Below are 113,624 nucleotides of genomic sequence, written 5' to 3'. Positions count from 1 at the left end.
GCAGGGAAGCGTACCGGTTCAGGCACAAAGTGACCGGGCAACCGAGGTGGCGAAAGGGGTACCCGGCGTAACTTCCGTCAGGAACGCGCTGTCGATCCGCCCTGTCGGGACCTGACGCAGTCCAGGACCACAATGCAGGTAGGCCGACGGTCTGCCTGCGCATTACATTGATGGCCTATGCACTCCGTGCTCGACTGCCGATTATGAACGCGGCACATGGCGACGCACCGGCTCATACGCCGGCCGTCGCTATGTAGAAACTTCTCGAGTTCGAGTCCCTTCGTCTTCGGTCTCATCAAGCCAATCGCCAGCATCACAATCGGCATCGCGCCCGATACCTGACTGGACCACAATCCACACACGATATTGACGCCGGCCACACGGCGGTCACCGTCTTGCGCTCGAAGCGGTCGCCGATAAAGAGCCCGGTGATCGGACCGAGCGGCGAATCCACCAGACGAATACAGCGTCCCTCACAGCGCATCATGAAAGATGATGCCAACCGTATGCCGGTGTCCCGAGCGCAGGCGGCTCACGCCATGCCGCAGGTTCACGCGATACGGCCCGCGCGCTCCCTGCACGGGCCGGCTGTTCACTGTGAACACGACAGCGTCGCCCTTCGCGAGCGCCACGACTTCGGCGCGCGACTGCATGCGCGGACGCTGCTCGGTCATCACGAACTCGCCGCCGGTAAAATCGCGTCCCGGCTCCGACAGCAGTACCGCGACCTGAAGCGGAAACACGTGCTCGCCGTACAGGTCCTGATGCAGGCAGTTGTAGTCGCCCTCGCCGTATTGCAGGATCAGCGGCGTCGGACGCACCTGACCGGCGTCATGGCAGCGTCGAATGAAATCCGTGTGCCTCGGCGGATAACGCACGTCGATGCCCATGGCCATGTTCCAGCGGTTCGCGACCGGCACGAGGTGCGGATACAGGGCGCCGCGCAAACCGTCGACGAGCGGCGGCAGCGGATACGCAAAGTACTTGTATTCGCCGCGGCCGAAACCGTGGCGCGCCATGACGATACGGCTGCGATAGAGCTTGTCGTGTGAATAGAGCGCGCTCAGCGCGTCGCATTCGTCCGCTGTCAATAGTTGCGGCACGGCGGCACAGCCGTACAGATCGAGATCGCGTTCGACCTGCTGCCAGTCGAGTGCGTCGACGCGTCGGTCGATCGTTTGCGTGGAGGCCATTGCGGGCAACGCCGCTTCGTATGCGTTCATCGTCGATGAGTGGGCGGCCGGGCTCGCTGACCGCACCATGAAAGTAGCTCTATGACGCTAGTGTACGAGCGTGGTGACGGCAAAACACTCCGGGTCTTGCGGTCAAATTCGGCCGGGCTGCACGGTTGGACGATTCACGCTACGCTGTGGGTCTTGTTGCGGCCGCATTTGCCCGGCCCCATCGCACTTCATTTCGCCAGGGACAACCATGAAACAGCAGCTCACCATCGATTTTGTTTCCGACATCGCCTGCCCGTGGTGCGCGATCGGCCTGTCGTCGCTGCAGCTTGCGCTTTCGCAGCTTCAGGACAAGATCGACGCACGCATCGTCGTGCATCCGTTCGAACTGAATCCGCAGATGGGACCGGACGGCGAAGACATCGTCGAGTATCTCGGCAAGAAATACGGGCGCACGGCTGCGCAGATCGCCGAAACGCAGGCGATGATCCGCGAGCGCGGCGCGAGCGTCGGCTTCGATTTCGGTCCGCGCACGCGCACCTACAACACGTTCGACGCGCACCGCCTGCTGCATTGGGCCGGCCTGAAGGGCGAACAGTTGCCGCTCAAGCTCGCACTATTGCGCGCGTATCACTCCGACGGCAAGAATCCGGGCAATCATGACGTGCTGGTCGAAGCGGCACAATCGGTCGGACTCGACGCCAGCGAAGCGCGCGACGTGCTGACGAGCGGCGCGTATGCCGATGAGGTGCGCGAAGCGGAAAAGAACAATCAGGAAATGGGCATTCATTCGGTGCCGTCGATCATTTTCGACCGTCGCTACCTGGTGACGGGCGGACAACCTGTCGAGCAATTCGTGCAGGTGATCGAGGAAATTGCGGCGAAACAGACGGCGTAGGATTCCACCCATTGGAGCGGGGAAAGCCTGGGCTCATTGCTCAGGCCGTCGCCGACGCGTGCAACAGGCCTTCCTTATCCGATCGCACGCGCCTTAAAACCGCTTACAGATAGCTGCAAACGTAGTCCAGCGTCTCGATCACATCGATGTCAAAGCGGCTCTTGCCCGGCACCGAGAACGATTCGCCCGCGCCATAGGTCTTCCACTCGTCGCTGCCGGCGAGGCGAATGCGGCACTGGCCTGCCTGCACTTCCATCAGTTCCGGCGCGTCGGTGCCGAAGTTGAGCGTCCCGGGCAGGATCACGCCGAGCGTCTTGCGCGTGCCGTCGGCGAACAGGACGGTGTGCGACACGCACTTACCGTCGAAGTACACGTTGGCTCGTTTGACTACAGAAACCTGGTCGAATTGCGTTGCAGCCGTCATGGCGGTCTTCCTCTGGTTCATCGTGAATGGATGCGTGGCGGCCCGATGGGCGCGGCAGACGGCGCGCGATGCGCGCGTGCCGTCTGCCGCGGGGCTCCGGTCCGGGCGCGAGCCCGCCATCATACAGGCTATTGATGGCGGCACTACGCTAAAGTCTGCCAGAACCCTATCGACATTCAAGAACCTGTACTACTCTCGATCGTGCTTTTTCCATAGTCTGGCAGGTACAGGAGGACGTGTGAGAAAAGACAGTGCGAGCAGAATCATCGGCGCAATTGTCGCGGCAGTGATCGGGATCGGTGTGGCGACCTGCGCGAATGCGCAAACCGGTGGCGGCATGCCGAACGATACCTCCGCGCAAAGTCAATCCATCGCGGCGGCGCCGCCTCGCAACAGACCAGATAGCGAGATCGCGCGCGACGTGCGGCGCGCACTTTCCCGCGCACCGAACCTGCATTCAACGGCGATTCACGTGCAGGCGCGCCACGGCATCGTGACGCTGACCGGTTGGGTGCCGCAGCGCGCCCAGGTGCAACGCGCCGGTAGTGTCGCCAGATCCGTGCGCGGAGTCAGACGGGTAAATAACCACCTGAATGTGCGCACGAGAGGTGCCAGCGGCCATTAGCGCAAACGGAATGAGAAAAAGTACTCAGCCCGGCACGAATGCGCCGGGCTGAGTACTTTCTATTGACCATTCAATCCGTCTGCGCGGGTGTTCGCCGTGGCGCACTATCCTTGCGAAACGCCGCCACGACTCGCGCAATACCTCAACGCCACATCCGATAGCCGTAGACCGGAGGGCGATACGCATAAACGCGCGGCTGCGCCCAATAGACCGGCGGATGGTAAACCGGATAAGCGACGGGCGCCACCGGTTGAATCACCGTTTCCACGACCGGCGGCATTTCATCGTATTGCGGCTGCGGATAAACCGGCACGTACTGCACGGGCGGTTGCGGATAGTCCTGCCGCACGTACACCGGCTGGTTGTCGGCATAGACGGGTTGCATCGGCGCGTAGGCCGGCGCCTGCTGGTATTGCATTGGCGGCGGTGCGTATTGCGGCTGCTGGTAAACCTGCTGGTATTGCTGTTGCGGCGGCGGTTGCGGCACCTGACGTTGCGCGTACTGGGCCGACTGCGGCCGCTGAGGCTGCGGCGGAATGCTCGTGTACTTCGAGTTATCGTCTTCGGGGACGCCCGGCGGCAGCGGCGGCACGTCGACCCGCGCGACGTCGGTCTTGGCGGGGTGCCGCTGACCGTGATTGTGCGCGTCGATCATTGCCTCGTAGTCGGCCTGATCCTGTTTGCCGCGATTGATATAGCCATTGCGATACGCGCGGGCCACGTCCGACATCTTCGCATTCGGATCTTCCTTCATCCCGTCCGCATTGACCTTGTATTCGTTCGGACTGAGCGAGCCAGCCGGCGCCTCTTCTTCGGACGCGTATGCCGCTTCGGGTCCGTCGGCCCACGCTGGATAACACTGCAGCGTCAGCGCCGAAGCGACCGTCGTCACCCCGAGCCCCCAAAGCGTCATTGTTCTCATGATCCACCTCGCGGCCGATTAAGAGTATTGAAAGCCGAAATTTTTACTTGCACGCGCGGCTATTTCTCTACGAGTGCAATTGTTATTTTCTAGCACATTCCTTTGACGTCGGCATTATTTTTTCTTTGTAAATGAGAGGTGTAGCGCACGAGTGACACTGCGGGTCCGGGTGTGAGACAGGAGAAACCCTAAGAGTCAAATTTGCCGAAGTGGACCAGTTGGTACGGTGGCGTCGAACGCCGCGCGACAAATCGCCTTTCCCTATTGCGCAACCTGCCCTTCTCCGCCCGCGAGAAAGTCAAACAATTCACATAAATGGGCGGACGGCATTCAACTTGATTACCGTCCGAAAGATTCGCTGATTACACGATCACGCAGTATCGTCGCCGCATTTCTTTGCGGAAAGCCGGTTGAGACGCTGCTCGACGAAGCGCATGGCGTGCGACAGCAATTGCCGTCCAATTCCGGAGCCGCGCAATGAATCGTCGACGATGAACCAGCGCAAATGCATGAAGCCGAGTTCGCGAACCAGGCGGCGGAAAAACTCGCGCAGCTCAAGAATGGTCGTTTCGCGGATTTGGCGGGGGGCGTCGATCAAAAAAAACCGGGCTCAAACGAACCCGGCTTTCTCTACCGAACAACCTGAAAACTCATCAATACCTCTGCCCAGCCATCAACCGCTTGACCGTCAACGCCAACGGCACGGTAAAGAAGATATGCGACATGAACCCGCCGATAATCACGGCCGGGTCGAAATAGTCCGGATGGTTGTTCGACGCGATCATGATCGCGACATGCATGACGATCCAGGCGAACACCGCGTAGAACAGCGCGACCAGCGTCGCTTCATAGCCGCGCCGCCGGAAGTACGGCCAGATCGCGGCAAACAGCACGCCCCATGCGATCGCGAAGACAAAGTGAATGCCGGTGCCGACGATATACGCCCAGATGCCGAGCGATGTCTGCACGTCTTTGCCGAACACGAGCCCCGTCGCATTACGTGGAATGCCGGCGAGCGGCATCAGATGCTGCGCGTTGACCCATACGAGCGCTTCGTAAATCCAGATCACCACGGCGCCGATCAATCCGCCGGTCACGCCCGCGCGCAACATGACCGCGCGATCCGATGCGCCGGAGTTCGTGATATTGATCCGCTGCTCCACATCCGTCTCGCTCATGCCGAACTTGCTAACCATCTTTTGTCTCCTCGTAATGGACTACATATCGAACCAGCCGAACGGACCGTGCCTCTTCGGCACGTGCGTTCTGGCCGGCCGTTAAACCGCCTCAGGCACCTTCCGGGTCTTCAGAAACTCTTCGAGCGTTTCGCCGCGCATGCTCGCGTACATGCCGAGATTCGTGATCTTCACCACGCGCGCAAACTTCTCCAGCACGAAGAAACACACCCCATAACGGATCATGCCGATCCAGTCCGTGTTGTCGACCAGCGTGCGCTCTTCCGGCGTGAGGCCGGCCGCATCGTAAGAAGCGGTGCGGTTTTCGAGCCACAGCGCACGCGCCGATGCTTCGCGCATCTGCCAGAAAAAGCGGTTAAGGCGCATCGCCTTCATGCTCAGGCGAATATCGAACGGATATGTGCCGGTCAGTTCTTCGACGCCAACCAGTTGCGGATTCATTACGCCACCTCTTCTTCGTAGATCGTCACGGCCATTGCGGTACTGGTCGCGAGATAGTAGTTGCGATGCAGTTCGCGAACCTTCTTGCCCAGCGCGCCGCGCATCGCGAGCCACATGATCGTCTCGACGCTTTCCGCGCCGCCGAGGCGCACGTAGTCGATGTGCTTCATCGCGGCAAGGCGCTCCGGATCGTTGACGATCAGGTCGAGGAACTCCATGTCCCATTCGGTATTGTTGAAACCACTGCGCTCGCCGTGCACCTGGTGCGAGAGCCCACCCGTGCCGACCACCACGACCTTCAGATCCTGCTCGAACGATTCGATCGCGCGACGCAGCGCCTGGCCGAGCCGGTAGCAGCGATTCGCGGTCGGCAGCGGATACTGCAGCACGTTCACTTCGAGCGGCACCAGCGAGAGCGGCCAGCCGCCCTGATGCGGCAGCATCAGCGACAGCGGTGAGTTGACGCCGTGATCGAGCGGACGGTCCTGGAAGACGGTCAGATCGAACTCGTCGTTGACCAGTTGCTCGGCGATATGGATCGCGAGATCCGGATGACCGGCGATATCCGGCAGCGGACGCTTGCCCGCGCCTTCATCGGCGAATTCGTGGTTGGGCGACACGCCGAGCGCGAACGTCGGATAGCAGTCGAAGAAGAAGCTGTTCGCGTGGTCGTTGTAGAACATCACCATCACGTCGGGCTTCTGCTCGGCCAGCCACTGCGCCACCGGTTCATAGCCCTTGAACAGCGGCGCCCATGCCGGTTCGTTCTGCTTGCCCTTGTCGTACGCCAACCCGATCGTGGGTACATGGGACGTGCCGATACCACCAATGATCCTTGCCATATTCGTTCTCTTCCGTTACTTCGCGTTGCTGACAATCGGATAGGTCGCCGGATTCACCGCGCTGTTCAACCCGACCGTCTTGGGATACAAAGATAGAAATTGTGCCGTGATTCGGGAAGTGCGGGTATACCTCAGGCGACGCTGGCTTGATCGGTAAAAACCCCGGTAATTGGGGGCTGGGCGAGCCAGCGGACCGCGCCGCGACCCACGCCGCGCAGGGTTTTCTCGGTATCCCAAGCCCGCCCGGCAAGCCTTCCGCCACGCCCTCACGGATCGACGCTCGATAAATAAAACAGATGGCCCGGAAAACAACTCGCAACGCACATTTTTAAGGCTTGGAGCGGGGCTATACGCGTGGCTATACTGCGGAGCTTCCGACGAGTGACAAAACGATGAACGAGACGACCCAGCAAGCGATTGTCCAGGCACTACGCGAAAAGATCCTGTCGGGCGAACTGTCGCCCGGGCAGCGGCTCGTCGAAGCGCAGCTCGCGCAATGGCTCGGCGTGTCACGCACCCCGCTGCGTTACGCGTTGAGCGTACTGTCGTCGGAAGGCCTGCTCGATCGTTCCGGTTCGCGCGGCTACGTCGTGCGCCGCTTCAGCGTGCGCGACATCCTCAACGCGATCGACGTGCGCGGCGTGCTCGAAGGACTCGCCGCCCGCTCTGTCGCCGAAAGCGGCGTGAGCCCCGCGCTTGCCGCCGCGCTCGACGACTGCCTGCGCGAAGGCGACGAGATCTTCGTGCACAAGCATCTGCAGCCCGGCGACGACGTGCGTTACGCGCAGATGAACGGGCGCTTCCACGCGCTGATCGTCGAAGCGGCGCAGAACCAGGCGGTCACGGCCGCGCTCAGTCTCAACGACAAGGTGCCATTCGTTTCACCATTCACGATCGCGTTCGACGAATCCGCGCGCGAGCGTCAATTCATGATGCTGATGTACGCGCATCGTCAGCATCATGCGATCGTCGACGCGCTGAAAAAAGGCGAAGGCGCGCGCGTCGATGCGTTGATGAAGGAGCACACGCAAATCTCGAAGGAAAGTCTGAATCTGTCGCTGCCGTCTTTGCACCTGATCGCGGGCGCGGCATGAGCAACGACACCCTTTCCGCCGAAACCACCCTGGCAGCCGCGAAAGCTCCGTTGTCGGTGACCAGCAAGGACTTGCTCAATCTCGCGCAACTGCGCGCATTCCGGCTCGTCGCCGATATGGGCAGCGCGACGCGCGCGGCGGCCGCGCTGTTTCGCGCGCAGTCGGCGGTCACGCGCTCCGTGCAGGAGCTCGAGTTGGCGCTCGGCGTACCGCTGTTCGATCGCGGTCCTTCGGGCATGCTGCCGACGCCGGTCGGCCGCGCGGTGCTGCATCGCTGCGAGCGGATTTTCGCGGAACTCGAAGAGCTCGCGCAATGGTGCGCCGCGCGACAGACCCGTCGCCGGCCCGTCGCGGAAGGCGCATTGCCCGCCTATCTGCTCAACACGCGGCGGCTGCAACTGTTCGCGGCGCTCGCGCGGCATCGGCACATGCCAAGCGCGGCGAAAACCTTCGGCATTAGTCAGCCCGCGGTGAGCACCGCGATTCGCGTGCTCGAAAGCGGCTCGGGTCTGAGCCTGTTCCATCGCAGCCCGCGCGGCATTCTGCTGACGGCCGAGGGCGAGACGTTCCTGCTGCACGTACGCCGCGCGCTGAACGAACTGCGGCATATCCCCGACGATATCGCCGCTTTGCACGGCAAGATTCAGGGCGCGGTGACGGTCGGTGCATTGCCGCTCGGACGCACGCTGATTCTGCCGAAGGCGATCGCGCGGATGACCTCGGAGAATCCAGGCGTGCGCGTGGTCACCGACGAAAGCGCGTACGAAACGCTCGTGGCCGGTCTGCGCGCGGGCGACATCGACTTCATTCTCGGCGCGCTGCGCGAGAACGACGCGACGAGCGGCCTGAAAAACGAGCGGCTGATGTCGGAAGACATGGTCGTGCTGGTGCGCCGCGATCATCCGCTGACCCACACGCGCAATCTGACCATCATGGGTCTGCGCGACGCGCAGTGGATTCTGCCGCGCAGCAATGCGCCGGCGCGTGCGCTATTCGAAGCGCAATTCAAGCGGCTGAAGGTAAAGCCGCCGCTGCCGACCGTCGAGACCGCCGACCTCGCGGTGATTCGCGGCCTGCTGCTCGGCACCGACATGGCGGCGGCATTGTCGGCGCAGCAGTTGCATCACGAGATTCAATCCGGGCAACTGGTGGTGCTCGACGTACCGCTGCACAACACGCGGCGCGACATCGGCCTGACGATGCGCGCGGCGGGCACGCCATCCCCGGCCGCGCGCGCATTGATCGATGCGATCCGGCTGTCGGTCGTCGATGTGACGCGCACGGTCAGCATCGGCGCGGCATGAACGCCGCGCTTGATTGGTTCGCTCAACTAGTTCCGCCCGCGTCCGGCAGGCTGTCGAAAAACGCGCGCCAGTCGAACGGCGTGGAAAGGGTGCCGTAGTCGATGCCGCCCGCCTCCATCGCATCGACCACGCTGTCCTGCAAGCGCGCGGATGCGTCACTCATGTACGGCGTGATGCCCGCTTCGCGCAGCGTCTGCGACACTTCGCGCATTTCCGCGGCGCGCCGTCGCCCATGCTCGGCGACCCGGCTGACCAGATAACCGGGCACGCCCGCATCACCACGCATCTTGCCGAACGTTTGCGCGAGCGATTCCAGCACGATCGACTCCGCATCGTAATGCCGCGCGGCACGCAGACATTCGACGGTCAACGCTTCGATACCCTTGATCATCACACTGCGGCACATTTTCGCCGCCGATGCGACGCCGATCTTCTCCGCTACCGCACGCGCCTGGAAGCCGAGCCCGTTGAGCTGCGACGCGATACGTGCCGCGCTCGTACCGCCGAGTAACATCGGCACCGCAAGACCGTAGGGCGGCACCGGCGCCATCACCGCCGCCTCGACGTACTGCGCGCCCGCGGCTTCGATACAGGCCTGCGCATGCTGCTTGGTAACCGGCGACACCGAGTTGATGTCGAGATAGACCTGGTGCGGCCGAATGCAGCGCGCGGCCGCCTGCGCGACCTCGAGGTCGGCATCGGCCGTGACCGCGGACACGACGAGTTGCGCACCATCGAGCGCGCTTTGCAACGTATCGGCAACGCGAACATTTGCCGCGCGCGCCTTATCGCGCAATGCGTCGCGGCGCAGGTCGAACATCGACACCTGCACGCCCTTCGCGGCCAGTGCCGAGCCGAGTATCCCGCCTGCTTCGCCGAAGCCGATGAATGCGATGTGCGTGAGTTCGCTCATGCATGACATGACGGTCTCTCCTTTTGTGGTTTCGCTGTTGTACGCCAGCCTTTTTCCCTGTGCTGATTCCGTGCCCGCTTCGGCGCGCATCACATGCGAAAATAGCATAGGGAATGACGTGCAAATCAGGCATAGCGATATCACCGGTCACGACAATTCCCCGACAATAGAGGGCGCACGAGCCTTGCCAGGCCGCGCCTCAACGACGCCAGGAGAAAATACAATGAACAAACGCCAGTTCCTGACCAGTGCCGCTGTGCTGGGCGCGGCAGCCGCGCCCGCATTCGGCGCGAAACGCGAGTACGCCGAATGCGCGAGATCTCCAGTCGTCCTGACGATCTCCGGCGCGATCAAGCACAGCAATCGCGGTGCGCTCGATCCGGCTTTCGATCAGTTGCTGGCGAAACATCAGGTCAAGTTTTCGCAAGCGTATGGCATCGACCTGCCATTGCTCGCCAGCATGAAGACCGTGACGATCCATCCGACTATCGAATACGACTCGCATTTGCATACATTCAGCGGACCGCTGCTCACCGACGTGCTCGCGCATGTCGGCGCGCCCGACGCCGGCGACACCCAAATCGTCATGCATGCGGTCGATGGCTATGCGGTGATGACGACGCTCGATACCGTGCGCGCGTATCGCTTCATCGTCGCGACGCAGATGGACGGCAAGCCGCTGTCGCTCGGCGGCGTGGGGCCGTTATGGGCGATCTTCGACGCGGACCAGATTCCCGAGCTCGCGGCGAAGCCGCTGAAGGACCGCTTCGTATTGTCGCCGTGGGGCCTGTATCACATGCAGATCACGCAGGCGTCATAGCGCGCCGCCGAATCGCTCGACGCACGCCTGCCGCACGCGCTCGACCGAGCTTGCCCAATCCTCGCCCGGCTCGCGCCGGAACAAACGCAGCGTGTGCGGATACCACGGCGAGTCGTCGCGCTCGTGCATCCAGCGCCAATCGACGTCTCTTTCAGGCAGCATCACCCAGCACGGCTTGCCGAGCGACGCGGCAAGATGCGCGATCGACGTATCGACGCAGATCACCAGGTCGAGTTGCGCGACGATCGCCGCACTGTCCGCGAAGTCACTCACGCGCGCGCCGAGATCGAGCAGCGGCTGCGCGGCCGGCGGATTGCGCGCTTCGTCCTCGCTTTGCCCTTTCTGCAAGCTCACGAAGCTCAGGCCCGGCACGCTCCACAGCGACGCGAGGGCCGCGAGCGATGGTATCGAGCGATTCGCGTCGTTATGGTGTTTCGCGTTGCCCTTCCAGACCAGACCGACCCGGCGACCGGGCGGCAGCGAGTCGAGCGCGGGCCGCCACTGTTCGACGAGCGCGGGATCGACACTCAAACGCGCGGGGCGAGGAATCGAATCGACTGTCGTGCGCAGATAGACCGGCGCGCTCAGCAGACTGGCCCAGCAGTCGTACTCCGCGATCTGCGCGAGCGCGTCTTTGTGCTCGAGCATCGCATCGACGCCGTCCATGCTGGCGATCAGCCGATGCAACGCCGGTGCGCACGCCACCGAAATATGGGTCGCCCCCAGCGCCTTCAGCAACGGAATATAGCGGCTGAATTGCAGCATGTCGCCGAGGCCGTCCTCCTGCCAAAGCAGCACGGACTTGCCGGCGAGCGGCTCGCCCAACCATTGAGGACAACCGAGCAGCTCCCGCGTCTTTCGATGAATGAAATTGGGCTGTTCATAGCGGCATTCGTAAAGCTGCCAGCCCTCATCGAAGCGGCCGAGGCTGAGCAGCAACACGGCGAGACCAAAACGCGCCTCGCTATATTCGGACTTCAAATCTATCGCTTTCCGATACGCGCTTTCGGCCTCGGCAAAGCGCCTCAGTTGCGTCAGCGCATTGGCAATGTTCGCATGCGCCTCGGCGAGATGCGGCACCACCGCGAGCGCCTGGCGAAACGCGTCGAGCGCTTCCGGAAAGCGCTCGAGCACGCGCAGCACGCAACCGAGATTGTTGTGGGCATGGGCAAGCCCCGGCTGACAGCGAATTGCGCCGCGGTAAGCCTGCTCGGCTTCCGCAAAGCGCTCCTGCCTGGCTAGCGCCACGCCGAGGTTGTAATACGCCTGCGCGTAATCCGCCCGATGCACGAGCGCTTCCCGGTACGCCGCCTCCCCTTCGCTCACCCGATCGAGATCGACGAGCACCGCGCCGAGATTGAGGTGCGCTTCCGCGTAGTCGGGACGGATAGCCAGCGCGAGCCGGCAGGCCAGCTCCGCTTCCGCGAATCGCTGCATCGCCTTGAGCACACCGCCGAGGTTATTGAGCGCTTCCGGATACTGCGGCTTCAGCGTCAGCGCCTCCCGATAGGCGGCGTCCGCTTCCGCGAGACGCCCGAGATCCATCAGCACGCTGCCGAGGTTGTTGTGCACTTCGGCGTGGTCATGCAAGCCACGCAGCGCATGACGATAAGCCACTTCTGCTTCCTGCGGGCGTTGCAGTTCGCGCAGCACGATGCCGTGGTTGTAATGCGCTTCGGCGTGATCGGGGTGAATCGTCACCGCCTGCCGATACGCCGCCTCCGCTTCGGCGCGGTGGCCTAGCCCGTACAGCACGTTGCCGAGTTGATAACGCGCGTTCGCGTCGAGCGGGCGCAGTGACACCAGTTGCCGATACGTCGATTTCGCGGCCGGCAAGCGGCCGAGCGACCTGAAGAGTGCGCCGAGACTCGCGTAGACGTCCGCGTAATCGGGCTTCAGATACAGGCACTGACGCCAGAAGTGCTCCGCGTCCGCCCACCGACCCAGCGCGAACGAACACGCGCCGGCGATCTTCAAGGCATCGGCCCGCTGATCATTGGGCAAGGTGGAATCTTCGAGCAGCGGCGTGACGAGCGCAAAGGCGTCGGCGAATTGTCCGGCCGAACATAACGACACGGCCCTCTGGTTGATGTCGGCGATCGAAGAGGCAGGCGGCAGCGTGAGTGTCATGAGTCGTGGCGATGTTTCAGCGGCGTTTTCGTGCTGTGGGTGCGCTGCGGTTGCGCTGTCGTTTCAATACGCGCACCTCGCGCGATTTCACAGCATAAGTGATTCGCCTCGGTCTCAGCGCCCCGAAGTAAGCGCATTTTTACCGTCTAATCCACCGCTATATCCGTCAATACGAATGAACGGTTTCGGCCGGTGATCGCGAACGAAACTGAACGGGGTCGCCGAAGTTCAGAACGAACCGCATCGCGCTGCTTGCGTCCTACGATCGTTTACGATACATTTTGCTCGTTTATGATCGATTTACGCTGAAACGGAGGCGGGACCATGCAGCGAACGCGGGAAGAAGCGATCAACGGGCTACTGCCCGAGCAGCGCGAGGCACTGATTCTGGAGCGGTTGCGCACGCATGGTCGCGTGCTCGCGGCCGAGCTTGCCGCCCAGTTGCAGACCTCGGAGCACACGGTGCGCCGCCATCTGCGCGATCTCGCAGATCAGGGCCACTGCAAACGCGTGTACGGTGGGGCCCTGCTGACATCACCCGCCGGCAAACCCGCGGCGCTGCGCATGCACGAAGCCGTCGATCGCAAGGCGCGCCTTGCCGCGGCGGCCGTATCGATCGTTCGTCCGAAGCAGATCGTGCTGCTTGACGCGGGCTCGACCAACGTCGCGATCGCGGCGGCGCTGCCCGACAACGCCGGGCTGACCGTCGTCACCAACTCGCCCGAGGCCTGCGCTCGCCTGCTGGAGCGGCCGGGATTCGACGTGATACTGGTCGGCGGCCGCATCGCGCGCGGCGCGGCCGGCTCGCTCGGCGCGACCGCGCTGCTGCAGATCCAGCAGATCCGCGCGGACCTCTGTTTTCTAGGCGCCTGCGCATACGATCCCGAAGAAGGTGTCGCCGCGTTCGACGCGGAGGATGCCGAACTAAAACGCGCGATGGTCAAGGCCAGCGGCCAGATCGCCATCGCGCTGACCTCTGAAAAGCTGATGACAGCGGCGCCGTTCGCGGTAGCACCTGCGTCGGCGGTCGATTATCTGTTCGTTGAAGCGGACGTGCCGGCCGCGCGCGTCGCGAGCCTTCAGAGCGCCTGCGATAACGTGATGGTGGCGCGCCCTTGAACTCACTCATCAGAGAACGCGTCGCGACGCTTGCCGTCTTTCTCGCCAACGGTTTCGGCATCGGTGCATGGGCAGTCGAGGTGCCGCGTATCAAGGAAAGCCTGGCGCTCAGCGACACGTCGCTCGGCATTGCGCTGTTCTGTTTCGCGCTCGGCGCCATCGTCGCAATGCCGCTCGCGGGACATCTCGCGCCGCGCGTTGGCAGCGGCCGCGCCACCGCGCTGCTCGGCGCGGCATTTGCGATCGCACTGCCGTTACCCGCCATCGCGCCCGGCATGCTCACCTTGTGCGTGGTGCTGTTTGCGCTCGGCGCGTCGAACGGTGCGCTCGACGTGTCAATGAACGGGCACGCGAGTGCGATCGAAACGCGCTGGCGCGCGCCGATCATGTCGTCGTTTCATGCGGCGTGGAGCGCGGGCGGTCTGCTTGGCGCGGCGAGCGGCGCGATGTTGCAGAAGGCTGGCGTCGGCGTCGTGGGCGGTCTGCTCGCGCCCGATGCATTCATCGCAATCCTGATTATGTTCGCGGCGTCGTTTGCGTTGCGCGATATCGGTCCGCGCACGGCGGTTGCGTCGAGTGGCTTCGCATGGCCCGACAGCAGCGTGATGAAACTGGCGATGCTCGCCTTTCTGTGCATGCTCGTCGAAGGCGCGGTGGCCGACTGGAGCGCAGTGTACCTGCGCTCCACTTTGAACCAGGAAGCGAGCGTCGCCGCGATCGGCTACTCCGCGTTCGCGTTTTCGATGGCGGCCTGCCGGATCGCCGGCGATGCGTCGGTGCGACGCTTCGGTTCGAGCAAGGTCGTCGCGCTCGGCGGTCTGATCGCGCTCGCCGGACTCGCGCTCGTGCTGAGCCTGCCGACGGTGCTGACCGCGTGCGTCGGCTTCGCGATGGTCGGCATCGGTCTCGCGAATATCGTTCCGGTGATTTTCAGCGCGGCGGGCCGCTCGAGTGCCACGCCCGCGATCGGCGTATCGATGGCGGCCACGTTCGGCTATGCGGGCTTTCTGATTGGGCCGCCGCTGATCGGCTTCGGTGCCGGCGTGCTGGGCTTGCGCGCCGCGTTGAGCGTGCTCGTGATGGCTACCCTGACCGTGTCGCTGCTGGGCGGCAAAGCGGTGCGTAGCGCACAACTTGCGTAGTCAGCGCTGTTTCGCTTGCTTGTCGAGAACAGCAACCGGCTTACGGGCGGGCGCCGCATCGCGCCTCGCGTGCTGCCCCAACGGCCAACTGAACGCGCCGAGCAGCGAACGCGGTTGCGCGCCGTCGTCCAGACCCGTGGCGGGCCATTCGTGTTTGGCGGGCACCCAGCGCGTGCCGAATACGTGATCCCACATCGGCAATAGCTGCGTGAAGTTGTGATTGAAATGCTCGGCGCGAATCGAGTGATGCAGACGGTGATACTGCGGATTGATGACCCACGTGACGTAGCGGCCGAGGTCCACGCGCAGATTCAGATGCGCGAAGTAGTTGCCGAACATGAACACGATCGAGGTCGCACCGACGATCCACGGCTCGACTTTGAACATCACGCCGACGAGCGGGTACAGCAGGGAGCCCTTGATCAGCACTTCCAGCCAGTGATGCCGCAACGTAATCGTCACGTTGAAATCCACCGCGCTATGGTGCAGCGAATGCAGCTTCCACAGGATGGGCCACGTGTGCTGTAACCGATGAAACGCGTACTCGAGGAAATCGATCGTCAGCAGCACGATCACGAACGAAGCGAGCGCGCCCCACCCGCGTGATACCAGCACTACCATCCCGCCGCCGAGCGCATTCACGATCGCGACGCTCGCGGCCGCTGTAAGCGGCTTGGTGACCTCCACGAGCGCCAGGTATAGGGCCGCATACGCCATGTTCAAACGCTGCCCCGCGCGCGACTGCAACAACGCGGCCGGCCAGCGACGCTCGAGCAATGCGCCGAGGCCCGTCATGACCAGCACGAGCGCATAGCCTTGTAGCCACAGGCTCGCGTGGTGCAGCAAGGCGGGAAACGGGCTCGACGCTAACATGGAATATCCTGGTGCAGCGGACGCATACCGCGTCGTGAGCACTCGTGCGCAGGCATTCGCGTGACGGGCTGCGGCCCGAACAGCGGCGTTGCGACTGGAACTGTCCGCCGCAAACATCAGACACGTCGCGGATTTGGCAGCGGCAGGAGCGTTAGCGTGATCTTCGCAGTCCGCTGGCCGGCGCGCAAGCGCCCTTTGGGGCGAGGCTGCCGCGAATTTGGATTCGCCCGCAAGGACGGAAAAATGGCGAGGTCATCGCTTCGCGCCGTCGTGCCGGATCGCACGTCGTTAAACGCGCGCGGGAAAACCCGAATGCGCACTGGCAGGCCAAGGTTTGCGGCCGGTACCGGTCAGAATTGCCGGTGCGTCATGCAACGAAATCTCACCTTCCCCGCGTGGACCGGCATGTCGCAAAGCTGAAACGCCAAGCGGGTCGTAGCCGGTCTGACGGCCAACAAATGAGAGGACGGTCCTAAAGAATTCGACTCAGCCGTGCGAACGCCGCTTTAGTTAAGACAACGAAGCAAGCATGTTCGACAGGCGCCGGACGTGGGCCTTGAACGCGTCGCTTGTTTCACGGTTCGTGGTCGGATTCAGATGCGAGCTTTCGGCGAGTTGCGCCTGCTCGTGAAAGTCGTTGGCGATCCGGCGCTTGATGTCCTCAGGCAGCGACCGCACGATGGAGACTAGCAAAGCCTCTTCGGCATGCAACATGCCGAGAATCGAATGTGTGTCCATACGAGAACCTCCGGTGGGAACATCGTCGGCGCAGGCCGGCCGTGGCGCCGGTGCTCCTCATGTTACCCCGTTGGTTCCTCGTTGCTACTCCGCGATCGAATAGCGCGACGGACGAACGCGCGGATGTTGCGTCTTACGCTCCACGCGCGGACTCGCCCCGCGGATAAACAGGACCGCGCAAAACGCGACCATGGCCCAGATACAAAGAACTATCGTCAAAGCGCTCACGTCAGTTTCCGGAACGTCGGGACTACGGGTTAGTACGATGGTGCTGCCGCGTGGTCTGTCAATGCAGCGTGGATCGCTTGGGCGCACCGAACAGCAGTTCGTCGATCAGACCGGTGGTGAACGTCAACTGCGTTTCGAGTGATTGGCGTGCGGCTTGTGCGCCCGCTGCGTCGCTACGAGCGACGGCTGCGTGTGCTTCAGTGGCGAGACGCAAGATGGCTTCCGAACCGCGTTGCAGTTTGCGCATCGCATCGTCGTCCGGACGCGGTGTCGGCTGGTCTCGTTCCGAAGCGGTGAGTTCCGGCTGGTCGTCGTCGGACCGGCGGGGTTTGTTGTGATGGGAAGACATCCGGGGCTCCTGACGGAAAGGCGCGATATGCGCGATGGGACGAACTCAGTGTGCGCCGGGCCCATGCGTTTCAATTTGTCGAACAGAAGCCGAATCTGAAGCCAATCCGGGGACTTCGGCAAAACCAAGGGTTTTTACGGAGCGATCACCGGTGGTGGCGCCGCAAATCCAGTCGCGGGGCGCGTCGGGATTCGCGGCAAGACCAGGAAAACGTCTACCTTAGGGGAGCGAGAAAAGACTACGCGCGGCCTTAAGCTGCCGGTACGACGTCGATACGCAATGCCTCGGCGCCAGCGACGATCGCCAGCAGGTGGTCGACGTTCGGATGCGCGCCCGGACGGTTGCGCGCGTCGGCCGTATGCTCGGCGAACAGCGCGAGGCCGTGTTCGGCCGCCTTCGCGTCGAGCGTACCGAATGCGCCGCGCAGGTAGTTGTACACCGCGAGCGAGCCCTGCTTGCCCGGCTTGTTCTCGATACTCGCGACCACAGTACCGCTGCCGTTGACCAGATCGATGCGCTCGATGTCGTCGATCGCCGGCATTCTGGCGAGATTTTCCTTAAAAATGTTGCTCGGTTCGATCATTGAAACCACTCCTTCCGTTCTAAAAAATACATGGCGGGCCGTATCTTATCCGATGGGTGATGAGCGTGTGAATCGGCGGGCTCGACGGTCCGGCACGCGCACCCGATCACTAGGATTCCTAGCTACTTTTCCGCGCAGGCAATCGCCTCTTCAGGATAAGGAAAACGTTTAACCTATACGACTCAAAGACCACGAAACGTCCTACCGTGCAATTGTTTTCGAAGGAAGCCAGTCTAGAGACTCAAGCAACGCACCGACCTCGCGACGAGCAAATAGTTTGGGAACCTAACAAACTTTCATGAAATTAATCGGCTCGATAATCCATGTCGAATCGATCATTAAATCGCACTTCATAAAAGAAACCTGAATGTGGATCAACCGACGGAATATCCGATCATTTCCGCGGTGCAGGCTGGTGAGATCGCCGCTCGCCGGCGTTTCACCCCGCTTGCAATCTACCTTGAGATATGATCTCCTACGTCTTACTGAATATTGATGTAACGAAAATCGTCAGAGGTTGTAATCGTTATGCTGCGTCGCAGCGATAGTCGATTGAGGAGACGCCCAATCAGCAAGGGATAAAGGGCCAGAAAGCCACTAGCAACGAGGATGAGTCATTCCCCGCTGCAGGGCGGCGCTTTGTCGATCGCATTTAGTTGTCCGACGACTGATGTTTTATTTGTGGCGCACGATTTCTGGCGGCCAACCGGATGATTTCGGTCATTAATTCATTGAATGAGATAAACACATAATCAATCCATATCGGAAAAGTTAATCGCACCGCCATTCAATGAAAATCTGGAGACGAAATGCTTTCCTCGAAGAAAACGACGCTCGCCTTTGCCCTCAGTGTTGCCACCGCGCTTTTATTCAGCGCCTGTGGCGGCGGCGTGAATAACGATTCAGCCTCTTCGTCGGCCGCGTCCACGAGCACGCCCGATCCGTCGAAAAACGGCGCTATTTCGCTGCATGGAGTCGTCTATGGCGCGGCCGATACCAGCGTGCCGACGGGCGCCGGCGTTCCGATCACGATGATGGGGCAAATGCGAGCGCTGTTCGATCTGATCAGAAAATCGTCCGATTTCACCCAGGTCGTGATGGATCTCGGCGACGGCAGCCCCGTCCACGTGCTCGATACGAACACCGGTGACAAATTCCTGCCCGGCAAGCTCGCGCTCGGCCTGTCGTGGATCCTGATCGACATGAAAACGAAAGGCGATCCGGCCTACGCCGATTATCTGGCGACCTACCAGAAAATCACGACCGCGATGATGACGCAGATGACCGGCTCCAATTACACGTATGCGAATACGTCCTGGGGCGAGTACTACTATCTGGTGGCGCTCAACAACTTCCAGTCGCACGGCATGCTCAACGAGGTGTTCAGCGACTCGATGCTGACGACGCTCCAGGCACGCCTGAACTTCTGCGACATGTTCGGCGCGGATGCCAGCGGCAAAACCAACACCTGCCCCGCGGCCGGCACCCCGATCGACGTCGCGTCGCTCAATACCGCGCAGAACTACTACGCGGTGTCGTATGGCATCGCCGGGCTGCGGCAGAAGCTCGGCTGGAGCAATCCGACGTTTTCGTCGACCACGGACGCGACCGTCGCCACGATGACCGCGCGCGACGCGCTGCTGTATACGCTGACGAAGCACATTCGCAACGACTCGTCGGGCGGCTTCTCCGACGAAGCGTCGAACACCCACACCACCTATTACGACCAGGCGCGATACGACCGTTACAGCACGCTGCTGATCGGCGAAGTGACCGAGCGCACCCTGGAAATGGGCAATCAGGCGAACCTGACGCCGGAACTGAAATCGTATCTGCGCAACTCGGTCAACCTGATTCTTCCGCAGCTCAATACCAACGGCCAGGGCTTCAACTATGGCCGCTCGATCGGCCCGTACGGCGACTCGGCCTTCATGGAAGTGCTGACCGCCGCGGCCAATGCCGGCATCCTGACCGATCAGGAAATGAAGGTCGCCTATACGTACATCTACAAGTCGGCTCTGCGCTTCAGCAACTTCTGGTACGACCCGACGCTGCCGACACCGTCCGTCAACATGTGGGTCAAGGGGCGCGGCACCGACTCGTATCGCGGCAAGCCGCGCGTGATGGGCGAAAACTTCAGCCTGCTGCATCAGTACATGTACGTGAACGCGTGGTGGGACAAACTTGGCTTCAACGGCAAGGCGCCGCTGTCCGATACCGACATGCAGGCTTACCTCGACGCGATTCCGCACTACACGCTGACCTGGTACAACCAGCCGACCGATACCGCGCATCCGTATAGCGCCGCGCTCATCACCGTGCGCGACGGCAAGCGCGTGATCAACCTGAACCTCAGCCAGGCGCCCGACTACAACTCGTACACGCCGTATTATCCGACGCCGTTTTCGGACAATCTCGCGTACGGCACGACGGACCTCAGCTATGCGCTGATGATTCCGCAGGTCACGTACAACGGCAACACCTATCTCCCGGTCACGTACTACAAGAATCTGAACGTGCAGGAAACCAATGGTCAGGTGGTCGTCACGTTCGACACCACGCAGTTCAGGAAAGCGGCCAAGAACGCGTTGTACACGACGGATCTCGATCTGCAGCTGCATACTGTGATGACGTTCGGCAAGGGTACGATCACGCGCACCGATACGCTGAGCTCGGGAACGTTGACGGGTAATCTCGCGGTGGAAACGGACTACACGTCGTTCGCGGACTTCCAGAACACGACGGCGAATAGCGACGGCTACTCGGTCAGCTACACGAATGGCCCCGCGACGAACTACGCCGCGATGGGCTTCGATAGTTGCGCGCTGTCGCAGTTCGATACGGTCAACGGTGCGACGAACCCACTGTCGACCACGCCGATTGGACAGTTGCACTCCAACTTCGCCTGTACGACGAACCCGTTCGCGTTGACGGGCGGCGCCAGCCGTAAGCTGACGTGGACGCTGAAGTACGCTGATCCGGCCTGATAGCGGCAAACGGCCTTCCTTCCTGCTCTCAGGGAGGAAGGCCTCATTTGCAGGTTGATAGAGGTATCGGCAATACCAGTAGGAGAAGTTGCCTTGTTAAGGCATCGCAGCGCCGGAACAATGCGGCATCCAGATGCCTATGCCGCAAGCGCGAGCGTCGTCGCGTTGGCTCATCCGTGGATGGCAGCGGCCGCGGAACTTGCGAGCAAAGCAAGCGAAGGCAAGCGGCCGCTCGATAGTGCACGTGCAGCGTTGAATGCGGCGATGAACAGCATCACCCCTTCGTCGCACCAAACGTCAAGCCCGCGACAAAATGCTTCTGCATCGCGAAGAACATCGCGACCGACGGCAACGCCGCCAGAATCGATCCCGCCGAAACGAGATTCCACGCGGTCGTCCACTGCCCTTTCAGCGCCGCCACGCCAACGGTGATCGGCGCGGCGTCATCGCCTTGCGTCAAACACAACGCCCAGAAATAGTCGTTCCAGACAAACGTGAACACGAGGATCGACAACGCCGCGAGCGCGGGACGAATCAGCGGCAGCACGATCCTGAAGAACACGGTCCACTCGTTCGCCCCTTCGATGCGCGCCGCCTCCACCAGTTCGAACGGCAACTGCTTGATGAAGTTGCGCAGAAACAGCGCACAAAAGCCGGTCTGGAACGACACATGAAACAGAATCAACGCGCTCACGGTATTGAACAACCCGAGTTGCAACGACAGGTCGCGTACCGGAATCATCAGCACCTGGATCGGCACGAAATTGCCCGCGACGAACGTCGCGAACAACGTCGAATTTCCGCGAAAGCGATAAATCGCCAACGCAAAGCCTGCCATCGCCGCGAGGGCAATCGAACCCACTACCGACGGCACCGTAATCAGCACGCTATTCCAGAAGTAGTGCAGCATCGGCGAAGTGGTCAAGGCCTCGCGATAGTTATCGAACATCGCGAAGTGCTTCGGCCATCCCCAGTAGTTGCCCTCGCTCAGTTCTTCGGTTGAACGCACCGACGTGACCAGCACCGCGATCATCGGCAGCAGCCAGATCAAGAGTGCAATCGGCAACGTCAGTTTGTACGCGCGCCGCGTGGCGGGCTTCCATTTGTCGATCGGAATCGGAAACATCAGCGGCTCCTTATTGCTCGGCGCGCAGCATCCGCCGCAGGTGATAGACGATGTAGACGAGCATGATGCCGAACAGCACCACCGCGATCGCCGCCGAATAGCCGATGCGGTAATACTTGATTGCCTGGTCGTACATGAAGTAGGCGAGCACCGTCGAGCTTTCGAACGGACCGCCGCCCGTCATCACCGAAATCAGATCGAAGCTGCGCAGCGCGCCGATGATCGTCACGACGATCGCCATGAACGTCGTAGGTCGCAATTGCGGCAGGATCACATGCCACAGCATCGACCAGCCGTGCGCGCCTTCCATTCGCGCGGCTTCGATCTGCTCCGCGTTCAACGTGGTCAAGCCGGTCAGATAAAGAATCATGCAGTACGCGGTTTGCGGCCACAGTGCCGCGAACACGATGCCGAACGTCGCGTAGCGCGGATCGCCAAGCACCGGCACGCCGTGGCCGAGCATCATCGCGAGCAGGCCGAAGGTCGGATCGTAAAACCATGAAAAGATCAGCCCGACCACGACGCCCGACAACACGAACGGCGCGAAGAACAGCGATTTGACGATGCGGATGCCCGCCACCGCCTGGTTCAGATACAGCGCGACCGCGAGGCCCATCGGCGGTGCGAACAGAAACAGCACGAGCCAGATCAGGTTGTTCTTCAGCGCGGTATAGAACGTCGGCGTGTGGACCAGCTCGATATAGTTCGCGAGGCCGATGAAGGTCGGCTCGGTCATCCCATCCCAGTTGAAGAAGCTCAGACGGATCGTCGAGAGGATCGGCCACACGACGTACACGGCCACCATGAAGCAGGCCGGCGCCAGAAACAGGAACGCGGCGCGGCGCTGCCGCCGCGCGGTCGGCGTCGGCCCGCGCCGGCGCGACGCGGCAGACGCGCCGCCCAACGCGCCGCCGGACGCCGGCAAGCCCGGGCCGCCGGATTCAACAGGAGCGCCGACGCTATGACGGCTGACGGAATGCGACACGATCAATCTCCCGATCCATTCTGATGCATCGGACAGCGGCCTCGCGGCCGCCGCCGCTCACTTCTTGTAGATACGCTGACGCGTCTGCTCGAGCTGCGCAAGGATGTCGTCGAGTTTCGACGGATCGGAGACGAACTGCTGCATCCCCTTCATCCCTTCGTCGGCCATTTCCTTCGTCATGTCGCGATCATAGAACTGCGCAATACCGCCCTTCGTATTCGACAGGATCTGGAAACCGATCTTCGAAATCGGATCTTCCGGCTCCGGCGACTTGCTGTTCGCCGACAATGAGCCGAGTCCTTTGGCGAGTTGTGCGCCGATCTCGGGTGTCTCGACGAAAGCAAGGAACGTGTGCGCATCGGACTTGTTCTTCGCCTTCGACGGAATATGGAGCGATTCAACCGGCCCATCCTCGGCGGTCGGCACCTTGGAGTCGATGATCGGGAACTGGAAGTACCCCATTTGCGGCTTCACGTTATCCGGGAAACCGGCCGCGATGAACGTACCCATCAGCATCATGGCAGCCTTGCCCTGGAACAGGAACGGCTGCACCGCGTCGAGATCGTAGGACAGCGAATTGTTGATGAAGTAGCCGTCGTCGATCAATTGCTTCCACGTCGTATAGACCTTCTTCACGCGCGGATCGGTGTACGGAATCTCGCCGGCCATCAGCTTCTGATGAAACGCGTTGCCGTTCAGGCGCAGATCGAGATAATCGAACCAGCCGGCGAGCGTCCACGCGTCACGCCCCGCCACCGCGATCGGCGTAATGCCGGCGGCCTTGAGCTTTTTGGAGGCATCGAGAAACTCGTCCCATGTTTTCGGCTCGCCCTTGATGCCGGCCTTCTCGAACAGATCCTTGCGATAGAACATCCCCCACGAGTAGTACACGGTCGGCGCGGCATACTGCTTGCCCTTGTACGACGATGCTTCCTTCGTCGACGCATACATCTCGTTCCAGCCGTTCTTCTGCCAGTCGCCAGTCAGATCCTCGAACAGGCCGCGCTGCGCGTAATACGCCATCCGTTCGCCGTCGTGCCAGTTGACGATATCGGGTGCGACAGTCGAAAGCCACCCCGGCAACTGAACCTTGTAGGCCTCCTCGTCGATGAACGACACCTTCACGTCGATCCCGGGATGTGCCTTCTTGAACTCGTCGACCACCTGCTGCCACACCGCCCGCTGGCTCGCGCCCTTGTACGCGATATTCAGCGCGAGCGTGCCCGCCTGTGCGGTGCTGACGACGGAGGTCCCCGCGGCGACCGCGGCCAGCGCGAGCGCCAGCAGAATCTTGCGTGGTTTCAGTTTCATTCTGACTGTCTCCTTTATTCCAAGGTTTTTGCGACGTTGTCGCTTCTGTTTCGAATGACTGCGTGGAGTTGCTACGGCTGGACTTCTATTACGAGCGGTAGATCGCTACACCTTGCGGCGCCACCTCGCGTGAACCTATCACGAATGCGTCGTCGGGAATGTTGTCGAGCGTATGGACCTGATCTCCATAGTTGAACACGTAGGTCAGCGCGCCGCGTCGGCTGATGCGCACGCTGTCGCCGAGCGCCTGCGTTTCGAGGCCCGCTTCCCGTGCGATCTGCGCGAACAGATGCACCGTCAGCGCGTCGTCGAACAGGCTCGCGAAGTAGTGAAACGGGCCGCTTCGCACGTATGCCGGATGACCGTCCGCGAAACGCGCGCGCACTTCGAGCGCCGACGATGCATCGCTGTCGATGAAATCGCGCCAGTGGCGAGCGACACCATCGGCCGCACCGCCCTTCTGTTCGAGCACCACCGCTTCCGTCACGTTCGGCCGCATCGATTCGACGCGCCACACGCGCAGCGGTAGCACCGACGACAATGCGCCAGGCGGCAGATTCGCCGGAATCTGCAGGTCGCGCGTCTTCGATCCGGTGCGCGGACCGATCACCACTTGCGCGCCCGAGCGTGCAAGGCGCCCGGCGAGGTCGTCGGGCACGACCGGCAATGGCGGCACGACGATCAGGCTATAGCCATCGAACGATGCATCGGCCGGCACGACGTCGACGTCGAGTCCGAGCGCGCGCAACGCCGAGTAGTACTCGAACGCGAAACGCGGATAGTGAAAGTCCGCGCCCTGCGGATGAATCTCGAACAACCACTTCGCTTCGTAGTCGTAGACGAGCGCGACTTTCGAGCGGATGGCCGCATTCGCGTCGGCATTGGCGGCGAGCACCGTGCGAATGTCTGAAGCCACCTGCGCCGCTTCATTCCCGCCGACATCGAGCCGGTTATCGGGCGTATTGAGCCCCGCATGCATCTGCTCCTGCGCGAACGGCGCCTGACGCCAGCGGAAATACGACACGCAGCCCGCGCCGTGCGCGAACGCTTCCCAGCTCCACAGCCGCACCATGCCCGGCAGCGGCGCGGGATTCCACTGCGCCCAGTTCACCGGTCCCGGCTGCTGCTCCATGACCCAGAACGGCAGCTTCGACATGCCGCGATACACGTCGTGATTGAACGACGCAAAATCCGGGTGACCGCTGCGCAACCAGCGCGCCTTGATGTCCGGCGCGAACCACTGCTCTTCGAGCGCGCCGAGCGGATAGCTGTCCCACGTTGCGACATCGAGATCGGCCGCGACCTTGTAATGATCGAACTCGGTGAAAAGCTGCATGAAGTTGTGCGCGACGGGCCGCCCTGGCGAATGCGCGCGAATGATCTCGACCTGCATGCGGTTGTAGCGCGCCACTTCGTCAGATGCGAAGCGCCGGTAGTCGAGCCGATGCGACGGATGCGCTTCGGTCACGGTGCCGACGGGGGCGTCGATTTCGTCGAAGCTGCGATACTCCATGCTCCAGAACACGGTGCCCCACGCCTCGTTGAGCGCCTCGATCGTGCGATAACGCGCCTTCAGCCACTCGCGAAAGCGCGCGAGCGCCGCCGGCGAATAGCTGACCACCGTGTGATGGCAGCCGAATTCGTTATCGGTCTGCCAGTACGCGACCGCCGGATGCTTGCCATAGCGTTCGGCCACCGCCGTGCAGATGCGCCTCGATGCTTCGAAATAAGCGGGCGAGGAGAAGTCGTAATGACGCCGCGAGCCGAACGCGCGCGGACGTCCATCGGCGCCGACCGGCAGGATGTCCGGATGACGATCGATCAGCCACTTCGGCGGCGTCGCGGTCGGCGTGCACATGACCACTTTCAGGCCAGCGGCGCCGAGTACATCGACTGCGCGATCGAGCCAGCCCCAATCGTATTCGCCGGGCGTCGGCTCGATCCGGCTCCACGCGAATTCCGCGATCCGCACATGTGCGATGCCGAGTGCTTTCATCCGGCGCGCGTCGTCTTCCCACATCGACTCGGGCCAGTGCTCCGGGTAATAACAGACTCCAATACGCATCCCTATGTCCCCAATGTTCTTCAAACGTAGTGTTCGACGGATTCGAGCGACGCGGCCGCAAAGCCGTCTTCGGTAAACAGATGGCAGGCCGTGCGGGGCACCCGCAGGCTCGCGCGATCGCCGGGCGCGAGGCGGGTGTTGCCCGGCGCCTTGGCGATCAGCACGGCGCCGCCGGGTTGATCGAGGTGAACGTAGCTGTGTTCGCCAAGCTGCTCGACGAGCGATACGGTGCGTCCGAGCACGCCGTCCTGAGAACTCGCCGCGTTCGTGGTCGCCGATGCATCGACGAACTCGAGATGCTCGGGACGCACGCCGAGCGTGACCGGCTGCGCTGGTTGCAATCCCGCGCTGCTCACCGGTACGCGCACGTTTTCGCCGGTGTGATCGAGCGTGACGAGCACGCCTTGCGCATCGAGTGAAGCCACCTTGCCCGGCAGGAAATTCATTCGCGGCGAGCCGATAAAGCCCGCCACGAAGCGGCTCGTCGGACGGTGATACAGCTCGAGCGGCGCGCCGATCTGCGCGATGCTGCCGTAGCGCTCGGTGTCCTTGCCCGAATGCAGCAGCACGATCTTGTCGGCGAGCGTCATCGCTTCGATCTGATCGTGCGTCACGTAGACCACGCTCGCCTTCGCAAACTGCTTATGCAGGCGCGCGATTTCGACGCGCGTTTGCCCGCGCAAGGTTGCATCGAGATTGGACAGCGGTTCGTCGAACAGAAACACGCCGGGCTCGCGCACGATCGCGCGGCCGATCGCGACGCGCTGCCGCTGCCCGCCCGACAGCGCCTTCGGTTTGCGCTCGAGCAGTGCCTCGAGTTGCAGGATGCGCGCGGCTTCACGCACCTTGCGATCGATTTCATTCTTCGGGGTCTTCGCGAGTTTCAGGCCGAACGCCATGTTCTCGAACACGCTCATGTGCGGAAACAGCGCATAGCTCTGGAACACCATCGCGACGCCGCGTTGTGCGGCTGGCACGTCGTTGACGATCTGCCCGCCGATCGACAGGTCGCCGTCGGTCAGATCCTCGAGCCCGGCGATCATGCGCAGCAGCGTGGACTTGCCGCAACCCGACGGTCCGAGAAACACGCAGAACTCGTTTTCGCCAATCTCCAGATCGACGTTGCGAATCACTGGCGTACCGTCGCCATACGCCTTCTGCACGCCTCGTAATGAAATGCTCGCCATTGCATCGACTCCGTGATTTAATCGGCGCGAAGTCGGAGATTAAGCGCTTAATCAGCAAGACCGAAAAAATCGATCGCAAGGCGATCGTTGGGTCTGTCTCCGATATCGTTTTGTACATTGGTTGACGACAGATGTTGCCGCGCCTCACGCCGCGATGCAAATGTCGGACAGCCATCCCAAATATTGACAACATCATGCCCACACTCAGCGAAGTCGCGCGTCACGCCGGCGTCACGCCAGCCACGGTGTCCAACGTGCTGCGCAAGCGTGGCCGCGTCGGCGAAACGACCCGGCAACGCGTGCTCGACGCGGTCGCGGCGCTCGGCTACCGCCCCCATCTCGCCGCGCGCGCGCTCGCCGAGGGCCGCGCGCCGACGCTCGCGCTGATGGTATCGAGCATCGCGAATCCGTTCTATCCGGAGTTCGCACTCGCGGTCGAACGCGCTGCGCGCGCGAGCGGACATTTCGTGATCATCTGCAATACGAACGAAGATCCGCTGACCGGCCGCGCGTACCTCGACCAGATCGCCGGCACCTTGTCCGAAGGCGTACTTGTGACGAACGCGAACCTCGATTTCGCCGATCTGCACAAGACCGAAGCGCGCGGCACGCCAGTCGTGCTGTGCATGTGGGAGCGGCCCACCGAACCACCGGGGCTGCCGTGCGTCGCAGTCGATTTCCGGCTGGCCGGCAAGCTGGCCGGCGAGCACCTGCTCGGACTCGGGCATCGGCGCTTCGGTGCGATCGTCGGCAGCAAGGCGTCGGGCATTCACGCGGCGCGCTACGAAGGTTTCGTCGACGCATTGCGCGCGGCCGGCGTGACGAGGAGTCGCGTGCGGCATGCGGTCGATACGCTCCATGGCGGCTATCTCGCGGCGCGCGCGCTGCTCGAAGCCGATCCGCAACTGACCGCGATCTTCGCCACCAACGACCTGCCCGCGCTCGGCGCGATGTACGCGGCCGCGGACCTCGGCCTGCACGTACCGGACGATCTGTCCGTGATCGGCATCACCGACATCCAGCTCGCGCGCGAGTCGCGCCCCGCGCTGACGACGGTGGCCGTGCCGACCGTCGAGGTTGCGGGGCTTGCAGTGGAACTGCTGCGCGAGCTGATCGAGACGTCGTACGGACAGGGCGGACGTGACGTGCGGGACGGGACGGCGCGAGTGCCGATGCGGATTTCGTCCGAACCGAAACTGGTCGTGCGAGCGTCGACCGCCGCGCCGCGTTCACGTTGATGTGGCCGTAACGCCCCGATCGACGCAGCAAATTGCGTTGAAAACCCATCGCCAAGGCTTCAAACAGCTTTCAGGCGAGCCAGGACTTTCCCCAAGCGGAGGCGCTCCACTCCGCACTGCAACAAAGCGTCAAAGCCTTATCACACAAGGCTCCCAGCCCGCGCGCCGCTCCCTGCGCATCAATTTTCCGGTGTTCACATTTCCTTGACGAGCGCCCGCGCGCCTGCTGTACTAAATCAACCAAAGTGATTTAGGCGATTCCCTTCGCGCAACATCGGATCGAAGCGTCACCGCCAAACGTCGAGGCCGCAGCCTCGCTTTCACCAGTCATCTGCAGTCCCAAACGTCGTTGCAAAATAACCGGAGGAGCGTCCCATGAATCTGAATTCCCGCAGGCGTCCTGTCGCCAGGACAATCGTGTCGATGTGCGCCGCGGCAGCGGCGGTGTGGTGCGCGAGCGCGAGTCAGGCCGCCGACCAGCCCGTCATCGGCCTGATCACGAAGACCGATACGAACCCCTTCTTCGTCAAGATGCGTCAGGGCGCGGATGCGGCCGCGTCGAAAGACGGCGCGAAACTGATCACGGCCGCCGGCAAGTTCGACGGCGACAACGCGAGCCAGGTCACCGCGATCGAAAACATGATGACGGCCGGCGCGAAAGCGATCCTGATCACGCCGAGCGACACCAAGGCGATCGTGCCGAGCATCAGGAAAGCGCGCGCCGCCGGCGTGATGGTCGTCGCGCTCGATACGCCGACCGATCCGCAAGACGCGACCGACGCCCTCTTCGCCACCGACAACTTCAAGGCCGGCGTGCTGATCGGCAAATACGCCAGGTCCGCGATGAACGGCAAGCCCGCGAAGATCGCCACGCTCGATCTCGCGCCGGGCGTGTCGGTCGGCGTGCTGCGTCACAACGGCTTCCTCGAAGGCTTCGGCGTGAAGGAAGGCGATCCGTCGATCGTCTGCAGCCAGGACACGCGCGGCGATCAGGCGAAAGGTCAGACGGCGATGGAGAACTGCCTGCAGAAAGCACCCGATATCAACGTCGTCTACACGATCAACGAACCGGCCGCGGCCGGCGCGTATCGTGCGCTGAAGGCAGCGGGCAAGGACAAGGGCGTGATGATCGTGTCGATCGACGGCGGTTGTGAAGGCGTGCGCAACGTGCAGACCGGCGCGATCGCGGCGACCTCGCAGCAGTATCCGCTGAAGATGGCCGCGCTCGGCGTCTCCGCCGGCGTCGATTTCGCCAAGACTGGCAAGAAGGTCTCCGGCTATCAGGACACCGGTGTCACCCTGATCACCGACAAGCCGATGTCCGGCATCGACAGCAAGGATACGAAGTTCGGCCTCGACAACTGCTGGGGCAAGTAACGCGCATCGCACAGCGGCCCGTTGCGCGTCGTACCGGGCCGCCACCTGAATTGCCGCGTGACCTTCACGTCACGCTCATGTATCGAGGATTGCCATCATGTCGACTCCCTCCGCGCCAGCCGGCCGCCCGCGCCCGTCTTTCACCGAGCACCTGCCGTCGCTGTCCGAAATCGGACCGCTGATCGCGCTAGTGCTGGCCTGCGGATTCTTTATCTCGCAGAGCGGCCGCTTTCTATCGTTCCAGAATCTGTCGCTGATCCTGCAACAGACGATGGTCGTCGCAGTCATCGCGATCGGCCAGACACTGATCGTGCTGACCGGTGGCATCGACCTGTCTTGCGGCATGGTGATGGCCTTCGGCTCCATCATCATGACCAAGTTCGCGGTCGTGCTCGGCGTGCCCCCGATTCTCGCGATTCTGTGCGGCATCGGCGCCAGCACCCTGTTCGGCCTGCTGAACGGTCTGCTGATCACGCGTATCAAACTGCCCGCGTTCATCGTCACGCTCGGCACGCTGAACATCGCGTTCGCGCTCACGCAGATCTACTCGAACGCGGAAAGCGTGTCGAACCTGCCCGACGCGATCATGTTTTTCGGCAACACGTTCAGGGTCGGAGCTGCGGAAGTCACGTACGGCACCGTGCTCACGCTGCTGATGTATCTGGCCACGTGGTTCGTGCTGCGCGACACGGTGCCCGGCCGGCATCTGTACGCGCTCGGCAACAACGCCGAAGCCGCGCGGCTGATGGGCCTGTCGTCGCAGAAGATCCTGCTGATCGTGTACACGCTCGCCGGCGCGATCTATGGCATCGCCGCACTGCTGTCGGTGTCCCGTACCGGCGTCGGCGATCCTCAGGCCGGGCAGACCGAGAACCTCGACAGCATCACCGCGGTCGTGCTTGGCGGCACGAGTCTGTTCGGCGGACGCGGGTCGATCGTCGGCACCTTGCTTGGGGCGCTGATCGTCGGCGTATTCCGCAACGGCCTGACGTTGATCGGCGTTTCTTCGGTGTACCAGGTGTTGATCACGGGCATGCTCGTGATTCTCGCGGTCGCCGCCGATAAACTCTCGCACCGCGGCCGTTGAACCCGCACAGGAGCCTTGTCATGTCGACGTCGACTTCTACCTCTGCTTCCCCTTCTGCCACGATGCCGGTTCTGCAGGCGCGCGGACTCATCAAACGTTATGGCAACGTGACCGCGCTCGACGGTTGCGATTTCGAAGTGCTGCCCGGCGAAATCCTCGCGGTGATCGGCGACAACGGCGCGGGCAAATCGTCATTGATCAAGGCGCTCTCCGGCGCGACGGTGCCCGACGAAGGCGAGATTCTGCTCGACGGCAAGCCCGTCAAGTTCCGCAGTCCGCTCGATGCGCGCGCGCAAGGCATCGAGACCGTGTACCAGGAACTCGCGGTCGCGCCGGCGATGAGCATCGCCGAAAACCTGTTTCTTGCCCGCGAATTGCTGAAGCCGGGCTGGCGTGGCTCGCTCTTCAAGATGATCGACAAGCGCCGCATGCTGGAAGAGGCCACCGCGCATATGAAGGACCTGCAGATCGGCATCCGCTCGATGCGCCAGGCGGTCGAGACACTGTCCGGCGGCCAGCGTCAGGGCGTCGCCGTTGCACGCAGCGCGGCGTTCGCGCGCCATGTGGTGATTCTGGACGAACCTACCGCCGCGCTCGGCGTGAAGGAAGGCAACATGGTGCTCGAGCTGATCCGGCGCGTGCGCGATCGCGGCCTGCCGGTGATTCTCATCAGTCACAACATGCCGCACGTGTTCGAGGTCGCCGACCGCATTCATATCCAGCGGCTCGGCAGGCGCGCGGCGCTCGTCAAGACGAAGGACGTGCACATGTCGGAAGCCGTCGCGATCATGACAGGCGCGAAGGAAGCCGACGTAAAGGCGATCGCGTGACGCGCCGCCTGCCCAGCTGAGCCCCGAGGCCGATAAACGACGATGGACACCTCCAGCACCAGTTCACGCTCGCCGCTCAAACGCACGGTTGGGTCGAATCAGGTCGGCATGCGGCAATTCAACGAGCGCATCGTGCTGCAAACGATCCGCCTGCATGGACCACTGCCTAAGGCCGAGGTCGGTCGCCTCACGCGTCTTTCGATGCAGACGGTGTCGATGATCGTCGACCGGCTGATCGCCGACGGCCTGCTCGAAAAGCAGGCGCGCGTGCGCGGCCGGATCGGCCAGCCGTCGGTGCCAATTGCGTTGTGCGCGGACGGCGCGTATACGATCGGCGTCAAGGTCGGACGCCGCAGTCTCGACGTGCTCGCGATGGACTTCGCCGGGCGTATCGTGTGCCGCGACGTGTTCGAGTATGCGTATCCCGATCCGCGTACGCTGTTTCCCGCGCTCGAAAGCAAGCTCGCGCGCGTGAACGAGACGCTCGGCGCGAAGGCCGGCAAGGTGGTTGGCGTGGGCGTTGCGGCACCTCTGTGGCTCGGCGGTTGGCGCGATTTTCTCGGCGCGCCTCCCGACGCGCTCGACGCATGGAACGACATCGATCTGCGCGCGCGCATCGCGACGATGACCGGCCTGCCCGTCGAGTTCGCCAAGGACACCACGGCCGCTTGCGCGGCCGAGCTCGTCATGGGCCAGGGCCGTGGCATCCACAACTTCCTGTATCTGTTCGTCGGCACGTTCATTGGCGGAGGTCTCGTGATCGACGGCCGCCTGCGTGGGGGTCCGCACGACAACGCGGGCGCAGTCGGTTCCATCCCGCTGCGCGAAGGCAGCGCGCGCAAACCCGCGCGGCAGCTGCTGCACGCGGCATCGGGCTTCGTACTGGAACAGCTTTTCAGCGATGCGCACGCACCGGCCGCCGCGGCGCACGATCATCGCGCGCTGTCGCCCGAGTTGTGGCGACATACCGAGCAATGGCTCGACAGTGCGTGCCCCGCGATCGCAAACGCGCTAACGAATGCTGCCGCGTTGCTCGATCTCGAAGCTGTCGTGATCGACGGCGAGTTCGACCGGTTATTGCTGCGCGAAATCATCCGCCGCACCGAGCGCGTGCTCGATCGTTTCGAATGGGAAGGCATGGTGCGACCGCAATTGCTCGAAGGCGCGATCGGCGCCGATGCCCGCGCGATGGGCGGTGCGATTCTGCCGCTGTATGCGCATTTCGCGCCGGTCCACGAGCTGTTTCTGAAGCCGGCGGCGACGGAGGCGGGTTATGACGAGCGGTGAGCGTGTTATTTGCGATGTTGGAAATCAATCAATTCACTTCGCGGCGACCTTCGTCGCCACGGGCTTCGATTCCGCCGGCGCTGCCGCCACGGTTTTCTCAACCGGCTTATCGAGTAACGGCTGCAACGCCGGTGCCATCGACTTCAGCAACTGCACCGCCAGCGCGCTCGTGAAGTCGTAACGCGCGGCGTACGGCTCATGCACAAACGCGGTCAGCGTGCCGTAGAAGCGGTCGCCGAGCGCGAACACAAAGGTCGCGGTGCGATTCACCTTGCGCGACTCGATCAGCCGCGCGCCCTTCGCGTACACGTTCAGGCGTTGATCTCCGGTGCCGGTCTTGCCGTAGACGGTGAGCGTTTCGCCGTTCGGGAACGTCATGCCTTGCGCGAGACGCCTCCCGGTGCCCCCCGTCACGACGTCGCGCAACAGCATCTTCACTTCACCGGCAATTTCCGGCGACACCTGCTGCTCCGGCGCGACCACCGCGCGCTTGAAATGGGTTTCGTACGGCGTATCTTTCGCGAAGTCGATTTGCGTCAGTGTTTCGGTCGGCACCTTGTTGCCGTCGTTCGTGATCACGCCGATCAGTTGCGCGAGCGCCGCCGGACGATCACCCGACGCGCCGATCGCCGCCGCGTACGACGGCGTCAGTGAGCCGAACGGATAGCCGAGCGCCTGCCACGATTTGCCGATTGCATCGAAGGCGCGCAGCTCGACCATGCGTTTGATGCGGTGATCCTGAGTTAAGTGATAGCGTGTCTTGAAGAGCCACGAGTAGGTGGACAGGCGCACGTTCTCGCTTGCGCTTTCGATCTGCGCGAGCGTCGCGTCGGGATGCGAGCGCAGATAGTTCAGCGTCCACAATTCGAGCGGATGCACGCCCGAGATGTAGCCCCGGTCGTTCAGGTTGAAGCGGTTGATGCCGTACTTGTCGTACAGATTCGCGAGGTCTCCGTCGTCGAGCATCGTGTTCGCCGGCGTGTTCTTCAGCGCCGCGTACATCATTTTGTTGAACCACGCGTTCGATCCATCCGGCGCGACGCTGCGCAACGCGGTCGCCACTTTCGGCGGCGTCTTGCGCACGCCGAGCAGCAATAGCGTGATCTGCTGATCGGGCGTCTTGCCGTGGTACTTCGTGTAGAAGCGCTTCATGTACACGCGGCTTTCCTGATCGGCGAAACGCGTCAGGTACATCTTGCGGGTCGCCGGATCGCCGAGCCATTGCGACGACGGCCCGGTGGTCTGCACCATTTCATAGTGCACGATATCGCGCATCAGCCGCACGAACACGAGGTTCACCGAGTGCTGGAACGCGCGATGCACGGTCAGGATGCGGCTGTTGTCGTCGGACTCGAAGTTCGTGAAGGTCTGCGCGCCGCCGCCCGTAAAGAACGTCTCGCCCGGGCTTGCCGAGTACTTACGCTCGATGGCCGCATCGAGCATCGGCTGGAGCGAATGATCGCGCGTGTGCTGCAGATAGTCGATCGCCCAGTGCGTCAGCTTATCGTTTGGATCGGGCGTGATCGCCTTCAGCTCGGCATTGCTCAGGGAGGCGTAACGTGTGTGCAGGTCGGTGACGATCTGCAGATACGTGATGACGGTACGCAGTTTCGCGGTCGAGCCGAGATTCAGGCGCGCACCCGAATTGATGTCGAACGGCTGGTTCACGCTATCGGTCTGCACGCGCACGAGGTTCGCGTCGCCGTGCCGCTCGTACAGCGTGAAGCTGTATGCGATATGCGACGGATCGTCGGACCCGCGCAGCATTTCGAAGCCGACGAGGCCCGCGGCCTTCGCACCATCTTTCGTCGCAGCGGCCGCAAGCCGCTCGGCGACGGCCTGTTGCACGTCATTGTTCAGCGTGCCTCGCGCCTGCACGTCGAGGCGGTCCAGTTCATAGAAGCTGCGCACGCCGAGCGCGTTGAGCAGATGCGAGCGCATCGACGTGACCGCCTTGCGTGACACGAACGACCCGATCTCGGGTGTGCTGCGCGGCGCGCGATACAGTTCGACATGCGCCGCGAGCGCGGCGTCGCGCAACTGCGCCGAGATCACCCCACCGCTCGCAAGGAGCCGCGTATAGCTGTCGGTCAGCCGTTCGAGCTCGGGATAGCCGCGCTGCAGGAAAAACGACGGCGCGCGCTGCGCGATCATCAGTGACAGAACTTCGCGAAACGCGACGCCCTGCTCGGCCAGATTCGCATCGGTGGACGGCGCCCTCAGCAATCGGTTGGTCTCGCGGAAATCGCGCCCGTACCAGGCGGCGAGACCATCGCCGATACCGTTGATTTCGCCGACGCCCGGCTGCGCGGCGAGCGGCACCGAGTTCAGATAGTGGACCACGATCTGTTCACGCGCGGGCAGCGTCTGCGGTCCTTTCAGATACGCGCGCACTGATGCGGACGCGATTTGCCGCAGCTTTTCGGGCGGCGTCGCGGTGCGGCCGCCCGCGGAGTGACGGAATTTCTCGATCTGCGTCGCAAGCGTGCTGCCGCCCGGCGCCTGCTGATGACGGTTGAAAACCCGCGCGCCCTGGTCGACGAGCGCGCGGCTGAAGCGCCCCCAGTCGATCGCCGGATTGCGGTTCGGCTGATTCGGATCGAGCAGATAGCGGTCTTCGATGAACAGCAGCGAATTCACGACGAGCGGCGGAATCGCGTCGAAGCTGTCATACACGCGGCCGGGAAACTGTGCGCTGTAAAGCGGCGCGCCGGTGCCGTCGAAAAGTTGCAGGCCCGCTGTGTCCTTCTCGTCGTAAGGCAGGAACAGGCCGTTATCGGCGAGGGATAGCATGCGTTCGGAATCGCGCGCCTGCGAGCTGATTTCGAAACCGCGCTGCAACAGACGCTGCTGGATAGCAGGCAAGAGCGCGTAGCCCAGGCGCGCGTCGTACGGACCCTTGTCGGTCTGCGGGAAACGGATGGAATGGCTGGGGCCGTCGGCGACGGAAAAACCGACGTCGCGGGTCAGCTCGGAAAGGTAGCGCGCCTGCAGCCGCGATGTCTCGATCTCGATTTGCACGAGACGCGCAATCAGCGCCATCGCGAGCAGCACGAGCGCGGCCAGCCCCCATTTGAGCCAACGCCAGCTCCGGGCAGGTACCGTGCTGGTCGCGCGAAGCGGAAACCGAAGCGGTGGCCGATTCATGGCTGCTCTCCCCGAGCGATGGCCAGGGTGCGGGACCTGGCTCACGTCATCCAGAATAGTGTAGCTCGGAAAGAGAAGCCTTCATCGGTCCGGTTGTGCCCGCCAGTGTCGCGGCTACAACACCTGCCGACGCTGGATGACAAAACGCGAACTGGCGTGAGATATTGAACGTCTTTTCACAAGAACACAAAACCGCCACTTCTGGCGGTTTTGGCGTTTCTGGCGTGCGTTGTCGAAGTTTAGGCGCGCATTTGCTGGAGTTTTTGCTGGCAATCGGGTGGATGGCTCTGCGCGCGATTCGGATCGCATCAAAGTTCACGCTTTCGTCTGGCCCTGTTGTGTGTGCGCGCTCAACAGCGAAATGAACCGCTCGGCCGGAGGCGACAGCACGCCGCCCTTGCGCGTCACGATGCCGAAAGTCTGCGATGGCGATTTGAGCCTGACCGGCACGATGCGCAGCATCTTGTGCCGCACGAACGGCCCCGCAATCGCGCTCGGCAGCAGCGAGACGAGTTCGTCGCTGCTTTGCAGCAGCGCGACCGTCACAAAAGTGGAAGCTGTTGAAATCGGATTGTCGGGCATGTCGAGGCCGGCGAGATCCATCTCGCGTTCGAGCAGCGCATGCAGCGGCATATGTGACGGATACATGACCCAGCGATGTCCAGACAGATCGCGCAGCGTCATCTCGCGGCGCGGCAACGGTGCATGCTGATAACCGACCACCACCACCAACGGCTCGTCGCCGAGCGGACGATACTGATACTTCGACGGATCGGCCGCGACCGCCGCGCGGCCCACCACCAGGTCGAGCCGGCCGTCGTCGAGCTGCGCGAGCATCCGCGCGCTGGTGTCTTCCACCACTTCGATCGACAGACCGGGTTGCGCCGCATGCAGCTGATTCAGCGCGGGCGCCACGCAGTCGGGAATCGCGCCCATGATCGCGCCGAGCGCGAGGCGCCCACCGCGCCCCGAACGAATTTCGGCGACGTCCTGGCAAAGCGCGGTGAGGTCTGACGTCACGACGCGCGCATAACGGATCACGCAATGACCGAGCTGGTTCGGGATCATGCCGCTTTTCGAGCGCTCGAAAAGCGGCGCGTCGAGCATCGATTCGAGTTCCTGCAGCGCCTTGCTTGCCGCCGATTGCGTCATCGACATCACGCCGGCGGCCTTGTGCAGCGACTTATGATCGTCGAGCGCGATCAGCAGGTGCAGCTGCTTCATCCGCAGCTTGGACAGCAGGACGTTGAGCGTGTCTTTCATTGGGTTGGGTGAGTCGCAAAAGCGATCACGATATGGAAACAATTCAATATACCTGTGAGTCCTCTCGCCGTATAGTCAGCAGCAGCCATTCACCCCAGCACGGACACAACGACATCGCCATGACCCAACCGTCACCTTCCTCCGCCCTGCGTGGCGTCTTTCCCGTCGTGCCGACCATCTTCGACGACGCCGGCCGCCTCGACCTCGAAGGCCAGAAGCGCTGCCTCGATTTCATGATCGACGCCGGCTCGAACGGTTTGTGCATTCTCGCGAACTTTTCCGAGCAGTTCGCGCTGTCCGACGACGAGCGCAATACGCTGATGCACCTCGCACTCGAACACGTCGCGGGCCGCGTGCCGGTGATCGTCACGACCACGCATTTCAGCTCGTACCAGTGCGCGGAGCGCAGCCGCGCCGCGCAGGCCGCGGGCGCTGCGATGGTGATGGTCATGCCGCCGTATCACGGCGCTACGATCCGCATCGGCGAGCGCGGCATCCACGAGTTCTATCGTACGGTGTCCGATGCAATCCAGATTCCGATCATGATCCAGGACGCGCCCGTCAGCGGCACGCCGTTGTCCGCACCGTTCCTCGCCCGCATGGCACGCGAGATCGACAACGTGTCGTACTTCAAGATCGAAACGCCGCAGGCCGCGAACAAGCTGCGCGAGCTGATCGAACTCGGCGGCGATGCAATCGTCGGTCCGTGGGACGGTGAAGAAGCGATCACGCTGATGGCCGATCTCGATGCGGGCGCGACCGGCTCGATGACGGGCGGCGGTTATGCCGACGGCATTCGCCTCATCATCGATGCGTATGCGGCCGGCGATACCGAGGCCGCCGCCGCGCACTATCAGCAGTGGCTGCCGCTCATCAACTACGAGAATCGCCAGGGTGGCCTCGCTTCGTGCAAGGCGCTGATGAAGGAAGGCGGCGTGATCCGCTCGGATGCGGTGCGTCATCCGTTGCCGCAGATGCATCCTGCGACGCGCGAAGGGCTGTTGAAGATCGCGCGCCGGCTCGATCCACTTGTGTTGCGTTGGGGTCGATAACCCACATTGAAACGCAGCGGGGCACCTGCCCAGGTGCGGACTCACCCGGGCTGGACGACGGCGCACGATTGCCGCTACCCTAGGGTCTGTCTACAGGCCCACGCCCCATGCAAAGCTTCTACGAAGCCACCGTCACCCGCTCCTGCGCCTACGCGCCGCTCACTGGTCGACACAGCACGCACGTCTGCATCATCGGCGGCGGACTCGCGGGACTGTCCACCGCGTTGGGACTCGCCGAGCGCGGCGTCGAAGACGTGGTCGTGCTCGAAGCGCAGCAGGTCGGCTTCGGCGCATCGGGTCGCAACGGCGGCTTCGTTTTCGGCGGCTACAGCCTTGACTGCGCGGACCTGCTGAAAAGGCTCGGCCCGACCCGCGCGCGTGAACTCTATACGCTGACCACCGACGCCGTCGACCTGATGCGCAAGCGCATTGCGCGCTACCGGATCGATTGCGACGCGACCTACGCCGGCGTGATCCTGGCGAACTGGTTCGACGAACCCGCGCGTCTCGAAGCACAACGCCGCCTGATGCGCGATTCGTTCGGCGTCGACTGGGAACCGATCCCGGCCGACGCACTCGCCGCGCAACTGAAAACGAGCCGCTATCACGGTGGTCTGTTCGAGCGCAACGCGTTCCATTTTCATCCGCTCAAATACGTTGTCGGCGTCGCCGCTGCAGCCGCGCAGGCGGGCGTGACGATACACGAGCGCTCGCCGGTCGTGAGCTTGCGGCGCGACGGTGCGGGCTTCGTCGTCGAGACACCGCAGGGTGCGATCGACGCGCGTCACGTCGTGATGGCCGGCGGCGGCTATGCGCGCAACGTGTACGCGCGCGTCGAGCGCGCGGTGCTGCCGATCGCCACCTACGTGATGGCGACCGAGCCGCTCGGCGAACGCTTGCACGACGCCATTGCCACGCGCGCCGCAATCTACGACACTCGCTTCGCGTTCGACTACTACCGGCCGCTGCCTGACACGCGCATCCTGTGGGGTGGGCGCATCTCGGTGCGCGACCGCGAGCCCGAGGCAATCGCGCGTCTGTTGCGACAGGATCTGCTGAAGGTCTATCCGCAGTTGCGCAACGTGCGCATCGAGCACGCATGGGGCGGCCTGATGAGCTACGCGCGGCACAAGATGCCGCAGATCGGCCGCAGCGCGGACGGCGTCTGGTACGCGGTCGGTTTCGGCGGACACGGCATGGCGCCGACCACGGTGTCAGGGGAGCTGCTGGCCGCGGCGATCTCCGGTGAACGGCCCGTGCCCGACGCGTTCGCCACCTTCGGCCTCACGCGCGCCTACGGCGCGCTCGGCCTCGCGGCTGCGCAGCTCACGTACACCGCGATGCAAACACGCGACGCGCTCGCCGCGCGCCGCCGGCCCACACGCCCGCTCGCGTAAGCACCACGAATGCCCGTCAAAATGACTTCAACGATGCCCGAGACCCGCGCCGGAGGCCCATTCCGCCATGCTAGAATGCGCCGTCACTGCCGCTCGAAACCACAATGAAAAAGGGAAGCAAGGCCGCCGAGCCTGATACCAACGGCATCGTGTCCGGCGCACCGCACGCCGACACCCGACATGCCGATACCCGACATGCCGACACCCGGCGTGTGGACGCCCGCCGCAAATATGATCCCGAGCAGACGAAGCGCAACATCCTCGACGTCGCGACCCAGGAGTTCTCCGCGATGGGACTGACGGGCGCGCGCGTCGACGCGATTGCGGAACGCACGAATACCACCAAGCGCATGCTGTACTACTACTTCGGCAGCAAGGAAGGGTTGTACCAGGCGGTGCTGGAGAAGGTGTATGGAGACATTCGCGCGCTCGAACAGGATCTGCATATCAGCGAACTCGATCCGATCGAGGGCATGCGCGCGCTGGTCGAATTCACGTTCGACTACCACGACCGCCAGCGCGACTTCGTGCGCCTCGTGACGATCGAAAACATTCACGGCGCGAAGTACGTCGAGCAGGTCAAGACGTTCAAGGGCCGCAACGTTACCGTGATTCACACGATCGAGGATCTGCTCGCGCGCGGCATCGCGGCGGGCCAGTTCCGCAGCGACATCGATCCGATCGATCTGCATCTGATGATCAGTTCGCTGTGCTTTCATCGCGTGGGCAACCGCCATACGTTCGGCACCGCGTTCGGGCGCGATCCGTCGCATCCGCGACTGCGGGCGCGACATCGGGCGATGATCGTCGATGCGATCTTGCGCTTCGTGAAGAAGGATGATTGAGGCTGGTGGTGTAGCGTCCGGCTGAAATGGAAACGGGATGTGGTGAAAGCCACATCCCGTTTTTTATCGCTTCAACAACAGCGGCCGTCGCATGAAACGACGGCTCAGCACAAAGGCTTAATCCACCATCACGATCCGCTTGATGTCGCCGACGATAAAGATATACGACAGCGCGCCGATCAAAGCGATGACACCGATGAACACCAGCGCGCCGACGAACGAGCCGGTCGCCGCGACGATCAGGCCCACCACGAGCGGCGTCACGATACCCGCCAGATTCGCGGCGAAGTTGAAGATGCCGCCGGTCACGCCAAGCAGGCCTTCAGGCGCGATATCCGACACGAGCGTCCAGCCGAGCGCGGCCATCCCCTGCGCGAAGAACGCCACGGACAGAATCGCGATCACCGCCACGTTGCTCTCGACATAGTTGGCGAGGATGATCGTCGACGCGAGCAGCAGACCGGCGATGATCGGCAGCTTGCGCGCGACGTTCGGCGACTTGCCACGGCGCAGCAGCCAGTCGGAGAACACGCCGCCGAACATCACGCCGATCGACGCCGCGATGAACGGCATGATCGCGAAGAAGCCGATCTTCAGCCATGCCATATGACGCTCGGTGGCGAGATACGTCGGGAACCACGTGAGGAAGAACACCAGCGTCGAATTGCCCGCGAACTGGCCGAGGCAGATGCCGGTCAGCTGACGATGCTTGAGCAGACGGCCAATCGTGCGCCATTCGAAGCCGCTCTTCTTCGTCGCCGCATCGGCTGCACCAGCGGCATCCTTGTTGCGTTGCGTAAGACCACCGCCTGCCTCGATATAGTCGAGCTCTTCCTGATTCGCCGACGGATGATCGCGCGGCTCGCGATACAGCAGCCACCACACCACGCCGAATGCGATACCGACACCCCCGACCACGAGGAACAGCGAGCGCCAGCCGAACGCGCCCATCAGCATGAACAGGAACGGGCTGAAAAACGCGAGGCCGATATATTCGCCGACCGTGTAGGTAGCGGTCGCCATCGCGCGTTCGCTTTGCGGGAACCACGTGGCAACCACGCGGCTATTGGTCGGAAAGCACGGCGCTTCCGAAACGCCCAGGCCAAGACGGAACGCAAACAGGCCGCCGATGCCACTCACGAGACCTTGAGCGAGCGTGCACAGCGACCAGAACGTCATCGACAGGAAGTACGTGACCTTGCTGCCGAAGCGGTCGAGAAACAGGCCGCCCGGAATCTGCGAGGCCGCGTAGCTCCACGAAAACAGGGAGAACAGCAGGCCCATCAGCGCGGCGTTGATGCCGAGTTCCTTCGTCAACTGCGGCGCCGCGATGCCGAGAATGGTGCGGTCGAGATAGTTGATCATCGTGCCGACTGCGAGCAGCGCGAGGATCTGATAACGGGCCTTCGAACGGCGCGCGGTGCTCGCCGTCTTGCTCTGCGCGGGCGAGCCCGCGGAACTGGATTGGAACGATTGGGGCATGTCGTGCTTGTCTCCTCGATCAGCTTGAGTGCCGGTCTTTACGCGGCCGGTTAGCGTTGCAACAGCGATTGAAAGTGGGTGTAGACGCGCTCGGCGTCCGGCTCGAGGCCCGTGAAAATGCGCATGGCATCGACCGCCTGATAGACCGCCATGCCCCCGCCGCTCAGCGTGCGGCAGCCGAGCGCCTCGGCCGCCTGCAAAAGCGCGGTGCGGATCGGGAAATAGACGATGTCGGCGACCCACAGGTCGCGGTGCAGCAATTCAGCCGGCAGCGGCAGGCCCGGCATTTTAGCCATTCCAGTCGGCGTCGCGTGAATCAGCCCTTGCGCGGCCGCCAGCGATTGCTCGAGCGACGTGCCCGCGCTGACCTTGGCTTGAGGGAAGCGTTTCTGCAATTCGTCGGCGAGCGACTGTGCGCGCTCGGCGTCGACGTCGAACAAGGTCAGCGACTGCGCGCCCATGTTCAGCGCCGCGTGCGCGACCGCTGCGCCCGCGCCGCCGGCGCCCAGCTGTACGACGCGTTCCAGCGACACGTCCGGCAGGCCACGCTGGAACGCGCGCGCGAAGCCGGACCAGTCGGTGTTGTGGCCGATACGCTTGCCGTCCTTGAACAGCACGGTGTTGACCGCGCCGAGCGCGCGGGCGTCGTCGGACAGTTCGTCGAGCAGCGGAATCACCGCCTGCTTGCACGGATAGGTGATGTTCAGACCGTTGTAGCCCATCCGTTCTGCCGCCGTCAGCAGCTCCGGCAGCGCGGCTGTGTCGAGCTTCTGCGCATCGAGATCGATACGCCGATATACATAGTGCAGACCGAGCTTGCTACCCTCTTCCTCGTGCATCGCGGGCGTGAGCGAGCCGCCGATGCCCGAGCCGATCAGGCCAACCAGAAACGAATGGGGCGTGGCCCGCAAGTTCGCCTGCGCATTCGCCAGCGCGGCGATCTGCGCGTCGCTCCGGGTATTTGCTTGAGTGTTCATTTCGCCGCCCTATTCTTAAGAATCGTCGCCATCCGTTCCAGCGCGAGCACATAGCCCTGCGTGCCGCAGCCGACGATGATCGCGTCCGCCACCGCCGACACGTACGAGTGATGCCGGAACGCTTCGCGTCGATGCACGTTCGAGATATGCACCTCGATGACGGGCTTCTCGATCGCGGTCAGCGCGTCGGCTATCGCGACCGACGTATGCGTGTACGCAGCCGGATTGATCACGATGCCGTCCACCTTCGTGCGTGCCGCGTGCAGCCAGTCGATCAGCTGATGCTCGGCGTTCGACTGGCAGAAGTCGATCGCGAGGCCGAGGCGCTCGCCCGCGTCGCGGCACAGCTTCGCGACGTCGTCGAGCGTTTCCGAGCCATAGATGGCCGGCTCGCGCGTGCCGAGCAGATTGAGATTCGGTCCGTTCAGGACCAGTACGGAGGCAAAGCTCATGACAACGACTCCTGCAAGATAAGGCGCGACTCGAACCGCTGCACCCGCGGCGGTTTTTCGACGCGTAGCGAAGTATGCGCGCGTCTGTTGCTGCCGTCATTCGGGGTTTCTACGAATTTGTACCATCTAGTTAGTTTGTATAGACTATCGAAACTCGGGGCTAGTATGGGGAATTCTGGCCTACGTCTTGCTCCGGTGCGTAACGAACTGGCCCATTTTGCGCATTGCAGCAAGACCGGCAGGTCGCGCCAACCGGCGGGCCGCAGTGGTTGGTCTGTTCATTTTCCCCATCGTTTGTCCGTTTTTGCAGGAGCCGTTCATGCAACATTCGATTGCCACCGTGTCGATTAGCGGCACCCTCGTCGAGAAGCTGAGCGCGATCCGCGCGGCGGGCTTCGAAGGCGTCGAAATCTTCGAGAACGACCTGCTGTATTTCGACGGCTCGCCCGCCGACGTGCGCCGCATCGCCGACGACCTCGGCCTCAAGATCATGCTGTTCCAGCCGTTTCGCGATTTCGACGGCGTCAGTCCCGAGCGGCTCGAGCGCAATCTCGACCGCGCGAAGCGCAAGTTCGACGTGATGCACGAACTCGGCACGGACCGCATCCTCGTGTGCAGCAACGTGTCGCCAGACACGATTTGTGACGACTCGCTGATGATCGACCAGCTCGGCGCGCTGGCCCGCGCGGCCGAGGCGGCCGGCGTGATCGCCGGTTACGAGGCGCTCGCGTGGGGCAAGCACGTCAAGACCTACCGTCATGCGTGGAAGCTTGTCGACGCAGTGAACCATCCGAGCCTCGGGCTCGTGCTCGACAGCTTTCATACGCTGTCGCTGAACGACACGCCCGACGCGATCGCCGACATTCCGGGCGAGCGCATCGCGTTCGTGCAGATCGCGGACGCGCCGAAGCTCGCGATGGACGTGCTCGAATGGAGCCGCCACTACCGCTGCTTCCCCGGCCAGGGCGACTTCGATCTCGCGAACTTCACCGCGCAGGTCGTCAAAGCCGGCTACAAGGGCCCGCTTTCGCTGGAAATCTTCAACGACGGCTTTCGCGCCGCCCCCACCACGATCACGGCCGCCGACGGCCATCGCTCGCTGCTGTTCCTCGAAGAGCAAACCCGCGCGCTCCTCGAAGCGCAACAACAGCCGCAGAAGACGACCAGCGACCTGTACCGCTCGCCCGCGGCGCCCGCGCACGTCGGCTATCAGTTCCTCGAATTCGCAGTCGATGACACAACCCGCGCGCAGCTCGCCGACTGGCTCGGCAGGCTGCGTTTTCGCCAGGCCGGCCAGCATCGCTCGAAGGACGTAACGCTTTATCAGCACGGCGCGGCATCGATCGTGCTGAACGCCGAGCCCGATTCGTTCGCGAACGCGTTTTTCCAGCAGCATGGCCTGTCGCTGTGCGCGTCGGCGTTTCGTGTCGACGACGCGAGCCAGGCGTTCGAGCGCGCCGCCGGCTTCGGCTACGCGCCGTTCTCCGGCCAGATCGGGCCGAACGAGCGCGTGCTGCCTGCCGTGCAGGCGCCGGACGGCAGCCTCAACTATTTCGTCGACGAAACGCCGGACCAGCCCACGCTATTCGAAGCCGATTTCGTGCTGACCGATGTCAACGGGCCTACCGAGGTGGGACCGCTCGAGCGCATCGATCACGTGTGCCTGTCGGTGCCGGCAAACGCGCTCGATACGTGGGTGCTGTTTCTGCGTACCGCGCTGGGCTTCCTGGCCGAGCCGGGCGTGCTCGTGCCCGATCCGTACGGCCTCGTGCGCAGCCGTGCGCTGCGCAGCCCCGACGGCTCGGTGCGGATCGCGCTGAACGCATCGGTGGATCGCCATACGGCGGTCGCCGAGGCGCTGCACACGTATCACGGCTCCGGCCTCAACCACGTCGCGTTCAGCACCAGCGATATCTTCGGCGCGATCCCCGAATTCGTCGCCGATGGTGTGCCGCTCCTGCGCATTCCGCGCAATTACTACGACGACCTCGCGGCCCGTTACGCGCTGTCCGACACGCTGCTCGAAGCGATGCGCGCGAACAATATCCTGTACGACCGCGATGAACGCGGCGGCGAGTTTTTCCACGCTTATACGGAGCAACTCGACCAGCGCTTTTTCCTCGAGATCGTCGAACGGCGCGGCGGTTATGACGGCTATGGCGCGGCCAATGCGGCGGTGCGGCTCGCGGCGCAGGCGCAGCGGCGCAAGTAAGGCGCAGGCGGGAAGGCGGGGCGGCGGCTCAGGCACGCGATCTGCGTCTCCGACCGGAGCCGGGTCGCCGGGTCGCTATAATGGCGCCTGCTTGCGGCCCTAATCGCCGAATCAACGCCAGGAGACATATGAAGAAGTTCGCTGCGGTCCTGTCCCTTTCGCTACTGCTCAGCGCTTGCGCGTATTTCCAGAAAGACCCGGATTCCGGCGAGCCCGTCACGGACACGACGACGCAGCGTTCCGTCGACGACGTGGTCGCCTGCCTGACGCAGATGGCCAATCATCACAACGCCGCATTCAAGTCGACCTCGATTCCGCAAGGCCAGATGCTCGACTTCGGCGACTCGAACATCGTCAAGGTACGCAGCGACAACGGTGCGACAACTTACCGTTTCTATGCGGGCAAGCGTCATGTAAGCAACCTGTGGATCGAATCGGCAGGCAAAACCTGCGCGCCGTAAGGCTTGGTTGCGCATAAAACCGAAGTTCCGGGCGCGAGAATCTGATCCATTGCAATGTTCATGTCACAGTATTACAGGACAATGGAGTCTTAAGAATCGTTTAAGACTTCGTCCGCATGATCCCCCGGACATGTCCCCGCACAAGGTGTGCTCCATGAACCAGCCCGAACCGAACGCCAACGAAACACCGGCCAAGCGGCCCACTATCCTGCGCCGTCTGCTGAGCCATCACGAACTCGCGACGCTGCTGCTGTTGTTGCACGCGCCGATCGATGCGTCCGCGAAACCTGAAATTCCGCAGCTTTACGAAGCGGGTCTCGTCGAGACCGTTTCGAGCGATGCGGGTACTCCGCATATTCGTCTGACGTCCAAGGGTAATGCTGTGTTGCGGGGGCTTGGAGTCAAGTAACGCGCGACCGTCGTAACTGTTTGAGGCCGTGGCAACGATCGACGTTGCCGCGGCCTTTTTCATTCAGGCTTCTCATGCCTGCCACACCCCATACCCCGCCTCGCGCAGCCCGATCGCCAATTCCACTTCCATATCCTGCACGCCGTGGCAAGGCATCGGGTTGAACACTTCGTACAGTTCGCGCATCAACCGCAAGCCGTAGACGCGCCCATAGCGATTGGCCTGAATGCCGGCTTCGTGCCGATCAAAGCGCAAGTCCGGGTCGAGCCCTGTCATGTCGACGTAGAAGCAAGGCTTGCTCTCTGTCGCAATAGCCTTCGCAATACGCCTACTTACATCTCTAGCACATTGATCTTTCGCGATTATTCGGCGAGCTTCGTCTTCGAAGCCAATATGAAAGAAAGCATCGCTATGGTTTAGATGTGGGACAAGAAACGAGTGGGAATTGGTATGAGAAAGCGAGCGAGTTGCGTCGCACTCAGAATGAGGAGCCGCACTCTTTTCTCGTCGAGTTCCCGCATCGGCATTTTGTTCCGATTTGCGTCGCACATCAGATCAGTTGCAACGGCTCGCTTCTCGACACGTCGATACGACTAGATCAACGATTGTTGGGCGCAAGACGGCACTTCAAGGGTGGCGACATGACCGCCTGGACACGACGGGAAATATTGCGAGCAACCGCTTTAGCCGTGACGGCGGCGGTATCGGCGAAAGCGTATGCCCAGCATGGAAACATGGGGCCGGTCAGTCCGCCTGTCCGCCTCACCGATATTCCGGTGGTCGACCAAACTGGCACGCCCCGAACGCTCGAAGCGCTGTTGAGTGAAGGCGTCACTGCGGTGCAGACGATTTACACGGGTTGCAGTTCGGTTTGCCCCCTTCAGGGAGCGCTATTCGGCGCCGTTCAAGACCGGATGCTGCAAGCCCGTACACGTTATCCAGTCCGCTTGCTGTCGATTGGAATCGACCCATTTGGCGATTTACCTTCCGCGCTTCGCGAATGGCTCGCACGTTTCAATGCCGGTCCGCGATGGAATGCGGTCACACTGGCTTCGGATGACGTCGACCGAACGCGAACTGAGTTGGCGGGGCGCCCAACGCTGCCACGTAGCATTGCCGACCATTCGACCCAGGTCTATTGCTTCGATCACGATGCGATGTTGCGCTGGCGCAGCGCTGATCTTCCACGAGTCGAAGAAGTTTGTGATGTTCTCGGTGTACTGGGAGTTTGAATACGTTCGAAGCGATTCACCTAAGCAAAGTTGCCAATCACACCAGGCGTATCACGTAACCCAAGAAAGGGGGCGTCGCGATGAAACGTAACCGATTTCCAACAAGTAATCTGAAGTCGTCGGCAGCGGGCACAAAAGCCTTGGCCCTGATAGTCCTCGGGTCGATGATGGTTGCAATGTGCGAGGATGTAACAGCGCAGACCGGGCCGCCGTCGCAGTGGACTGCGCCGATTTCTTTGCCACTGGTGCCGGCGGCAGCAGCGAATCTACCGAATGGAAAGGTGCTGGTCTGGTCGGCTGATAGTCCGCTGGACTTTACTGGCGGCGAAGTGAATTTGAGCAAGCACGAGAACAATGGGGGCACCTATACTGCGATCTTCGATCCGGTGGCGGGGACGAGCACGCAGGTGTTTGTCACCAATATCGGTCACGACATGTTCTGTCCGGGAATTGTCAATCTTCCCAGCGGCGATATTTTTGTGACGGGTGGATCGACTAGCGCGAAGGTCAGTGCTTTTAACCCCGCCTCCGGAAAGTGGAAATCCCAGAAAGAGATGAACATTCCGCGGGCGTATCAAGGCAGCGTGACACTGAGCAACGGTGACGTGTTTGTATTGGGGGGCTCATGGAACGGTGGGCTAGGAGGCAAGAGCGGAGAAACGTGGAGTAATTCGGGCTGGCGCGAGAATACCGGGGTAACTGCCAACTGGGGCAACCCTGATGTGACAGACGACGCCGAAGGAATATATCGTGCGGACAACCATATGTGGTTGTTCGCGGATTCCAACGGCATGGTTTTCCACGCTGGACCGAGTCGAGCCATGCAGTGGATTAGCACTGCAGGCGCCGGCAGCATATCTGCATCGGTAAATCGAGGCGCTGACAATGACGCGATGACCGGCAACGCGGTCATGTATGACGTTCGCAAGATCCTCGCGGTCGGTGGTGCGCCCGACTACGAAAACGACTACGCGACGTCGAACGCGACATTGATAGATATCGGCAGTGGAGCGACGAACACGCGCACGATAGCCCCAATGCACTATCAACGCGCGTTTGCCAACAGCGTTGTGTTACCGAGCGGCGAAGTCGTCGTGGTTGGCGGTCAAACCTATGCACAGCCTTTCTCTGACGACAATGCGATTCTGACGCCAGAGATCTGGAGCCCCGCGACTGAAACCTTTACGGCGCTTGCGGCCCAGGCCGTCCCGCGCACCTATCACAGTATCGCGCTGCTTTTGCCGGACGGGCGCGTTTTGAGCGGTGGTGGGGGCTTGTGCGGGGGATGTTCGAGCAACCACACTAACGTCGAAATACTGACGCCGCCGTATCTTCTCAATGCGGACGGTTCACCAGCGCCACGCCCGACAATCCTGTCGGCCCCCACGAGCGCGAGTCTCGGCTCGTCGATCTCGGTTAGCACCGACAGGGCGGTTAGCGCCTTCTCGCTGATGCGCCTATCGTCGGTAACCCATTCGCTCAACAACGAACAGCGACGCATTCCGTTAAGCTTTAGCGCGAGCAAGGCAGACCAATATGTGCTGCAAATTCCGAGCGATTCCGGAGTCGCCGTGCCCGGCTATTACATGTTATTCGCTCTCGACGCGAACGGAGTACCGAGTGTCTCAACCACTATTCGAATCCACTAATGACGCGCGACTTGAATCGGGCCGCCTTCACAATATGCGTGATGACGGCCGTATTTGTTGCTGCCAGATCCGCGGCAAATGGCGTGGATTTATCTCGAACCGTGGACCTGGGACGTGAGATTTTTAGCGGGCAGCGCACGCTGGTAGCGCACTTACGCGATGACGACCGCATCCTGCCCGACAGTGCTGTCCGCTGTATCAATTGCCATGACCACGCGGACGACACGGCGTCTTTTGCACCCCCTTTGACCAGCCGGTACCTGCTCAGCGATACACGCCGACGCGGCGGCCCGCCGAGCCGTTACAACCTGAGCTCGTTTTGCCGGGTCTTGAATGTCGGCGTTGATCCGACAGGAATCGTTCTGAAAAAAGCGATGCCGCAATACACTTTAAGCGATACAGATTGCGCAGCGCTTTGGAGCTTCGTCACGGCCCGATAGCGAAGGAAGATGACACGTGCAACGCCCCTCAGTTGCGCAGCGTACCGTGCAGCAGCATCCGGTATTCGGTCGGCGTAACGCCGACGGTCGCCTTGAATTGCCGCGTAAAGGCGCTGTGATCGGTGTAGCCGCAACGCGCGGCGACGTCGGTGACCTTGTCGTGCGATACCAGCAGCGCGGTCGCCGCATCGAGTCGCGTCTTCAGCAGCACCTGGCGCGGCGTCAGATGAAACACCTTGTGAAAATAGCGCTCCAGTTGCGCGACCGACATGTCCGCCATCGCCGCAAGCTGCTTCAGGTTCAGCGGCTGCACGTAGTTTTCCTGGATCGACTGCACGACGGCGGCGAGCCGGCTGTAGGCCGGATGGCTGCTTTCGTCGGCTTTCAGATCGCGTGAGATGCCGGCGAGACCGACCACCTTGCCAGACGCATCGCGCAACGGCTGTTTGCAGGTCAGGCACCAGCCCGGCTGACGGCCCGGATACAGATGCAATTCGAGCTGATCGAGCATCTGGTTGCCGACGCCGATGATCGCCTTGTCCTGTGCGGTATAGATGCGTCCGAAGCGGCGCGGAAACACATCTTCGGCGGTCTTGCCGAGCAATGCCGCCTTTTCCTTGAAACCGCAGCGCGAAGCGAGCGTGCGGTTGACGAGCACATAACGCGCGTCGGCGTCCTTCACAAAGAACACGACGTCCGGCATCGCGTCGAACACCGGCTCGAGCAATCTGAAATGTGACAGCATGCCGGACAACGTCATATCGTCCGTTTCGAGCGGATGAGCCAGCGTATTCATCGTGCGGGTTCCGTTGGAGCGTGCCAGGTTGAATGCGTCGGGTTGCGTTCGCGGATCGCTGCGCCGGTGCGGCTGGGCAGCCTGCATGTGCGGTCGATTGCGGTCGATTATAGAACCGCGCGGCGCCCGACAATATCCACCAGGGGTAAGCGCGGAGCCGTCATCGCGCCGCCGTCGGCGGTTCGGCCGCGCTGATCAGCGTGCCGATTTGCGCCGGGCTGAACGGCGGACGCGCCGCGGCAACCGGCCAACCGAAGTACAGGTTCGCGGCCGCGACGCAGATACGACCCTGACAAGGGCCCATGCCGCAGCGCGTCTGCAGCTTGGCGTCGCGCCAGTCGGCGCAGCGGCGCACCTCGCCGACGCTCACATCCTCGCAGCGGCACAGCAGCGTTGCATCGGCGGGCGGCGTGCGCGCGGCCTCGCCCAATGCGAACGATGCCGCGACGCGCGCGCCGAAGCTGCGCCAGCGCGCGCGTTGCGCGACGAGTGCCTGCAGCACGGCGCGCTGCGTGGCGCCCGCGCCGCTCGCCACGAGACCGGCGATCTCGCCTTCCGCGCAAGCGAGCTCCGCGCCACCGACTCCCGTGCACTCGCCCGCCGCATAAATGCGCTCGAGCGAGGTGCGCTGCTCAGCGTCGACGACAATCTCGCCCGCGTCGTTGACAGCGCAGCCGAGCGCCTGTGCAAGCGTGACGTTCGGCAGCAATCCGTAGCCGCACGCGACGCGGTCGCAATCGAGCGTCACATCGCGCCCGCCGCGCCGGATCGTCACCTGCCGCACGCGCCCGGCACCGCGCGCTTCGCGCACGATGCTGCCGGTCCAGTAGCGCAGTCCAGCGAACCCGCGCGTGAGGCCGATCGCCTGACGCAGCTTCTCGGGCTCGCGCAGCAGCGACACACCGAACCGCGCAACGTCGGCCGCCGACGCCTGCTCGACGACCGCGATCACGCGCGCGCCGGCCTCTCTCGCGGTACCGAGCGCGGCCAACAGCAGAGGTCCGCTGCCGGCGATCACGATCCGTTCGTCGCGCACCGGCATGCCGCCTTTTATCAGCGCCTGCAGCGCGCCCGCGCCGGTCACGCCGGGCAAGGTCCAGCCGGGAAACGGCAGAAGACGCTCGCGCGCGCCGGTCGCGAGGATCAGCCGGTCGTAGGACATCGACGCGCCGCCGTGTTCGGCGGATTCGAGCAGCAAGCCTTGCGCGCCGAGCGGCGCAATCACGCGAGTCGATGGCTGGTAGGTGAAGTTTTTCTGCGATTGCATCGCCATGAGCAACGCATGCAGCGGCGCTTGCGGCGGATGGACGGGCCCCTGACGCCAGATCTGGCCGCCGGCGCGCGGATTGTCGTCGATCTGTGCGACCGTCGCCCCCGCCTGCACCGCCGCCCGCGCGGCATTGAGTCCAGCCGGACCACCGCCGATCACCACGATGTCGTAGTGCTGCGTCATGCGTGCACAGTCCCGTTTCGTGTCCGCACGCGCTGGCCGTCGCGGCACAGCGTCTGGCATGCGAGCGCGTGCGCGCGGTCGTCGATCGTGACGCAGCACTCCTGACACACGCCCATCCCGCACAACGCTTCGCGTGGCTCGCCCTTGACCGACAGCCGCGAGCCGCACACGCGCGCGATCGCGAGCGCCGCGGCCACGGTCGTGCCGGGCTCGACTTCGATGCTGCGACCGTCGACCGTCAAACGGATGCGGGTCGTGTCAGCGTCGGTCATGGGCCACCTGTTCAACAAAGCGCACCGGCAGATAAGGTTCGAGCGGGATCGGCGCGGCGTGCCCTGCGATCTGCGCTGCGAGCAGTTTCGCGGTCGCGAGCGAGGTCGTCACGCCAAGCCCTTCGTGACCGGCAGCGAGCCACACGCGGGACGCGGAACCTGACGCAACGTCGGCCGCAAAATCGCCGGCCGGTCCGATCAGCGGCAGGCCGTCCGGCGACGCCGCGCGAAACCCCGTCCATGCGCGGATGCCGCTGAGCGTCGGCAACGCCGGCAAATACTGCGCGGCGCGTTGCAGCATCCGCGCGAGCACCGGCATCTCGACGGCGGGATCGGTCGTTTCGAACTGGCGCGACGAGCCGATCAGCAGTTGCCCGGTCGGACGCGGCTGCACATTGAACGCGACCGACGTGCCGGTTGCGTGATGCGCGCTCTTGATATAGCCAAGTTCGAGCAGTTGATGACGGATCAGCCCCGGGTAGCGGTCGGTGATCAGCAGGTGGCCTTTCTTCGGCTGCAACGGCAGCGACGGCAGCAATTGCGCCGCACCGAGGCCGTTTGCGACGACCACGTGCGCCGCGCTGATGCGCTCGCCACTCGCCAGCGTGACGCCGCCCGCACCGATCGACGCGACCGGCGCACCGAGCCGCACGCGGATATGCGCCGCACGCGGCGACTGCGTGAGCAGCCATTCGGCGGCGGTCGGCGCATAGACGATGCTGTCGTGCTCGATGCGCAGGCCGCCCGTCATCGATTCCGCAAGCGCCGGCTCGCAGTCGCGCAGTTCGGCCGTATCGAGCAGTTGCGCAGCGACGCCTTGCGCGGAAAACGCCGCATGCATCGCGCGCGCGGCTTGCCATTCTTCGTCGTCGGCTGCGACCCACAGCGTGCCGCAGCGCGCGAACGCGTCGCGCACGCGTAGCTGCGGCGCGAGCTCCAGCCATAGCTCGCGCGAATAGCGGCTCAGCGCGAATTCGGCGGACGAGTCGTTCATCACGACGATATGACCCATGCCAGCCGCCGTCGCACCGCCGCCGATGCGCTGCGCGTCGAGCACGTCGACACGCATGCCGAGCGCGGCCAATTCCGCCGCGCACGCGGCACCGACGATGCCCGCTCCGATGATCAGCGCGTCCGGGCTCATGCGGTCCGAATACCCCACGCGAACGGATCCCGCTCGTCGAAACACAGACGCCCTTCGGCCATGATGTGCGCATGACCGGTGATGGTCGGAATCACGTGGACGCCGTCGCCCGCGGCGCGATAGCTCGCCTCGAACACACTGCCGATGATGCTCTCCTGGCGCCACACCGCGCCCTCGGCAAGCTTGCCGTCGGCCGCGAGGCACGCGACTTTCGCGCTCGTGCCGGTGCCGCACGGCGAGCGGTCGTACGCATTGCCGGGACACAGCACGAAGCTGCGGCTGTCGAGGCCGGCACGCGAGCCCGCTCCGAACAGCTCGATATGGTCGATCAGCGCGCCATTCGCGCCGGTGATGTTCTGTGCGATCAGCGCGTCGCGAATCGCCGAGCTGAACGTGGTCAGGCTCGCGATGTTCGCGGCGTCGAGTTCGTGCCCATGCTCCGCGATGAGGAAAAACCAGTTGCCGCCCCAGCCGATGTCGCCGGTCAGCCCGCCGTAGCCCGGCACATCGACCTGCACCGCCTTGCGGTAGCGATACGCGGGCACGTTGCGCACCGCAACGCTGCCGTCTTCGTTCAGCGTCGCCTCGACCACGCCGACCGGCGTCTCGATGCGGTGACGTCCTGGCCCGATCCGCCCCATGTGTGCAAGCGACACGACGAGCCCGATCGTGCCATGCCCGCACATGCCGAGATAGCCGACGTTGTTGAAAAAGATCACGCCGGCCGCGCAGGTCGGATCGTCGGGTTCGCAGAGCAGCGCGCCGACCACCACGTCCGAGCCGCGCGGTTCGGTGACGATGCCTGCGCGCCAGTCGTCGAAGCGCGTGCGGAAAACGTCGAGCCGCTCCGCGAGCGTGCCACCGCCAAGGTCCGGGCCACCCGACACCACGAGGCGGGTGGGCTCACCGCCGGTGTGCGAGTCGATAATGATGAGGGATTTCATGTTGCCCATGGTAGAAACCGCGGGCCTGTGGGTCTTGGTGCGCGTGCGCGCGGATTGGGACGATTTCGGCATAGCGGTGAGGTGAATCGTCCATCACGGACGATTCACGCAGGACGTCCCGATATTCGGTATCTGCGCCAGCAAGCACGACGACAAACACGGCAAGCTCAGCAGACCGATCCCGACTCGCGCGGAAAATGCACATCGCCGGCAACTACGACATGCTGCAACGCAGATTTCAGCATATCTCGAGCCGCAGCAACCGGTAGCCACGTTTGTACACGGGCTGCAGCCGGAAACCATTCTGCGGCTCGATCTCGAGCAGCAGACGCAGCCGCGACACGTGACTGTCGATTGTCCGCGTGAATTCGCACAGTTCGCGGCCCCACACCGTCGCGAAGATATGGTCGCGCGACATGACGCGATCGACGTTGGAAAAGAATAGCGCGGCGATCCGGTACTGCGTGGGCGACAGCGGCACCGGTTCGCCGCGCAGCGTGACCGCCCGGCTGACCGTGTCGAAGCGATAGGGACCAATCTCGAAACAGCTCGCGGCGCTATACCGCTCGGGATATGCGCGCCGCAACAGCGCGGCGACGCGCGCGCGAAACTCGGCGTCCCGCAGCGGCAATGCGAGGTAGTCGTCGGCGCCGCCGGCGAGCGCGCGCACCATGCTTTGCTCCGACCCGTCGTTCGACACGAACATGATCGGCATGCGCTCGCCTGCTACCCGGCGCACCGAGCGCAACAGCTCCACGCCGGCGGGCCACGTATCCTGCCAGTCGAGCACCAGCAGATCCACCGTGGAGCGCCCTATCGACCTCGACATTGCGAGGCCGTCCTCATAGGCCGCGCAGAAATGGCCGGCTTTCACCAGAACTTGTTCAATCGACTGACGCATGACCGGGTCACGCTGAAGAACAGCAACGCGCATGGGATGGACTCTCGACGAAGACACCCAGGTCATTCTCGGAGGTACACCCCGGTCTCTCCCATCGGAGCACTCCTAATTTCCGCACTCTTCCTCGATCCCATCAGGCGCTACCGCGGGACTCCATCTTTCATCCTGTAAAATCCGCGCCGGCCTCTGTCGTCAGCGCGACCGCCCTATCCGGACGGCGCGCCGGTGTCCCGTGCTCTACCCAGCGCCTGCCACACTACTCACCCGACGACCGCCGCATGTCCACGCGTCACCCGCGTGGCTCTCAATAGATCAAAACGACACAGCAATGCAAGCGACAAATCTGGGTGGAGCGCAGGCTGTCACCCCACGCCCGCTTGGGCACAGCGATTACAAAACACTCGGTCTCGCCGCGCTCGGCGGAGCGCTCGAGTTCTACGACTTCATCATCTTCGTTTTCTTCGCGCCGGCGATCGGCCAGCTCTTCTTCCCGGCGGCGATGCCGGACTGGCTGCGTCAGGTGCAGACCTTCGGCATCTTCGCGGCCGGTTATCTGGCGCGGCCGCTCGGCGGCATCATCATGGCGCACTTCGGCGACCTGTTCGGCCGCAAGCGCATGTTCACGCTGAGCGTGCTGCTGATGTCGGTGCCGACGCTGCTGATGGGCCTGATGCCCACCTATGCGAGCATCGGCGTGCTCGCGCCGGTGCTGCTGCTCCTGTTCCGCGTGATGCAGGGCGCGGCTGTCGGCGGCGAAGTGCCGGGCGCCTGGGTGTTCGTGTCCGAGCATGTGCCCGGGAGGCACGTGGGCTATGCGTGCGGTACGCTGACGGCCGGCCTCACCGCGGGCATTCTGCTCGGCTCGCTGATCGCGTCGGCGGTCAATCGCCATTTCACGCCGGCCGATATTTCCGCCTATGCGTGGCGTATCCCGTTCCTCGTCGGCGGCGTGTTCGGCATGTTCTCGGTTTATCTGCGCCGCTGGCTGCACGAGACCCCGGTGTTCGCCGAACTGAAGCAGCGTAAGGCGATCGCCGCCGAAGTGCCGCTCAAGGCCGTGTTGCGTGATCACGGCCGCGCGGTGATCGTGTCGATGCTGCTCACGTGGATGCTGTCGGCGGCGATCGTCGTCGTGATCCTGATGACGCCCACGCTGCTGCAAAAGCAATTCCACATCGAGCCGGCCACCGCGCTGCTTGCGAACTGCGTGGCGACGTTGTGCCTGACGATCGGCTGCGTGATGGCGGGTTCGCTCGCCGGACGCATTGGCGCGGGTCGCACGATTTTCGTCGGCGGCCTTGCGCTCGCACTCACCTACTACGTGATGTTCCGCCAGTTGGCCGTCGATACGTCCATGCTGGTGCCGCTGTATGGACTGGCCGGGCTCTTCGTCGGCGTGATCGGCGCGATTCCGCTCGTGATGGTCCGCGGGTTCCCGCCGGTGGTGCGCTTCTCCGGCATCTCGTTCTCTTACAACGTCGCGTATGCGGTGTTCGGCGGTCTGACGCCAATCGTCGTGTCGCTGATGATGAAGTCGAACCCGCTGTCCGCGCCGCTTTACGTCGCGGCGATCTGCGTGCTTGGCGCGCTGACCACGCTGTTCATCAAGGATGCGCCGCCGGCGCGTTGATTCGATGGATTTCGCGTCGGCTCGCGCGTTGCGGGCCGACGCGCCGTCGCTCCCACGGCGACATCCATACTTCACACCACATCGAAACGTGGCGCGCTGCATCGTGTTTACGATGCAGTCATGAACTCATCCACACCCTCCTTTTCGCCCGCACTCGGCCGCGTTCTCGCGACCGTCAGCGTCGGCTTCGTGGTCACGCAACTCGATGTGACCATCGTCAACATCGCGCTGCCACGAATCGGCGCGGACCTGCACGCGAACGTCGCGGGCCTGCAATGGGTCGTCGATGCATACACGCTCGCGTTCGCCGTACTGATGCTGTCTGCCGGCGCGCTCGGCGACCGCTTCGGCGCGCGGCGCCTGTACGCGTGCGGGATCGTGCTGTTCGCGCTCGCGTCGCTGGCCTGCGGGCTCGCGCTCGACGCCCCGCTGCTGATCGCCGCGCGCGCGGTGCAAGGCATCGGCGCGGCCGCGATGCTGCCGAACTCTCTTGCGCTGCTCAATCAGTCGTTCGGCCACGAGCCAAAGCTGCGGGCACGCGCGGTCGGCCTGTGGACCGCGTCTGGCGCCATTTCGATCGCGGCCGGCCCGGTGGCCGGGGGCCTGCTGATCGCCGCGTTCGGCTGGCGCAGCATCTTCCTCGTCAATCTGCCGATCTGCGCAGCCGGCCTGCTCGCGACGCTGCTGTGGATCCCGCGTCCGCAAACTGCGCGGCGCGGCGCGCCGGCCGCCGCTCGCGGCCACATTGACGCGCAGCCGAGCGGCATCGATCCCGGCGGTCAATGCCTCGCGATCGTCGCGCTAACCGCGTTCGTCGCCGCGGTGATCGAATGGCGGCCGCTCGGGCTCGCGCATCCGCTGGTCGCCGGCGGCCTGGTGCTCGCACTGCTGGCGGCGGCTGCGTTCGTGTTCGTCGAAGCGCGTGTCGCGCGGCCGATGCTGCCGCTCTCGCTGTTCGGCGCGCGCACATTCAGCGCGGCAGTGCTGTTCGGCATCTGCGTGAACCTGACGTATTACGGCATGGTGTTCGTGCTGAGCCTCTACCTGCAGCGCGTGCGCGGCTACACGCCGTTGCAGGCGGGCCTCGCGTTCCTGCCGCTGACGGGCGGCTTCCTGATCTCGAACGTCGCGAGCGGCTGGGTGATCGGCCGCTTCGGGGTGCGCGTGCCGATGATCCTCGGCGCGACCACCGCGGGCCTCGGCTATGGCCTGCTGCATTTCGTCGACGCCGGCACGCCGCTCGTTGGCCTGCTGCTGCCGTTCCTGCTGATTCCGTCAGGAATGGGACTCGCCGTGCCGGCGATGACCACTGCGGTGCTTGCATCGACCGAAGCACGGCGTGCGGGCACGGCGTCGGCGGTATTGAACACGGCGCGCCAGGCGGGCGGCGCGGTGGGCGTGGCGGCCTTCGGCGCGCTCGCGGGCGGCGCGGCCGCGACGCAGATCGTGCCGGGGATGCAGGCGGCGACGGCTATTTCGGCGGGAATGCTGGTGCTGGGACTGGTACTCGCGTGCTTCGTGCATCCGGAGCCGCATGCAGCGGCATCGGCCGCGCGCCGGGCAAGCATCGCAAGTGAGTGAGGGATGGCTGCATGAGTGAAGGATGCACCTACAGCGACGCCTCCTGAATCACGCCGGTATCGACTGCGCGCTCGATCAGGCCCTCGTTACGCGCCTTGGCGATCGCATCGGCGATCAGTTTCTCCGGCTCCTCGATCTCGGCCTTCAGCGTGCCGAGGAATCCGGACGCATCCAGAACCACCAGCGTTTTCGCCGAATCGGCGAGGCTGATGATTACCCGATGCGGCGTCGGACCTTCGCCGAGACTCGCGCAAAGTTGCGTGACCTTGCCACCGATCATTTGCTCGAAGTTCTGAATCATGATCTGCTCCCGTGATTGCCGCGGACCGGACAGCAAGCAGCGTAGCAGGAAGCGGGCCGCGTGGACTGCGCGCGGTCGCGCTTCACGGACCGCTTCATAGACCGCCTCACAGACCGCCGAGACCGCCGCGTGGCGCGCGCGCGTTGTCGATGCTCAGACGCCCCGCGCCGGTGACGAACAGCAGCAGGAAGCCCCCCGCGATACCGATGTTCTTCCAGAAATGGATCACCATGTCGTGCTGCATTGCCGGGTCGGTGACATTCCAGAAGTCATGGCCAAGCACCGCCGCCGCGACCGTATACACGGCCATGATCAGCGCGAGCGGCCGCACCTTGAAGCCGACTACGAGCAGCAGGCCGCCGAGCACCTCGATTGCGGTCGCGATCGGCGCGGCGATCTGCACGAACGGTACGCCCTTCGAATGCAGGTAGCCAACGAAGCCCGCATAGCCCACCAGTTTCATCACCCCGCTCCACAGGAACAACACGGAAAGAGCAAGACGGGCGATGAAAATAATGCCGTAATCGACGGGACGCGACATGGCGGGCTCCTGTAACCGAATAAGCAGCAGACCCGAATAGGCGGGCGCAGTTCCCCACCTCGCCCCTGAGCATATGTGCAACAGCGGCGATTTCCAAGCCCGCTCAGGCTGGCGGATACGTGGCGACCTCGATCAGGTTGCCGTCCGGATCGCGGCAATACACCGAAGTCATCTTGCCGCGCGCGCCGTCGCGCTCCACCGGCCCCGCCTCGATCGCGACGCCTTGCGCGAGCCAGTGCGCCTTGACGTCGTCCGGGCTCGCGGTGGTCACGAAGCAAAGGTCCGCCGTACCCGGCACCGCTTCGCGCGACGTGAACCATGCGACGGTATCGGCCGATGCGGGACGCAGATTGATCTTCTGATTGCCGTAGGTCATCGCCACCCGCGTGCCGGTGTGCGACGCGAACTCGGTGCGTCGCATGCCGAGCATGCGCGCATACCAGGCCGCGCTGACTTCGACGTCGGCAACGTTCAGAACGAGATGATCGAGACTGTCCAGCTGGAAGCTCATGGTTTTGTCGTGACGAATGCGAGGAATGGGAAGGCTAAGCCGACTATGCGCGCGGCGCGTCCGGCGCGAGCAGCACGCCCTTCGTGAACACGAAGCAACCGTAACCGCGCTCCTCGCCGGTCGCGATTACGCAATACGCGCGGCGCGCACGCTCGTAAAACGCGAATCGCTCGATCGACACGAACGGCACGTCGCGCCCCTCCGCCGCATTCACCTCGGCCTGCGCCTCGCGCTGCACTGCGGGAATCGTGTGCGGCTCGCCGACCACTTCCATGCGCGACGCCGGATGCTCGATAAAGGTGTCGAGCGGTAGCACCGACAGCACCGCGCGAACCGCGCGCGGCGAACCGACGCCGTCGAGACGCAGCAGCTTGCCGAGCACGGTATCGCGGGCGACTGCTTCGGCCGGAAAGTTCGCGTCGCAGATCACGAGCTCGTCGCCGTGGCCCATCGAGCGCAGCGCGTGCAAGATGTCGGCGTTCAGTAGCGGGTCGAGATTTTTCAGCACGGGGTCTCCTGATCGTTCGGTTGGGAACTTGCCGCCCGGGTGGGGTCGCGCGCGTTCCGCAAGATGATTGCGTCAAGCGTCGGCCGCGCGTCCTGCGCACGACGATCGATTGTAGCAAGCCGCTGTGCTCGCCCCGCATTGCCAGCGCAGCCATCCGACCACCGCGAGCAGCACGAGGCCCGTGCCGCCGAGCACCGGCTCGCGCCAGCCGAGCAGTGCGATGAACATGAACGCCCGCGCGCCGGCGAGCAGCGCAAAACCGGCGATCGCGCTCGATAACGCGTCGACGGCAGCCGCAACGCGCATCAAGGCGAGATGGATTTGTGCAGGCGTGGCAGCGGCGGTCTCGTGCATGATCGTCTCCTTGAAAAACGCGTCAGGCCGCGCCGGGGGCTTCGTCGAGGAAACCGGTGACCGCTTGCAAGCGCCCATGCGCGTCCACCACGCCGAAGTCGGAGCCCTTGACGATCGCCTCGCCGGCGGGCGTCGTCAGTACCCACGAGAACCGCAGGCGATTAGCGAAGCCGTCGACGTCGGTCGTCCGGCGAAACGTGTGATGCGGAAAACGCTCATGCACCGCCCGGATCATCGCGTCGATGCCATCGTGGCCAGCACCTGCCAGCAGCGGGTCGCGATAGTCGGCATCGGCGCTCCACGTGGCCGCGATCAACTCGCGACGCCGCGCGACATCAGTCTCGTTCCAGGCATCGAAATAACGGTCGATCAAATCGGTATGCGCATTCATCTCAAACTCCTTGATTGGCAGGACGGAGCACTTCGCTTGGCATACGCACCGCATGCGGCGGGCTCGGAATGAAGATTGACCGCTCGCGTGCATTGCGTCGATTACTCGGGAGGTAATCAAGCGGATGAAGTGCCCCGCTCACGCATCGCTTTTCACTGTTTTTCTCGCCAAATAGGCCATTTGGCCGAGTCGTCAAAAAACCTTCTCACCGCTAACCTCGCGTGGCAAATCGAAACCTCTCGACGACATCGCGAGGCAGGGAACACAACGAACAGGAGGACGGCTTGGACCGCTTTATCGAGATGTTTTCCACGCTTGCACGGCCGTATCCAAAGGGATACACTAGGCAGCAGATCGAAACACCGCGCGTGTACACGATCAGCTGCACCGAAGAGTTCGACCGTTGGCTTCACGGCCTCACCGACCTCAAGGCGAAGGCGCAGATTCTCGTGCGAATGCGGCGCGCGGAACGCGGGCTTTTCGGCGACGTGAAGTTGCTGGAAAACGGTGTGTTCGAGATGCGCATCGATTGCGGCCCGGGTTACCGGGTCTACTACGCGCGCGAAGGACGCATGATGTATCTGCTGCTCTGCGGGGGCAACAAGTCAACGCAGCAAGCGGATATCAGGCATGCCGGAACAATGTGGACAACCATCAGAAAGGAACGGTCATGAGCAAGATCAAAACCGCACGCTTCGATGCATCGAAGTACCTCGACAACGACGAAATGGTCGCGGCCTACCTGAACGCCGCGCTCGACGCAAATGACTCGGATCTGCTGCTCGCCGCTATCGCGGATATCGCCAAGGCGCGCGGCATCACGAAGATCGCCATGGCAACGGGCCTGGGCCGCGAAAGCCTTTACAAGACACTCGCGCCCGGCTCCAAACCACGCATGGACACGGTCCTCAAACTGGCGGGGGCGATCGGCGTCAAATTCACCGCCGTGCCGCTGCATTTGGCCGCCGCCTGAGCCGGATGCCGCGTTGGCCGCGGGGTTGCGTGATGGCGCACATGGGGCGCGAGGCCGGCGCGATCGTTGGTGTGAAACGCCAGTATCGACCGTAGGTCTCGTCGATTGAAGATGGCGGAGCATTACCTCTCAGGTAATCGATTGCTTGCGCGCTTTGACTATGATCGGTGTCATGAACACACTCTCTATTGCACAGACTACTCCGTCGTCCGCGCAGATAGCCAGTCGCACGGTCGGCGATCTTCTCCGCGAATGGCGGCAGCGGCGGCGCATGAGTCAGTTGCTGCTTGCCACTGAGGCCGACATTTCGACGCGCCATCTAAGCTTTGTCGAATCGGGCCGCGCGCTGCCGAGTCGGGAAATGGTTATGCATCTCGCTGAGCGACTCGACGTGCCGTTGCGAGCGCGCAATGCACTGCTCGTCGCGGCCGGTTACGCGCCGCTGTTTCGCGAACGTCCGCTCTCCGACCCGCAGCTCGCGGCCGCGCGCGAAGCCGTCGAACTGGTGCTCAAAGGACACGAGCCCTACCCCGCCCTAGCGATCGACCGGCACTGGACCATCGTCGCGACCAATAGTGCCCTCGCGCCTCTATTGAGTGGCGCGAGTCCCGAACTGCTGAAGCCGCCGGTCAACGCGCTGCGCCTGAGTATGCATCCGCAAGGCATTGCGGCGTCGATCATCAACTGGCATGCGTGGCGCGAGCATGTGCTGGCCCGGCTGCAAAGGCAGATCGACGTCAGCGGCGACGACACGCTGAGCGCACTGCGCGACGAACTGGCCGCCTATCCCGCGCCGCCGAATGCAGACGCTACAACGCCGGACGATGCAAGCCTCAGCCAGATCGCCGTGCCATTGAGGCTGCGCACACCGCTTGGGGTGTTGTCGTTTTTCAGCACCACCACTGTGTTCGGCACACCAGTGGACGTTACGCTGTCGGAACTCGCAATCGAGGCGTTCTTTCCGGCCGATCAGCAAACCGCGGCAGCGCTGCGCAAGTTTGCCGAACAGCAATGCGGCTAACCGCTCGCGTTCCTCGTCCACTCGACTCACCACTAACACGCGCTATGTCTGTGAACGCCAACACTCTGCTCATCCGCCAACTCGGTCCCGCCGACCGGGATGCCTATTTCCAGCTGCGCCTGCGCGGGCTGAAGGCGCATCCCGCTTCATTCGGACAAAGCTACGGCGAAGCGGTGGCAAAAGGCGCCGCTCAGCATGACGCAACATTGCAAGGTTCGGCGGCGGAAGGCACGTTTCTGCTTGGCGCCTACGCGTCGGCGGATGCTCCGCTGATCGGCGTCGTCGGTCTGCTGCGCAACAAAGCCGACAAGGAGCGTCACAAGGCGAACGTGGTCGGCATGTATGTCGCGCACGAAGCGGCTGGTCGTGGGATCGGGCGTGCGTTACTGAGCGAGCTGTTGACGCGTGCGGCACGCGTCGACGGCTTGCGACAGGTGCAGTTAACCGTGGGTAGCCGCAACGACGCGGCGCGCAAGCTGTATGAATCGCTCGGCTTTCGCAAGTACGGGTGTGAACCCGACGCGTTGAACGTCGACGGCGTGTTCCACGACGAGGACCTGATGGCGCGATTCCTGTCATAGCGCCCGGACCATTCCTGCCGGATCCCCTATTGATGGTCCCTTCACCTGCTCAAAACTACGAACCATGATATGTTTTTGGGTTTCCCCGTCCGCGCCGCGCCCATCCGGAACCGCGTTTCCCGCCGCCCAGCGGCGTTGATTCCCGGCTTTCGTTGCGCGGCCCGTCAGTCAATTTGTCCATGTCCGACCTCTCTACTTCGCTTCCTCGCGTGCCGCGCCGTTTCGATATCAATCCGAAACCGCTCGGCGTTGCGCTCGTCCTTATCGCGCTTGGCGCTCTCTATCTGGCGCAAGCTGTCAGCGGCCGTCAGGCAGCGCTCTATGTCGTCGGCGCGCTGCTCGGCATGTCGCTTTATCACGCGGCATTCGGGTTCACGTCGGCCTGGCGTGTTTTCATCGCCGACGGCCGCGGCGCAGGTCTGCGCGCACAGATGCTGATGCTTGCGCTCGGCGTGCTGCTGTTCTTTCCGGCACTCGCGGCCGGCACGCTGTTCGGCCAACCGGTCACGGGGCTCGTCGCGCCGGCCGGCACGTCGGTGCTCGTCGGGGCGTTCATGTTCGGCATCGGCATGCAGTTGGGCGGCGGCTGCGCGTCGGGCACGCTGTACACGGTGGGCGGTGGCAGTACCCGCATGCTGGTCACGCTGGCCGCGTTCATCGTCGGTTCGGTGGTCGCGACTGCGCATATGCCGTTCTGGAGTGCGCTGCCGTCGCTGAAGCCGCTTTCGATGGTGAAGACGCTCGGCGCGGTCTGGGCGATCGTGCTGAATCTGCTCATTTTTGCCGCGATCGCCGCGCTGACCGTGCTGGTCGAACGGCGCCGCCACGGACGCCTCGTCGTCGAGCCGCTGCGTCAGCCGCATGCGTCACCGTGGCTGCACGGTCCGTGGCCGCTCTTCGTCGGCGCGATCGCGCTCGTCGTACTCAATTTCGCGACGCTCGCGCTGTCGGGCCGGCCGTGGGGGGTGACTTCGGCGTTCGCACTGTGGGGCGCCAAAATCTTCGCCGCGCTTGGCATCGACGTCGCCAGCTGGCCGTATTGGGCCGCACAAGCAAACGCAGGCTCGCTCGCCGCACCGGTTAGCCATGACGTCACGTCGGTCATGGACTTTGGCATCATGCTCGGCGCGATGACCGCCGCGGCGCTCGCCGGCCGTTACGCGCCCGTGTGGAAGGTGCCGGCGCGCTCGCTCATTGCGGCAGTGGTCGGCGGCCTGATGCTCGGCTACGGCGCCCGCCTCGCCTATGGTTGTAATATTGGCGCCTATTTCAGCGGCATCGTGTCAGGTAGTCTGCACGGCTGGCTGTGGCTCATCGCGGCCTTCGCCGGCAACGTGATCGGCACGCGTCTGCGGCCGCTGTTCGGCCTCGAGGTCGAACGCATCCGCCAGACCGGTTGCTAATCCTTACCTGGTCGTTACAATTCCGGCCCCAGTTTGCATAGTTTGTAACTGGGGTGGCATCTCTCCGTTACACCCCCGATCCGCCCCCCGCGCCCTTCCATGGACAAGTATTTATTACCGTCCATTCTCACCGCTTTCTATTTCCTTTCTAATTCAGAGCAAATCGATTCATCGTCGATCGGTGCCGATACCGTGCTCGGGCAATCGAGCCAAACGCCCGTACGACAAGGGTTTTGAAGGATTAGAGTCGACTCTCTAAGCGCTAAAAATCCACTTGGCATCGTTCATTACAGCGGCGTGAAAAACTTACCGAAAAATGTTGTATTTTTTTGAGATATTTTTACGACAAGGGATTGCTTTCTGGATTTGCCCTTCATACAATTCGTCCCAAGCTGTTACGAAATGTAACTCCTTGTATCAAATGTTCGCCGTCTGTATCAGGTCGCAACATGTAGCCGGAGGTCGCGTTTCCGGCGAGGCAGAAAAGACATAACGGCGCAAAGCCGACATAGTAATTCGGGGCTTCGGAAACAGAGAAAATGGACCGTAGCAGCGAGACGCTGGATTCAATCCGCGAGATCAACTTGTCTTACATCATGCTTGCGCAACGCATGTTGCGCGAGGACAAACCGGTCGGGATGTTCCGGCTGGGACTGTCGTCGGAACTGGCTGATTTGCTTGCCGGGCTGTCGCTCGCGCAGATCGTCAAGCTCGCGGCTTCCGACCAGCTTTTGTGCTTTTTCCGCTTCACCGACCACTCGATGCTGTCGGCGTTGACGCAAACGACGAAGCACGCCGCAGTTGCACCGACCCATACGGCGATCCTGCTGGCAGGCCAGCCCGCCGAGCAATTTGCCTGATCGAGGTGACTGCCATGCTCAAGCGAAGCCTGACCGAAGATGCACAGGAAGTATTCCGCGCAATCGCGCTAATCGAGCTCGGCGCCCGCATGCAGGTGCTCGAGAGCGAACTGACACTGTCGCGCGACCGTATGATCCGGTTGTATCGCGAAGTCAAAGGCGTATCGCCGCCCAAGGGCATGCTGCCGTTCTCGGCAGACTGGTACATGACGTGGCTCGCGAACATTCACGCGTCGCTGTTCTACAACACGTACCTGTTCCTGAAGAACGAGGCGCGCTGCTCGCATCTGGATGCGCTGACCAAGGGATATCGGCTCTATCTCGAACATTGTCAGCACAGCGAAACCGAACCGGTACTCGATCTGACGCGCGCGTGGACGCTCGTGCGTTTCTTCGATGCCGACATCCTGCAGCTCACCAAATGCTGCCGCTGTACCGGCAAGTTCGTCGCGCACAAGCACGACCTGCAGCACAACGTCGTGTGCGGTGCATGCCAGCCGCCGTCGCGTGCCGGCAAGACCAAGAAAGCGGCGGCCGCCCGCCAGGAAGCACTCGGAGCAGCGCAGGTCGCACAGGCCGCCTGACCGATCGATCCGCCCGGCGCGACACGAGGGCAATCCGATTCAATCCGAAGCTCATATGAGTCCGCGTAGTGAACGAACTGCGCGGATTTTTTTTCGCCTTAGCGTCGGGCAAACGGGCAAACCTGCGTGCGGAATGTCCGTCGTTCAGTTCAGCCCGCCAGCCCCACCGTCTACGCGTCGAGCCACAGATTCGCCGCGCTGATCGCAACGAGCAGCTCGCCCAAAGAGATTTGCATGAAAAACGCCGGGCGGCGCTTGCGCGTGGCCCGGCGTGGGTGATGAAGTTGATGAAACGCTTGCCGACGAGGTTAGGAGTTCAGCGCTTCGCCACCTGCTGTTGCGTTGAAGCGGATACCGCCGCAGCCGTGGCGCCGGAAGCATCAACCGGCACCGCCGCCGCTCCGACCGCCGTCTGTCCCGCCGTCACATCGCCCCAACCGCCACCGAGCGCGCGAATCAGATTCACGGTCGCGACCGCCTGCGTACCCGCCAGATGGCTCGCCTGCAATTGCGACTGCAGCACCTGCCGCTCGGCATCGATCACGTCGAGATAGCTGACCGCGCCTTCCGTGTACTGCGTGCTCGACAGATGCGCGGCGCGCTGCGAGGCGTCGACTGCGTCGTTCTGCTCGCGCATCTGATCGTCGAGCAAGCGAAGGTCGGCCAGGTTGTCCTCGACTTCACGGAACGCCACCAGCACCTGCTGACGATACTGCGCGACGTCCTCGTCGTACTTCGATCGCGCCTGCGCGAGATTGGCCTTGAGTTGACCGCCGTGGAAGATCGGCACCGTCAACGCAGTGCCCGCAAACGGACCGAGGATGAACGCGCGGCTCGACCACATGAACAGATCGCCGAGCGTCGCCGATTCAAAGCCGAACGAGCCGGTGATGTCGAGCTTTGGGAAGAACGCCGACTTGGCGAGACCGACGCGCGCATTCGCGGCCTGCATCGCACGCTCGGCCGCCGCAATGTCCGGCCGCCGTTCGAGCAGCGCCGACGGCAACCCCGACGGCACGCGCACCGTCACCGGCGCGAGCGGCGCTTCCGCGAACGAGAAATCCGCGGGCGGCTTGCCGAGCAGAATCGCGAGACTATGCTCCGAGGCCGCCCGTTGCCGCGCGACGCCAACCGCATCGGCACGCGCGCTCGCGAGCTCGTTACGTGAGCGCGACAGATCCAGTTCGCTGATATCGCCTTCCTTGAAGCGCCGTTCGACCAGCTTCAGGGTGTCCTCGCGCAACGCGACGGTACGGCGATACAGATCCTGGTCCGTGTCGAGTTCGCGCAACTGGAAGTAGTTCTGCGCGACGTCGGCCTGCAACGCCAACTGCACCGAGCGGAACAGCGCTTCGCTCTGCTGCTCGTCCGAACGTGCTGCGTTCACGTTCGAGCTGACCCGCCCGAACAGATCCGCTTCATACGACGCGCCGACCTGCGCGCGCCAGATCGTGCCCGTCGTGCCACCCGCGCTGTCCGGCAGGAATTGCGACGCCGCCGAGGCGCGCTCGCGCGTCGGGCCGAAGCCCGCATCGAGCTTCGGAAACCAGTCGGACTTCGCGGCCTGGGTGACCGCGCGTGCCTGCTGCACGCGTGCGGCCGCGGCCTTCAGATCCTGATTCGCGATGGCGGCCTGCTCTTCAAGCGCGTCGAGCTGCGGGTCGCCGAACACCTTCCACCATTCGCCCCGCAGGGCATCGTCGGCGGGCTGGGCCTGCTTCCACGTGCCGGTGTTTTCTGCCGATGCAGCCGAACCCGATGCCGCTGAAGCCGGCGTCGCCACCGCAGGCGCTTCCTTGAACGCCGCGGGCGTCTCGACGTCCGGCCGCTTATATGTCGGCTCCACCGAGCAAGCGGCCAGCAGTGCGATCAGCAGACCGCTCGCGGCCGCGCGGCCCCATCCGCGCAAAGAGTCAAAGCGAGATTCAAACCGTTTCATTGTTGTTTTCTCCTCAGGCGTCCGTAACGGGCGCGCCATAGCGCGGCGCATCCTTTTGCGCGACGTGAATCGTCCCGCCCGCGAGCGAACGCAGCACCACATAGAACACCGGCGTCAGCATCAAGCCGAACAGCGTGACGCCGAGCATGCCGAAGAACACCGCGACGCCCATCGCGTGACGCATCTCCGAGCCCGCGCCGCTCGACACCACCAGCGGCACGACGCCCATGATGAATGCGATCGACGTCATCAGAATCGGCCGCAGACGCAGGCGGCTCGCCTCAATTGCGGCCTGAAGCGGGGTGCGTCCGTCGTGTTCGAGCTCGCGCGCGAATTCGACTATCAGGATCGCGTTCTTCGCCGACAAGCCCACCAGCACCATCAAGCCGATCTGCGTGAAGATGTTGTTGTCGCCACCCGTGAGCCACACGCCAGTCAGCGCGGACAGCACGCTCATCGGCACGATCAGGATCACCGCGAGCGGCAGCGTCAGGCTTTCGTACAACGCGGCGAGCACGAGGAACACGAGCAGCACGCTGATCGGAAACACCCACATGCCCGCGTTGCCGGCGAGGATCTGCTGATAGGTGAGGTCAGTCCATTCGAGCTTCACGCCACGCGGCAAGACTTCGGCAGCCACGCGTTCGGCCGCGGCCTGCGCCTGCCCCGATGAATAGCCGGGGGCCGGGCCACCGTTGATGTCGGCCGCCGTGTAGCCGTTGTAGCGCACCACCATCTCCGGTCCGTACGTCGGCGTCACCGTGACGAGCGACGACAACGGCACCATCTCGCCCGCTGCATTGCGCGTCTTCAGTTGCAGGATGTCGTCGGCGCGTTGACGGAACGGCGCATCCGCCTGCACGCGCACCTGATACACGCGGCCGAAGCGGTTGAAGTCGTTCACATACAGCGAGCCCAGATAGATCTGCATCGTGTCGAACACGTCGGTGACCGGCACGCCGAGTTGCTTCGCCTTCACGCGATCGAGATCGACGTTCAGTTGCGGCACGTTGATCTGATAGCTGGAGAAGGTCGGCCCAAGTTCAGGTGTTTGCGCCGCGCGCTTCACGAACGCTTCGGCAGCCTTGTTGAGTTCGGCGTAACCGAGCGCGCCGTGATCTTCGAGCTGCATCTTGAAGCCGCCGAGCGTGCCGAGCCCGAGTACCGGCGGCGGCGGGAACACGGCGACGAACGAGTCCTTGATCGCGCCGTACTGCTGATTCAACGCACCGGCGATCGCGCCCGCCGAGAGCTTCCTGTCGCCGCGCTCCTTGAACGGCTTCAGCGTGACGAACACGATGCCCGCGCTCGAACTATTCGTGAAGCCATTCACCGACAAACCAGGGAACGCCACCGCGCTTTCGACGCCCGGCTGCTTCAGCGCGATCGCGCTCATATCGCGGATCACCTTCTCCGTACGATCGAGCGAAGCACCGTTCGGCAACTGCGCGAACGCGATCAGATACTCCTTGTCCTGCGCGGGCACGAAGCCGCCCGGCACGACACGCGCAACCAGCACCGTCGCGCCGACGAGGATCGCGTACACCGCGAGCATCGCGCCCTTGCGACGCAGCACGCCGGTCACGCCACGGCCGTAGGCTTCCGAACCGCGATGAAAGACCTTGTTGAAACGCTTGAAGAAGCCGCCGAGCACGCGGTTCATCACGCGCGTCAGCCAGTCCTCCTTCTCGCCGTGGCTGCGCAACAGCAACGCGGACAACGCCGGCGACAGGGTCAGCGAGTTGAACGCGGAGATCACCGTCGAGATCGCGATGGTCATCGCGAACTGCTTGTAGAACTGCCCCGTGAGACCCGTCATGAACGCGAGCGGCACGAACACGGCGACGAGCGTGAGCGCAATCGCGATGATCGGCCCGCTCACTTCGCGCATCGCCTTGTAGGTCGCATCGCGCGCACTGAGCCCGCTTGCGATGTTGCGCTCGACGTTCTCCACCACGACGATCGCATCGTCGACGACGATACCGATCGCGAGCACCATGCCGAACAGCGACAACGCGTTGATCGAAAAGCCGAACGCAAGCAGCAGCGAGAACGTACCGACGATCGACACCGGCACCGCGATCAACGGAATGATCGACGCGCGCCACGTCTGCAGGAACACGATCACGACAAGCACGACGAGCGCGATCGCTTCGAGCAGTGTATGGATGACCGCCTCGATACTCGCACGCACGAACTGCGTCGGGTCGTAGACGATCCGGTATTCGACGCCGGCCGGCATGTCTTCGGCGAGTTCCTTCATCGCCGCGCGCACCTGCTCGGAGATCGCGAGCGAGTTCGCACCAGGCGCCTGATTGATCGCGAGCGCAACCGCGGGCTTGTTATCGAGCAGCGAACGCAGGCCATATTCCGACGCCGCGAGCTCGACACGCGCGATGTCGCGCAGATAGGTCACACCGCCATCCGGCGCGGTCTTGACGATGATGTCGCCGAATTCGCCCTCGGTCTTCAGACGGCCGCGCGCATTCACCGACAACTGCAACTGCGTGCCGGGCACCGAAGGCGATGCACCGATCACACCAGCCGCGACCTGGATGTTCTGCTCGCGAATCGCGTTCACGACTTCAGTGGCAGTCAGACCGCGTTGCGCGACCTTCTGCGGATCGAGCCAGATACGCATCGCGTAGTCGCCCGAGCCCCACAGCTGCACCTCGCCGACGCCCTGAATCCGCGCGAGCCGATCCTTCACGTTGAGCAGCGCGTAATTGCGCAGGTACGTCATGTCGTAGCGATCGTTCGGCGAGATCAGGTGCACCACCATCGTCAGCGTCGGCGAACTCTTGATCGTCGTCACGCCGAGCCGCTGCACGTCTTCCGGCAGACGCGGCAGCGCCTGATTGACGCGGTTCTGCACGAGTTGCGTCGCGAGGTCCGGATTGGTGCCGAGCTTGAATGTGACCGTCAGCGTCAGATTGCCGTCGCTATTCGCCTGCGACTGCATGTACAGCATGTTCTCGACACCGTTGATCTGCTCTTCGAGCGGCGCGGCGACCGCCTCGGCAATCACTTTCGGATTCGCGCCCGGATACTGCGCGTGCACCACCACCGAAGGCGGCACCACTTCCGGGTACTCCGAGATCGGCAACTTGAACAGCGAGATGATGCCCCCGAGCAGGATCAATACCGACAGCACGCCTGCAAAGATCGGGCGATCGATGAAGAATTTGGATATGTTCATTGGAAGCTCTTAACTTGGAGCATGCGGTTGGAGCATGCGGCTCACGAATTGCCCTTCGCACCGGCGTCCGCCTTGGCACGCGATTGCGCGAGCGGCGCGCTGTTCGGGTCGTCGTCGGTCGTCATCGGCACCATGTGCGCGCGCACCGCATCGCCGGGACGCACGCGCTGGATGCCGTTGACGACGATGCGGTCACCCGGCTTCAAACCATCCTTGACGACGCGCAGATTGCCTTGCATCGCACCCGTCGAAATCTCGCGATAGACGGCGTGGTTGCCCTGATCGACGACCAGCACGAACTTCTTGTCCTGGTCGGTGCCGATCGCGGCATCGTCGATCAATAGCGCCGGATGCGGGGCGCTGCCGCCTACCTTGACGCGCGCGTAGAGGCCCGGAATCAGTGCGCCGTCCGCGTTATCGAACTTCGCGCGCACACGGATGGTGCCCGACGACGTATCGAGCCGGTTGTCGACCGACTCGATCGTGCCGCTGCGCGAGTAACCGGTCTCATCGGCGAGACCCAACTCGACCGGCACCTTGCCGCCGTCCTTCGCGCGGCTCAGGTATTGCAGGTAGGTCTGCTCGTCCGCGTCGAACGACGCGTAAATCGGCGACACCGATACGAGCGTCGTCAGCGGTGCCGAGCTCGCGCCCGCCGACACGACGTTGCCGACCGTGATCTCTGCGCGCGACACGCGGCCCGACACCGGCGCGACGATCTTCGTGTAGCCGAGATTGATGCGCGCGGTTTCAAGCGCAGCCTGGGCGGCCTTCAGGTTCGCGCTCGCCTCGCGCGCGGAGTTCTGCTTCTCGTCGTAGTCGCGCTTGGCGATGGCGTTGTCGACGATCAGCCGCTGCGCGCGCTCCCAGTCGCTTTGCGTGTAACCGGTGCGCGCCTGCGCGGCCGCCAGCTGCGCTTCCGCGCGATCGACTTCGGCCGCATAGGGGCGCGGATCGATCACGAACAGCGTATCGCCCTGCTTCACGAGCGCGCCGTCCTTGAAGTTGACCGACACGATCGTGCCCGGCACCTGCGAACGCACGTCCACTTTTTCGACGGCTTCGAGACGGCCGGAATAGGACTGCCAGTCGGTTATCGTCTTCTGCACCACCGTGGCCACGTCGACTTCCGGCACGATGGTCGGCGCGGCCGGTGAACTCGCATTCACCCTAATCGCGCCGAACGTGCCAAGCCCGGAAAGAACGACGACGACCAGCGCGGCAAGCGCCACGCGGGGGCGGGAAAGAGGAAGGATAGTCATGTGTAGCTCCCGGTATCGTTGATTGAATTTCTGTTTATCGATGAGCGCGCGCGTCGAAGCGCCACTGGAAAAAGCGCACCGCTTCCTGCAATGCGGGCGGATGATCGGCGAGCGCCGCGTGCGACACGCTCGGATAGCGCACCACCTGCGTATGCACGCCCGCGTCGATCAGATTGCTTGCATACTTCTCGGCCTCGACATGCAGCACGTCGTTCTGCGCGGTCGCGATCAGCGTGGCCGGCAAGCCGGCGAGCCGCGACGATTCGAGCGGCGCCGCATACGGATGCATGCGCTGCGAGGCTTGCGGCAGGTACGCGCGATAACACGCGGCGCACTCGCGGGCCGTGATGTCCGAGCCGAGCCGCTGCTCGTCGCCGAGTCGCGTCAGGCTCGGATCGAGCATCGGCCCGAATAGCGCCTGCGCGCTGATCTGCACGTCGCCACGATCGCGGGCGATAAAGGCAAGGCAGTTGGCGAGCTGGCCGCCCGCGTCATGTCCCGCCACGCCGATCTTTCTGCTATTGCCACCAAATGCCCGCGCCCGCGTCTGCACCCACAACGCCGCGCGATGCGCGTCTTCGGGCGCGGCCGGAAACGGAAACCGTGGCGCGAGCGAGTAGCCGACCGACACGACGAGCGCTGGTAAGTGTTCTGCGAAATACCGCGCGGCGAAGTCGGCGTATTCGATCGAGCCCTTCGTGAAGCCGCCGCCGTGAAAATAAAGCAATACCGGCAATCCGGTCTTTTTCGTCAGCCGGTACAGACGCAACGTAATTGGCTGAGCGTACCCACCGATTTGCACGTCGGTGACTTCGAGTGTTGTGTCATTGGCCTGAGCGCCAGTGTCTTCGGCGAAATCGCCGGTGGAAACAGGCGGGTAAGGCGATTTGAATGCATCCATGTCGTGCCGCGCAAATGCGCATAGAACCTCAATGGTGCGCATTGTGGGTTCGGCAGACTCGCAAATAAATGCCTATAATCCGGCAACACAATTCGGTGCCTTTGAACAATCAGCTTCCGATTGTTTTCGCGGACTCCATTCCCGCCTGCGCACCCGCCCCTTCTGGAGGTTTGCAATGGACCGGCTTCAGGCCATGCAAGTGTTCACTCGTGTCGTCGACACCAACAGCTTTACCCGTGCGGCGGAAACGCTCGATCTGCCGCGCGCGTCGGTTACTACGATCATTCAGAACCTCGAAGCGTTTCTCGGCACGCGGCTCATGCACCGGACCACCCGGCGTCTGTCGCTGACGCCCGACGGCGCCGCGTACTACGAGCGCTGCGTACGCATTCTCGCGGACGTCGAAGAGACCGAGGCGAGCTTCCAGAGCGGCAACAAGAAACCGCATGGCAAGCTGCGCATCGACATGCCGGGCTCGATTGGCCGTCTGCTCGTGATACCTGCGCTGTGCGAATTCCACACGCGCTATCCGGACATCGATTTGCAACTGGGCCTGACCGACCGGCCCGTTGATCTGCTGCAGGAAGGTGTCGATTGCGTGGTGCGCGTCGGCGCGCTGCAGGATTCGTCACTGGTCGCGCGCCGCATCGGTCTGTTCGAGGGCGTGACCTGCGCGTCACCCGACTACATCAAGCGCGCGGGCATGCCCGCTTCGCTCGAAGATCTCGACAATCACAAAGCCGTCAACTACTTCTCGAGCCGCACGGGACGCACGATCGATTGGGCGTTCATGGTGAACGGCAACGAGGTGGAAGTGAAGATGAAGAGCATCGTGTCGGTGAACGACGCGGATGCCTACGTGACCTGCGGACTCGAAGGCTTCGGCCTGATTCAGCCGGCGCTCTTCATGGTGCTGCCGCATCTGCGTTCGGGTCAGCTCGTCGAAGTGCTGCCGGAGCTGAAACCACTGCCGATGCCGATCTCGGCAGTCTATCCGCACAGTCGTCACCTGTCGCCGAAAGTCCGTGTTTTCGTAGACTGGATTGCAGAGGTGTTCGATCGTTGTCCATTGCTGAGCGGACGCGGCAATCTCGACGCGACGTGCACGAAGCGCACCTTCGAGGAGCGCGAGTCGGCACCGGCACTCGACACACCGGTGATGACCGAATGGGTCGCATGAAGTACGGGAAGTGAAACAGTGAATTCCAGCCGCGGCGCCAATGCCGCGGCACCCGCGCAATAACGCGGATTCCTCAAGCCATTGCGCGATTGTTCCTGAATCGCGACTATTCATTTCGCGAAACCGCGATTTATCCGCACCGCGTCGACGTCTACATTTCACCCTGCCGCAGCGCCATCGCGCTGCCATTGAATCGACAGGAGTGGATCATGAAACGCAATCTGCTGGCAGGCCTGGCTCTTTCGCTGCTCGTCAGTGTTCCGGCATTTGCGCAAGGCGGTGGCGGCATTGGCCGCGCGGGAACGTATGACACGCAACCGGCTGCAAGCGCAAGCACGAAGACTCGCGCCGAGGTCAAGGCCGAACTGGTCGCCGCGTATCGCGACGGCTCACTGCCCTCGCTGAATCGCACCTCGTATCCGGACAAAGGCCTGATCGGCCAGACGCAAGCCGCGCGCATTGCGCTGCAGGAAGGGACGAACGGCGAAGTGACGCGCGTCGCGAACGGCCGGTAACGAGTTTGAAATCCTAAGTCAAGGAGCACATCATGACGCCATCGGAACTCGATCAATGGGATACCAACGCGCCCGTGTGGACACCGTATCGTCCGGCACAGCGCTGAGTGTTAGCCCGTCGTTCACGGCACTCGCCGTCATGCGCCCGCGGAGTGGTTTCGCGGGCGCATCGCTATTGAGACAACCCAAAGCGAGTGCGGCCAGCGGCGACGCGGTTACCGACGTTTCCCTATAATCGAAGGTCCTTCTCTCGCAGCGGGTTTGTGCGCTTCACCACAGGAGCACCACGATGGACTATGTGAAACTCGGCCGCACCGGCCTCGATGTATCGCGTCTTTGTCTCGGCTGCATGAGTTATGGCGTGCCGTCGCGCGGCACGCACGCCTGGTCGCTCGATGACGCAGCCGCGCGCCCTTTCATCAAGCAGGCACTCGATCACGGCATCAACTTCTTCGATACGGCCAACGTCTATTCGGACGGCACCAGCGAGGAGATCGTCGGTCGCGCGTTGAGGGACTTTGCGAAGCGAGACGAGATCGTGCTCGCCACCAAGGTCAATAGCCGCATGCATCCGGGCCCGAACGGCGCGGGTCTGTCGCGCAAGGCGATCATGGCCGAGATCGATCACAGCCTGCGCCGTCTCGGTACCGACTACGTGGACCTGTATCAGATTCATCGCTGGGACTACGGCACGCCGATCGAGGAAACAATGGAAGCGCTGCATGATGTCGTCAAAGCCGGCAAAGCGCGCTATATCGGGGCGTCGTCGATGTACGCATGGCAGTTTGCGAAAGCGCTGCAGGTGGCCGAGCGCCATGGCTGGACGCGCTTCGTGACGATGCAGAACTACGTGAATCTGCTGTACCGCGAGGAAGAGCGCGAAATGCTGCCGCTGTGCGAAAGCGAAGGTATCGGCGTGATTCCGTGGAGTCCGCTTGCGCGTGGACGTCTGACGCGCGACTGGGACACCGAAAGCGCACGCTCGGAAACCGATGAATTCGGCCGCACGCTGTACGCGCAAACGCAGGAAGCGGACCGGCGTGTCGTCGAGCGCGTCAGCGAGATCGCGAAGGAACGTGGCGTGCCGCGCGCGCAGGTTGCGCTAGCGTGGGTGCTGCAGAAGAAGCCGATTACCGCGCCGATCGTCGGTGCGACCAAGCTGCATCACCTCGATGACGCGGTCGCGGCGCTCTCGTTGAAACTCAGTGACGAGGAGATTCGCCGGCTCGAAGAACTGTATGTGCCGCATGCGGTGACCGGGTTCAAATAAGCTTCTGGTGTCAGCACAGCGCTCGCGGGCCTGCCTGCAGCAGGCCTTTTTACTTGCGCGGCACTTCCGGCTCGAAGAATACCCAGCGCACCTGCGGAAACGTGGCCTGCAGATCGGCCTCCACGATGTTGATCGCATCGACCATCGCGCGGCCGCTCGGGTAGTCGATCATTTCCGCCTGCACTGCCACGACCACGTGACGCCCCCACTGCAACGTGATCATGTTGATGATGTCGCGAATCTCGGGACGCGCACGCAGATGCGCGTCGATCGCGCTGCGCACTTCGGGGCTTGCCGATTCACCGACGATCATCGACTTCACTTCACGCGCGACGAGCCACGAGATGGTCATCAGCAGAAGACCAACCCCTACCGAGCCGAGTGCGTCATACACGGGATTGCCGGTCACCATCGTCGATAGCACGGCGACGAATGCGATCGCGAGACCGAATAGCGCGGCGATATCCTCGCCCGCCACGACCAGCAGATCCGATTCGCGCGTCTCGCGAAACCAGCGCCACAAATTTTTATCCGGATGCGTCTTGCGAATCTCCTTGACCGCGCCCCACAGCGACAGCGATTCGAGCACCACCGACACACCGAGCACCGCCAACGCGACGAACGCGTACTGCAACGGCTCGCGTGCGATCAGTCGATGCACGCCTTCATACACCGAAAACGCGCCGCCGACGAAAAACAGCAGCAACGCAACCAGCAGCGAATAGAAGTTGATTTCGCGGCCGCTGCCCATCGGATGCAAAGGGCTTACCGGCTTGCGCGCTTCGCGCAGTCCGAATAGCAGCAGCAGTTGATTGCCACAGTCGGCAGTGGAGTGAATCGCTTCGGCGAACATCGAGCCGGAACCGGTGAACGCCGCCGCGGCGAACTTGCAGACGGCGATGCCGACGTTGGCGGCGAGTGCGTAGAAAATGGCTTTCGGCGATTCTTCTTTCATCTGCTGGCGGGCGTCCGTGAGTGTGCTGGGTACTGCACGATCGAAACGATCGGCAAGTACCCGATATTATGGACGACAACGACACATCGGCTCGCACGCATCGGACCTGATGCGCCGTCGCACCGCCGGTTCCCAAGTCGTCCTTTACGCCATTCGTTCTACTCACGCCCTCTCGAGCGCCCCCATCTCCCGCACGACCACCAGCAGCACCGACAGACTCGCGCCGCCCGTCGCGCGCAGATCGGTCAGCAGACGCGTATAACGTTCGAGCGGCGCCGCGCGTTTGTCGCGCCACGTTTGCATGAGCGACTCGGGCGTCGACGCATCGGTCGCGCCGGCCAATGCGCTGGTGGTCAGCGCGCGCTTGAGCCGTGCGAGTTCGGCGAGCGCCGATGCGCGCGCGAGCATGTCCCAATGCGTCGGCGCCGGCAACGAGGCGGCGCGCTGGCTGATCCAGCTGTAGTTCAGCAGAGTGCCGAGCGCGAGGTAAACGCCCGCGACCTGTTCGAGATTGCGCCCGCACGTCGACGCGACTTCGGCGATATCGAGCAAAGCGGCCGACACCTCGCCGCTCGCGATACGCACCGCGAGATCGCTATCGACACCGGCATCGACGAATACGCGTTGCCGCTCCGACAACGCTTCGAGATCCGCGGCGGGTAACAGCGCCGGCCATTGCGGCGCGAGACGCTGCGCGGCATCGCGACAGCGCGCGAGCAGGCCGCTCACGTCGTCGCCAGCCGCGCCCGAATGCAGATGCCGCAGGAACCACAGCGCCGAGCGTTCGACGAGCCGCGCGACCTCGGCGAACATACGTGCCTGCACGTCGTCGGCGACGCGGTTATCGAGCGCGTCGATGCTACGCCAGATCTGATCGAGATCGAACACGTCGCGCGCCATGATGCACGCACGCACGATGTCGCCGGGCTGCGCATCGGTCTCTTCCATCAGCCGATGCACGAACTCGCAGCCAACCCGGTTCACGAGCGCATTGGTCAGATGCGTTGCAAGGATTTCGCGGCGCAGCGGATGGCGTTGCATCGGTTCGCGGAAACGCTGCCGCAGCGGTTTCGGAAAGTACTCGATCAACATGTCGCTCACGAGCGGGTCTTCCGGCATCGACGATTCGAGCAGCGCGTCATACATCCACATCTTGCTGTACGCGAGCAGCACCGCGCGTTCGGGCGTCGTCAGGCCCTGCTTCGCCGCGACGCGTTCGGCGATGTCTTCGTCGGTGGGCAGAAATTCGATCACGCGATTGAGCCGCCCCGCCTTCTCCAGATAGCGCATCAAACGCGCCTCGGCATCGAGCAGTTCTACGCCAAAACGGCCCGCAATCGACAAAGCCTGCGTCTGATAGTAGTTGTCCGTCAGCACGAGCAGACCGACTTCATCGGTCATTTCGGCAAGCAACGCATTGCGCTGCTTCTGCGTCATCTCGCCATCGGCGACGACGAGGCCCAGCAGAATCTTGATGTTGACTTCGTGATCGGAACAATCGACGCCCGCCGAGTTATCGATCGCATCGGTATTGATGCGGCCGCCGCGCTGCGCGAACTCGATGCGCCCGAGTTGCGTCAAGCCGAGATTGCCGCCTTCGGCCACGACCTTGCAGCGCAGATCGGCGCCGTTCACGCGAATCGCGTCGTTCGCCCGATCGCCCGCCTGCTGATTCGTTTCGCGGCTCGCCTTCACGTAGGTGCCGATGCCGCCGTTATAAAGCAGATCGACGGGCGCCTGCAGAATCGCGCGCATCAGCTCGGCCGGCGAGAGCGCCGTCGCGCTGATGCCAAGCACCGACTGCACTGCCGCCGACAGCGGAATCGTCTTCGCGCTGCGCGGGAATACGCCACCGCCCGCCGAGATCAGCGACGGATCGTAATCGGCCCAACTCGAACGGTCGAGCATGAAGAGCCGCGCACGTTCCGCCATGCTCGCGGCGGGATCGGGATTCGGATCGAGAAAGATATGCCGGTGATCGAAGGCGGCGAGGAGCTTGATATGCGGCGACAACAGCATGCCGTTGCCGAACACGTCGCCCGACATGTCGCCGATGCCGACCACCGTAAAGTCCATGGTCTGCGTGTCGACGCCCATCTCGCGGAAGTGTCGCTTGACCGACTCCCACGCGCCGCGCGCGGTGATGCCCATCTTTTTGTGGTCGTAGCCGACCGAGCCGCCCGACGCGAACGCGTCGTCGAGCCAGAAGCCGTATTCCTGCGAGATCGCGTTCGCGTAGTCGGAAAACGTGGCCGTGCCCTTGTCGGCGGCGACGACCAGGTACGGGTCGTCGGGATCGTGGCGCACCACGTCGGGCGGTGGCACGACGTCCGTGGACGCGAGATTGTCAGTCACGTCGAGCAATCCGCGCAGGAAGGTCTGATAGCATGCGATGCCTTCCCGCATCCACGCATCGCGCTCGCTCTGCGGCGGCGGATTCTTGACGACGAAGCCGCCCTTCGAGCCGACCGGCACGATCACGACGTTCTTCACCATCTGCGCCTTCATCAGGCCGAGCACTTCCGTGCGGAAATCCTCGCGCCGATCCGACCAGCGCAAGCCGCCGCGCGCGACACGCCCGCCACGCAAATGCACGCCCTCGACGCGCGGTGAATAGACCCAGATCTCGAACATCGGCTTCGGCTCGGGCAAGCCGGGCACTTGCGCGGGATCGAACTTGAACGACAGGTACGGTTTCGGTTGCCCCTGAGCGGCATAGCGGTAGTAGTTGGTACGCTTGGTCGCCTTGATGACGCCGAGAAACTGCCGCAGGATGCGGTCCTCGTCGAGATTCGGCACCTGGTCGAGCGCGCTGTCGATCGCCTGGAGACAACTGTCGACGCGAGCTTCGCGCACATCGCCGAGAGCCGGATCGAAGCGCGCGATGAACAGCTCGACGAGCATGCGCGCAATAGCCGGGTTGCCCGTCACCGCGCGTTCGATATATGCGTCGCTGAACGTCGAACCGACCTGCCGCAAGTACTTCGCGTACGCACGCAGAATCGTCACCTCACGCGCATTGAGCTGCGCGCGCAACACGAGACGATTGAAGTCGTCGCTTTCTATCGTGCCGGTCCACACCTGCTCGAACGCCTGTTCGAACAGATCCTTCACCCGCTCGATGTCGAACTCGGCATCGTCGGCCAGTTCGAGACCGAAGTCGTGGATCCAGGCGGGCGTCGCGCCCACTGCTTCGATCAGATAAGGCCGCTCTTCATCGACCCGCACGCCCAGATGTTCGAGCATCGGCAGGCTGCGCGACAGCGCGATCGGCGAGTCCGCGCGATACACCTTGAAGCGGAACGCGCGCGGTCCTGATTCGATCGGCCTGTACAGGTTCATCGCGAGCCGCTCGCTGCCCTGCACGCGCTCGATCAGTTCGATGTCGCGCACCGCCGTGCGCGCCGGATAGTCGTCGCGATAGCCAGCCGGAAACGAGGCGCCGTAATGCTGCAGCAAACGGTTGCCGTGCTCTTCGCCGTACGCGTCGAGCAAGGCGTCGGCCAGATCATCCTGCCAGCGGCGCGCGACCTGCACGAGGCGCGCTTCGAGCTCGCGGGTATCGACATCGGGCATACCGCCCGGTTTGGCATGGACAACGAAATGAATTCGCGCGAGCGTCGACTCCGACAGCAGCGGTGTGAATTCGACGGTCTCGCCATTGAATGCTTCAGCGAGCAGGTTTGCGGTACGTTGCCGCAGATCGGTGTTGTACTTGTCGCGCGACACGAACACGAGGCACGACACGAAGCGATCGAAGCGATCGCGCCGAACGAACAGCCGCGTGCGCTGATGCTCCTGCAAACGCAGCACGCCGAGCGTGGTGTCGTACAGCTGGTCCTCGTCGGCCTGGAACAGTTCGTCGCGCGGATAGGTTTCAAGCACCGTCACCAGCGACTTCGCCAGATGACCTTTCGGCAGGAATGCGGCCCGTCTCACGATATTCGCGCATTTGCGCCGCACGATCGGAATCTCCGCGGCCGACACGAAATAAGCGGTCGACGTATACAGACCGATGAACCGTCTTTCGCCCGTCACCTTGCCATCCGCGCCGCTCAGCTTGACGCCGACATAGTCGAGATAGCCGGGTCGGTGCACCGTCGCGCGCGAATTGGCCTTGGTCAGAAAGATCGGCGACGATCCGGTGACGATCTCCGCGGCCGCCGGCGGCAACGGCGTGACTTCCACCGCGCCGAGCGGCCGCAGCGCATCGCGCAAAATGCCGAGGCCGGAGCCCGCGACCGCCCGCAAACCGTAGCTGCCGTCCTGCTCCACCAGTTCGTAATCACGCTGGCCGAGGAACGTGAAATGATCGGCGACCATCCATTCGACGAACGCGCGCGCTTCAACGGCCTCTGGACCGGTCTCGCGCATCTTCATATCCTGAATCGTCTGCTTCGCGCGTTCGACGATCTTCGGCCAGTCCTCCACCGCCGCGCGCACGTCGCCGAGCACGCGCGCGATGTCGTCGCGCAGCGCGTCGAGTTTTGCGGCATCGCCACAACGATCGACTTCGAAATGGATGCACGAAGTCAGATGTGAGCGCGTATCGCCTGCCTCTTCGGCGCCCTGGCTCACGCGTGCGATGCTGCCGTCCGGTGCGCGCCAGATGCGAAACACCGGATGCACGACCGAATGCAGCGCGAGCCCATGCCGGTTGACCGTCATCGAGACCGAGTCGACGAGGAACGGCATGTCGTCGTTGACGATCTCGACCACCGTGTGATCGGAATGCCAGCCATGCTGTTCGAGGATCGGGTTATAGACGCGCAGACGCTGTTGGCCCGGCACGAAGCGTTGCGCGGTCTGCCAGTGAGCGAAAGCCGCGCCATAGAGATCGGCGATCGAGCGGCTTTGCAGATCGCCCGAGTCGACGAAATCGTAGTAGTGCCGCAGGAAGGGTTCGACGATACTGAAGGTCGGCTCGGGCAATCGCCCCCGCGCAAATTCGACGACATCGTTCAGCAGGTGCGTGACGGCTTCTTCATTCTTTGCTTGCATGATCGACTCCCCTGGCTGGCGGCAATGGTGAGTGTCGCGTGATTCGCAGGCAACGTCTGAACAGAAATTATGCTCCTGCCGTGGACGATACGGCCGATTCGCGCGGTCAGGTAATACCCGCTGACGGGTCGTAAAAGCTGCGCGAAAGCGCCGCTGAAAGGCGTTGCCTCGCTGCGGCGCGGCAATGCCGTGCGCGGCTCAACGCGCGGGCTTGGCCGCCGCCGATGCCGGCGCGGCCGCATCCCTCGTTTCGGCTGGCCGCGTGAGCCACGCGCGAATCTGCGCGGCGGTCCACGCGGGATCGTCGTGCGGCAGATCGTGGCCGGCCCACGGATGCTCGCGAAGGGGCGCACCCCACGCCGCCGCGAGCTTCGCCGAGCAGATGGGGTTCACGAGCCCATCGGCCCGCGAACACAGAATCAGAAGCGCACAGCCCGGCGCGGCAGGCGCGGCGCTAAAACGCGCCGCGGCCCACAATTGCCGCAACGCATTCGCGCGGCTCACCGGCGCGCTGCGGCGGATCGCGGTCCACGCGTCGAGATCCGCGCCCAAGGTGTCGACGTTATTGCACGTCAGCCGATGGATGCCGCTCTCGGCGTCGGGCGCATCGCTCCAATGCGCAGCGACACCGAGCAGGCCCGGCCACGCCGACGGCCGCAGCCGTTCGTGCGCGCGGCTGAACGGCCGCATACTCGTATTGATCAGCACCAGCCGTTCGATTTCGCCGGGATGGCGCTGCGCCCAATCGGTCGCGACCATACCGCCAAGCGACATCGCGACCACGTTGTAGGGGCCCGGCACGCCGGTTTGCAGCGCCGCCTGCCGCACGAATGCGACCATGCCCGCGACGCTCGCGGGTGCGCGCCGCTGCGCGAACTCGCCGTTGCCGGGCAGATCGAGCAGCAGCAAACGCACGCCCGTCGCGCTCGCCGGGACCGCCGCGCTCGTTGCCGTTGCGGCTGCATCGCGGCAGCACTCGCCCGAGGTCTGACCCAAGGTTTCGCGCAACGCAGCCGGCAACTGCCCCCAATGCCGCGTTTCGCGCGTGAGTCCGCGCAGCAGGATCCACGTGCTCATGCGCTATCCGTTCTGTACCAGTGGTCGAGCGCGCTTCGCAGCAATTGGTCGCGGCGGTTGCCTTGCGGCAGCCAGCGCTGCGACGAAAATGCCGCGCGCGCGAGGAAGTCGAACAGGTTCGCGTGGCGCCGCAGCACGCGTGCGGTGCGATGCTCCATGACCGGATTGAACATGCCCTGCCGCGAAAACAGCTGGCGCGGATTCTTCTTGATCCATAGCCACGAGCCGAGTTCGAGCGTCATCGGCAGGAAGATGTTCGGCACCGGCGTGCGGTCGTACGCGTAGTCCCACAGATCGCCGTGCACCAGATACTGATGGCTTTGCGGCTCGAACGTGTAGCCGTGGTGCGGATGCGCGTGTTCGAACATGGTCTTCAACACGTACATTTCGGGCAGATGCGGCATCTGCTTGCGGGTTCGCGCGTACGGAAACCAGATGCTGTCGCTCCAGCCGTAGCCGGAATGGCAATCGAGCGCGATACTCAGCGGCCGCGTGGCGAGTTGCGTTCCGACCACTTGCAGCAACGCGGCCGCCTCGGGCTCCATTGGCTCACCCGCGCGGCCGCGATACCAGGGCAGCCACGCGCCGACGCGCTGGCCACCCGCAAGCAGCGGCACGCGCGCGTCGGCGTTTTGCGGCGCGTTGCGCATCAGGTCGACGCCGTGCGGATTCGCGCGCGTGGATGCCCACATGCCGCCGGGATTCGCGATCGGCAAAAAAATCAGCCGGATGGACTGCAATTGCCGCACCAGCAGTTCGTCCCATTCGAGCCGCGCGAGCAGCGCGCGCATATAGTCGAGCACGAGTTGCGAGCCGATTCGCTCGAGCCCGTGAATGCCACCGAAAAAACCAATGGCCGGCGCGAGCGGATCGGATGAACCGATGCTCGCGGTGTAGACGGAAAAGCGCCGGCCGCGCGCCTCGGTCTCGCAGACGGCGCGAATTTCAAAGCTTGCGCTGGCCTGGTCGAGTATCGACTTGAGATCTTCATATTCGGCAAAGCTGTCCGGAAGAAAGCTCAAAGGAATCGGCATGACGGCGTGACCGGGTTGTCGGGATTATTAAGGGCGGCCGCAAAAGACGCACTATAGCCTGTCTGCGTGTCAGCACGCGCGAGCGCGTATGCGTGGACGCGAATCGTGTCATCCGTATGTCACTTTCCGTTCGAATCGCTGACTTTATGCTGACTTTGTTTTGCCATCCTGACGACACATGACACAGCGAAAAAAGTCACGCAAAAAGATGTAGTCGTCTAGACGTTGCGATGCCTTCACTCAACCGTCACAGTCGCTTTCTAGAATGAGCCCCACCTATGCCGGCACCGTCCGGATGCATCGAGGGAGTAGAGATGGAAGCGATCCGTGAAGCCATTCGAATCGAACGTTTGAGCAAGACGTTCGGCAACGGCCGCAAAGCGCTCGACGAAATCGATTTGCGCGTCGTGCCCGGTGAAATGGTCGCGCTGATCGGCGCATCGGGCTCGGGAAAATCGACGTTGCTACGGCATATCGCGGGCTTTACCGCGTCGGACGCGCAGCCTTCACAGATCGAGATTCTCGGCCGGCCGATCCAGCAGAACGGCCGCATCGTGCGCGAAGTTCGCAGCATTCGCCGCGACATCGGTTTCGTGTTCCAGCAGTTCAATCTGGTGAACCGGCTGTCGGTCGAAACCAACGTGCTGATCGGCGCGCTCGCGCGCCTGCCGTGGTGGCGGCGGCTGTGCGGCCGCTTCCCGCGCGCGGAACGCGCACTGTCGCTCGCCGCGCTGCACGAGGTCGGGATCGGCGAACATGCGCGCGAGCGCGCCGCCAACCTGTCGGGCGGTCAGCAGCAACGCGCCGCGCTCGCACGGGCGCTCGTGCAGCGTGCGCAAATCGTGCTCGCCGACGAGCCGATCGCTTCGCTCGACCCCGAATCGTCGCGCCGCGTGATGGACATGCTGCGCGCGCTGAACGTCGAGCATCGGATCACCGTACTCGTGTCGCTGCATCAGGTCGACATCGCGATGCAGTACTGCCCGCGAACGATCGCGTTGCGCCGCGGCAAAGTGGTCTACGACGGCCCTTCCGGCGCGCTGACGCCGACGCTGCTCAAGAAGCTCTACGGCGACGACGCGCGCGAGCTGCTCGACGACGCGACGCATGACGCAGACGAAACACACGAGGCACATGACGCGCCCGATGCTGCCGCCGCGCCCGCGCGGGCGGACACCGGCGCCGCCTGCGCGCGCCATGCGTTCGCGTTGAGCATCGCGCCGTCGAACTGAACACGCCCGCGCTGTCGCGCGCTTTTGATTCTTTCCGTCCACCCAACCGGATCTCAACCGATGAAATTCCTGCGCTCCCTGATCGCGTTCGCAGCCGGCGCTGCCGCCTTCGCCTGTGTCGCCGCGGCCCATGCCGAAGACATCAACCTCGGCATCATCTCGACCGATTCGTCGGCGGTGCTCAAGCAGCGCTGGGAACCGCTGATCGAAGACATGAAGAAGCAGACCGGCCTGAACGTGAAGGCATTCTTCGCGACCGACTACGCCGGCATCATCGAAGGCATGCGCTTCAACAAGGTGCAGGTCGGCTATTTCGGCAACGCGTCGGCTATCGAAGCTGTCGATCGTTCGGATGGCGAAGTATTCGCCAAAGCGCAGCACGCCAACGGCGACAGCGGCTACTACTCGCTGCTTATTACGAACGTGAACAGCCGCTTCAAGACGCTCGACGACGTGTTCAGGAACACGAAGGACGTGACGCTCGGCTTCGGCGATCCGAACTCGACGTCGGGCACGCTGGTGCCGGGCTACTACCTGTTTGCGAAGCACAACACGCCGGTCAATACGTCGTTCAGGAGTGTGCTGCCGTCGAGCCATGAGGCGAATCTGCTGGCGGTCGTCAACAACAAGATCGACATCGCGACCAACAACAGCATGATGATGGAAACGCTCAAGCGCGAGTATCCGGACAAGTTCGCGCAGGTGCGCGTGTTGTGGACCTCGCCGCTGATTCCGTCGGACCCGCTCGTGTGGCGCAAGGACCTGCCGCAAGCGACGAAGGACAAGCTGCGCAAGTTCTTCCTGAACTACGCGAAGACCGATCCGCACGAAAAAGCGGTGATGGCCGGCATTACCGAATACAGCGGCTTCGAGGCATCGTCGGACCAGCAACTGCTGCCGATTCGCGAGATCGTGCTGTTCCAGCAGAAGCAGACGATCGAGAGCGATACGCATCTGTCCGATAGCGATCGCAAGACGCAACTGGCCGCGCTCGACGCGAAGCTCAATGCGCTCAGCAGCGCACAGTCGAAGCAATGAACACGGCCGATCTGATCACGCCACCGGCGCGCGCGAGCGAAGCGGCCGCCGCGCGGGCGGCGCAGGCTGAGCAAGCGAAACAGCAAGCCGGCAAGCGCAGCTGGTGGTCGCTGCTCGGCTGGATCGCGGTGCTCACCGTTCTCGGCGGCGCGTGGCACGGCGCCGACATGCGTCCGCTCGATCTGCTCAGCGACTCCGCGAACATGGGTCAGTTCGCGAAAGACTTCTTCCCACCCGACTTCACCGAATGGCGCAGCTATGTGCACGAGATGTACGTCACGCTATCGGTCGCGATCTGGGGCACCGCGCTGTCGCTCGTCTGCGCGGTGCCGTGCGGCCTGATGTCCGCGCACAATCTTGCGCCGCAGTGGATCGTGCAACCGATGCGCCGTCTGATGGACGCTTGCCGCGCGATCAATGAAATGGTCTTCGCGATGCTGTTCATCGTCGCGGTCGGACTCGGGCCGTTCGCTGGCGTGCTCGCCCTGTGGGTGCATACGACGGGCGTGCTCGCGAAGCTGTTCGCCGAAGCGGTCGAGGCGATCGATCCGCGCCCGGCCGAAGGCGTGCGCGCGACCGGCGCGGCGCGCCTCGACGAAATCGTCTATGCGGTGCTGCCGCAAGTGCTGCCGCTGTGGATCTCCTATGCGCTCTATCGCTTCGAGTCAAACGTGCGCTCGGCGATGGTGGTCGGCATGGTCGGCGCGGGCGGCATCGGCGTCCTGCTGTACGAAGCGATCCGTTCGTTCAACTATGCGCAGACTGCCGCGGTGATGATCATGGTGATCGTCGTCGTGACGGTGATCGACCTCGGGTCGGCGTGGTTACGCGAGCGGGTGACCTGAGCACGCCGATCGCAGCAGTCTGGAGTACTGAAAAGGCGAAGGCAAGGCTCGCACCGCTTTGCCTTTGCTGTTTGATCTTCCCGCCAGGCCTGCGGCTGCCTTTCACCTCCCCGGCAAAAGCTCCGCCCGAAAGCTTTCTGCCAGCAAGCAGCACCCTCCTCCCCTTTTTTATGCCGCGCTCCTGGTGTATTTATGGAGGCGATACAGTACCTGGGACTCGCCAACTAGCCGTTTTGTGCTGGTAAAGTCCCCTTCACGTATTGCGATTCTCGCAACGCACGACGATCCTGTCGCTGCGGCGATGCCCAGCTCGGCCTAGAACGTATGACAAAGCAAGCTATGCGCGGCACCCAGCGTCTGGCGGTCATCGCCACCCCGAGCCTGTTGCTGGCCGGATGCGCGCTGCACGGCGCGCCGTCGTTCGAAATCTTTGGCGCGTACTTTCCCTTGTGGCTGCTCGGCGGCGTGCTCGGTCTGCTCGGCGCGCTGATCGCCCATCGCCTTTTCGTCGCCACCGGCTGGGTACTGATCGTGCCGCTTCAGCTTTCCGTCTGCCTCGCGATCGGGTTCACGATCGCGGTGCTGGTCTGGCTCTCGGGCACAGGACATCTGCTATGAAAATGGCTGGCAAATCGAAGGCTCCGCTCAAAGGCCGCCTGATCGCCGCCGCGATCATCCTGATTGGCCTCGCGGCCGCGTATTTCGCATACGACCGCGCGACGCGTTTCCCCTCGACAGACGATGCGACGATCGACGCCGACGTCGTGCACATCGCGACGCCGGTCGGCGGCCGCATCGTCAGGCTCGCGGTGCACGAGAACCAGCGGGTCGCGCAAGGCGACCTGCTGTTCGAAATCGATCCAGTGCCGTACCGCCTGTTGGTCGCGCAGACCCAGGCCGATCTCGAGCTCGCGCGCGCCGCGCTCGATTCACGGCGTAAGGTCATCACGAGCGAACGAGCCAATGCATCCGTTGCCGGCGATCAGGCCAGCAAGGCGGCGCATAGCTACGAGCTCGCGACGCGCAACGTCGAGCGCCTCGCACCGCTCGCGGCGAAAGGCTACGTGCCGGCCCAGCAACTCGATCAGGCGCAGGTCGCGCAGCGCGAAGCCGAGCTGTCGCTCAGACAGGCCCGCGAGCAGAAGCAGGCGAGCGCCCAGACGATCGGCGACGATGCCGATGCGATCGCCACCGTGCACGCGCGCGAAGCCGCGCTCGCGCTCGCGCAGCACAACCTCGACGAAACGGTGGTGCGCGCGCCGCACAACGGCTACGTGACCGGCCTGTTGGTGCTGGCCGGCGAAACGGTCGCACCGGATCAGTCGCTCTTCACACTCGTCCACGCGGACGAATGGTTCGCGGTCGCGAACTTCCGCGAAGGCGCGCTCTCGCGGATCGCGCCGGGCGATTGCGCGACCGTCTATTCGATGATCGACCGCAGCCAGCCGATGCACGGCAAGGTCGTCGGCATCAGCGCGGGAGTCGCCGATACCGATCGGATCAACCTGCCGCGCACGCTGCCGATCGTGCAGTCCTCGGTGAACTGGGTGCGCGTCGCGCAGCGCTTCCCGGTGCGCGTGCTGCTCGACGAACCGGCCGAGCGGCTGGTGCGGGTCGGCGCGAGCGCGATCGTCGAGGTGAGGCATGGCGCGGCCTGCCGCTGACATGCCGGGCGCGGCGGTCGCCGGCGGCGTCGGGCGTCTGTCGCGGCCCGGCGTCGCGGAGCTTTTGAAGCTGCTCGCGCCTTTCCCCGGACGCGCCGCGATCGCGGCACGCGTCGCGCTGATCTGCGCGCTGACGGTATGGGTGACGAGCGCGTACGGCACACCCGATGCGGCGCTGTCGGCCTACGTGGTGTTCTTCATGATCCGGCCCGACCGGACCGCCAGCGTCGTGACCGGCGTGGCGCTTCTGGTGCTCGTCAGCTTCGTCATCGGGCTCGTGCTGGCCGTGGCCATCGTCGTGGTCGACTTTCCACCGTTGCGCCTCGCGGCCATGGCCTTGCTGTCCGCGGGGCTGCTGTTCGTGACGTCGGCAAGCAAGCTGCGGCCCGTGGGCGCCATCGTCGCGATGATCGTCGGCTTTGCGCTCGATGAACTCGGGCTCGTGCCGGTCGGCGAACTGGCGACGCGCGGGCTACTCTATGCGTGGCTGTTTATCGCGATTCCGGCCGCTATGTCGATCGCAGTGAGTGTCGCGTGCGCGCCGTCGCCACGGCGGCTCGCCGCGCGCGATATGGCCGAACGCCTGCGTCTCGCCGCGCGCGGTCTGCGCGAACCCGACGCCACGCGCGACGCGCTCAACGCGGCGCTGCGCGAGGGCAACGCAGAGATCGGCAAGCGGCTCAAGATGTCGGCGCTGGAAGGATCGTCACGACGAGCCGATGTCGCCGCGCTCGAACGCGCCGCGGCGTCGAGCGTCACGCTGCTGGCCGCGGTCGATCTCGCGTGCGGCGAAGCTTCGGCGCGGCTGCCGGCGTCGTTCGTCGAGCCGATCGCGACGACGCTGGAGGAGATGGCGCGCATGCTCGACGCCGGCGGCTACCCGGTCGAAATCGAGCTGCCCCTGCCCGCATCGGAGCCGCTGACTCCGCTCGCACGCGCGGTGGCCGACACGCTGCACGACGCGATCACGCGCTTTGCAGAGCCCAAGGTCGAGCCCGAAGCCGAATCCCAGGCCACGCATGCCCCCTCGCAACCGGCGCCCGCCCCCCCGCGCGCCGGCTTCTTCGCCGCCGACGCGTTCACGAATCCCGAGCACGTCCGCTACGCGCTGAAGACTACCGTCGCGGCGATGTTCTGCTATCTGCTGTATTCGCAGCTCGACTGGCCCGGCATCCACACCTGCTTCATCACTGTCTACATCGTCTCGCTCGGCACCACCGCGGAGACCGTCGAGAAGCTGGCGCTGCGCATCGCCGGCTGTATCGTCGGCGCGCTCGCCGGCACCGCCGCGATCGTCTTCGTGATGCCCGCGCTGACGTCGATCGTCGAGTTGATGGCCGTCGTGCTGATCGGCGCGGGCTTGTCGGCGTGGGTCGCGTTCGGCTCGCCGCGCATTTCGTATGCGGGTTTTCAGATCGCGTTCGCGTTCTTCCTCTGCGTGGTCCAGGGCGCGGCGCCCGCCTTCGATCTGACGATCGCGCGAGATCGCACGATCGGCATCCTGATCGGCAACGTGGTCGTCTATCTGGTGTTCACGCGCGTGTGGCCGGTCAGCATCGCCGCGCGCGTCGAACTGGCGCTGACCGGGCTGCGCGAGCAATGGGCACGGCTTGCAGCGCCTGGGGACGCCGACACGCGACGCGCCGAAGCGGCGAGCGCGTTGGCCCGCGGCGGCGCGCTGCGCGAGGATCTCGCGCTGATGCACTACGAACCGTCGTGGGTGCGACCGGAACCGCAGTGGCTCGCTGCGCGCCACCACGAACTGGCCGGATTCGCCGCGCTCGAAGTGCCGATGCTGCTGCTCGCCGAACGGCGGCCCGCAGCCGCGACGATCGGCGGCTGGCTGCAACGGCTGACGGCCGCCGCGCATGGGCAACCGGTTCGCACCGATGCCGAGGCTCCCACGCAGCGGCCTGCGCCCGATGTCGCAACCGACGCGGCAAGCGCCGCGCTGCAAAGCCTCGGCGACGCGCGCCTTGGCGAACTCGAACGCGCAGCGTCGGACGACGCGGCAAAGGAATGGTCGAATCATGCGCCGGCTTAACCCGCCCATCGCGTTGGCGATCTTCGCCGCGGCAGGCTTGACCGGATGCGCGACTTCATCGCTCGACATGGCGCCCGACGGCCCCGCGAGACCGTGGCAGCCGCAAACCGATGCGACGGGTGCAATCGTGCCGGGCGCGCACGCGCCGGGTGCAGCGACGGCGACGACGTCCCGCTACCAGTTGCCCGCCAATCCCGCGCTCGCCGCCGTGCCGCCGCCACCCGCGCTCGATCCCGCGCACGCGTATGCGCTGCCCGAGCTGATCGACATGGCGGAATCGGCCAATCCGCTGACCCGCATCGCGTGGAACGATGCGCGCAATGTGGCGCTCGCGGCCGGCATTGCGAAGAGCGCCTATCTGCCGCAGTTGTCGGTCGCGGCGATGGCGCACTACACGGGCGGATCGACTTCCGAGACGTCGCAGCTCGGTCAATCGTCGATCAGCGGCGAGACGCGTGGCGTGACCTCGGTGCTGTCGCTGCAGTGGCTGCTGTTCGATTTCGGCGGACGCGCCGCGCGTGTCGAAGCGGCGTCGCAGGCCTCGGTGATCGCCAACATCGGCTTCACCGCGGCGCATCAGCAGGTGATCTACGACGTCAGCGTTGCGTTCTACACGTACCAGAGCGCACGCGCGCGCCTCGGCACCGCGAAGCAAAGTGTCGGGAACGCCGACGCGATCCTCACCGCCGCGCAATTACGCAATCAGCACGGGATCGGCACCGTGATCGAAGTGGCCCAGGCACGCCAGAACCTCGCGCAGGCGAAGCTCGGCCTTGTAGAGGCCGAGGGCGCCGAAAGCAACGGCTACCTCGCGCTGATCTCCGCGATGGGCATTTCTCCGCTGTCCAAACCGGCGATCGCCGACATGCCGATCCACGCGCTATCGCCGGCGATGAACGAGCCCATCGAGCGGATCGTGGCCACGGCGATCGCGCGGCGTCCGGACGTGTTGAGCGCCTATGCGGCGGAACGCGCGAACCTGGCGAAGATCAAGGCGGCCGAGGCTGACTTCAAGCCGAAGGTGTTCCTGTCGGCGTCGGCGGCGTACAACACGAACAATTCGTCGATTTCGGCGGTGCCTGGGATCGGCCAGCAATTGCCGACAGTCAATCTGAGCGGCAACCATTATGGCGGCAACGTGGTGTTCGGCGTGTCGATTCCGCTGTATGACGGCGGCTTCCGCTCGGCCGTGCTCGCGCAGGCACGCAACGACGCAGATAGCGCGTCGACCCGTCTCGCGCACAGCCGCGAAGAGGCGGTACGGCAGATCGTCGGCGCACAGAACGTGCTGCAAACAAGCCTGAGCGCGCACGCCGCGGCGAAGGAACTGCTCGCCGCCGCGCAGACGACCTACGACGCCGCGTTCGACGCCTATCGCCACGGCGTCGGCTCGATCACCGACGCGCTGCTCGCGCAGAACCAGTTGCTGGCCGCAAAGAATGCCTACGCGGACAGCTATAGCGGTGCGTTGTCGGCCGCAGCGGCGCTTGCGCTCGCGACGGGGTCGATCGACGCACCGTTGGACGCGCCTATGAACTGACCGCCCGCCGCAGCGCTTCACTCTTGACACCGCCCCCCCAGAAACGACGCAAAATCGAATCCAGGCAAATCAAGCAGCCGGTACAGCGTGACACGTGAAATGTCGAGATCGCGCGCAGCGTCCGCGACTCGTCCCCGATTACGCAGCAATGCTTTTTCCACCGCCTGCCGTTCGGCATTGCGCCGAACCTGATTGAGCGATACCGCGCATGCGTCGACATAGTGCGCAAGACCCAGGTCGCTTGCCGTGATCACGGAACTGTCGGACAGCACGATCGCGCGCCACACGCGATTCCTCATTTCCCGAATATTGCCGGGCCAGTCATGCGCGCGCAGTGCCCGAATGGCGTCGTCGGAGAAACCGCGAATCCGGCGGCGAGCGTCCGCCCGCAGTTGATCGAGCAGGTGCAGCGCAAGCAGTTCGATATCGGCGCCTCGCGCACGTAGCGGCGGCTCGTTGATCTGCAACACGCTCAGTCGATGATAGAGGTCTTCGCGGAAGCGGCCTTCGCGCGTCGCGCGCTCCAGATCAACATGTGTCGCACACACGATCCTCACGTCGACCTTGATCGGCCGCGTACAACCCAATCGCTCGATGGTGTGCTCCTGCAAAAATCGCAGCAGGCACGCCTGGCTTTTCATCGGCAGATCAGCTATTTCATCGAGAAACACCGTGCCGCCGTTTGCCAACTCGATACGCCCTGTCTTGCGCTCATTCGCGTCCGTGAACGCCCCGCGCTCATAGCCGAACAGCTCGGCCGTCACGAGTTCAGCGGGGATCGCACCACAGTTGATCGCGACAAATGGCGCCTGGCTTCGCGCCGAATGCTGATGGATCGCCAGCGCGGTCAATTCCTTGCCGGTACCCGACTCGCCCTGGATCAACACCGATGCATCGCTTGGGGCAACCTTGCGGATGGTGCGAAAAAGTTGGCGCATCGCATCGCACGAACCGATCATTTCGCCAGCTGGAATATCCCACGAAGCGGGCGGCGGTGGTTCAGCCAGCGAGCGCATGCCACGCGCGTGGCCGACGACATGCGTGATTTCATCGGCCGTGGTGGGCACCGTGATGTAGCTGATGCAATGACTGCGTACCGCCGAGCGGATTGTGATGTCTTGCAACTGGCCTGGTTTCAGCGCAGCAACCCAGCCGACATCCTGGGCGGACAGCACCTCGTTTACCCTTTCCAGATCACGTGGAAATATCATCGACGCAAAGTCGATCAGCCCGAACGTGCCGGCCGCCACGCGCGCGCGATGTCGAGTACGCACGCCAATATCGATCCGGTCCACTTCCCATCCATTCGACGGCAGCAACTCTTGCGGCAGCGCACGATTGCCGCGGCAAACGTGATAAAGCTTCGTTCCGACCGAATCCATTTCAAGCCTCCGTCTTATTTTGATTCGAAAGGAAACCCGATCGTCACAACGACAAGAAGAAGTACAAGGTAATAGAAGTGTCGGCTCATGCGGCTTAAGAACGGATTAAGACCGTCTGGTGATTGGGGTGAAGAGCAACGGTCAGAGGGCATTTCGCGCGAGAAATGTGCGATAGACCGCATGACGCACGAACGCACGTTGAAGAGGGAATCAAAGCCAATCGACGATGGAACGATCCGAATGCAACTGCCGGCCATCACACGTCACTGGGACGTGTCAAGATTGCGCGGGGTAAAACCCGGCAGTCCGTTATTCATCGGATTGAAGGGCGCGTTGATCGAACCGGGCTTGCCCGGTCTGGAAGCGCTGTCCGCGCTGGATGTATTGTGATGTATCGGCGGAAGATAGAAGAACTGCCAGTCCGCGTAACTCTGCTGCCCTTCGAAGTTCTCATATTGCTGTGGAAAACGTGCGACCTTGATCGGCACATCCGTCGAACTGCTGTGAAGCCCTCCAATCCGCCCCACCTGATAGATGAGCACCCAGTCGTTCTGGCCGGTGACAGGGTCCGCATAGGCGCGCCGCAGATGATGCAGCGGTACAGGCACACGCGTGTCGTTGAGCAGATCGTCGATGGACGCGGGCAGCGTACGTCCCGCGCGGTAGTAGCGCAGTATCGCGAGCCGATATTGATCGCCGACGAACAGCAGTTGCTGCTCGGTCTCGCGTCTGCGCTGCAGCGCCCAGACATCGAGTGCGCCCATCAGCGCAATCGACAGCAGCAGGAGTGCGATCAGCAACGTCAGCATCACGAGACCGCGTTCGCGCTTCGGGCGCATTGCCACCCGTTTCACGCCGCGCATACGTGACCCTGCAACAGTCATTTGCCCTCTCCCGCTGCCGCATCCGACGCGCTCGCCTGCGGGCTGCTCGCGGGCACGATGTCATAGACGCCGGGCTTCGTCTCATCCGGCGAAGCGACCACGGCCCACTTGTCGTCGCCATTCACGGGGTCAAGAGGAATCGAGCGCAGATAGTGACGCGTCACGAGTACCTCGAGCGTATCGGGATACGCGCCGTTATCGCCGTAATACTTGTCGATCGCATCGCGCATCACGGCAAGGTTCTGCGCGCGCACCTGTTCCTTGCCCCGGTCGATGCTGTGCATATAGCTTGGCAGCGCGATCGACAGCAGCAATCCGATGATCGCCATCACGACGACCAGTTCGATCAGCGTGAAGCCAACGCAGCGCCGGCGTGTATCGATACGTTTCATGGCCGCGCTCACCCCTGTCCTCACCACAGACGATAAGGAATACCGTTGATGCCGACGCGATCCGACTTCGACGTGACGTCGAACACGTCCTTGCCCGCCACGTCGGGTCCGGAAGAATCGCTGCTACTGCTATCGGTATCGCTGTCGGTGCCGCTGGCATCGGCATGCGCAGGGGCTTCGCCAAAGGCTCGCACGTTCCAGGTGTCTTCGGGTGGCGTGTCGGGATCTCCCGCGAAAAACGGATCGCGCGGCACGCGGCGCAGGAACATCAGCAAGCCTCCCTTCGGGTCCTTCGCATTCTTCACGCCGTCCACCAGCACCGTGAGCGACGGCGGATAGCCGGACGCGTCCGCCTCACGGTCGATCAGACCGACATCGCTCGCTTCCTTGTACGCATCGAGTGCCGTGCGGATCTCGCGCAACGCGGCGCTCAACTGCTGTTCCTTCTCGCGCTGCACGATCAACTGGGAAAACGGCACGACGGCGAGCGCCAGAATTCCAACGAGCGCCAGCGTGACCACGAGCTCGATCAGCGTAAAGCCGCGCGACGCCGCTTGGCGCGTGTGGCGCACGCGGTCGAAGCCTTGATCGAAACACGCGAGGCCGAACATCGTCTAGTACCCGCCGTTCTGGACCGGGCGCAGCGGGTTGTCGCTGGACATGTCGCCAGGCGGCATCACGAGTATCGGCGGCGGCGTAGCCGGTGCGGCGGGCGCGGCGGGCTCTGTGGGCGCTGCGGAAACCGCCGCTTGCGCAACTGGCGCTGCGCTACTGTTCTGCGCCGCGCCGCCCTCGGCATTGGCATTGGCATTGGCACCATCGCTGCCCGACGGCGCTGCGCCCGCACCTTGATCGGCGGGTGGCTCGGCGACTTTCGTGGTCGGCGCCGGCAGCGCGGGCAAGGTCGAATACCGGCCGCCAAATGGCTGGGGCGGCGGCGTCGTGCGCGGCTGCGCGGGCGGCTGGCCGAACGCGCTCGCGGGCGTCGAAGTCGTCGGCTGGCTCTGCGTGCCGCTGTGCGGCGTGGCGCCCGGCGCGCCTTCCGTGGTGCCGCCGCCCACGCTGCCCGGCCTGGTGACCACGGGATGAGGCGTCGCCGGCTCCAGTTCCGCGACGACCGGGTCGAGCCGCAACTGGTCCGCGTGCACGTTGACGTCGGTGCCCGACCAGACTTCCTGCGTATCCGCATCGGGGGCCGTCTGCGGACGCACGATATGCGGCGTGATCTGCAGCACGATTTCGGTCTTCACACGATCGCCGTTGTGATTGGAGAACAGCCGTCCGAGCACGGGCAACTGGCCGAGGCCCGGCACCTTGTCCGCCGACTTCCGGTCGTTATCGGAAATCAGCCCGCCGAGAATCTGCGTCTCGCCGTCGTGCAAGCGCAGGCTCGTCGAGGCGTTGCGCGTGCCGATCTGATACGCAAGCGTCGTCAGCCCTGACGAACTGCCGCCCGTCTGAATCGTATTGGTGATATTGCTCACTTCCAGGTTCAGCTTCATGCCCACGTCGCCGTCCCGATAGACCTGCGGCTCGATTTCGAGCTTGATGCCGACGTCGATGTACTGGACCGTCTGCGTATAGGACGGCCCGCTCGTGCTTGGCGTGCTCGAACTCGAAATCACGGGCACCTTGTCGCCGATCAGGATGCGCGCCTTTTCCTTGTTGCGCGCGCGGATGCGCGGACTGGCGAGCAGGTCGGCGTCGGTATCGGTCAACTTGAAATTGGCCGTCGCGGACAGCCCGCTCACGGTCAGTTCATTGATGGGCAAGTGATGCAGATCGCCCCAGGTAGTAGCGGTTGACGGCGTTGACATGGTGAACGAGTTCGGCCATTCGATGCCGAGATCGGTCAGGCGCTCGTGTGAAACTTCGAGCACCTGCACTTCCATCATCACCTCGGGCTCGGGAATATCCTGCGCGGCGATCATTTCCTCGGCCACGCGGATCGTATCGGGCGTGCCGCGTATCGTGACAGTATTCGCGCGCTCGTCGGTCACCACCTCCTTGAGCTTGAGCAGGCTCTTCAGCAAGCCCTGGATCTGTTTTGCATCGACATTCGAGAGCTGGAACGTGCGCACCTTCAGTTCCTGATACTCCAGTTGCTTCGCCGGCGTCGCCGGGTAGATAAAGAGCGTATTCGCGTTCAGTTGCTTCTTGTCGAGCTGGCTCTGCATCAGGATCATGTCGACGGTGTCCTGCAGCGTCGCGTTCGTGACGAAGATCGTCGTCTTCAGGTCGGCGCGCACGTCGCGATCGAAAATCACATTGAGACCCGTCGTTTTTGACAGCGCTTCGAACACCATGCGCACATTGGCATCGCGAAACTGCAGCGAGACGGGCGTGCGCATGATCGACGACGAGGCCACTTTCTCCTCCTTCAGTGCGCGCTGCTGATTGCGCTTGTCCTGAATGTCCCTGAGCATCTGCTGCGCCATCGGATTGGTCGGGTTCTGCACCAGCACGCGATGCACTCGCTCTTCAGCGAGCGTGTACGAGCCGCGCTGCATCATGCGGTCGGCTTCCTGCAATGCCGTGAGGTCGCGCCGGTCGCGATCGACCGCCGCGCCGATCTTGCGGCCCCGCTCGCTCGTCGGATCGATTTCGTAGGCCTGGCCGAGCTTCTGCGCCGCGAGATCGTACTGGTAGCTTGCGCGGTACCCGTCCGCTTCGTCGAGCAGCGCATTCACGCGCGCGTCCCGATCGTGCATATAGTCGAGCTGCAATTGCGCGTTGGTGGGCTCGGTCTGACGCGTAGGTGTCGCGCAACCGTATAGCGCCAGCACGGCCAATGCGATGCCCGCGGCCTGGCGCTTCGTGAGCGCCAGCCCGGTGGAACCACGTGTGTGGGACGTCGAAGCTGACGGATAGCGCTCAGGCGAGTCGCTTTCCCCGTTGCGGCTCCGATCGCGGCTGCATGCGGCCTTCATTTATTTTCCTTCGCTTTGCATGGAGATGACCTGCCTCTGGTTCAAAGGCAGATAGGTCAGCACGATGTCGGTATCAGAGATCGACTCGACGCGATACTGTCCCTCGACAACTTCGCCCTGCGACACGATCAGCAACTGATCGCCGCTCCTCAAGAAAACTTGCGGCTTGAGCGTCGAGCTATCCAGCTTGCCGAGATACACATAAGGCACCGGCGGCGCGGTTGGCGGCGGCGGAGGTTCGGGCGGGGCCTGCACCACGGGCGGCGGCGGCGGCAGCCATGACGACGCGGCAAACGGGTTGCTGCGCGATTCGAGCGACATTGGCTTGCGCAAGGCCGCGAGTTTGTCGCTGGCCGTGTCTGCTGCGTTCGGTGTGTCCGGCGCCTTGGGGGCACTCGCGCTCGCAGCTTGTGCCGTCTTCTTCGCCCCCTGCGCACTTCCATGGTCCGCCGCGGGATCGCGCGTGGCGGAAGCCGGCAGCACGCTGCCCGGACGATTGAGGTTCACCGCCGCCAACGCCGTGGACGTCCCGCGCGACGTATGCCATTCCTTGACCACCAGCGCGATCGTCGCGATCAGGCACAGGCCGAGCACGGTGCGGCGAATGAAAGCGCTTTTCATGGCTGTGCGGTCCGATAGACGAGCTCGAAGCGAACCCGCGCATCGAGCACATTGCCGTCGACAGCCGGCCGTTCGACATGAATCTCGCGCAACGCGGCATTCGGCACGCTGTTCAGCACCGAGGCAAGGAAGCGGCGGATCGTGCCGTACTGATCCTTGACGGGCAGCAGCATCTGATAGCGCATGTAACGTCCGCCGGAATCGGCGACCACCAGATAGTCGGCGGAACCGATCGACAGATTGCTTTCGCGGGCATGGGCGAGGATGACAGCGATATCGTCCGCACTGTGCGCGAAGCGCGGGAACAGACCGGGCAACGTCTCCAGCATCGCGGCGTCGGTGCGCGGACCGGCATCGTCGGTCACATGGGGTTTGTTCGCGGCGTGCACGGGCCGCGCGTCAATCGAGAGCTCACGCGTATCGCTGCGCATGCGCACCGTGCTGTTCGCCACGACGGCCGCCGCGCACAGCAGCACGACACCCGCTAGGCCAGGCAGACCGAAGCGGCGGGTCAGTTCGAAGCGCAAGGTCAGAAGGTGTTCACGCAGCGCGCCGGGATTCATGATCGGCTCCAGACAGCGGTGATCTGAAAGCGCACGGGTGTGCCCGGCACATTCGCTTCGACCTGTTGATCGTTGAGTACCGCCTCGCGCAGCAGCTTGCTCGATTGCAGATAGCGCAGGTACGCAATCATCGAGTCGAAGTTCTTCGCCTCAGCCGTGATACGGACCTGGCTCTGCACCGGGTTCTGGTCGATACCGATCAGCGCGACATCATGCTCCGGATAGTCTTCGACGATTGACAGCAAGTCTTGCCACGGCACTGTCAGTTCCCGCAGCACCGCGAGGTTTTGCTTTTCGGCGAGCAACGCGGCGGGTGTCGCCTGCTTCTTGACGGGATGGGACTTTGCGAACGAACGGTGGCGCTCTTCGTCCACTCGCGTTTGCATCTCGGCGTTCTCGTCATAGGCTTGCCAGAGACGCACACCGCTTACGAGCACTAGCGCGAGCGCAACGCAGAGCAGGAGCAGACCGGCCGGTGCGATACGCGGCCCGTTGCGAGCGAAGTCGATATCGAGCGAGCTGATCATTGCGCGTACTCCAGCAAACGGCGGGCGAAACTCTCACCCGTGTCGTCATCCATATTGACAACGGGCGAAGCGAGCGCCGTCACGATCGCAAAGCACGCTTTCAACGGTGCAGGATCGATATCGAAGCCATACAGGCTGAGCTCGCACTCGTCGCGTCTCACTGTCGTCCGTTCCGCGCAGCGCTCGAAAGCCTGCTCTGCGAGTACGGCGATCTGTTGCGGATCACATGCGTCGCCAGCGAACAACCGCTGCGCGTCATAACCGACCCAGCCCCCGGGCTCGATCAGTACGGACTGCATCAGTGCATCCGTGGCGAAGATCAGCATCGCGCTCGCCCGCGGCATCTTGTCGAGCGCGCGGTTGAGCATTTCAGGCAGACACAGTTTCAACGTCCGGACGCCGACGCCGGCCGACGCGCCCGCCTCGCGAATCCCTTCCGCCAGCGTACGCGGCAGCGCACTCGCGAACACCGCGCGGCCGCCGCGCTGCACGGACGCGCGCACCACGATCTCCTCGGCGTCGACACCGTAGGCGTCAACGAAATGAGCACGCGCGACCTCGTCAACCTCTCTTGCGCGCAACGAGCGGAAGTCGCCGCGCAGTATCGCGTGATTGCCCCAGAAGTCGTCGAGCACGATATGTGCGCCGCGTATGTGCGCAGGAGCCCGGTTTTCATGTGGCGCCTCCTTGTCCGGCGCTGGATCCAGCGCGGCACGCAATCCATTGAATACGCCTGCTTCGGTGAAGCATTGCGCTTCAGGCATCGGCACGCAGAACGGTCCGGACGTGGGCGTGGATTTGCGCATCCACGTCCAGCGTGATGCACGCGGTCCCACGGCAATCTCGCGCGTACCGACACCGATGTTGATACGCGCGCCCGACGATTCATTCGACCATGGTGACACGATTGATCTCCTCCAAGGTCGTTTCGCCCTGCCGCACAAGCCTGATCGCCGAGCCGCGCAGCGTCTTCATACCCTGACGCATCGCGGCCGCCTTGATCTGCGTGAGCGGTGCGCGTTCCGACAGCAGTTGCCGTAACTCGTCGTCCATCCGCAATGCCTCAGCGATCGCACGACGCCCGCGATAGCCGCTGCCCCGGCATGCGGCACAACCGGTACCGCGCCGGAACAGATACTCTCCCGCCGTATCGGGATCGATGGCCGAGCGCCGCAAGGTATCAGCGCTGATGGTGTCTTCAGTGACGCAATCGGGACAGCATTGCCTCAATAGCCGCTGCGCGACGACACCGTTCAGCGCGGAAACGAAGCTGTACGGATCGACTTCCATATTCGTGAAGCGCCCGATCACGTCGAACACGTTGTTCGCGTGAACGGTGGTGAAGACCTGGTGGCCCGTCAATGCGGCTTGTACCGCGATTTGTGCCGTCTCCGGATCGCGGATCTCGCCGACCATGATCTTGTCTGGATCGTGACGCAAGATCGAGCGAAGCCCGCGCGCGAAGGTCAGCCCCTTCGCCTCGTTGACGGGAATCTGCAGGATGTCGCCCAACTGATACTCGACGGGATCTTCGATGGTCACGATCTTTTCGAGGCCATCGTTGATTTCGGTGAGGATCGCGTAGAGCGTCGTGGTCTTGCCGCTGCCCGTCGGTCCCGTCACGAGCAGCATGCCGTACGGCATCGCGGCGACCGTGCGCATGAAGCGCGCGTCTTCCTGCTGGAAACCCAGCGCTTCGAGCGTCAACCCGCCCGATGCCTGCGACAGCTGATAACGGTCGAGAATCCGCAGCACCGCGTCTTCGCCGAACTGGTTGGGCATGATCGACACACGAAAATCGATTTCGCGGCCTGCATAGACCGCCTTGAAGCGGCCGTCCTGCGGCACGCGCCGCTCGGCAATATCGAGTTCGGAAATGACCTTCACGCGCGACAGCACCTGATCGGCGACATCGCGCCCTTCGACGCGTCCCACCACGGTCAGCACGCCATCCACGCGGCATTTGATCATCAAGCCATTGGCGCGGCATTCGAGGTGAATGTCGCTCGCCATCATCTTGAGCGCGTCGTAGATCGTCGAATTGAGCAGGCGCACGACCGCGCTGTCGTCGTTGCTGATACCTTGCAACGTCAGCGCGAGCGATGCGGGATCGACAGCATGCTGGCTCGTCTGGTCGAACGCGAGCGAGTCCATCGCGCGCACGTCTTTCTCGCGCACCGCCAGCCAGGCGGTGATATCGCCGACGCTCGCGAGCGCCCATCGGTAAGGCACGGTGGGCCGCGCACGCATACGCTGCTCGATGCTGCCGCGCGTGCGCCGGTCGAGCGGATCGGCGATCACGAACAGCAGGCCACGCTCCTCATCCGGATCGCGAAAGCAGATGGACATACGCGCCGTCGCCTCGACGAACGGCACGATATCGAAGTCCGGCTGCAGACCGTTCAGCTGCCGCATCGTGAAGGGCCGCAGGTGAAACTGCGCGGCGAGTTGCGCGAGCACTTCGTCGGGGCTGGCGGGCGTTTGCGCGTACAGGTTTTCGAGCGCGCGTATGCCGGAGCCGTGCCGCTCGGCGAGCGCGCGCAACGCGTCGCGCAGATCGACGCTGCCTGTGCCATCGATGCCGTTCGCGATGCTCGCCGTGTCCATGACGCCCTCGCCTGCTATTGAACGCTCGATGCGATTTCGAAGATCGGCATATACATCAGCACGACGATGCCGCCGATCACGATGCCGATGAAGATCATCATCGCCGGCTCGATCAGCCGTGAGATCAGATCGATTGCGCGCGCGACCTGCGCTTCCTGAAACGCCGCGATCCGGTCGAGCACGGGGCCGAGTCCGCCCGTCTTTTCCGCGACGGTCAGCAGCCGATACGTGATTGCATCGGCGAGCGAGGCCTGCTGGAACGCATCGGAAATCTTCGCGCCGTTGCGTACCTGATCGAGCGCGCGGCCAAGGGCAGCCTGATCGGAACGTCCGACGAGACCGCGGGCAAGATCGAACGCGCGCAGGGCGGGAATGCCGCCGTCGACGAGCATCGCCGTCGTGCGATAAAACTGCGATTGACGGAACACGCGAATGTACTGGCCGATGCCCGGCAAGGCGAGAATGCGATCGGCGATCCATTCGCGCGCGGACGGACGGCGCAGCATGATGGCTGCCGTGAGCACCAGCACTGCGAAAGCGATCGCGAGTTCCCGGCCGTGCGCGTGAACCATGCTGCCCCACGCGATCAGCCATTGAGAAAGAAGCGGTAGTTCGCGTCCGCTATGTTCGAGCAGCGTCGCGAAGCGCGGGACGACGAAGCCCAACAGAAAGATCACGACTACCGCACCCACCCCCAGCAGGACCGTCGGATAGATCGCTGCCGACACCACGCGGCCGCGCAGCTCATGCAACATCGCGCTGTTGCGCGAATAGCGCGTGAGGCTGTCCGCGAGACCGCCCGTCTGCTCGCTCGCTTTCACGCAGGCGACGAGCACGGGCGGAAAGACATCGCTAGCCTGTTCGAGCGCCGCGGATAACGACTGCCCCTCTTCGAGCCGCCGCAACAGTCCGCGATAAACCGCGGCGGAACCCTCGCGCCGCTCGTTGCTCGCGAGCGTACGCAACGCATCGACGACACCGACGCCCGCCGCCAGCAGCGCCGCGAGTTCGCGTGCGAAGAGCTCGACGTTGAACTTGCCGCGTGCGATCGTGGGTGCGCGAAGGCGCATCCGGGCGCCTGCGCGTTCGCCGCGCACCGACACCACGCGCCAACCGCGTGCCCGCGCGATCGCTGCCGCTGCCGTCGTCGAATCGCTTTCGACGCGCACCGTCTGCACCGATCCGTTGGTATCGAAGACACGCAGCACATACTTCACGTCGCTTCTCCTTGCCTTGCTTCCGGTTCTGTTCTCGCCATGCTCACCACGACGACACGGTCGCGCTCTCGCCCGTACCGCCTGGCTGACCGCCCTTGCCATAGGTGTACAGGTCATAGTCGCCATGCTCGCCGGGCGACCGGTACTGATAGGGGCGATCCCACGGATCGAGCGGCACGGCTTTCTGCAGATAAGGGCCGCTCCAGTGCGGCGCGTCCTGCGGCTTCGCCATCAGCGCCTGCAAGCCCTCCTCCGTGGTTGGGTACTGGCCGACGTCGAGCCGGTATTGATCGAGAGCCTTGCCGAGCGAATCGATCTGCGCATGTGCGATCTTCGTATTCGACTTGCCGATCTGCTCGAAGTAGCGAGGCGCGACCAGACCCGCCAGCAGGCCGATGATGACCATCACCACCAGCAGTTCGAGCAGCGTAAAGCCACGCTGGCGTGCGTGCTTCTGTAGACGGCTCTCGACGTCGCTGCTGGACGGGGACATGAACCGGATGTCGCTCATGTTGTTGTCCTCCCTGTGGACTGCTGCGCCTTCAACTGCGAAGACGCCTAAGTGCATTCTTGTTCACACCGGCATGCCCGCTAAGTAGGGAGACTCGTGCAAACGGATGGGTAAAGACCCTCCAGTTTTTTTGGGCTCAGATGAAGTACTTCGCCCCATCTGTCGCGTCGTCGGGTAACGCGAGCACGCCAAGATCGAGAGCCGCGTGCACGAGTCCCGTCGCATTCGATACGCCGAGCTTGCGCATCAGACTTGCACGATGTTTTTCGATGGTTTTCGGGCTCAGGCGCAACTGCTCGCCTACTTCGCGGTTCGTGCATCCTTCCGCGACGAGGCGCAGCACGGTCCGCTCGCGGCTCGTCAGCGCACCCCAGGTCTGCGTATGCTGCAGGTTCGACGCAAGACCGAGTGATTCGTCGTGCCGCGCGCCGTATGCGTCGAGCGTCGCATTGCGCTGGCCGAGCATGACGAGGCGCATCGCTTCGACAAGTTCGTCGAACGACGCATCCTTGAGGACGTAGCCGTCGACACCAGCCGCCAGTGCCCTGCGCATATGCAGATCGCTCGAATGAATGGTCAGCGCGATGATCCGTATCTGCGGAAAATGCCTCTTGATATGCGCGATCGCTTCGACGCCGCTCTTGCCGGGCATCGACAGATCCATCAGGATCAGATCGGGCAGCAACGTCGCGGCGAGACTGCACGCCTCGCTGCCGTCGCCCGCCTCGCCCGCCACGCTATAGAGCGGCAACGCGCGCACCATCGAACAGAGGCCGCCGCGCAGCAGCGGTTGATCGTCGACGATCAACACCCGGTGGATCTTCGCCACTTTGACACCTCCGCACGCTGGGTTCACGATCCGTTGCTGGCGACGACTTCGTGATACGCGCTGAGCAGTTCGCCGGGTGTCGCGGGACCATCCAGACGCAGCCACGGCTTGCCAGGCGCGGCGCGCAAGAATGCGACGGCAGTGTGATTCATCTTGTCGCCGCGATAGACGTTGAATGCGCGTTGCGCGGCGATGCTCGCATCGACGGTGCCTGTGTAGTACTGCCATTGCGGGCCTGCGCCGAAGCGTTCTGCATAGGCTCTCAGACGTGCGGGCGTGTCCTGTTCCGGATCGATCGAGATCGATACGAAATGCACCTTGTCGCGCTCGCTGCCCAGTTCATCCTGCAGCTGTTCGAAGGTCTGGCTGACCATCGGGCAGATCGTCGTGCACGAGGTGTAGATGAAAGTCAGGACGACGGGGCGGCCATCGTTCAGCTCATCCACGAGCGAAACGGACTTGCCGTCGGCGCGCACGAGCGTCACGGGTGGCACCGTGTAGTCCACTGTGGTGCGGGTCGTGCCCGGCGCCATGTTGTGATGGTGCGCGTGCATGTCCTGCTCGCCGGACATGGAGTGGAGTTTGTCCGTGGTGTCCTTGTCGTCCATGTTCTGAGCCGGCTTCGCGTCGTGCGCAGCGGCTGCGTCGTGACCTTCCGGCATCGCCATGTCGTCCATCGGCATATCCATTGGCATCGCGTGGACGCTTTGCCCCGCGGTATCGTTTGCAACGGCATCCGCGATCGCGTCCTCGCCTTTCGCGGAGTCCATGTTCATCGAGGCATCGTGATGTTGCGCCGCCATTCCGGCATCGGCTGCGGGCATCGGTTCGGACTCGGCGCTCAGCGCCGCTTGCGCGGTCAGTCCCACGCCTGTCAGAATGAGCGCAGCGACTACGAGCTTGTGGGTATTCATCGCGACCTCCTCTTCGTGACGCAACAGGCTGCGGCCCGGCACGGCACGCTTCTCGCCTTTGCTTACCCAGTCTCGTCAATCGCGTTTGAGGTGTCACTGGATGAATCCCCCCAAAGCAAGGTAGGAGACCTCTACCTACGGGATACCCCGCCGTTCGCAGTGTCAGTATTCCCCGTGCGTGATGCATGCATATGCCCCGTTGTGTCGGAACCATGTCGCGGCCTACAATTTGCCCAAGGCTTGGGAATATCGAGGCTCAACCAGTCGGGAGCACCCATGTATGCCATCCCGCCGCCTGAACCACCCCTGAGGCTGCGCGATCTGATCGATGCAATGCGCAAGCTGGGCAGCTCGGTGCGGCGCGTGCAGCCGCCGGCGGCCCACGTCAGTGACGCACGCGGCGCCGCGCTTGCAGTCACGACGTGCGACGGTGCAATCGTCAGCGTGAATCGCAGCGCTGCGGCGCTGCTGGGTTACGCGAGTGCGGATCTCGTCGGCAAACAACTCGCCGGCTTCGCGCATGATGAAGACCGCGCTGCCGTCGAAATGCACCTGTGCGGCGGCACCGATGAAGCGTTCCGTTCGTTCGATGTGACGCTCACCGACAGGACCGGCCGACGTACGTCGTTTCATGTGTATCAGCAGACCTTGGCATCGGATGCCTCGGGCGGACCACTGCGGCTAACGCTGTTCGTTGAGCCTGTTGTAGTGCCTGCGGAAGAGATTTCGCGATCGGCTGCAAATGCTGAATGGCATGACGATGCCCAACACAGGCGAGCGACCTGGCTGAGCATGGGCCAGCAGCATGAACGCGAACGCCTGGCCGCTGAGCTTCACGATGGCATGGGTCAGGCGCTGACGTTGATCAAACTGATGGTCGAAGATGCGCGCATGCGCCTGCGTCGCGGCCAGGTCGACGACGCCGCGCAACTGCTCGATGCGACTGTTCTGCAGATACGCGACACGATCGGTGAGATGCGGCAGATCTGCGGAGAATTGCGGCCGCTCGCGCTACAGAGGCTTGGGCTGCCCGCCGCGTTGAGCACGCTATGCAGGCGTGTGGAGCAAAGCAGCGAACGATTGCGCGTCGTGTTTGCGTGCGGCATCGAGGACGGGGATATACCCGATCACCTGAAAGCGGACATCTTTCGTGTCGTGCAGGAAGCGCTCAATAACATCATCAGTCATGCGGCTGCGTCGGAGGTTCACGTCGATCTGCAAGGCGATGCAACGACGCTGCTGCTGTCGATTCGCGACGACGGAAGCGGCTATGACATGCATCCGCTAAGTGGCAGCGATGCCCACTCGAACGGGCTCGGCCTGACCGGCATGCAGAATCGCGTCGAAGCACACGGCGGTGCGTTCTCGGTCAGCGCGCGCAGCGAAGGCGGCACAGAAGTCGCGGCCAGTTGGCGAATCTAGTTCCTGTCGTTGTTCGTCTGCTAGCCCGCCTGCGTACCGCTCAAACGCGGCAGTTCAGCATCGTGCACCTCGGCTGATTCGCCTTGCATATGAACACCCGCAACCGGCAAGTGCAGCAGTTTGCCGTCGTTCTCCGACTCCGCGCATTTCGAAGCGAGCGTCGTCAGCAATCCCATGCTGATCGCCGCGAGCACCAGTTCCGTCACGTTCTCGATTGCGAGCTTGTGCATCACGCGCGCGCGGTACTTTTCGATCGTCTTCGGGCTCAGATTCAGATACTGCCCGACCTGTCGATTGGTGCGCCCTTCCGCGATCAGCTTCAACACGCTGCGCTCGCGCGCGGTCAACATGCTCCATGCTTTCTTCGGCGCGGTGGTCTCGCGCCCTGTGACGAACGGGTCCACCATGAAACCGTAGACGTCCGCGCTCAGATGCTTCTTGCCCAGCATGACCGTGCGCATCGCGAAGAGCAATTCATCGAACGACACATCCTTCAATACATAACCGTCGACGCCCGCACGCAGCGCTTCGCGCACATACTCCTCGCTCTGATGCACGGTCAACGCGATGATGCGCACGAGCGGCGTGCGCCGTTTGATGGCCACCGTTGCATCGATGCCGTTCATGCCTCGCATCGACAGGTCCATCAGGATCAGATCGGGTGCCAGTGACATCGCCATCTGACACGCTTCCTTGCCATCGCGCGCTTCGCCCACCACTTCGTACTCGCTTTGCGCCGATAACATCGAACGCAGCCCATTGCGCAACAGGTCGTGATCGTCGGCGATGATCACTCGGTGTTTGATGTTCACGGTCGCCTCCTCGTCTGCAATGTGGTGTGCGCCAGTTCAACAGCAGGCGCAAAATTCTTCTTCTTTCGTTTGTTACTTTCGTTGGCATTACTTAAATATTTCGGCATACCAACTGGTACAGGAGAATCCCATGTGAGTACGCGTTCGCGTCAGACAAAGCAAGGATCTTGCCAATCGAGCAAGCCTAACATCCGTAAAGAGCCGTTTAAAGATCGTCGTAGCCCGGTAAGAATTACGTGTCTAAATGTTTCATTTCTGATCAAACTATTACCGTAATACCGACCGGGTAATAATTCGGAAAAGTGCAGTTTCACGCAGAAGCTGCGATCCTGTGGCAGTTTTTACTCACACCGCGTCAATTTTCTACGTTCCGCTTCATCGCTCGCCGTTCGGCCATTGAGGCAGCGACGACGCGCGATTGCGCACCTGTAACATTTTTGTACATTGGGTGAAAGTCCGCAGTGCTCGCGTCTGAAGATGGGGAACTCACCCCATTGCTTGCCGCTGGTCGCCGCACCACAATCAAGGGCACCAGGGGAGATCCAGCATGCGCGGGCATCCAGCGAGACGACCGGCTCACTCAGTATCCGCGTCATCGCTCGTACCCGGGATCGTGCTCAGCGTGGCCTTCGCGCAGCCCGCGTGTGCCGACATCTTCGGCCAGGTCGATAACTCGGGCGCGGTCGTGCTGACCGACACACCAGGCAAGGCGGGGATGTCCCTCATCGTTGCAGCGCCGCCGCCTGCTCCGCCCGGCCGCGCGAAGCAATCTGGCACGGCGCAGTCTGCACGTGCCGATGCCTCCCGGTTCCGCAACGTCATCGCGGAGGCGAGCCGGATCTTCCATCTGCAACCCGAACTGCTGCACGCAGTCATCGACGTGGAATCGCGCTACAACCCGAATGCCGTCTCCGATAAAGGCGCCTTGGGCCTCATGCAGCTGATGCCCGACACCGCGCGCCGTTTCTCGAATGGCGACATGTTCAATCCGCGCGACAACGTGCTGGCAGGCGCGCGTTATCTACGCTTTCTGCTCGATCTGTTCAAGGACGATATGGAACTGGCGCTCGCCGCGTACAACGCCGGTGAGAACGCCGTGATTCGCGCGGGCTATCAGATTCCTTCGATTCCCGAGACGCGCTCATACGTGCCGCGCGTGCTCGAAAAATACCGGCAGCTGCTGCCAGCGAACAGTTGATTTCGTCGCGTCTATTACGGCACGATCCAGTCGCTATCTGCAACGATGCGCATCCTGTCGGGCTCCCCGAAACGCACGATGTACCCGCCCTTCGACGCGAAACTCTGGCCCGGCGCAAGCGTGAGGCGCGGATAGTAGCCGGTGAGAATGCGATGCTCGAGCATGTCGTCGATCCGCTCGACGAGATAGTCGCGCACGAACGCATCGACCATATGACTCAGGGTCTCCGCCAGCAGTCCGCACGCGAGATAGGTATCGGCCTGCACGCGCTCATCGACGACAGGAATATGGCGTATCGCGAACCAGCCGAACGCATAGTCGAGGCGCACGCGCCGGTCTTGAGGCAGATCGATCGGATAGGCGAGGCGCGCGCTGTCGCGCCATCGGCCAGGCAGCGGCGCATGATCGAGCCCGCCCATGAGCCCAGATACATACACCATCGCCGATGCGGGTGGCGCGTCGCCGAGTGTGGCAAGGTCCGGCGGCCGCAGCCACAGCACGAATGCATCTTCATGTGACGCGCCACGCAGCGCCGTGGCGATATGCGCGCTCGCCTGCAACGCGCGGTTCTGGACTTCAATCCCCTTCTTTCTCAGATCCGCAGCAAGCGCTTGCGCCGCCGCTTCGCCGCTATCACCCGCGCGATATACCTGCACCACCTTCCTGACCGGCTGCCCCGAGCCCGCCGGCTCCTGTATCCGCTTTGCGATCAGCGCGGCTTCAAGCAACACCCCACGCGAGAAATACATCGAGTAAACATCGTGTTCGCCTTCGACCGGCACTTCCACATTCGGAAACAGACACGGCACCTGTTCGCGTTCGCAGAAGTCATGCACCGGAGCCCAGTTCCGCCCACCCAGGCCCGACAGCACCGCGAACACAGGCTGCTGCGCAAGCTGCTGCTTCAACTGCGCTTCCCAGGTATCCGGTGCGCCGTGCAGTTCCCACACATGCAGTTCCCAGCGCCGGTTGACCATGAACATCAACTTGTGCGACGAGCGCAGCGCGGGCGTCGCACCGAGCGGCGCGGCATTCTTGTCGGCGAAATAGTGTTTGAGGACATCGAGCATGCCCTGCTTCTTGACGGGATCGGCATCGGGCGTGATGATCGTCGCGAAGTGCAGCACCGTGTCGGTGACCCCAGGCGCCCGGCGTTGGTCGAGTGTCTTCAGATAGGCGATCAGCGCATGCATATCCGCGTCGTTGAGCGCGAACTGCGGCATCAGATAGCCGAGAGGTCTGCCTTCGGAATCGAGACCTTCGCGAATCGCGCGCGCGAGCGTCGTTTCCGTATAGGGCTCGCGATTCGTACGCACGCCGTCAACAAACGGCACAGTGAGTTCGTCGGGGCTCTGCGTGCGCGGAAGAAAGAGATACTGCGCAGCGATAGGCGGAATTGTCGTGTTGCCTTCTTTGGACCCGAGGCCGCTGCGCCGATGGCAGTTCATGCAGGCGGCCGCGGCGCCCTTCATCGCCAGTTGGCCCTGATGCGTGGCTTCGACAGGGCGGCCATCCCCTGCAATGCCGTCCCGGAAGATCGCTTCGCCGACGTCGATGGGCGGCGCACCGTGCGCATACTGCGCGGCGGCAAGCAACGCGCAGCAGAGCGCGCTTGTCCACGTGATCCGCAGGGCCAGGATATAGGCCCGATCGAGAAGCCGGCCCTTCATCATGATCAGGGCATCTGACGGAATGCGGAACGCGTCGGCGGCGCCCCCTCCACGCCGACCGTCACTGATCCACGCCGCCCTGCTATCACGGGCTTGACGAACATGTTGTCGTTGAGCGGCGGATTGATCGACACCCTGTCGATCACGAGCTTGTCCTTCTTCGGCGCACCCACGACGCCGCTTTCTATCGTGTACGGCAGCTTCAGGCCGTCCACGTCGTGGTAGTCGCGGTAGCTCACTTCGACCGTCACCGGCTTGCCCGTCAGAAGATTCGGCGCTTCACGGTCGTACTTGACGTCGAGGAACGATTGCGCATCGACCCACACATGACGATGCGCGCCCGAAGGCAAGGTCACGAGCAGCCGGTAAGTCTTCCTGTCGTCGATCATCTCGTTGCCTTCGAGCGACACCGCTATGCCCTTCGCGGCGTGATCGAGCAGCGGCCCGTCGATCACCTGCTCTTCGCTCGCGTAGCGCACCTCCGATGGCGAATAGGCCTGCACATCCGGCATGCCGTCCGACGATGGCCGTATCTTCCAGCCCGCCTTGCCGTCGAACATGCGCAGGACGTGCTGGTTCATTGCGGTCAATTCGAAGCGCGTGCTGCTGGGGCGCTTGAGCGCGAGCACGAACGGCACGCTCGGGGTCGGCGCATTCGCGCTGTCGACGTGTCCCGCCCACATCATTGCCTGGACCTTACGCCATGCGTCGTCGCCGCCGCGCGCGGCCGCGTTCTTCGCGACGATTTCGTCCACGGTGAGCGACTGATCAGCGTGATCGGCGGCCGGCATCTGCGCCCACGCGACCGCGATCGCAGACACGGAGCCCGCCAGTAACAATGACATGATGGGTTTCATGATCGTCATCTCATCGAGCCTGGGACCGTCATTTCGCGGCGACCTTGGCCGCCGGCGCGTGGGGTTGCGTTTGCGGTTGCGCGGGCAACTGCGGTTTCGCGAAGAGCGCATCATCGGCAGGCTGATTCACGGTGACGTGCTCGATCGTCATCTGATGCGTCTGCTTCACGCCCGCAACCGTGGTTTCGAGCACATGTGGAATCATCAGGCCGTCTTCGCGCCGGTAGTCGCGGTAGTACACGGTCACGTCATGCATGCGGCCATCGAGCTGGCGCGGGTCGCCGTCGATCTTCAATTCCAGAAAGCTCGATGCGTCGATCCACACATGCCGTTGCACGTGATCTTTCGTGCTCAGCAGGAGCCTGTACGCGCGGTGGCCCTCGATGGTGTCCGTCCCCTGCAACTCCACCTGGCTGCCCTTGGCCGCATAGTCGATCAGCGGCCCCTCGAGGTCCGCCGTTTGCGCCGCCGATTTCGCTTCAACCGGCGTATAAGGCTCGGCGACATTGCGCCCGAGGAACGG

General features: G+C 63.4%; 104 protein-coding genes and 2 pseudogenes (2 of these 106 cut by a window edge). 44 read left to right on the top strand and 62 right to left on the bottom strand.

Features of this window, described 5'->3' with window-relative positions; translation table 11 throughout:
• A protein-coding gene (locus L0U81_RS19420; protein WP_233805143.1) for a BON domain-containing protein crosses the window boundary here: on the top strand, nt 1-115 show its final stretch. It extends 254 nt beyond the left edge of the window; only the last 115 of its 369 coding nucleotides appear in the window; its start codon lies beyond the left edge, outside the window; it ends in the stop codon at nt 113-115.
• Between the two features lie 358 nt (nt 116-473).
• Here the strand turns inward: L0U81_RS19420 and L0U81_RS19415 are convergent, their stop codons facing one another.
• A complete protein-coding gene (locus L0U81_RS19415; RefSeq protein ID WP_442793434.1) occupies nt 474-1,193 on the bottom strand; it encodes a 2OG-Fe(II) oxygenase in 720 nt (239 codons plus the stop codon).
• A gap of 238 nt (nt 1,194-1,431) precedes the next feature.
• On the opposite strand from L0U81_RS19415, the gene L0U81_RS19410 reads away from it, so the two are divergent.
• Nucleotides 1,432-2,079 (top strand): DsbA family oxidoreductase, encoded by a 648-nt coding sequence (locus L0U81_RS19410; RefSeq protein WP_233805142.1) that lies wholly within the window; start codon nt 1,432-1,434, stop codon nt 2,077-2,079.
• Between the two features lie 103 nt (nt 2,080-2,182).
• Here the strand turns inward: L0U81_RS19410 and ppnP are convergent, their stop codons facing one another.
• Entirely contained in the window at nt 2,183-2,503 is a 321-nt protein-coding gene (ppnP, locus tag L0U81_RS19405; protein WP_233805141.1) for a pyrimidine/purine nucleoside phosphorylase, read from the bottom strand.
• On the opposite strand from ppnP, the gene L0U81_RS19400 reads away from it, so the two are divergent.
• On the top strand, nt 2,502-3,128 hold the full coding sequence (locus L0U81_RS19400; RefSeq protein WP_233805140.1) for a BON domain-containing protein: 627 nt from the start codon (nt 2,502-2,504) through the stop codon (nt 3,126-3,128). The genes ppnP and L0U81_RS19400 overlap by 2 nt on opposite strands.
• A gap of 142 nt (nt 3,129-3,270) precedes the next feature.
• Here the strand turns inward: L0U81_RS19400 and L0U81_RS19395 are convergent, their stop codons facing one another.
• The 5 genes and pseudogenes from L0U81_RS19395 to L0U81_RS19375 all read right to left on the bottom strand — a co-directional run bounded on the left by L0U81_RS19395 (nt 3,271) and on the right by L0U81_RS19375 (nt 6,529).
• Entirely contained in the window at nt 3,271-4,050 is a 780-nt protein-coding gene (locus L0U81_RS19395) for a hypothetical protein (protein WP_233805139.1), read from the bottom strand.
• Between the two features lie 409 nt (nt 4,051-4,459).
• Nucleotides 4,460-4,567, bottom strand: a pseudogene (locus tag L0U81_RS19390) (GNAT family N-acetyltransferase); the annotation flags it as partial.
• 136 nt (nt 4,568-4,703) lie between these two features.
• Nucleotides 4,704-5,228 (bottom strand): hypothetical protein, encoded by a 525-nt coding sequence (locus L0U81_RS19385; protein WP_442793456.1) that lies wholly within the window; start codon nt 5,226-5,228, stop codon nt 4,704-4,706.
• A gap of 99 nt (nt 5,229-5,327) precedes the next feature.
• Nucleotides 5,328-5,687 (bottom strand): protocatechuate 3,4-dioxygenase, encoded by a 360-nt coding sequence (locus L0U81_RS19380; protein ID WP_233805138.1) that lies wholly within the window; start codon nt 5,685-5,687, stop codon nt 5,328-5,330.
• Nucleotides 5,687-6,529, bottom strand: a complete 843-nt coding sequence (locus tag L0U81_RS19375; protein ID WP_233805137.1) for a gallate dioxygenase — start codon at nt 6,527-6,529, stop codon at nt 5,687-5,689. The genes L0U81_RS19380 and L0U81_RS19375 overlap by 1 nt, the downstream gene beginning before the upstream one ends.
• 392 nt (nt 6,530-6,921) lie before the next feature.
• On the opposite strand from L0U81_RS19375, the gene L0U81_RS19370 reads away from it, so the two are divergent.
• The gene (locus L0U81_RS19370; protein WP_233805136.1) at nt 6,922-7,623 is read left to right on the top strand and encodes a GntR family transcriptional regulator; all 702 of its coding nucleotides are present in this window, start codon (nt 6,922-6,924) and stop codon (nt 7,621-7,623) included.
• The gene (locus tag L0U81_RS19365) at nt 7,620-8,927 is read left to right on the top strand and encodes a LysR family transcriptional regulator (RefSeq protein WP_233805135.1); all 1,308 of its coding nucleotides are present in this window, start codon (nt 7,620-7,622) and stop codon (nt 8,925-8,927) included. The genes L0U81_RS19370 and L0U81_RS19365 overlap by 4 nt, the downstream gene beginning before the upstream one ends.
• 22 nt (nt 8,928-8,949) lie before the next feature.
• Here the strand turns inward: L0U81_RS19365 and L0U81_RS19360 are convergent, their stop codons facing one another.
• Nucleotides 8,950-9,849: a DUF1932 domain-containing protein gene (locus L0U81_RS19360; protein ID WP_233805134.1), complete on the bottom strand. Its 900-nt coding sequence runs from the start codon at nt 9,847-9,849 to the stop codon at nt 8,950-8,952.
• 214 nt (nt 9,850-10,063) lie between these two features.
• Here L0U81_RS19360 and L0U81_RS19355 point away from each other — a divergent pair, with 214 nt between their 5' ends.
• On the top strand, nt 10,064-10,660 hold the full coding sequence (locus L0U81_RS19355) for a molybdopterin-dependent oxidoreductase (RefSeq protein ID WP_233805133.1): 597 nt from the start codon (nt 10,064-10,066) through the stop codon (nt 10,658-10,660).
• Here L0U81_RS19355 and L0U81_RS19350 read toward each other — a convergent pair.
• Complete coding sequence (locus L0U81_RS19350; RefSeq protein ID WP_233805132.1) at nt 10,655-12,790, bottom strand: tetratricopeptide repeat protein; 2,136 nt, start codon at nt 12,788-12,790, stop codon at nt 10,655-10,657. The two genes, L0U81_RS19355 and L0U81_RS19350, sit on opposite strands and share 6 nt — an antisense overlap.
• Before the next feature lie 324 nt (nt 12,791-13,114).
• Here L0U81_RS19350 and L0U81_RS19345 point away from each other — a divergent pair, with 324 nt between their 5' ends.
• Complete coding sequence (locus tag L0U81_RS19345; RefSeq protein WP_233805131.1) at nt 13,115-13,909, top strand: DeoR/GlpR family DNA-binding transcription regulator; 795 nt, start codon at nt 13,115-13,117, stop codon at nt 13,907-13,909.
• On the top strand, nt 13,906-15,051 hold the full coding sequence (locus tag L0U81_RS19340) for an MFS transporter (protein ID WP_233805130.1): 1,146 nt from the start codon (nt 13,906-13,908) through the stop codon (nt 15,049-15,051). Before L0U81_RS19345 ends, L0U81_RS19340 begins: the two co-directional genes overlap by 4 nt.
• On the opposite strand, the gene L0U81_RS19335 is transcribed toward L0U81_RS19340, so the two are convergent.
• The 4 genes from L0U81_RS19335 to L0U81_RS19320 form a co-directional block, all read right to left on the bottom strand.
• Nucleotides 15,052-15,924 (bottom strand): sterol desaturase family protein, encoded by an 873-nt coding sequence (locus L0U81_RS19335; protein WP_233805129.1) that lies wholly within the window; start codon nt 15,922-15,924, stop codon nt 15,052-15,054.
• Between the two features lie 510 nt (nt 15,925-16,434).
• Nucleotides 16,435-16,662: a hypothetical protein gene (locus L0U81_RS19330; RefSeq protein ID WP_233805128.1), complete on the bottom strand. Its 228-nt coding sequence runs from the start codon at nt 16,660-16,662 to the stop codon at nt 16,435-16,437.
• 286 nt (nt 16,663-16,948) lie between these two features.
• A complete protein-coding gene (locus L0U81_RS19325) occupies nt 16,949-17,239 on the bottom strand; it encodes a hypothetical protein (RefSeq protein ID WP_233805127.1) in 291 nt (96 codons plus the stop codon).
• Between the two features lie 250 nt (nt 17,240-17,489).
• On the bottom strand, nt 17,490-17,822 hold the full coding sequence (locus L0U81_RS19320) for a DUF2322 family protein (RefSeq protein WP_233805126.1): 333 nt from the start codon (nt 17,820-17,822) through the stop codon (nt 17,490-17,492).
• 809 nt (nt 17,823-18,631) lie between these two features.
• Between L0U81_RS19320 and L0U81_RS19315 the strand changes: the two genes are divergently transcribed.
• Complete coding sequence (locus tag L0U81_RS19315) at nt 18,632-20,809, top strand: hypothetical protein (protein WP_233805125.1); 2,178 nt, start codon at nt 18,632-18,634, stop codon at nt 20,807-20,809.
• Nucleotides 20,810-21,083: 274 nt separating this feature from the next.
• Here L0U81_RS19315 and L0U81_RS19310 read toward each other — a convergent pair whose 3' ends face one another.
• The 5 genes from L0U81_RS19310 to L0U81_RS19290 form a co-directional block, all read right to left on the bottom strand.
• Nucleotides 21,084-21,935 (bottom strand): carbohydrate ABC transporter permease, encoded by an 852-nt coding sequence (locus L0U81_RS19310; protein WP_233805124.1) that lies wholly within the window; start codon nt 21,933-21,935, stop codon nt 21,084-21,086.
• A gap of 10 nt (nt 21,936-21,945) precedes the next feature.
• The gene (locus tag L0U81_RS19305; protein ID WP_233805123.1) at nt 21,946-22,920 is read right to left on the bottom strand and encodes a carbohydrate ABC transporter permease; all 975 of its coding nucleotides are present in this window, start codon (nt 22,918-22,920) and stop codon (nt 21,946-21,948) included.
• A 57-nt stretch (nt 22,921-22,977) separates the two neighbouring features.
• Nucleotides 22,978-24,231, bottom strand: a complete 1,254-nt coding sequence (locus tag L0U81_RS19300; protein WP_233805122.1) for an ABC transporter substrate-binding protein — start codon at nt 24,229-24,231, stop codon at nt 22,978-22,980.
• A gap of 88 nt (nt 24,232-24,319) precedes the next feature.
• Nucleotides 24,320-26,296, bottom strand: coding sequence for a beta-galactosidase (locus tag L0U81_RS19295; RefSeq protein ID WP_233805121.1), 1,977 nt, complete (start codon nt 26,294-26,296; stop codon nt 24,320-24,322).
• A 20-nt stretch (nt 26,297-26,316) separates the two neighbouring features.
• On the bottom strand, nt 26,317-27,483 hold the full coding sequence (locus tag L0U81_RS19290) for an ABC transporter ATP-binding protein (RefSeq protein WP_233805120.1): 1,167 nt from the start codon (nt 27,481-27,483) through the stop codon (nt 26,317-26,319).
• A 194-nt stretch (nt 27,484-27,677) separates the two neighbouring features.
• On the opposite strand from L0U81_RS19290, the gene L0U81_RS19285 reads away from it, so the two are divergent.
• The 5 genes from L0U81_RS19285 to L0U81_RS19265 all read left to right on the top strand — a co-directional run bounded on the left by L0U81_RS19285 (nt 27,678) and on the right by L0U81_RS19265 (nt 33,302).
• Nucleotides 27,678-28,721, top strand: coding sequence for a LacI family DNA-binding transcriptional regulator (locus tag L0U81_RS19285; RefSeq protein WP_233805119.1), 1,044 nt, complete (start codon nt 27,678-27,680; stop codon nt 28,719-28,721).
• Nucleotides 28,722-29,096: 375 nt separating this feature from the next.
• Nucleotides 29,097-30,098 (top strand): sugar ABC transporter substrate-binding protein, encoded by a 1,002-nt coding sequence (locus L0U81_RS19280; protein ID WP_233805118.1) that lies wholly within the window; start codon nt 29,097-29,099, stop codon nt 30,096-30,098.
• Between the two features lie 97 nt (nt 30,099-30,195).
• Nucleotides 30,196-31,185 carry an ABC transporter permease gene (locus L0U81_RS19275; RefSeq protein ID WP_233805117.1) on the top strand — a complete coding sequence of 330 codons (990 nt, stop codon included), beginning with the start codon at nt 30,196-30,198 and terminating at the stop codon, nt 31,183-31,185.
• Between the two features lie 20 nt (nt 31,186-31,205).
• Nucleotides 31,206-32,015: an ATP-binding cassette domain-containing protein gene (locus L0U81_RS19270; RefSeq protein WP_233805116.1), complete on the top strand. Its 810-nt coding sequence runs from the start codon at nt 31,206-31,208 to the stop codon at nt 32,013-32,015.
• 42 nt (nt 32,016-32,057) lie between these two features.
• On the top strand, nt 32,058-33,302 hold the full coding sequence (locus tag L0U81_RS19265; protein WP_233805115.1) for an ROK family transcriptional regulator: 1,245 nt from the start codon (nt 32,058-32,060) through the stop codon (nt 33,300-33,302).
• 33 nt (nt 33,303-33,335) lie between these two features.
• On the opposite strand, the gene L0U81_RS19260 is transcribed toward L0U81_RS19265, so the two are convergent.
• Nucleotides 33,336-36,449, bottom strand: coding sequence for a transglycosylase domain-containing protein (locus L0U81_RS19260; protein WP_233805114.1), 3,114 nt, complete (start codon nt 36,447-36,449; stop codon nt 33,336-33,338).
• A 315-nt stretch (nt 36,450-36,764) separates the two neighbouring features.
• A complete protein-coding gene (locus L0U81_RS19255; protein ID WP_233805113.1) occupies nt 36,765-37,712 on the bottom strand; it encodes a LysR family transcriptional regulator in 948 nt (315 codons plus the stop codon).
• Nucleotides 37,713-37,831: 119 nt separating this feature from the next.
• On the opposite strand from L0U81_RS19255, the gene L0U81_RS19250 reads away from it, so the two are divergent.
• From L0U81_RS19250 to L0U81_RS19240, 3 genes are all read left to right on the top strand, one after another.
• The gene (locus L0U81_RS19250) at nt 37,832-38,764 is read left to right on the top strand and encodes a dihydrodipicolinate synthase family protein (RefSeq protein WP_233805112.1); all 933 of its coding nucleotides are present in this window, start codon (nt 37,832-37,834) and stop codon (nt 38,762-38,764) included.
• A gap of 107 nt (nt 38,765-38,871) precedes the next feature.
• The gene (locus tag L0U81_RS19245) at nt 38,872-40,161 is read left to right on the top strand and encodes an NAD(P)/FAD-dependent oxidoreductase (protein ID WP_233805111.1); all 1,290 of its coding nucleotides are present in this window, start codon (nt 38,872-38,874) and stop codon (nt 40,159-40,161) included.
• 104 nt (nt 40,162-40,265) lie between these two features.
• Complete coding sequence (locus L0U81_RS19240) at nt 40,266-41,006, top strand: TetR/AcrR family transcriptional regulator (protein WP_233805110.1); 741 nt, start codon at nt 40,266-40,268, stop codon at nt 41,004-41,006.
• 117 nt (nt 41,007-41,123) lie between these two features.
• On the opposite strand, the gene L0U81_RS19235 is transcribed toward L0U81_RS19240, so the two are convergent.
• The 3 genes from L0U81_RS19235 to aroQ are packed head-to-tail and all read right to left on the bottom strand — an operon-like array spanning nt 41,124 to nt 43,917.
• Entirely contained in the window at nt 41,124-42,488 is a 1,365-nt protein-coding gene (locus tag L0U81_RS19235; RefSeq protein WP_233805109.1) for an MFS transporter, read from the bottom strand.
• Nucleotides 42,489-42,538: 50 nt separating this feature from the next.
• Nucleotides 42,539-43,465 carry a shikimate dehydrogenase gene (locus L0U81_RS19230; RefSeq protein ID WP_233805108.1) on the bottom strand — a complete coding sequence of 309 codons (927 nt, stop codon included), beginning with the start codon at nt 43,463-43,465 and terminating at the stop codon, nt 42,539-42,541.
• Nucleotides 43,462-43,917, bottom strand: coding sequence for a type II 3-dehydroquinate dehydratase (gene aroQ, locus L0U81_RS19225; protein ID WP_233805107.1), 456 nt, complete (start codon nt 43,915-43,917; stop codon nt 43,462-43,464). Before aroQ ends, L0U81_RS19230 begins: the two co-directional genes overlap by 4 nt.
• Before the next feature lie 319 nt (nt 43,918-44,236).
• On the opposite strand from aroQ, the gene L0U81_RS19220 reads away from it, so the two are divergent.
• The 3 genes from L0U81_RS19220 to L0U81_RS19210 all read left to right on the top strand — a co-directional run bounded on the left by L0U81_RS19220 (nt 44,237) and on the right by L0U81_RS19210 (nt 46,999).
• Nucleotides 44,237-46,129, top strand: a complete 1,893-nt coding sequence (locus L0U81_RS19220; protein ID WP_233805106.1) for a bifunctional sugar phosphate isomerase/epimerase/4-hydroxyphenylpyruvate dioxygenase family protein — start codon at nt 44,237-44,239, stop codon at nt 46,127-46,129.
• Between the two features lie 128 nt (nt 46,130-46,257).
• The gene (locus L0U81_RS19215; protein ID WP_233805105.1) at nt 46,258-46,590 is read left to right on the top strand and encodes a hypothetical protein; all 333 of its coding nucleotides are present in this window, start codon (nt 46,258-46,260) and stop codon (nt 46,588-46,590) included.
• A gap of 154 nt (nt 46,591-46,744) precedes the next feature.
• A complete protein-coding gene (locus L0U81_RS19210; RefSeq protein WP_233805104.1) occupies nt 46,745-46,999 on the top strand; it encodes a hypothetical protein in 255 nt (84 codons plus the stop codon).
• A gap of 72 nt (nt 47,000-47,071) precedes the next feature.
• Here the strand turns inward: L0U81_RS19210 and L0U81_RS19205 are convergent.
• Nucleotides 47,072-47,296, bottom strand: a pseudogene (locus tag L0U81_RS19205) (hypothetical protein); the annotation flags it as partial.
• 344 nt (nt 47,297-47,640) lie between these two features.
• Between L0U81_RS19205 and L0U81_RS19200 the strand changes: the two are divergent.
• The 3 genes from L0U81_RS19200 (at nt 47,641) to L0U81_RS19190 (ending at nt 50,320) form a co-directional block, all read left to right on the top strand.
• Nucleotides 47,641-48,231 carry an SCO family protein gene (locus L0U81_RS19200; protein WP_233805103.1) on the top strand — a complete coding sequence of 197 codons (591 nt, stop codon included), beginning with the start codon at nt 47,641-47,643 and terminating at the stop codon, nt 48,229-48,231.
• 80 nt (nt 48,232-48,311) lie between these two features.
• Nucleotides 48,312-49,880, top strand: a complete 1,569-nt coding sequence (locus L0U81_RS19195; protein WP_233805102.1) for a galactose oxidase-like domain-containing protein — start codon at nt 48,312-48,314, stop codon at nt 49,878-49,880.
• Nucleotides 49,880-50,320, top strand: coding sequence for a hypothetical protein (locus tag L0U81_RS19190; RefSeq protein ID WP_233805101.1), 441 nt, complete (start codon nt 49,880-49,882; stop codon nt 50,318-50,320). Before L0U81_RS19195 ends, L0U81_RS19190 begins: the two co-directional genes overlap by 1 nt.
• Before the next feature lie 28 nt (nt 50,321-50,348).
• Here L0U81_RS19190 and L0U81_RS19185 read toward each other — a convergent pair whose 3' ends face one another.
• The 6 genes from L0U81_RS19185 to L0U81_RS19160 all read right to left on the bottom strand — a co-directional run bounded on the left by L0U81_RS19185 (nt 50,349) and on the right by L0U81_RS19160 (nt 55,863).
• On the bottom strand, nt 50,349-51,116 hold the full coding sequence (locus L0U81_RS19185) for an AraC family transcriptional regulator (RefSeq protein WP_233805100.1): 768 nt from the start codon (nt 51,114-51,116) through the stop codon (nt 50,349-50,351).
• A gap of 160 nt (nt 51,117-51,276) precedes the next feature.
• Entirely contained in the window at nt 51,277-52,569 is a 1,293-nt protein-coding gene (locus tag L0U81_RS19180) for an FAD-dependent oxidoreductase (RefSeq protein WP_233805099.1), read from the bottom strand.
• Nucleotides 52,566-52,841 carry a (2Fe-2S)-binding protein gene (locus L0U81_RS19175; protein WP_233805098.1) on the bottom strand — a complete coding sequence of 92 codons (276 nt, stop codon included), beginning with the start codon at nt 52,839-52,841 and terminating at the stop codon, nt 52,566-52,568. Before L0U81_RS19175 ends, L0U81_RS19180 begins: the two co-directional genes overlap by 4 nt.
• Entirely contained in the window at nt 52,828-53,985 is a 1,158-nt protein-coding gene (locus tag L0U81_RS19170; protein ID WP_233807845.1) for an NAD(P)/FAD-dependent oxidoreductase, read from the bottom strand. Before L0U81_RS19170 ends, L0U81_RS19175 begins: the two co-directional genes overlap by 14 nt.
• The gene (locus L0U81_RS19165; protein ID WP_233805097.1) at nt 53,982-54,938 is read right to left on the bottom strand and encodes a 4-hydroxyproline epimerase; all 957 of its coding nucleotides are present in this window, start codon (nt 54,936-54,938) and stop codon (nt 53,982-53,984) included. Before L0U81_RS19165 ends, L0U81_RS19170 begins: the two co-directional genes overlap by 4 nt.
• A gap of 229 nt (nt 54,939-55,167) precedes the next feature.
• Nucleotides 55,168-55,863, bottom strand: coding sequence for a response regulator transcription factor (locus tag L0U81_RS19160; protein WP_233805096.1), 696 nt, complete (start codon nt 55,861-55,863; stop codon nt 55,168-55,170).
• A gap of 295 nt (nt 55,864-56,158) precedes the next feature.
• Here L0U81_RS19160 and L0U81_RS19155 point away from each other — a divergent pair, with 295 nt between their 5' ends.
• Together L0U81_RS19155 and L0U81_RS19150 are read left to right on the top strand one after the other, a co-directional pair.
• Entirely contained in the window at nt 56,159-57,460 is a 1,302-nt protein-coding gene (locus tag L0U81_RS19155; protein WP_233805095.1) for an MFS transporter, read from the top strand.
• Nucleotides 57,461-57,580: 120 nt separating this feature from the next.
• Complete coding sequence (locus L0U81_RS19150; protein WP_233805094.1) at nt 57,581-59,041, top strand: MFS transporter; 1,461 nt, start codon at nt 57,581-57,583, stop codon at nt 59,039-59,041.
• Nucleotides 59,042-59,069: 28 nt separating this feature from the next.
• Here L0U81_RS19150 and L0U81_RS19145 read toward each other — a convergent pair whose 3' ends face one another.
• The 6 genes from L0U81_RS19145 to L0U81_RS19120 all read right to left on the bottom strand — a co-directional run bounded on the left by L0U81_RS19145 (nt 59,070) and on the right by L0U81_RS19120 (nt 61,647).
• A complete protein-coding gene (locus L0U81_RS19145; RefSeq protein WP_233805093.1) occupies nt 59,070-59,342 on the bottom strand; it encodes a hypothetical protein in 273 nt (90 codons plus the stop codon).
• Between the two features lie 106 nt (nt 59,343-59,448).
• On the bottom strand, nt 59,449-59,883 hold the full coding sequence (locus L0U81_RS19140; protein ID WP_233805092.1) for a DoxX family protein: 435 nt from the start codon (nt 59,881-59,883) through the stop codon (nt 59,449-59,451).
• A gap of 103 nt (nt 59,884-59,986) precedes the next feature.
• Nucleotides 59,987-60,394, bottom strand: a complete 408-nt coding sequence (locus L0U81_RS19135) for a VOC family protein (protein WP_233805091.1) — start codon at nt 60,392-60,394, stop codon at nt 59,987-59,989.
• A gap of 43 nt (nt 60,395-60,437) precedes the next feature.
• Nucleotides 60,438-60,902 (bottom strand): RbsD/FucU family protein, encoded by a 465-nt coding sequence (locus tag L0U81_RS19130; protein ID WP_233805090.1) that lies wholly within the window; start codon nt 60,900-60,902, stop codon nt 60,438-60,440.
• Nucleotides 60,903-60,974: 72 nt separating this feature from the next.
• Nucleotides 60,975-61,256 (bottom strand): hypothetical protein, encoded by a 282-nt coding sequence (locus tag L0U81_RS19125; RefSeq protein ID WP_233805089.1) that lies wholly within the window; start codon nt 61,254-61,256, stop codon nt 60,975-60,977.
• 22 nt (nt 61,257-61,278) lie between these two features.
• Nucleotides 61,279-61,647, bottom strand: coding sequence for a nuclear transport factor 2 family protein (locus L0U81_RS19120; protein WP_233805088.1), 369 nt, complete (start codon nt 61,645-61,647; stop codon nt 61,279-61,281).
• A gap of 284 nt (nt 61,648-61,931) precedes the next feature.
• Between L0U81_RS19120 and L0U81_RS19115 the strand changes: the two genes are divergently transcribed.
• The 7 genes from L0U81_RS19115 to flhC all read left to right on the top strand — a co-directional run bounded on the left by L0U81_RS19115 (nt 61,932) and on the right by flhC (nt 67,069).
• The gene (locus L0U81_RS19115) at nt 61,932-62,321 is read left to right on the top strand and encodes a type II toxin-antitoxin system RelE/ParE family toxin (RefSeq protein ID WP_326489842.1); all 390 of its coding nucleotides are present in this window, start codon (nt 61,932-61,934) and stop codon (nt 62,319-62,321) included.
• Nucleotides 62,318-62,620 carry an addiction module antidote protein gene (locus L0U81_RS19110; protein ID WP_233807843.1) on the top strand — a complete coding sequence of 101 codons (303 nt, stop codon included), beginning with the start codon at nt 62,318-62,320 and terminating at the stop codon, nt 62,618-62,620. The genes L0U81_RS19115 and L0U81_RS19110 overlap by 4 nt, the downstream gene beginning before the upstream one ends.
• A 172-nt stretch (nt 62,621-62,792) precedes the next feature.
• Nucleotides 62,793-63,641: a helix-turn-helix domain-containing protein gene (locus tag L0U81_RS19105; RefSeq protein WP_233805087.1), complete on the top strand. Its 849-nt coding sequence runs from the start codon at nt 62,793-62,795 to the stop codon at nt 63,639-63,641.
• Nucleotides 63,642-63,685: 44 nt separating this feature from the next.
• Nucleotides 63,686-64,222: a GNAT family N-acetyltransferase gene (locus L0U81_RS19100; RefSeq protein ID WP_233805086.1), complete on the top strand. Its 537-nt coding sequence runs from the start codon at nt 63,686-63,688 to the stop codon at nt 64,220-64,222.
• A gap of 179 nt (nt 64,223-64,401) precedes the next feature.
• Nucleotides 64,402-65,625 (top strand): YeeE/YedE family protein, encoded by a 1,224-nt coding sequence (locus L0U81_RS19095; RefSeq protein WP_233805085.1) that lies wholly within the window; start codon nt 64,402-64,404, stop codon nt 65,623-65,625.
• A gap of 539 nt (nt 65,626-66,164) precedes the next feature.
• On the top strand, nt 66,165-66,485 hold the full coding sequence (flhD, locus tag L0U81_RS19090; RefSeq protein ID WP_230559625.1) for a flagellar transcriptional regulator FlhD: 321 nt from the start codon (nt 66,165-66,167) through the stop codon (nt 66,483-66,485).
• A gap of 14 nt (nt 66,486-66,499) precedes the next feature.
• Nucleotides 66,500-67,069, top strand: a complete 570-nt coding sequence (gene flhC / locus L0U81_RS19085) for a flagellar transcriptional regulator FlhC (protein ID WP_129957099.1) — start codon at nt 66,500-66,502, stop codon at nt 67,067-67,069.
• A gap of 316 nt (nt 67,070-67,385) precedes the next feature.
• Here the strand turns inward: flhC and L0U81_RS19080 are convergent, their stop codons facing one another.
• Genes L0U81_RS19080 through L0U81_RS19065 form a run of 4 tightly spaced genes read right to left on the bottom strand, consistent with a single transcriptional unit; the run spans nt 67,386 to nt 74,370 of the window.
• Nucleotides 67,386-69,008 carry an efflux transporter outer membrane subunit gene (locus tag L0U81_RS19080; protein ID WP_233805084.1) on the bottom strand — a complete coding sequence of 541 codons (1,623 nt, stop codon included), beginning with the start codon at nt 69,006-69,008 and terminating at the stop codon, nt 67,386-67,388.
• A gap of 13 nt (nt 69,009-69,021) precedes the next feature.
• Nucleotides 69,022-72,207 carry an efflux RND transporter permease subunit gene (locus L0U81_RS19075; protein WP_233805083.1) on the bottom strand — a complete coding sequence of 1,062 codons (3,186 nt, stop codon included), beginning with the start codon at nt 72,205-72,207 and terminating at the stop codon, nt 69,022-69,024.
• A gap of 41 nt (nt 72,208-72,248) precedes the next feature.
• Entirely contained in the window at nt 72,249-73,469 is a 1,221-nt protein-coding gene (locus L0U81_RS19070; protein WP_233805082.1) for an efflux RND transporter periplasmic adaptor subunit, read from the bottom strand.
• A 34-nt stretch (nt 73,470-73,503) separates the two neighbouring features.
• On the bottom strand, nt 73,504-74,370 hold the full coding sequence (locus L0U81_RS19065; protein WP_233805081.1) for an alpha/beta hydrolase: 867 nt from the start codon (nt 74,368-74,370) through the stop codon (nt 73,504-73,506).
• A gap of 175 nt (nt 74,371-74,545) precedes the next feature.
• Here L0U81_RS19065 and L0U81_RS19060 point away from each other — a divergent pair, with 175 nt between their 5' ends.
• From L0U81_RS19060 to L0U81_RS19050, 3 genes are all read left to right on the top strand, one after another.
• Nucleotides 74,546-75,550, top strand: coding sequence for a LysR family transcriptional regulator (locus L0U81_RS19060; protein WP_233805080.1), 1,005 nt, complete (start codon nt 74,546-74,548; stop codon nt 75,548-75,550).
• Nucleotides 75,551-75,759: 209 nt separating this feature from the next.
• Nucleotides 75,760-76,065 carry a DUF4148 domain-containing protein gene (locus L0U81_RS19055; RefSeq protein ID WP_233805079.1) on the top strand — a complete coding sequence of 102 codons (306 nt, stop codon included), beginning with the start codon at nt 75,760-75,762 and terminating at the stop codon, nt 76,063-76,065.
• 289 nt (nt 76,066-76,354) lie between these two features.
• Entirely contained in the window at nt 76,355-77,335 is a 981-nt protein-coding gene (locus L0U81_RS19050) for an aldo/keto reductase (RefSeq protein ID WP_233805078.1), read from the top strand.
• Nucleotides 77,336-77,384: 49 nt separating this feature from the next.
• Here L0U81_RS19050 and L0U81_RS19045 read toward each other — a convergent pair whose 3' ends face one another.
• The 4 genes from L0U81_RS19045 to L0U81_RS19030 all read right to left on the bottom strand — a co-directional run bounded on the left by L0U81_RS19045 (nt 77,385) and on the right by L0U81_RS19030 (nt 85,402).
• Nucleotides 77,385-78,290 (bottom strand): cation diffusion facilitator family transporter, encoded by a 906-nt coding sequence (locus L0U81_RS19045; protein ID WP_233805077.1) that lies wholly within the window; start codon nt 78,288-78,290, stop codon nt 77,385-77,387.
• A 162-nt stretch (nt 78,291-78,452) separates the two neighbouring features.
• Nucleotides 78,453-83,291 (bottom strand): NAD-glutamate dehydrogenase, encoded by a 4,839-nt coding sequence (locus L0U81_RS19040; RefSeq protein WP_233805076.1) that lies wholly within the window; start codon nt 83,289-83,291, stop codon nt 78,453-78,455.
• 198 nt (nt 83,292-83,489) lie between these two features.
• Nucleotides 83,490-84,368 carry an alpha/beta fold hydrolase gene (locus tag L0U81_RS19035; protein ID WP_233805075.1) on the bottom strand — a complete coding sequence of 293 codons (879 nt, stop codon included), beginning with the start codon at nt 84,366-84,368 and terminating at the stop codon, nt 83,490-83,492.
• A complete protein-coding gene (locus tag L0U81_RS19030) occupies nt 84,365-85,402 on the bottom strand; it encodes a M14 family zinc carboxypeptidase (RefSeq protein WP_233805074.1) in 1,038 nt (345 codons plus the stop codon). Before L0U81_RS19030 ends, L0U81_RS19035 begins: the two co-directional genes overlap by 4 nt.
• A 314-nt stretch (nt 85,403-85,716) precedes the next feature.
• Here L0U81_RS19030 and phnC point away from each other — a divergent pair, with 314 nt between their 5' ends.
• From phnC to L0U81_RS18995, 7 genes are all read left to right on the top strand, one after another.
• Complete coding sequence (gene phnC, locus L0U81_RS19025) at nt 85,717-86,634, top strand: phosphonate ABC transporter ATP-binding protein (RefSeq protein WP_233805073.1); 918 nt, start codon at nt 85,717-85,719, stop codon at nt 86,632-86,634.
• A 60-nt stretch (nt 86,635-86,694) separates the two neighbouring features.
• Entirely contained in the window at nt 86,695-87,672 is a 978-nt protein-coding gene (gene phnD / locus L0U81_RS19020; RefSeq protein WP_233805072.1) for a phosphonate ABC transporter substrate-binding protein, read from the top strand.
• Nucleotides 87,669-88,517, top strand: a complete 849-nt coding sequence (gene phnE / locus L0U81_RS19015; RefSeq protein WP_233805071.1) for a phosphonate ABC transporter, permease protein PhnE — start codon at nt 87,669-87,671, stop codon at nt 88,515-88,517. Before phnD ends, phnE begins: the two co-directional genes overlap by 4 nt.
• Before the next feature lie 324 nt (nt 88,518-88,841).
• Entirely contained in the window at nt 88,842-89,135 is a 294-nt protein-coding gene (locus L0U81_RS19010) for a hypothetical protein (protein ID WP_442793433.1), read from the top strand.
• Nucleotides 89,132-90,181 (top strand): multidrug transporter subunit MdtN, encoded by a 1,050-nt coding sequence (mdtN, locus tag L0U81_RS19005; RefSeq protein WP_233805070.1) that lies wholly within the window; start codon nt 89,132-89,134, stop codon nt 90,179-90,181. The genes L0U81_RS19010 and mdtN overlap by 4 nt, the downstream gene beginning before the upstream one ends.
• Complete coding sequence (locus L0U81_RS19000) at nt 90,162-92,225, top strand: FUSC family protein (protein ID WP_442793432.1); 2,064 nt, start codon at nt 90,162-90,164, stop codon at nt 92,223-92,225. The genes mdtN and L0U81_RS19000 overlap by 20 nt, the downstream gene beginning before the upstream one ends.
• Nucleotides 92,212-93,765 carry a TolC family protein gene (locus tag L0U81_RS18995; RefSeq protein ID WP_233805069.1) on the top strand — a complete coding sequence of 518 codons (1,554 nt, stop codon included), beginning with the start codon at nt 92,212-92,214 and terminating at the stop codon, nt 93,763-93,765. The genes L0U81_RS19000 and L0U81_RS18995 overlap by 14 nt, the downstream gene beginning before the upstream one ends.
• Before the next feature lie 17 nt (nt 93,766-93,782).
• Here L0U81_RS18995 and L0U81_RS18990 read toward each other — a convergent pair whose 3' ends face one another.
• The 14 genes from L0U81_RS18990 to L0U81_RS18925 form a co-directional block, all read right to left on the bottom strand.
• Entirely contained in the window at nt 93,783-95,147 is a 1,365-nt protein-coding gene (locus L0U81_RS18990) for a sigma-54 dependent transcriptional regulator (RefSeq protein ID WP_233805068.1), read from the bottom strand.
• Nucleotides 95,148-95,410: 263 nt separating this feature from the next.
• A complete protein-coding gene (locus L0U81_RS18985; RefSeq protein WP_442793431.1) occupies nt 95,411-96,031 on the bottom strand; it encodes a type II secretion system protein in 621 nt (206 codons plus the stop codon).
• Nucleotides 96,028-96,423 carry a type II secretion system protein gene (locus tag L0U81_RS18980; RefSeq protein WP_233805067.1) on the bottom strand — a complete coding sequence of 132 codons (396 nt, stop codon included), beginning with the start codon at nt 96,421-96,423 and terminating at the stop codon, nt 96,028-96,030. The genes L0U81_RS18985 and L0U81_RS18980 overlap by 4 nt, the downstream gene beginning before the upstream one ends.
• A 20-nt stretch (nt 96,424-96,443) precedes the next feature.
• The gene (locus L0U81_RS18975; protein ID WP_233805066.1) at nt 96,444-97,034 is read right to left on the bottom strand and encodes a type II secretion system protein; all 591 of its coding nucleotides are present in this window, start codon (nt 97,032-97,034) and stop codon (nt 96,444-96,446) included.
• 3 nt (nt 97,035-97,037) lie between these two features.
• Complete coding sequence (locus tag L0U81_RS18970; RefSeq protein WP_233805065.1) at nt 97,038-99,353, bottom strand: type IV pilus secretin PilQ; 2,316 nt, start codon at nt 99,351-99,353, stop codon at nt 97,038-97,040.
• Nucleotides 99,354-99,974, bottom strand: coding sequence for a hypothetical protein (locus tag L0U81_RS18965; RefSeq protein ID WP_233805064.1), 621 nt, complete (start codon nt 99,972-99,974; stop codon nt 99,354-99,356).
• Nucleotides 99,971-100,537 (bottom strand): hypothetical protein, encoded by a 567-nt coding sequence (locus L0U81_RS18960; protein WP_233805063.1) that lies wholly within the window; start codon nt 100,535-100,537, stop codon nt 99,971-99,973. The genes L0U81_RS18965 and L0U81_RS18960 overlap by 4 nt, the downstream gene beginning before the upstream one ends.
• Nucleotides 100,534-101,064 carry a PilN domain-containing protein gene (locus L0U81_RS18955; RefSeq protein ID WP_233805062.1) on the bottom strand — a complete coding sequence of 177 codons (531 nt, stop codon included), beginning with the start codon at nt 101,062-101,064 and terminating at the stop codon, nt 100,534-100,536. The genes L0U81_RS18960 and L0U81_RS18955 overlap by 4 nt, the downstream gene beginning before the upstream one ends.
• Nucleotides 101,061-101,969: a hypothetical protein gene (locus L0U81_RS18950; protein WP_233805061.1), complete on the bottom strand. Its 909-nt coding sequence runs from the start codon at nt 101,967-101,969 to the stop codon at nt 101,061-101,063. Before L0U81_RS18950 ends, L0U81_RS18955 begins: the two co-directional genes overlap by 4 nt.
• Complete coding sequence (locus tag L0U81_RS18945; RefSeq protein ID WP_233805060.1) at nt 101,950-103,671, bottom strand: GspE/PulE family protein; 1,722 nt, start codon at nt 103,669-103,671, stop codon at nt 101,950-101,952. Before L0U81_RS18945 ends, L0U81_RS18950 begins: the two co-directional genes overlap by 20 nt.
• A gap of 14 nt (nt 103,672-103,685) precedes the next feature.
• Nucleotides 103,686-104,888: a type II secretion system F family protein gene (locus L0U81_RS18940; RefSeq protein WP_233805059.1), complete on the bottom strand. Its 1,203-nt coding sequence runs from the start codon at nt 104,886-104,888 to the stop codon at nt 103,686-103,688.
• 43 nt (nt 104,889-104,931) lie between these two features.
• The gene (gspG, locus tag L0U81_RS18935; RefSeq protein WP_233807837.1) at nt 104,932-105,381 is read right to left on the bottom strand and encodes a type II secretion system major pseudopilin GspG; all 450 of its coding nucleotides are present in this window, start codon (nt 105,379-105,381) and stop codon (nt 104,932-104,934) included.
• Nucleotides 105,382-105,535: 154 nt separating this feature from the next.
• Nucleotides 105,536-106,228 (bottom strand): response regulator, encoded by a 693-nt coding sequence (locus L0U81_RS18930; protein WP_233805058.1) that lies wholly within the window; start codon nt 106,226-106,228, stop codon nt 105,536-105,538.
• A 23-nt stretch (nt 106,229-106,251) separates the two neighbouring features.
• Entirely contained in the window at nt 106,252-106,836 is a 585-nt protein-coding gene (locus L0U81_RS18925; RefSeq protein ID WP_442793455.1) for an SCO family protein, read from the bottom strand.
• Between the two features lie 582 nt (nt 106,837-107,418).
• Here L0U81_RS18925 and L0U81_RS18920 point away from each other — a divergent pair.
• Nucleotides 107,419-108,564, top strand: coding sequence for a sensor histidine kinase (locus L0U81_RS18920; protein ID WP_233805057.1), 1,146 nt, complete (start codon nt 107,419-107,421; stop codon nt 108,562-108,564).
• Between the two features lie 20 nt (nt 108,565-108,584).
• Here L0U81_RS18920 and L0U81_RS18915 read toward each other — a convergent pair whose 3' ends face one another.
• Nucleotides 108,585-109,376, bottom strand: coding sequence for a response regulator (locus tag L0U81_RS18915; protein ID WP_233805056.1), 792 nt, complete (start codon nt 109,374-109,376; stop codon nt 108,585-108,587).
• A gap of 547 nt (nt 109,377-109,923) precedes the next feature.
• On the opposite strand from L0U81_RS18915, the gene L0U81_RS18910 reads away from it, so the two are divergent.
• Nucleotides 109,924-110,574 carry a lytic transglycosylase domain-containing protein gene (locus L0U81_RS18910; RefSeq protein ID WP_233805055.1) on the top strand — a complete coding sequence of 217 codons (651 nt, stop codon included), beginning with the start codon at nt 109,924-109,926 and terminating at the stop codon, nt 110,572-110,574.
• A gap of 14 nt (nt 110,575-110,588) precedes the next feature.
• On the opposite strand, the gene L0U81_RS18905 is transcribed toward L0U81_RS18910, so the two are convergent.
• The 3 genes in view from L0U81_RS18905 to L0U81_RS18895 are tightly spaced (at most 28 nt apart) and all read right to left on the bottom strand, a layout consistent with a single transcriptional unit that may run on beyond the window.
• A complete protein-coding gene (locus tag L0U81_RS18905) occupies nt 110,589-112,244 on the bottom strand; it encodes a c-type cytochrome (RefSeq protein WP_233807835.1) in 1,656 nt (551 codons plus the stop codon).
• Between the two features lie 5 nt (nt 112,245-112,249).
• Entirely contained in the window at nt 112,250-113,101 is an 852-nt protein-coding gene (locus tag L0U81_RS18900; protein WP_233805054.1) for a hypothetical protein, read from the bottom strand.
• 28 nt (nt 113,102-113,129) lie between these two features.
• On the bottom strand, nt 113,130-113,624 hold the 3' portion of the coding sequence (locus tag L0U81_RS18895; RefSeq protein ID WP_233805053.1) for an outer membrane lipoprotein-sorting protein. Its footprint extends 330 nt past the window's final position; only the last 495 of its 825 coding nucleotides appear in the window; the start codon falls outside the window, past its right edge — the gene reads right to left on this strand; the stop codon is at nt 113,130-113,132.

Origin of the sequence: Paraburkholderia sp. HP33-1 (assembly GCF_021390595.1) — a bacterium.
GTDB lineage: Bacteria > Pseudomonadota > Gammaproteobacteria > Burkholderiales > Burkholderiaceae > Paraburkholderia.
Note: the sequence above shows the minus strand (reverse complement) of the source record. Positions and strands in the feature narration are given on the sequence as shown.

Excerpts from the sequence above, each read along its gene's own strand:
- L0U81_RS19415 (WP_442793434.1), bottom strand. The coding sequence starts at position 1,193 with ATGGCCTCCACGCAAACGATCGACCGACGCGTCGACGCACTCGACTGG.
- L0U81_RS19410 (WP_233805142.1), top strand. The coding sequence starts at position 1,432 with ATGAAACAGCAGCTCACCATCGATTTTGTTTCCGACATCGCCTGCCCG.
- L0U81_RS19400 (WP_233805140.1), top strand. The coding sequence starts at position 2,502 with ATGGCGGTCTTCCTCTGGTTCATCGTGAATGGATGCGTGGCGGCCCGA.
- ppnP (WP_233805141.1), bottom strand. The coding sequence starts at position 2,503 with ATGACGGCTGCAACGCAATTCGACCAGGTTTCTGTAGTCAAACGAGCC.
- L0U81_RS19395 (WP_233805139.1), bottom strand. The coding sequence starts at position 4,050 with ATGAGAACAATGACGCTTTGGGGGCTCGGGGTGACGACGGTCGCTTCG.
- L0U81_RS19385 (WP_442793456.1), bottom strand. The coding sequence starts at position 5,228 with ATGAGCGAGACGGATGTGGAGCAGCGGATCAATATCACGAACTCCGGC.
- L0U81_RS19380 (WP_233805138.1), bottom strand. The coding sequence starts at position 5,687 with ATGAATCCGCAACTGGTTGGCGTCGAAGAACTGACCGGCACATATCCG.
- L0U81_RS19375 (WP_233805137.1), bottom strand. The coding sequence starts at position 6,529 with ATGGCAAGGATCATTGGTGGTATCGGCACGTCCCATGTACCCACGATC.
- L0U81_RS19370 (WP_233805136.1), top strand. The coding sequence starts at position 6,922 with ATGAACGAGACGACCCAGCAAGCGATTGTCCAGGCACTACGCGAAAAG.
- L0U81_RS19365 (WP_233805135.1), top strand. The coding sequence starts at position 7,620 with ATGAGCAACGACACCCTTTCCGCCGAAACCACCCTGGCAGCCGCGAAA.
- L0U81_RS19360 (WP_233805134.1), bottom strand. The coding sequence starts at position 9,849 with ATGTCATGCATGAGCGAACTCACGCACATCGCATTCATCGGCTTCGGC.
- L0U81_RS19355 (WP_233805133.1), top strand. The coding sequence starts at position 10,064 with ATGAACAAACGCCAGTTCCTGACCAGTGCCGCTGTGCTGGGCGCGGCA.
- L0U81_RS19350 (WP_233805132.1), bottom strand. The coding sequence starts at position 12,790 with ATGACACTCACGCTGCCGCCTGCCTCTTCGATCGCCGACATCAACCAG.
- L0U81_RS19345 (WP_233805131.1), top strand. The coding sequence starts at position 13,115 with ATGCAGCGAACGCGGGAAGAAGCGATCAACGGGCTACTGCCCGAGCAG.
- L0U81_RS19335 (WP_233805129.1), bottom strand. The coding sequence starts at position 15,924 with ATGTTAGCGTCGAGCCCGTTTCCCGCCTTGCTGCACCACGCGAGCCTG.
- L0U81_RS19330 (WP_233805128.1), bottom strand. The coding sequence starts at position 16,662 with ATGGACACACATTCGATTCTCGGCATGTTGCATGCCGAAGAGGCTTTG.
- L0U81_RS19325 (WP_233805127.1), bottom strand. The coding sequence starts at position 17,239 with ATGTCTTCCCATCACAACAAACCCCGCCGGTCCGACGACGACCAGCCG.
- L0U81_RS19320 (WP_233805126.1), bottom strand. The coding sequence starts at position 17,822 with ATGATCGAACCGAGCAACATTTTTAAGGAAAATCTCGCCAGAATGCCG.
- L0U81_RS19315 (WP_233805125.1), top strand. The coding sequence starts at position 18,632 with ATGCTTTCCTCGAAGAAAACGACGCTCGCCTTTGCCCTCAGTGTTGCC.
- L0U81_RS19310 (WP_233805124.1), bottom strand. The coding sequence starts at position 21,935 with ATGTTTCCGATTCCGATCGACAAATGGAAGCCCGCCACGCGGCGCGCG.
- L0U81_RS19300 (WP_233805122.1), bottom strand. The coding sequence starts at position 24,231 with ATGAAACTGAAACCACGCAAGATTCTGCTGGCGCTCGCGCTGGCCGCG.
- L0U81_RS19295 (WP_233805121.1), bottom strand. The coding sequence starts at position 26,296 with ATGCGTATTGGAGTCTGTTATTACCCGGAGCACTGGCCCGAGTCGATG.
- L0U81_RS19290 (WP_233805120.1), bottom strand. The coding sequence starts at position 27,483 with ATGGCGAGCATTTCATTACGAGGCGTGCAGAAGGCGTATGGCGACGGT.
- L0U81_RS19285 (WP_233805119.1), top strand. The coding sequence starts at position 27,678 with ATGCCCACACTCAGCGAAGTCGCGCGTCACGCCGGCGTCACGCCAGCC.
- L0U81_RS19280 (WP_233805118.1), top strand. The coding sequence starts at position 29,097 with ATGAATCTGAATTCCCGCAGGCGTCCTGTCGCCAGGACAATCGTGTCG.
- L0U81_RS19275 (WP_233805117.1), top strand. The coding sequence starts at position 30,196 with ATGTCGACTCCCTCCGCGCCAGCCGGCCGCCCGCGCCCGTCTTTCACC.
- L0U81_RS19270 (WP_233805116.1), top strand. The coding sequence starts at position 31,206 with ATGTCGACGTCGACTTCTACCTCTGCTTCCCCTTCTGCCACGATGCCG.
- L0U81_RS19265 (WP_233805115.1), top strand. The coding sequence starts at position 32,058 with ATGGACACCTCCAGCACCAGTTCACGCTCGCCGCTCAAACGCACGGTT.
- L0U81_RS19260 (WP_233805114.1), bottom strand. The coding sequence starts at position 36,449 with ATGAATCGGCCACCGCTTCGGTTTCCGCTTCGCGCGACCAGCACGGTA.
- L0U81_RS19255 (WP_233805113.1), bottom strand. The coding sequence starts at position 37,712 with ATGAAAGACACGCTCAACGTCCTGCTGTCCAAGCTGCGGATGAAGCAG.
- L0U81_RS19250 (WP_233805112.1), top strand. The coding sequence starts at position 37,832 with ATGACCCAACCGTCACCTTCCTCCGCCCTGCGTGGCGTCTTTCCCGTC.
- L0U81_RS19245 (WP_233805111.1), top strand. The coding sequence starts at position 38,872 with ATGCAAAGCTTCTACGAAGCCACCGTCACCCGCTCCTGCGCCTACGCG.
- L0U81_RS19240 (WP_233805110.1), top strand. The coding sequence starts at position 40,266 with ATGAAAAAGGGAAGCAAGGCCGCCGAGCCTGATACCAACGGCATCGTG.
- L0U81_RS19235 (WP_233805109.1), bottom strand. The coding sequence starts at position 42,488 with ATGCCCCAATCGTTCCAATCCAGTTCCGCGGGCTCGCCCGCGCAGAGC.
- L0U81_RS19230 (WP_233805108.1), bottom strand. The coding sequence starts at position 43,465 with ATGAACACTCAAGCAAATACCCGGAGCGACGCGCAGATCGCCGCGCTG.
- aroQ (WP_233805107.1), bottom strand. The coding sequence starts at position 43,917 with ATGAGCTTTGCCTCCGTACTGGTCCTGAACGGACCGAATCTCAATCTG.
- L0U81_RS19220 (WP_233805106.1), top strand. The coding sequence starts at position 44,237 with ATGCAACATTCGATTGCCACCGTGTCGATTAGCGGCACCCTCGTCGAG.
- L0U81_RS19215 (WP_233805105.1), top strand. The coding sequence starts at position 46,258 with ATGAAGAAGTTCGCTGCGGTCCTGTCCCTTTCGCTACTGCTCAGCGCT.
- L0U81_RS19210 (WP_233805104.1), top strand. The coding sequence starts at position 46,745 with ATGAACCAGCCCGAACCGAACGCCAACGAAACACCGGCCAAGCGGCCC.
- L0U81_RS19200 (WP_233805103.1), top strand. The coding sequence starts at position 47,641 with ATGACCGCCTGGACACGACGGGAAATATTGCGAGCAACCGCTTTAGCC.
- L0U81_RS19195 (WP_233805102.1), top strand. The coding sequence starts at position 48,312 with ATGAAACGTAACCGATTTCCAACAAGTAATCTGAAGTCGTCGGCAGCG.
- L0U81_RS19190 (WP_233805101.1), top strand. The coding sequence starts at position 49,880 with ATGACGCGCGACTTGAATCGGGCCGCCTTCACAATATGCGTGATGACG.
- L0U81_RS19185 (WP_233805100.1), bottom strand. The coding sequence starts at position 51,116 with ATGAATACGCTGGCTCATCCGCTCGAAACGGACGATATGACGTTGTCC.
- L0U81_RS19180 (WP_233805099.1), bottom strand. The coding sequence starts at position 52,569 with ATGACGCAGCACTACGACATCGTGGTGATCGGCGGTGGTCCGGCTGGA.
- L0U81_RS19175 (WP_233805098.1), bottom strand. The coding sequence starts at position 52,841 with ATGACCGACGCTGACACGACCCGCATCCGTTTGACGGTCGACGGTCGC.
- L0U81_RS19170 (WP_233807845.1), bottom strand. The coding sequence starts at position 53,985 with ATGAGCCCGGACGCGCTGATCATCGGAGCGGGCATCGTCGGTGCCGCG.
- L0U81_RS19165 (WP_233805097.1), bottom strand. The coding sequence starts at position 54,938 with ATGGGCAACATGAAATCCCTCATCATTATCGACTCGCACACCGGCGGT.
- L0U81_RS19160 (WP_233805096.1), bottom strand. The coding sequence starts at position 55,863 with ATGCGCGTTGCTGTTCTTCAGCGTGACCCGGTCATGCGTCAGTCGATT.
- L0U81_RS19155 (WP_233805095.1), top strand. The coding sequence starts at position 56,159 with ATGCAAGCGACAAATCTGGGTGGAGCGCAGGCTGTCACCCCACGCCCG.
- L0U81_RS19150 (WP_233805094.1), top strand. The coding sequence starts at position 57,581 with ATGAACTCATCCACACCCTCCTTTTCGCCCGCACTCGGCCGCGTTCTC.
- L0U81_RS19145 (WP_233805093.1), bottom strand. The coding sequence starts at position 59,342 with ATGATTCAGAACTTCGAGCAAATGATCGGTGGCAAGGTCACGCAACTT.
- L0U81_RS19140 (WP_233805092.1), bottom strand. The coding sequence starts at position 59,883 with ATGTCGCGTCCCGTCGATTACGGCATTATTTTCATCGCCCGTCTTGCT.
- L0U81_RS19135 (WP_233805091.1), bottom strand. The coding sequence starts at position 60,394 with ATGAGCTTCCAGCTGGACAGTCTCGATCATCTCGTTCTGAACGTTGCC.
- L0U81_RS19125 (WP_233805089.1), bottom strand. The coding sequence starts at position 61,256 with ATGCACGAGACCGCCGCTGCCACGCCTGCACAAATCCATCTCGCCTTG.
- L0U81_RS19120 (WP_233805088.1), bottom strand. The coding sequence starts at position 61,647 with ATGAATGCGCATACCGATTTGATCGACCGTTATTTCGATGCCTGGAAC.
- L0U81_RS19110 (WP_233807843.1), top strand. The coding sequence starts at position 62,318 with ATGAGCAAGATCAAAACCGCACGCTTCGATGCATCGAAGTACCTCGAC.
- L0U81_RS19105 (WP_233805087.1), top strand. The coding sequence starts at position 62,793 with ATGAACACACTCTCTATTGCACAGACTACTCCGTCGTCCGCGCAGATA.
- L0U81_RS19100 (WP_233805086.1), top strand. The coding sequence starts at position 63,686 with ATGTCTGTGAACGCCAACACTCTGCTCATCCGCCAACTCGGTCCCGCC.
- L0U81_RS19095 (WP_233805085.1), top strand. The coding sequence starts at position 64,402 with ATGTCCGACCTCTCTACTTCGCTTCCTCGCGTGCCGCGCCGTTTCGAT.
- flhD (WP_230559625.1), top strand. The coding sequence starts at position 66,165 with ATGGACCGTAGCAGCGAGACGCTGGATTCAATCCGCGAGATCAACTTG.
- flhC (WP_129957099.1), top strand. The coding sequence starts at position 66,500 with ATGCTCAAGCGAAGCCTGACCGAAGATGCACAGGAAGTATTCCGCGCA.
- L0U81_RS19080 (WP_233805084.1), bottom strand. The coding sequence starts at position 69,008 with ATGAAACGGTTTGAATCTCGCTTTGACTCTTTGCGCGGATGGGGCCGC.
- L0U81_RS19075 (WP_233805083.1), bottom strand. The coding sequence starts at position 72,207 with ATGAACATATCCAAATTCTTCATCGATCGCCCGATCTTTGCAGGCGTG.
- L0U81_RS19070 (WP_233805082.1), bottom strand. The coding sequence starts at position 73,469 with ATGACTATCCTTCCTCTTTCCCGCCCCCGCGTGGCGCTTGCCGCGCTG.
- L0U81_RS19065 (WP_233805081.1), bottom strand. The coding sequence starts at position 74,370 with ATGGATGCATTCAAATCGCCTTACCCGCCTGTTTCCACCGGCGATTTC.
- L0U81_RS19060 (WP_233805080.1), top strand. The coding sequence starts at position 74,546 with ATGGACCGGCTTCAGGCCATGCAAGTGTTCACTCGTGTCGTCGACACC.
- L0U81_RS19055 (WP_233805079.1), top strand. The coding sequence starts at position 75,760 with ATGAAACGCAATCTGCTGGCAGGCCTGGCTCTTTCGCTGCTCGTCAGT.
- L0U81_RS19050 (WP_233805078.1), top strand. The coding sequence starts at position 76,355 with ATGGACTATGTGAAACTCGGCCGCACCGGCCTCGATGTATCGCGTCTT.
- L0U81_RS19045 (WP_233805077.1), bottom strand. The coding sequence starts at position 78,290 with ATGAAAGAAGAATCGCCGAAAGCCATTTTCTACGCACTCGCCGCCAAC.
- L0U81_RS19040 (WP_233805076.1), bottom strand. The coding sequence starts at position 83,291 with ATGCAAGCAAAGAATGAAGAAGCCGTCACGCACCTGCTGAACGATGTC.
- L0U81_RS19035 (WP_233805075.1), bottom strand. The coding sequence starts at position 84,368 with ATGAGCACGTGGATCCTGCTGCGCGGACTCACGCGCGAAACGCGGCAT.
- L0U81_RS19030 (WP_233805074.1), bottom strand. The coding sequence starts at position 85,402 with ATGCCGATTCCTTTGAGCTTTCTTCCGGACAGCTTTGCCGAATATGAA.
- phnC (WP_233805073.1), top strand. The coding sequence starts at position 85,717 with ATGGAAGCGATCCGTGAAGCCATTCGAATCGAACGTTTGAGCAAGACG.
- phnD (WP_233805072.1), top strand. The coding sequence starts at position 86,695 with ATGAAATTCCTGCGCTCCCTGATCGCGTTCGCAGCCGGCGCTGCCGCC.
- phnE (WP_233805071.1), top strand. The coding sequence starts at position 87,669 with ATGAACACGGCCGATCTGATCACGCCACCGGCGCGCGCGAGCGAAGCG.
- L0U81_RS19010 (WP_442793433.1), top strand. The coding sequence starts at position 88,842 with ATGACAAAGCAAGCTATGCGCGGCACCCAGCGTCTGGCGGTCATCGCC.
- mdtN (WP_233805070.1), top strand. The coding sequence starts at position 89,132 with ATGAAAATGGCTGGCAAATCGAAGGCTCCGCTCAAAGGCCGCCTGATC.
- L0U81_RS19000 (WP_442793432.1), top strand. The coding sequence starts at position 90,162 with ATGGCGCGGCCTGCCGCTGACATGCCGGGCGCGGCGGTCGCCGGCGGC.
- L0U81_RS18995 (WP_233805069.1), top strand. The coding sequence starts at position 92,212 with ATGCGCCGGCTTAACCCGCCCATCGCGTTGGCGATCTTCGCCGCGGCA.
- L0U81_RS18990 (WP_233805068.1), bottom strand. The coding sequence starts at position 95,147 with ATGGATTCGGTCGGAACGAAGCTTTATCACGTTTGCCGCGGCAATCGT.
- L0U81_RS18985 (WP_442793431.1), bottom strand. The coding sequence starts at position 96,031 with ATGACTGTTGCAGGGTCACGTATGCGCGGCGTGAAACGGGTGGCAATG.
- L0U81_RS18980 (WP_233805067.1), bottom strand. The coding sequence starts at position 96,423 with ATGAAACGTATCGATACACGCCGGCGCTGCGTTGGCTTCACGCTGATC.
- L0U81_RS18975 (WP_233805066.1), bottom strand. The coding sequence starts at position 97,034 with ATGTTCGGCCTCGCGTGTTTCGATCAAGGCTTCGACCGCGTGCGCCAC.
- L0U81_RS18970 (WP_233805065.1), bottom strand. The coding sequence starts at position 99,353 with ATGAAGGCCGCATGCAGCCGCGATCGGAGCCGCAACGGGGAAAGCGAC.
- L0U81_RS18965 (WP_233805064.1), bottom strand. The coding sequence starts at position 99,974 with ATGAAAAGCGCTTTCATTCGCCGCACCGTGCTCGGCCTGTGCCTGATC.
- L0U81_RS18960 (WP_233805063.1), bottom strand. The coding sequence starts at position 100,537 with ATGAATCCCGGCGCGCTGCGTGAACACCTTCTGACCTTGCGCTTCGAA.
- L0U81_RS18955 (WP_233805062.1), bottom strand. The coding sequence starts at position 101,064 with ATGATCAGCTCGCTCGATATCGACTTCGCTCGCAACGGGCCGCGTATC.
- L0U81_RS18945 (WP_233805060.1), bottom strand. The coding sequence starts at position 103,671 with ATGGACACGGCGAGCATCGCGAACGGCATCGATGGCACAGGCAGCGTC.
- gspG (WP_233807837.1), bottom strand. The coding sequence starts at position 105,381 with ATGTCCCCGTCCAGCAGCGACGTCGAGAGCCGTCTACAGAAGCACGCA.
- L0U81_RS18925 (WP_442793455.1), bottom strand. The coding sequence starts at position 106,836 with ATGGACGACAAGGACACCACGGACAAACTCCACTCCATGTCCGGCGAG.
- L0U81_RS18920 (WP_233805057.1), top strand. The coding sequence starts at position 107,419 with ATGTATGCCATCCCGCCGCCTGAACCACCCCTGAGGCTGCGCGATCTG.
- L0U81_RS18910 (WP_233805055.1), top strand. The coding sequence starts at position 109,924 with ATGCGCGGGCATCCAGCGAGACGACCGGCTCACTCAGTATCCGCGTCA.
- L0U81_RS18905 (WP_233807835.1), bottom strand. The coding sequence starts at position 112,244 with ATGAAGGGCCGGCTTCTCGATCGGGCCTATATCCTGGCCCTGCGGATC.
- L0U81_RS18900 (WP_233805054.1), bottom strand. The coding sequence starts at position 113,101 with ATGAAACCCATCATGTCATTGTTACTGGCGGGCTCCGTGTCTGCGATC.